Genomic DNA, 115,343 nt, shown 5'->3' on the forward strand with positions numbered 1-115,343 from the left:
GAATGATTCGGGCAGGGCAGTCAGTTGATTACCTTTTAAATCAAGCGAGGTTAAATTGGAGAGAGAGCCGAATGATTCGGGCAGGGCAGTCAGTTGATTACCTTTTAAATCAAGCGAGGTTAAACGGTCAAGAGAGCCGATCGATCTGGGTAGGGTGGTCAGTCGATTTCCACTTAAATAAAGTAAGGTTAAATTAGAGAGAGAGCCAAGCGATTCGGGTAGGCTGGTTAGTCGATTAAATCTTAAATCAAGCGAGATTAAACAAGATAGATGGCCGAGTGATTCGGGTAGGGTATTTAGTCGATTAAATTTTAAATTAAGCGAGGTTAAATGGGAGAGAGAGCCGAACGACTCGGGCAGGATAGTCAGATCATTACCGACTAAGCTGAGTTCGGTTAAATGGGAGAGAGAACCGAGCGATTCGGGCAGGGCGGTCAGTAGATTACCGCTTAAATCAAGCGAGGTTAAATGGGAGAGAGAGCCAAGCGATTCGGGCAGGACAGTCAGTTGATTACCTCTTAAATCAAGCTCTCTCAACCATGTAAATTTTAAAACTTCTGGAAAAATTTCTATTAAGTCCTGTTCAACCCCTCCCCAACTCAAATCTAATGCGGGAAGCTGTTTTTTCCTACACTCGTCGATCGCCTCACGAAAATGCGCCGGTATCTTCGCCATATCTCACCGTGACTCTCGCCACTTCCTTGATAACACATTCTCCCGCCCGTTGACATATCCGAAAACCGATCGCTCTCCAGATTTCCTATCCCTTTCTGCGGTAGATACGCGAACGGGCCGATCGAAATCAGACCGGCCCGAATTCACTCCGGAATTATCCGGAAAAAACCCTATTTTTTTCCTCTCTCCGGCGCGGCGGTACGGACGAAAGTTAACATACCGAGACCGTCCGGAACCCGATAAACCAGTTGTAATTCTCCCGCGCCGTTGATCGCGTACTCTCGAACCCCTTTTAACGCGGTGAGAAACGCTTGTTCCTGCTTCATGCGCGGTTCGGGACAGGCCATCATCGTCGTGGCGATCTCCGGTTTCACGCTAAAACTGTCTTCTTTCGTCTGATAACGGGCGATATAGCGATTGCAACCCGCGGAACCGCCTAGATTCGTTCCCTTGAAAGAAGCGGTAATTTCCGTCCCTTCCACCAGATTTCTACCCGTCCAGCCGCTCAACTTCCAATTCGTTCCGTCTAGGGTTCGGGGCGTTTCGTTCATCGGGGATGTGTTTTGGGCGATCGACCCTCCCGCCATCATCGCGCCACCGACGGCGACGATCGCTAAAATTCCCGTGATTTTCTGTCTCATACTGTCATTTTTCTCAATACACTCCCTCTATTCTAAACCGAGCGGGAGCGATCGGGGGAAATTCACCGACCTACCGTTTCGCCAACTCCAATAAAGTACACTCCCACACCAAGCGCGGCTGGACGTAGGACAACAGATACCGCCGCGCTCTCTCTAGAATCTCCACGGTCGATCGATCCTGCCGTTTCTGCCAGTCCTCGTATTGCAGGAAGTTTATATACCATAATTGTGCTTCCGTGTCAAGAGCGGCGGCGATCGATTTCGCCAGTTCGATCGCTTTAGAAAGTCGTTGCGAGATAAAGCGATCGAGCGATCGCGGCAGATCTTCCGGGAGACCTTCCAGAATTTCCAGACCGGCGATCGCTTCCCCCGCGCTTCCCTGAGCGAGTCCCAACAACGCCGGATACTCTAACACCCGTTCCCGCCCGTTTTCCCGCAAAATCCGTTCTAAATCGCTTTCCGAGAGTCGGGAAAAAGGAATCCGCTGGGAACGGGAAACGAGCGTCGGTAACAGCGCCTCGGTACTCGGCGCGATTAAAATTAACGTCGCTCTACCGGGTTCTTCCAACGTTTTTAACAGCGCGTTGGCGGCCGCTTCCGTCATCGTGTGCGCGTCCTCGATCACCACCACGGAACGGGAGGACTCTAGCGGGGGACGGCTTAAAAAACGGGTGATATCGCGTACCTGTTCGATGCGGATCTGCGGGGCGGTTTTCCGTTTCAGTCCGCTTTCTTTCGCTTCCGCGGCGGTATATAAACGCCCTTGATGCTGGTAGGTTGGCTCTACGCGGAGGAAATCGGGGTGATTCGACACGAGAAAGCGTTTTCGGCTTGATTCCCGCCGATCTGCCTCTAAACCGATACAGAGTAAATCCTGACAGAAACATTTCGCGGTGAGAACGCGCCCGATTCCGGCGGCCCCGGCGAAAATGTAAGCGGGCGCGATATAATCTCGATCGATCGCTCTTCGCAAGAGTTCGATCGCCTTTTCCTGACCGATAATTCTCGACCACTCTAGTCCCGCCATTCTGTCATGTCCCGATACTCCTGTTCTTATCTTGTCAAAAATTCTCCCGCCCGGCTCGAACTCCTGTACGATGACCTACTCAACCTGAGCGTTTTTGAAGTGATGCACCGTAGGAGCGATCGCTTCGTCCTCGTGGAAATGCCCGGCAAAGTCTCGTTCTCGCAGTTGGTGACGATCGAACTCTTTAACAAGATCGTTTCCCCCTCGGAAATCCAGATCGAATTACTGGTGAAAAACAACGAACTTCCCCTGCGCGTGAATAATCGTTGCCGTCAATGTTTCGATGCCATCCATCAAATTATCACCGAACATTATCGCGGCATCTGTCTGACGAAAATTTCCGCCTGATCTCATTCCTCGTCGATCATCATGGCGGGATCGATGAGGGTAATATCGAAAGGATCGTTCTCGGGAGACGGGGAAAAAGTATCCCCTTGTCGGTATTGATAGAGCGCCGAGACTCGCGGGCCGAAAACGATCTCGTCACCGTCTACTAGATCGTGGCTGTAGCATTTTTTGCCGTTGATCAGGAGTCCGTTGGCGCTCGATCGACCGTTTCCATCGCCATCGACGATCCGGTACGAGAACTCCCCTTCCCCCCTCTCCTGACGCAGAAGCGTGGCGTGATGGCGGGAAACGAATTGGGAATGCAGACAGATATCGCGGTCGATCACCCGTCCGATCGAGTAGGATTTCGCCGTCAGGACGAACCGGTTTTTACCCTCGCTATCCTCGACGAGCAAAAAATGTTCTGGTTGAGTTTTCACCGATTTATCGTGAAATCAATTGATCGATTACTTTCGAGCTTGTCCGGTACGCGGGAAGTGGCGACGCAATAGAAGCGAGTTCGTCACCACTAAAATGGAACTGGAGGCCATCAACGCCGCCGATAGCGCGGGGCCCAAAGCGAGTCCGAACCCCGGCAGGAGTACCCCGGCCGCGAGGGGAATCGCGAATGTATTATAACCCAAAGCCCAGAAAAGATTCTGACGGATTTTTCGGAAGGTAGCCAGACTCAAACGCAGGGATTCCACCACGTCCGGGAGTCGATCGCGCGTCAGGACGATCCCCGCGGTCTCGATCGCCACGTCGGTTCCCCCACCCAGCGCGATGCCGATATTGGCCCGCGCGAGCGCCGGCGCGTCGTTAATTCCATCCCCGACCATCGCCACGATTTTTCCCTCTTTGTCCTGCAAATCGCCGATAATCTTCGCTTTTTCCTCCGGGCATACCCCGGCGCGATAGTGTTCGATTCCCGATTGACGGGCGATCGCTCCCACCACTTCCGGCCGGTCGCCGCTGAGTAAAAGAACTTCCAGACCGAGATCCCGTAAGGCCCGCACCGTTTCCCGCGCGTCGGTTCGGAGTCGATCCTGAAAGGCGATCGCCCCCGCGAGTTCCTCCCCCCGCGCCAGATAGACGATCGTTTTTCCCCCTTTTACAAGGGGTTGTAGCGATTCCATCGCCTTTTGAGCGATTTCGACCCCGTTTTTACTTAACCAGTCCTCGTTGCCCAATAACACCCGTTCCCCGTTCACCCGCGCGGAAACGCCCAATCCGGGGACGGTTTGAAAATCCTCTCCCGCGAACTCGGGAACCGGCACGATCGAGGCGATCGCTCGCGCCAGGGGATGGTTCGTACCGCTTTCTACCGTGGCCGCCAGTTGCAGGATCTCGTCGGGGGAAAGGGAGGAAAAGGACAGTCGATCGGTGATTTCCGGGTGTCCCACCGTCAGCGTTCCCGTCTTGTCGAAGGCGATCGTGTTCAGTCGGTGCGCGATTTCCAGCACATCCCCCCCCTTAATGAGAATGCCCCGTTCCGCGCCTAAACTCGTCCCCACGAGAATCGCCGTCGGGGTCGCCAATCCGAGCGCGCAGGGACAAGCGACCACGAGAACGGAAATCGCCAGTTTTAGCCCCAGTAAGAGGGGGGAAGAATGCACCATCATCCCCTCGTGATGGACCGTTTGCAGTAACACCCACGGGAAAAGGTTCGCGCCTACCGTGTACCAGAAGAGAAAGACCGCGGCGGCGATCGTCAGTACCCCGTAGGCGAAATACCCGGCCACCGTATCGGCTAACTTCTGGACGGGGGCCTTCCGGATTTGGGCGGACTCGACGGAGGCGATAATTTTAGCGAGGGTGGTATTCTGTCCGACTCGGGTGGCGCGGACGGCGATCGCTCCCGATAGGTTAATCGTCCCCGCGATCACCTTGTCCCCGGTTTCTTTCACCACCGGTAACGATTCGCCGGTGAGTAGGGATTCATCGATCGAGGTCTGTCCGTCGATAATCTCGCCGTCGATGGGAACTCTCTCGCCGGGAAGGACGCGGGCCATTTCCCCGATCCGTACCTGTTCGACGGGAATCGCGATACCCACCCGATCGCTCGGATCGCCGATCAGGTAAGCGACCGGGGGTTGTAGCGCGACCAATGCCTCTAGATCGGCCTCGGCCCGACTCCGCGCGCGCGCTTCCAAAGTACGACCGAGGAGAATAAACCCTAATAGCATCACCGGTTCATCGAAAAAGCACTCCCAGCCCCAGCGCGGGAAAATTAGGGCGAGACAACTGGCGAGATACGCGCTTCCCGTCCCCAAACCGACGAGAGTATTCATATTCGGCATACCGTGACGTAAACCGCGCCAGCCATCGATAAAAATCTCCCGACCGGGGAAAAGTAGGGCGAGGGTAGCCAGTCCCCAATGGAGTCCGAGACTGTTTAAAACGGGAATCTCTAGCCCGCCGATGTGGTGTAGATGACCGATAAAGGAAAAGATTAGGAGAAAAGCGGCGATATAGAGTTTTTTTACCTGTCGCTCGCGTTCTTTCTGCCGTTCTTCCTCGCGGGCGTTGCGGCTGTCGAGAAGGTTGACCGAATCGCGGGGTTTAGAAGGGAAACCGATCGCCGTCAGTTTCTCGGCCAGTCGATCGGGCGAGACGGTTTCCGGTCGGTACTCGACGACCGCGACCTCGGTGATCAGGTTCACCCGCGCGGACGTTACCCCGTCATTCTGGTGGAGTTGTCGTTCGACCGCGCTCACGCATCCGGCGCATTTCATCCCTTTCACGTCTAGGGTGGCGGTTTTCACTTCTCGATCGGCGACGGTTTGCATACTGGCGATTCTCGATAAATTCTCTCTTTTTTCAGGATAGTCAATCCGGCGAGATCCGGCTTCAAAGGCGATCGATCCCGAAAATCCCGAAAGCTTAAAACCTCGATCGATCATTTTAAAGAAATATCAACAAATATGGGAAATACTCCGTTCGCGTCCCCCGATCGAGGTAAAATCACCGCATCTCTCCCGATTCAATATTGAAGTTTTGTAAACTAAAATAAAGAAAGGAGACAAATGTTAAGGTAGCCCTGTATGGAAGTAACCTTCACCGCGTCCGAATCGGTCGAGATCGTTGTCGAAAAACAGACGATCCCGATCCAGCACTATCTCCGGCAACCCCGTCGCTTAGTACAGGCTATCGTCGATACGAACAGGATGGAACCGTTATCGGAACATCACTTCCGGCTGAAAATGCGTTCCCTGAACTTTTTGGAGATGTACTATTTTCAGCCCACCGTCGTCCTCAATGTTTGGGCGACCTCGGGCGGAACCGTGTTTCTCCATTCCGAGGACTGCGAGATTAAAGGGATCGATTACATTAACGATCGCTTCTCCCTCAACGTCAAAGGAAAACTCGCCCCCACCGAGGAAAACGGCAAAACCTACCTCGTGGGCAAAGCGAATCTAGAGGTGAAAGTCGAGTTACCCCCTCCCCTCTGGTTAACCCCGCGACCGCTCTTAGAAGTCACCGGAAACGGTTTATTAAAGGGAGTTTTGGTTAGAATCAAACAACGTTTGATGACGCGACTCCTCGACGACTACCGGCAGTGGGCGAGTCAGGAATCGAACGGGATCGTCTATCCCGAAACCGCGCTCGATCCCTCGATCGGGTAAAAGGGCGGGAGGCAGGAGAAAACACCCCCAAAGATCTGATTTAATAAGCTATTTTAACGACAGAATTTTGTTACTATAATGTAATTTGTCGTTTTTTCAAAAAATAACTTTCATTTATCCCGATCGAACATGAGTTGGACAAAAGTATTACCCGTAGAATCTCTCGCTCCCGGCACCCGTCAAGTGGTCAAAGTAGGCGATCGATCGATCCTGCTGATCAACCACGAGGGACAATACCACGCGGTCGATAATCGTTGCCCCCATTTAAAACTATCGATGGCCAAGGGCAAAATAACCGAGGACGGGGCGATCGTCTGTCCGTGGCACCGGAGTTCCTTCGATCTCTGTAGCGGTGAGGTCAAAGAATGGATCACCTGGCCGCCGGTGATGAGTAAAGCGATGGGATTAGTCGCGAAAGAGAAAGTTTTACCCGTTTTTCCCACCCGCGTCGAGGATGGCAGTATCTGGGTAGAAGTCGCGTAGGCATATCCGGGAGTCAGGCGGAAGAATCCGAAAAAAATAGCGCGAAAGCCCGAGATATAGGAGAGATGCTCTTCTCCCAGACACACAAAAAGAGGTCTGTTCTAGACCTCTTTTGCCTATCCATCGAGCGGGAACCGTTACAGAAGTCCGGTATTGGTGCCGGGTTTTCCCGTCGCCAATTGAACTTTGATAATTTTGCCGCCCATTTTCATGATGCGTTGTTGCTCGCGGAACCAGTTATCGTAGGGGACGAGCTTGGTAAAATAGGTATTTTGTAATTCCCGTTGCGTACGAATCCGGCTTTGGCTGGGAACGCAAGCGGTGACTTTGAACATCCGCATGGTCTGAAATCTCCTAATGTGGCTTAAAAAAAATCGCTGGGAACGAACCGATCGATACTCTCTATAGCAAAGGTCGGGAGTCAAGAGTCAATACTAGATCGTCAAAACCTATCCTTAATGTAAAGATTCAGCCTTTAAAGAGCTAGCACTCACCCTCGACTTCCCGATCCTCATAGTCGGACAACCCGATTAGATTAAACCGTTGCCTGACGTTCGTTCGTTCTAGCTTAAGCCAGAGCTAATGTAGTCGAAGTAGACACCCATTTCTTTACCGGCATCGGCACCGACGAGGCTGGCGGTAACTTCTTTCATCGCTTGGATCGCTTGCACGGTCGAAGAGATGGGAACGCCTAAAGAGTTGTAGGTTTCTTTGAGTCCGTTGAGAACGCGCTCGTCGAGGATCGAGGGATCTCCGGCTAACATGGCGTAGGTCGCGTAGCGGAGATAGTAGTCGAGGTCACGGATACAAGCGGCGTAACGACGGGTGGTGTACATATTGCCACCGGGACGGGTCACGTCGGAGTACAGCAGGGACTTCGCCACGGCTTCTTTCACGATGCCCGAAGCGTTGGCGCTGATCACGCTGGCGGCACGAACGCGCAGTTCGCCGGTCGAGAAATAGGCTTTCAGTTTGTCGAGAGCCGAACCGTCGAGGTATTTGCCTTGAACGTCGGCGGAGTTGATTACGGAGGTAATTGCGTCTTGCATGGTTGAGCTTCCTTAATGTTGGCTTAAACTTGGAGTTTTACGAGAGGTGAGCGTAGAAAAATTCTACGACAGGGCGCCGATCACGTAATCGAAGTAAGCGCTGGCTTCAGAGGCATCATCGGCGGACAATAGCCCGGTCGCGACCGCTTTCATCTCGCGAACGCTTTCGCCAACCGCACCGATATCGGTTCCGAGGGATTTGTACATTTCACGAACACCGACCAGACCGATCTCTTCGATCGGGGTTACATCGCCGGCAACCACCCCGTAGGTGATCAGACGGAGGTAGTAATCCATGTCGCGGAGGCAGGTAGCGGTCATTTCGTTGCCGTAAGCGTTACCACCGGGGGAAACGATGTCGGGGCGTTTTTGGAACAGACGATCGCCGGCTTGTTTGACGATGCTTTCGCGGGCGCCGGTCAGGGTTTCAGCGATGCGTAGACGGGCGGCTCCGCCGGTAACGAAAGCTTTGATTCTGTCGAGTTCGCCGGGGCTGAGGTAGCGGGCTTCAGCATCCGCGTTCACGATCGATTTCGTGACGATACTCATTGATGGATTCCTCCCAACTTACATGAGATTAAAAACTTGATCTGACATTCTATACCATTGTTGGTCACTAGAGCGAGTCTTTCGGAAAAGTTACCGTTAATCGGGCAGATCAACGCGCTTTGTCCCGTTTCTGTTACCAGAAGTCCAAGACTTGCCTAGCCTAGCGACCTAACGCAACTATTTTCCGGCATCTCGTTACCTTCTCCCCCGGTTTGTAATACTTCTTAATATTGGGATTCATTTTCGGGTGTCGGGTGTGGGGGAGATGGGGTGTAGGGTGTAGGGGGTCGGGTGTCGGGTGATGGGGGAGTGGGAAATCAATAGATAATTTCGGGACAAAATCGAGAGTTTTGAGAAAGTTATTCCCTACCCCTTACCCCCTTCCCTCCCGCCTCCTGATAGCTACAGGGTAAATCGCGCGATCGCCGGGTAGTGATCGGACGGGAGCAGGTTCAACCATCGCGAGGTATCCACTTTCGCTTGGTCTAATTTCACCCGACTATCGTGATAGATGGTGTCGATCGCTAGATAGGGTCGATCGTTGTAATTGTTAAAGCTCATTTGTTCTTCCGAGCTTAACCCCGATAACGCGTCCTCTAAACGGTAGCCATTGGGAAACGGTTCGAGAAATACCCGCCTCGGAAATCGATCCCGATCGCAGTTAAAATCGCCGGTGAGAAATAAGTAAGAATCGGTCAAATCTAGTTGACAAAAGTAATTATAAATGCACTTCGCCCCTAGATCTTTGGCGAGGTCACTATAGTGTTCTAGGTGAGTGTTAAAAAAGAGAAGATTCTGACCCTCTACCGTCCGGAATCTAGCTCCCGTGACCATTCGCGGGTAGGGATTTCCCCAGGATTCGGTGATACTGCCGACGATTTCCGGGGTTTCCGATAACCAGAATTCAAAAGTTTCTAGACATTGTAAGCGATCGGGTTTATAGAGGATGGCGCAGTGTTCATCGAGTCCGGTTCCCCGTCGATCGCTCCCGATACTCTGATACTCCGGTAAACGACGGTGGAGATCGAGTAATTGATTGGCGCGGGCTTCCTGGGTGCCGATAATATCGGGGGAATAGCGCGAGAATAGCGCCACCACCGCGTCCCGTCTAACGCGCCAGTTCCGATCGCCGGGGTCGGGTTTATCGTAGCGGATATTGAAGGAAAATACGGTTAGTTTCATGACGTTGACTTTCCTTCGATCGTCCAAAAGGGAAAGGTCTGACTAGGATTGATGATAACCCCTCGCAGGCCGTTTCGGGCGAAAGCGTACTCTTTCGTCTGCCAGAGGGGAATATAGGGGACTTCCTCGGCGAGAATATCCTGAATTTCCGCGAAAATCGCCGTTCGTTTGGCGGGATCGCTCTCGGTTCGCGATCGATCGATCAATTCGTTCATCTTCTGGCTATAGAAAAACGATCCCTGTCCTCGCGCTCCCCCCTCCTCGCACCCGGTTTTCGGGGAACCTTTCGCGCAATCGAGGAAAGGATAGATATAGTTATCCGCGTCGAGAAAATCGGGGTACCAGTTCGATAACGCGGTGGTATAGAGTCCGCGACCGATATTTTTGAAAAATGCCGCGCCGAGGATGCTATTGGGTTCAAAGCGGATCATTCCCTCTAGATCCCGTTTCGAGAGCGCTTTTAAAACGGCGGCCACTGTGCTGGAGGTGATCGAGCCGGACGAGTGCCAGATTTCCACGGTGGCGGGTTTTTCCGCGCTGTAACCGGCTGTTTTGAGATATTGTTTCGCGCCTTCCACGTCGCGTCTGCCGTAGCGTTTTTCAAAAACCGGACGGGATTCGGCGAAAGTGGTGGGAATCAGGCTAAAGAGCGGGATTCCCTGCCCCTGAAGAATGCGATCGTTCAATAAATCCCGATCGATCAAGGAAGCGATCGCGCGACGGACGGATATATTATTGGTCGGTTCGCTATTGAAATTCAGGGCCATGAAATTAATCGCCGAACCCGAGGATTCGATCGCCTTCCATTTGCCGTTTTCCGCCTCCTCGCGCAGTTTTCGCACTTGAGGGGCGAGCAGGGATTGATAGGCCACATCGATCGCCCCGGTTTGGAACGCGTTGAAGAGATTCGCCGGGTTCGATAGATAGATCTGCACGTCCACGCCTTTATTTTTCGCGGGTTCGCCCCAGTATCGATCGAACGCGTCCAGACGGAAAGCATCGCTCGTCACCTCCGTTAGACGATAGGGCCCGGTGCCGATTAACTCCTCGTTTTTAAATTTCCCCTCGCCGATCTCGTAGGCTTTCGGGGAGACCGCGCAGGCCCCCGGATAGGCTAACAGCGCGGGAAACGCGGCGAAAGGTCGTTTCAGGGCGATCTCGATCTCGTACTCGCCGATCGCTTTCACGGTATCGATCGTATCACCGAGGAGGAAAGAGGGTTCGCCGCCATTTTTCAGGAAACGGTTCAGGGAAAACACCATCGCCTCGGCGTTAAACGGTGTCCCGTCGTGAAAGATCACGCCCTGACGGAGAGGGATGCGATAGGTGAGACCGTCGGGGCTAATTTTCGGGAAATCCTTCGCGAGAAGCGGTTTTAGGGTCGTGGTTCCGGGTTCGTAGGTGTAGAGGGTCTCGCCGACATTGTAGATAATAAATAACCCCGCGAGTTCGTAGCTGTCCGCGGGATCGATCGTCCGGGGTTTGAGAGTGGTTCCGATACTAATTCGATCGCCCCCGCGCGTTTTCGGGGTATCGGGAGTCGTGGCCCGACAGCCGACCACTAGGAGAAGACAAACTAAAAACAGGCTGAAATATCGGTAAAGTCCCCGTAATCGTTCCATAACTCGAAACCATCTCGCGATCCACGCTAATGTAGCATACTTCGAGACGGGTATTTTGTCGGACGATACGGCGGCCTTTCCCGCGAAAAACGAGAAAAATCCGACAATCTTTCCGATCGGGGGAGTCGATGCCGGCGAGGATGGCAGAGATCCCGACATCCTCTAGACGATCCCCCGACTTTCCGTTATCGGTAACGAGCCGATTTATCGATATAGAGCGTTAAAGTCGGTATATTTAGGATTTAGGCGTGTATTTCGCCCAAATTTTCCAGAGGATAGAGCCTAGTCCTAAAATCACCAGTCCGATCGTCGATTCGGGTTCGGGAACGATAACATTGGGAGAACGATAACCCACGCGGAAGGCCGCGTACCCGATATTACTATCGGGCCAGATATTATTATCGTCTTGCTCGTCGAATTCGATTCTCCTGATATTGTTCTCGCTCGATACAATCCCCCAAAAATCTTCCCCGCCCGGCGCACCAGGGTCGAACGCGTTGCCGGGAAGAGGGGAAGAGGCGGGAATCAGACCGGAAGATAGCAGGTTATTCGAGCTATCGTAAGCGTAATACCAGAGGTAACTGTCCGCGTCCAGAGATTGATAGAGGAGTTGCAAGCCGAAAGCGGCAACCGGATCGACAAATTCCACGATCATACTGTCATTTTCCACCGGGTTATTCAACCCCGGACCGAGAACGATCCCGCCCGGTGACAGGACGTTAGAACTGTAAGTCGTGGATAATTTGTATTGAGAGGTATTGACAATCGGAAGGTTGGTATTTTGCGTGACAAACACACCGGAAGGAGTGACGGTATCACTACCCGGAACGACCAGAAGATCGGCTCCCGGTCCGAAGCTGTTCAGACCGCGAAGAAATCGGATACCGGAAATGGTATTCCCGGTGATATCGGTATTCGGGACGATGCTATCGAGATTAACAACAATCGGGGGATTCCCCATCTCCGCGTTAAATCCGGGTAAATCTAGCGGGTAGGTCACGATCGTCGCGCGAGCCTGACTAGCTGTTATTGTACCCAGGAATAAGATCGCGCCCGTCAGCGCGTTTTTGAGGTAGCTTTTGAGTTCCATAGATTTGAATCGATCCCTAGTATTCTTTCTTCAAGGCCATTCGCGATCGAGAATTTCCGCGAGACTTTTTCATCCCCGCGAGCGGCTGTCCTTATAAATCCTTAGATTTGCTGGAAGATAGGGTTTTACGACCAGCTTTCAATCCTCGCCGATCGGAAAAAACGTACTGTTTTCTCCGATGCTTATATCAACGAGTGAGAGAGCGCTCGGCATTAACAATCTAGCCCCTCTCGATCGATTTTTGAAGGTCAAAGAACGCGAGAAGTTAAAATTCAAGAAGAGAAAGAAAAGAGGCTAATCTTGAATTATTTTGCGGATGTTTACTTCTGGTTCCCGTTCTCGATCGATAGAGAGAAATGGCGATCGCTTCTAGCACTAAAGGTGACTAGCTCTTGACCCTTTTTTTTAAGGTTTGATTCGGTCAAGAGGATGTCCGCGGAAAAGTAGAGAGATGTAAGCCCGGTGTTTCCTCCATTCATTTTCGAGAATAAAAATTCGAGGCGGGGATATCTTCTGTAAAATCACGCGATCGCGCTGAAAAGATTTTTTCAAAAATCCAGTGAGAATACGGAGAATAGAGACGAACGCTCGCGGGAGCGCGATCGGGATTTTTTCTCGAAGCCTTTCACGGTAGGAATTCCAGCCATCGAGCGAGCGAGCGATCGGCCTCGATTTTGTTAACGAAAAAGATACAATTCTAGCTATCTTGGCTCCGAGCGAGAAAAACCGATTTATTTCCCGTTAGAGGTTTATTTATAGATTTTACGCGCCGAATTAAGATTTGCAAAAATGCTCTAAATTTCGTAATGAATTGTTGCGGTTTCTGACCCCGCTTTCAGGACGGAAACGAGATTGAACCGACCGCCCTCTCTAGATCTCTCGCGGACTTGAAAAATTGTCGCGCGGTTCATTCGATTCGGAATCGGACGATTTTTCGGCGAGAAACCGGGCTTTTTTCGGGGGATTAGCGCCCCGCCCACCCCCGCGCGAGGCCGTAAAAAACCTCGCTTCGGGTTAACAGGATTTAGGATGACCCGAATGCGAGACCAGGGGTTCGGGCTTATCCCGAACCGAGGTTTTTTAAAGGGGAATTTTTCTCGATTTTCGATTCTCACCCAGGAATCGCGCTTCGAGGTCTTCTGACCGGACTAACTTTTCCCGAGGGGTAGGCGAATTAACTCGTAAGCGCCCCGTCTCACTAAACTTCGATACTCCGGGGGCTGTAAACCCATGCGGGTCAGCCGGAAAGGTTGGGTTAGAATCAGTAGAGAACCGGCGGGCGATCGCTGTTGCCGTTGCTTTTGAATATATTCTGCCGCTTCCTTGTTCAGCTTGATATACGTCACGGGTCGATGGGAGTAAAAAACTACCGTGGGTTTTTTAAACCCGACCATGACGATCTCTTCGCCCGGTTTTTGGTTTTCGACGATCGAGCCGGCCATCTGTCGTAGGGGTAACTGGCGCTGACTATCCATTAAAAATAAGGTCGGGGTCAGGACAAACAGTAAAAACGCCATAAAAGCCAGTAAATTAATGCCGATGACCGGCAACCAATCCCGCCGCGCGAGGAAGAAAGCGATCGCCACGGCCGCGAATAACCAGATAATACCGCCGAGGGTGGGTAAGCCGGACTGTTGCAATAATCGCGGGAAATCCGGCGCGGCGGTATCTTCGCCTAAAAGATTCGGGACGTAAAATAACGCGATCGATACGATGGTTAAAAAAGACAGATTTATCCAGGCACTGACACGGAAAGAGCGGGAATTCTTCCCGCCGGAGAAAATTTCCCCCCACGACAGCGCGACCAGGATTCCCGACGCGGGCATTAACGGTAACACGTAACTGGGGAGTTTGGTGACGGCGATCGAGAAAAAGACGAACACGACCGTGAACCAGAAAAACGCGAACAAACCGAACTGTCGCGAACGGGAGAGCGATCGCCAATCCCGCCGTTTCCAGAATTTCAAACGAGCGATCGCCGCGGGTAAGTACCCCGAATAGGGCGCGAAACCGAGGAAAACGACCAGAAAATAAAAGAACCAGGGCGCGGCGTGACCGTTGACCACCTCGGTAAACCGCTCCACGTTATGGTAGCCGAAAAAGGAATTAATATAGTTCCAACCGTTGCGCCAGATGACGAGAACGTACCAGGGCAAGGATAACCCCGCGATAATGAACGCACCCAAGATCGGGCGCGCCTCGCGAAGAACGGGTTGAAATTCTCCCACATATAGTAAAAACGCGAGGATAACTAATCCCGGTAAAACAATCCCGACCGGGCCTTTCGCCAGGATCGCCAGGGCGATAAATATATACGCGGCGATGTAGAAACGGACTTTCGCCGGGGATTTTTCCGGCCGCGCGTAAGCGAGGAAAAAACAGAGTAGAGAGGGCGCGATCGCCCCGGTTAACAACATATCCGAGACCCCGGTTCGCGCCCAGACGATCACCATCGGGCTAAGGGCGATCGTTGCCGAGGCGATCGCCGCCACCAGCCAATTTCTGGCGGGACGGGAAACGTTATCTAATCGGTCTTCCTCGGTGAGAGACCAGTGTACGGTGTAGAAAGTTAACGCGATCACCAGCGTCGCGGCGATCGCCGACGGTAGACGGACCGCCCACTCGTTCACCCCCAACAGGTGAAAGGCGATCGCCTGCGACCAGTACGTTAGCGCGGGTTTATCGAAGCGCGTCACCCCGTTAAAATAGGGCGTGATCCAGTCCCCGGTCACGAACATCTGACGGGAAGCCTCGGCGAAGAGGGGTTCGGTTTCATCGATCAGGCCGATACCGCCGGAGCGCCAGAAAAACGCCACTCCCGCGACGAGCGCTAACCAGGCGATCGAGAGGAACAGGATCGCCCGCGAACGTTTACCGATCCGGTGGAACCACTCCTCGAAAACCCGATCGAACGTTGCTTTCATAAATCTTGAAAATTGATTTTGAATTGGATATTTGTCCCGTCGATCGGGACGAGCGTTTCGCCCGATCGTCTCGATCGAACGCGCCCGTTTCAAATCCAATGTACCGGAAACGATGACTCGCTCCGGGATTTTCGGTTCCGTTTCCCCCCTCTCCAGGCTACCGATTCGTTTTCCCGTCCGGCATGGTCGCCCCGCGTAGGTTGACCCCGGCGATGTTCGCGCTCATCAACTCCGCGCGCGTCAGGTTGGAGAAACTGAGATCGGCCCCGGCGAGATTGGCCCGGGCGAAGAAAGCGTCCACGAGATCCGCCTCGCGAAAATCCGCGCCCATGAGATTCGCCCGTCGTAAATCGGCGTGATTCATTCTCGCGCCCCGGAAATTGGATTGGCTGAGATTGGCCCGATCGCATTTGATCTGGGTCATTTGCGCTTTTTGGAAATTCGCGCCCATCGCTTCGGTCTCGCTCATCTTGACCCGCACCAGATTGGCCTCCGTCAGATTCGTCCCCACCAGACGCGCCCCCACTAGATTCGCGTCGGTGAGTAGCGCGCCCCGAAGGTTGGCGTTGCTCAGGTCGGCCTTGCGTAAATCCACGTCCCGCAGGTTCGCCTCTTTTAAATTCGCCCCTTGCAGGTTGGCGCGGGCGAGATCCACCCCTTTCATATTCGCCCCCTGTAAATCCGCGCGATACAGGTTGGCCGCCTGGAGGTTCGTGTTATAGCTTTTTTTCTCCTGACGCATATTCGCGCCCCGTAAACAGGCCCCCGTCAGGTTCGCGCCACTGAGATCCGCGCCGCGTAAATCCACCCCGACTAAATTCGCGTCCAGGAGAATGGCGAGGGTGATATCGGTTTCCCGGAGATTCGCCCCCTGTAAGAGACTCCCGTGTAGATTCGCCCCGCGTAAATCGGCCCCGGTCAAATCCGCCTGACTGAGGCTCGCGCCGCTTAAATTCGTGCCGACGAGATTCGCCTGGGATAAATTGGCGCGATTGAGATAGGCGAATAAAAGATCGGCTCCGTGCAAGTCCGCCTCGGTGAGAACGATGCCGATCAGATCGGCCCCGACTAAATTCACTCCGGGTAGCTTCAACCCGCTAAATATAGTTTCTCCGGCGGTATAGCGTTCGATTAATTCGGTAGGTCTCATGGGTTTCGATGAAAGGGTAAACGGGATCTACAAAGAAAGCGAGAAGCTTGAATTCTCTCGGGAGAGAGCCGTCCGGGAAAGGCGATCGCTAGAAAATTCTTTGCAGGGCTTGAATCAGGGTACTCGTGGTCTGCGCGTTAGACTCGCCATCCAACTGGGTTCGAGCGGCTTCCTGGAGTCGCGCCTCGATCTCTTTGAGACTTTTCCCGCTTTGAATTAATTGTTCTAACATTTCTTCTAGGGTGTAATGCCGGAGAGTGACCCAATCTTGCCCGGTTTCTTCCCAGGGATGGAAGAGGATCGAGTAGAGAAGAATTTTCACCCGTAGCGGATTGGTATATTGAAAGATTTCTAAACGGAGTTCAAAGGGATCGTATTCTTTGAGGGGACTATTCGAGACGGGGGAAGCGGGTTCGGCAACATGGAGTTCGGTAATCGAGGGCGAGTCCTCGAAGTCAATGATCGAGGTGCCGAAATCCCCCCCGTGCGGCGATTGAAATCTCTCCTGCCGCGGGATGTCCGGAGAGTCTTTCGCGGGGATGATCTGGGTTTTCATCGCTTTTTCCTGCGGTTTACTCTCGTATGCCTCGTACTCGGAATCGCGAGCGTAGAGCGTCTCGAACTGAAGGATAATAATATCGGCGATCGCCGTGTAAAGGGCTTTTTTATTAATATTTTCGACGATTCTATTTAATGCCTGTTTGAACGCGGTTATCGTGGGATAATTTTGTTGGAGTTCTAAAATCAGATTCTGTACACCGTATTGATCGATCGCTCTCGTGTCGTTCTCCCAGCGATTTTTGCAGGTCGCGAAAAGCAATTTTTTAATGCGGGAATTTTCCGGGTGATTCGCTAGGTGATCGCTCGCTTTTTCTAGGGAAGAATCGACCGAATACTTGATTTCTTGCCGGGGCGCTCTCTCTTCGGTCTCCACGGGAACGGAAAAAAGTTGAGTATCGTAGGCGGAAGAAATATTATTATATAATTTACTAACCTGCTCGATGATGATCGTCGCGACTCCCGCGTAAACCTTGGGGCGATTGAGGGTTTTCACGAGCTTGTACACCGAGAAAGTTAACTGTTCGTTGCTCGGTTTCGCTTGTACTAGCTCGTTTAATAACTCATCTAGAGGGATACTATTTAAGATATTCGGGTCGTTTTCCCAATACTTTTTACAGATACAAAAAATTAGCTTTTTGATCCGTAAAGCTTCTTCATGACTATCGAGATAGCGAACCACGTCCTGAAAAACGTCAATAGATGATTGCATGGTATCCTCTAATCCGAGAAAGTAGCCCTTGACCTTCACTGGCGGTTGATGGGAAGGATAGGGAGCGGGCCTATCCCCTATCAGAGTACCCATCCAGTTCCGTAAAATTAGCAAAAAGGGAAATTTTCGGCAAGCCGACCCTCGCCGGGAAAGGTTTTACTGTCGAGTTCGATAGCGAGAATCGGAGTAAAGTCTTTAGGTTGTGGCGATCGATTCCCCGGAGCGTTACAGTGATCTCTGGGAAACTATCGATCGCCCTAGGAGCCGTTACCTCGTGTTAGAACTCTATCAATTTGAATTATCGCAGTACAGCGAGAAAGTGCGTTTGATCCTCGATTATAAGGGACTTCTCTACCGGAAGATCGAGGTGGTACCGGGGGTCGGTCAACTGGAGTTATTCCGACTTTCCGGACAGCGCCAGGTTCCCGTCCTCAAAGACGGTCAGACCTACATCGCGGACTCGACCGAGATCGCTTTTTACCTCGATCGGGTTTACCCCGAAAAACCGATTCTCCCCACCGATCCCGTCGAGCGCGGCCAGTGTTTGTTGATCGAGGAATGGGCCGACGAATCGATCGGTCTCAAAGGTAGAACCGCTTTTCTCGGCGCGTTCGCCCAAAATCAGAATTTTCGTACCGCTTTCCTCCCCAGGGAAACCCCCGACTTCGTGCGGCTGTTACTCGGTTCCGTTCCCGCCGAACTGATCGATATTTTGGGAACGGGGGTAGGTCTGGGTAAAGACGCGATCAATAGCGCGAAAAAAGGGCTACACCAGGATTTAGAAGCCCTGAGCCTCATTTTAAGCTCCCGTCCCTATCTGGTGGGCGATCGACCCACCCTCGCCGATCTAGCCGTGGCCGGTTTGAGCGTCCTGCTGAAATTCCCCGACGCGCCCTATCTCAATCTCCCCCGCGAACTCCAGGGCAAAGGAATCCCCGGTCTCGCCGATAACAGCGCCTACGATGTGTTTTTCGATTGGCGAGATAGTCTTTACTCCGAATACCGTCAACTCTCGACCTCTTCCCCCCCTCCCCCGTCCGGCGACTCCCCCACCTCGATCGAGATCGAGTGAGCGGGAGTCAGGAGTCAGGAGTCAGGAGTCAGGAGGCAGGAGGCAGGAGGCAGGAGGGAAGAAAGTGGGGAGTAGGAAGTAGAGGAGTAAATTTCTCGAAACTTTCCATTTTTTCCCGAAACTAGATTTTCTCTATCTTGATTTCCCACACCCCACTCCCCTCATCCCCCCCATCCCCCCCATCTTCCCACTATGTCCGCTTACGAAGATATTTACCGCGTTACCCGCCGGATTCCGAGGGGGAAAGTCGCCACCTACGGACAGATCGCCTATTTAAGCGGTCGGGAGCGTCAGGCGAGATTAGTCGGGTACGCTTTACATCGGGTCGATCTGGCGGGGGAGGAGGTTCCCTGGCAGAGAGTGGTCAACGCGAGGGGGGAGATCTCCTATTCCCCCTTTCGACGGGGTAGCGATTATCTGCAACGCGCTTTATTAGAAGAGGAGGGGATCGTTTTTGACGGAGCGGGAAAGATCGATCTCCGAAAATATCAATGGCAAGCTGAAGAATATACACGAGAGGATATCCGATCATGTTTTTAGTTACCGGCGCGACGGGATCGCTCGGACGGCGTATCGTCCGATTGTTACGGCAGGAAAATAGCGCGGTTCGGGCGTTCGTCCGTCTTTTTTCCAATTATCGAGAGTTAGAAGAATCGGGAGCGGAGATTTTCATCGGCGATCTCACCGACGATCGAGATATCGCGAAAGCCGTCCGCGGGGTGGACTATATTATTAGCGCCCACGGTTCGGGTAACGATACGGTCGCCCTCGATTACCGGGCGAATATCGAGTTGATCGATCGGGCGAAAGAAAACGGGGTCAAGCATTTTGTCTACCTTTCCGTTCTCGGGGTCGATCGATACAATGAAGACGCGCCGGTGTTTAAAGCGAAACGGGAAGTCGAGAAATACCTGATCGCCAGCGGTTTACCCCACACGATCCTCCGTCCTTCCGGGTTTTCCAATAATTTACTGCCCCTCGCGGAACGGTTTCGCGAGACGGGAATCTATCTGCTCGTCGGGGAGGAAAGTCATCGTTCCTCGATCGTCAGTACCGACGACCTCGCCCGGATCGCGGCCGAATCGGTGCGGGTGGAGAAAGCGCGGGATCAGATTCTGGCGATCGGCGGGCCGGACATTTTGACTAGGGGCGACATCCCGCGTATTTTCGGGAAAATTTTCCAGAAAGAGCCGATTATTATCAATCCGCCCCTGTTCGTGTTCGACGGACTCCGGACGGGAATCGGGCTATTAAATCCCAAGCTACAGCGATCGCTGGGAACCCTGCGAACTTTGTTGGCGAACGAGTTTTTCGTCACGCGGGAGGAGGTGACGGCGATCGAATCGATCTATCATTTCCAACTCGAATCGGTGGAGAGTTTTTTACGTCGTTATCTAGCTTAATGCTCGTGCGAACAGGGGGGAACGGGATCGTATCCCCCCGGATGGAAGGGATTACAGCGTAAGATCCGTTTCGTCGCCATCCATCCGCCGCGGACTACCCCGAAGCGATCGATCGCCTCGATCGCGTACTGGGAACAGGTGGGCTGAAAACGGCAGGAAGGCGGGAATAGGGGCGAGATAAATCGTCTATAGCCTTGAATGAGCAGGATAAAAATCTTTTTCACTCGCTTTATACCTTTTTACTGGCGATTTTGTCTTGAAAACGCTCGCCGGCACGAGAGCGATCGCCCCCGAACCGGTGTTAAATCCTACTATAATCGTAATCCGAAAAACGGGCGGGAAGCGCGGCAAAAATCTCGAAATTACCCGTTAAATATTTTTGTTTTTAATCATCCACGCCGCGAATCCCACCGCGAACGGTAATACTAGAAGCGGTAAAAATTTTGCCGGAGAGCGCGGGCTGATTTTCCAAGGAGAGGGTGTCGCTAGGAATTGTTTTTCCCCGGAAACGTTAGAGATTTTCAACGTTTTCGTTCCCGCGACGGCGGGAGGTAAAATCATCGATATTTTAACGATCCCGATAGCGAGCGTGGTGGCTAGAGAGAAGAATCGCGGGGAAGACATTTCGGATTGAAGGGATGCAACGGAAGAAATCGAATACTTTATTGTAACACAAAATAAACCAGCATTTCTGTTAATATTTAAGTATTTTTATGGTGGATTACGATGAAAGGTTTAGTTTTGCCGAGGGCGAAAATACGGGTCGATCGCCCTTTCCCTCTCGCTCGTTTTCTCCGGAACTCTCTCCCCGATCGGAGCGATTTTCCGAGCGTCGGAAATCGTGCCGATAACCGCCGTGATAGGATCGGGAGAAATCTAGCAACCGGAAACCGATCGAGGCGATCGCTTCTATGAAAATACCGAGAAAATTCCGCCAGAGAATCTTGACTTGGGGGGCGATCTTTCTACTGGCGATCGCCGGGGTCGCGGGCGATCGATCCCTGTCCGCGAACGATCGAACCGCGATCTTCTCGCAAGTCTGGCAGACGGTCGATCGGGAGTTTTTCGACCCGAAGTTTAACGGGGTGGACTGGCCGGCGATGAAAGAACAATACGGTTCGGTCGCGGCAAAAGCCCGATCGAGGGAAGAATTCGCCGTCACCGTCAACGAAATGCTCTCCCGATTACGGACATCCCACACGAGTTTTTACATCCCCGAAGATCCCCGATACTATCAATTACTGGCTATTTTTGCGGCGATCGATCGCGATTTACAGCAACCGTTACAAACGTGGTTTCCGAACGGGAAAATCGAGTATACGGGGATCGGCATTTTCACCGAACAAATCGGGGAAAAAACATTTGTTAGCGGGGTTTTGGACGGTTCTCCCGCGGAGCGCGCCGGTTTATTAGTCGGCGATCGCTTGCTCTCGGTCAACGGTAAACCGTACCATCCGATCGAGTCCTTCCGCGGCAAGGCCGGACGGGAACTAACCCTCACCATCGAGCGGGAACCGGGACAAGAACGAACCCTACCGATAACCCCGAAAGTGTTCGACGCGGGACGGATGTTCGAGGAGGCGATGAGTAAAAGCGTCGAAGTAATCGAGCGGGATAGCAAGAAAATCGGTTATATTCATATCTGGTCTTACGCGGGCGAACAATACCAGCGAATTCTCGAACAAGAACTCTTATCCGGCCGTTTACGGAACGCGGACGCTTTGGTGTTGGATCTGCGCGGGGGATGGGGAGGCGCGCCGTTAACCGCACTGAACATCTTTACCGCGAGTCCCCTGTCTTTTACCGCGATTCCTCGGAATGGTAGAAGCTACGTGAATAGCGCGACCTGGACAAGACCCGTAATCATGCTCGTGGACGAAAAAAGCCGCAGTAGTAAGGAAATTCTCGCCCACGCGTTCCGGGAGAAGAAAATCGGCCCGGTTATCGGAGATCGCACTCCCGGCGCGGTGGTGGGGGGACGCGCGTTTCTCATGGCGGACGGTAGCCTGTTATACGTGGCCGTGGTGGACGTGTACGTGAACGGGAACACGCGTCTGGAGGGGAAAGGAGTCACCCCGGATATCGGGGTTCCCTTCGATCTTCCCTACGCGCGCGGGGCCGACCCGCGGAAAGAAAGGGCGATCGAGGAAGCTTTTAACGTTATCGCCGCTTTTAAATCGAATTAATTCTTAAAAAAACTCGATCCGTCAAAATTTCAGTTCGCGCGAGAAAAGCCGATCGCCCGTACTGAAAAGCTCGTTACCTACCGACGCGCCGATCTAGACTTTCGATAGAAGCGCGAGCGATCGATTTTCCCTACTATGCCAGTAACGTTTGTAATCTAGGACGATTATGACTGCACCCGCCCCCTTAAAAGGTATCGATTTAATCGATTGTGCGAGAGCGAATGTCTCCGAAGGAATCGCGGTAGCCGCGCGATTATGCGGTTACGCGGAAGATACCGTTACCTTCGAGCGGGAAGTAAAACAAGCTTGCGAGGCGATCGGCGTGGATATTACGAAATTCGAGGATATCGGGAGAGAGTACAATACTCCCGGACGGAATCTGATCGAGTGAAAAAAAGATTCGGTAACCTTTCCGGGAAAAATTCGATCGCTCGTGTTTTCGGTATCGATCGTTAGGTTCGATCGCTTCTACTACGTTTTAGAGAGAGTCGAGAATGCTAAGAAAAAGATTTGAGCGGTTAAACGCGCTGGCCAAGATCAATGCCGCCGGAAAATATTTAGAGATCGGGGTACATTCCGGGAATACTTTTCACCAAGTTCATGTATCTCGAAGGGTAGCGGTCGATCCTAAATTTAGATTCAACACGCGAGATTATGTCGATGAAAAGACAAATTTTTATGAAATAACGAGCGATGAATTCTTTTCTAAATTCGCGCCGGATCACGGCGAGTTCGATTTGATTTATCTGGATGGACTGCATACTTTCGAGCAAACCTTTCGAGATTTTTGCGCTTCTTTACGTTACTCCCATTCCCGGACGATCTGGCTGATCGACGATACACATCCTTGTGGTTGGTTCGCATCTCACCCCGATTTCACCTTCGTCCGCGCCTCTCGAAAAGTGTTAAGAATTCGAGATAAACGATGGATGGGAGATGTTTATAAAGTGATTTTCGCGATCCATGATTTTTTTCCCCAATTGAGTTACGCGACTTTTCCCGATCACGGTCAAACCGCTGTTTGGTTAGAGACCCGATCGAACTTCACTCCGACCTGGAATTCTCTGAAAAAAATTAGTAATCTCGGCTACGGGGATTTTCAAAAATTTAAAGATTCTCATCTCCGTATTCTCGATTACCCCGAGATTCTGGATTCGATCGGGCAAAAATTCGCCCATGCCCCGACATGAAGGCTCTCTTGGACATGAGTCAAAAAAAGTAAAATTTGATACATTATTTAGTAGGGTGAAGGCTTTAAAGCCTTGATATACTTGGTTTTCGCGGTTAATCAGCTAGATCGATCACCACAACCACCAAAGGGTATACTTGACAGAACGGGGTCGGGGTGTTTATCATCAAATCCAAAAATTATTTTTTGGCTCTCTTGGGGTTATGGTGATCGGCGCATCCGATCGAAGGAATGGCGTGGGCCATACGCTCCTACCGCCAACACCCGACCTAATCTACGGGCTTCGAGGCTTGCGCCCAGAATGTAACATAGTTAACATTTTTCACCCGATGTCCAAGAGATTCCATTGATTTTAACATCGGCACTATCATCGATGATTCGGCTGGAATCCTTGAATGTGTTGCATTATACCTTAAACTCTGGTGGAAGAAATAATCCATGATTAACCGAACCGCATTAACATCCCTCGCTGTTGTCGGCATATCCGCGACATCCTGGGCGATGGCCGCTCCCGTTCGCGCTTTAACATTATTAAGCAAGCCGACGGTCATTGACAGTACACCTTCCTTTAATTCCAGTTACGATGTTTCGTTTGCTTTAGATAATAACTTACTAACAGACTATGTTTCTTTAGGGGGAGATGTTAATACTTTTATCGACTTTGATTTTGGAAGCTCGGTATTAATTAGTCGTGTGGATTATACCGATCGAGCCTCATCCGGAGTTTCCAATGGAACCGGGGGCGGGGGAGATTTCGATAACGTTACCTCCTTCGATTTGATTTTTAGCTCCGATTCGATCTTTGGAAATCTTGACGATACGATCGTTAGTGTTAACAGTCCGGGCTACGCGAATACGGATGTGGTTTTCATCAATGGAGGTAATGGTATTACCGCCCGCTACCTACGTTGGGATGTAACCTCCGTATTGAATAGTGGCAGTAATTCTGGAGCCGCCGAGTTTGATTTTTATACATCTACTCCAGAACCAAGCATCATTGCAGGATTACTAGCCGTGAGTTCGATCGGTATATTCTCCCGTAAACGAAGAGGATAGCGTTATTTTTTTCTCGCCTCCGGTCTTAATACTTCACCGACTATAGCGATGTTTTACCCCGATGGGGAAATATTCGGGATCTCCGAGAGGAAGAAGGGTGATTCGGGGACGTTGGTACTCGGGAGGAACGTAATTCGCGAACTCGCTATTGAGACGCGAGATCCACGTTTGAATCGAGGTAGCGATCGCCTCCCGTTTCTCCTCGCTTTCTTCGACTCCGAACGCTAACTCGATCGCTATACAAAACCGACGATTTTTATCCGCGTCTTCCCGAATTTCCATGACAAATTTTCCCGTCACCCAATCGCGAATCCCCAGCTGTTCTAACCCTAACGAAACATTTTCTGGGTAAATATTCGCGCCGAAATAGGAGAGGACAAAACGGGAACGACCGAACACGTAAACGAAAGGAAGCGGGTAAATTCCTCTTTCTCCCGGTAATTCCGACCGCGGATCGAACCCGTATTTTTGTAAAAATTCCAGCATTTCCGAATAGGAAATCAATCCCCCGGTGTCGGCGATGTGATAGCGGAGAAGGGGAATCCCGTTATTGCCAGAAAACAATAACGTACCGTCAATTTCCTCGAAAAATCGACTTCCCGGATCGTACTGCACCAGAGTCGGTAAACGGGATTCCCCGAACAGTTCGCGGGCGATCGCGGGATTTCTCGCCAGAAAGCGACGGATACAGATACTTAACGGCGTTTCGTTGCCCAATACGCCCGCATCCGCCGTCCCGTAGAGAGAGGCCGAATCGTAGGGAAAATTCGTCGCGCCTACCCTTTCTCCCACCAGTTCCCGCCATTCCTCGCTAAAAACCTCGCCCGCGAACACCAATTTTATCGAGTAGCGTCGCCAATCTATCCCCTGTACGATACCGGTATCGATCGCTTCCTTGAGAAAAGGCGGATAGCCTAATAACACCACTCGCTCGAAATTTTCGCCCAATTCGCTCACCACGCGGAGAATTTCCGCTTTATTATTGCCGGGGGTGATGACGGTTATCGGGTAGCCTTTCGCGCTCAGGTGACGGCAACAACTCGCGGTAAACATTCCCCCCACCCACGTCCCCATCGGGAAACAGACGACCGCGAGGGTGCGTAGTCTGTCCGCTTGAAAACTATTGCGGAATACCTGCTCGAATCGGAGGGCGATCGAGAATTCATCGCTAAGAAATCGCGGCCAGAACGTCGGTTTTCCCGTGGTTCCCGACGATACGGCGATAAAATCGCAGGTTTCTAAGCGTCCACCGCGGCATAAATCAGCGAGGGGGTAACGTTGGAGGTAATTTTCCTTGGTGGTGAGGGGTAGAGAGCGAAAAGCGACGAGAGAATCGATCGAACCCGGATCGATGCCCCTTTCGTGTAAAAAATCCCGATAAGCGGGAACATTAGCGACTATAGAATGAAATAAATCTAAAATTCGGCTTTCCGTATTGGTTGCCGTCACGTTTTGTAATCGATCGTCTAGGGACGTGTCGAGAAAGGCTTGTAGGGAGGAAATTAGCCGTCGCGAGCGGGATTCTGGCATCGTCGGGAAAAAGCGGGGATTCTGTTAGAGTAACAGGATACAGCCTTTCTCGTAAAGGTGAAGTACATACCAACCCTTACCGCTAAAAGATTCCAACCGCGAGAACGTACCTTATGTATCTGAGAAAGGCTGTATATCGACTTTTCAATAGGTTTACTATATCTTCAACTATCTAAAGGATGATATTAAGATCGGTTGGATCGATCGAATGTCTAAACCGTCAGAATGAGTATTATGAACGGACACGTCTATTTAGCCGCTCCTCTATTCACGCGCGCGGAACGGGATTTTAACTCTAGTATCGGCGAATACCTACAAAAGCAAGGATATTCTGTATTTTTGCCCCAAAATGAATGCGCGGGGGTCGAGGGAGGGGCGATCTATAAAACCTGTTTATCCGGGTTACACTCCGCGGCGGTTGTCGTGGCGATTCTCGATGGCGCGGACGCGGATAGTGGAACCTGTTGGGAGTGCGGCCACGCGGTCGCGTTGGGGATTCCGGTGATCGCCGTCCGTACCGATTTCCGGGATTCCGGCGATACGGGTGGGTTTAACGCGATGCTGTATTATAGCGCGGTGAAAACGATCGAGAATAGCGATCGATATTTAGAGGAGATCGCCGAATCGATCGCTTTATCGATCGGATAAGCTCGAAAATTCGGTAATTTTGGGGAAATGAACATTTCTTCCCTGTTCTAGTCTCGGTGGATTACGCGGTGCTAATCCACCCTACGGCTGGCTGGTTGAAAGTTGGCGGGCGATCGAGATACATTCCGCGAGCGGGACGGTGGTTTTAATCGCTTGCGGGTTAATATGGGTTCTCGTGGCGAGATAACCGTGATTTTGTAGGGATTCGATGAGCGCAGCCTTTTTCGGGATATCCAGTTTTCCCCGACGGCCGATTTCCTTGAGGGAGTAAAAATAGGGGGGGAAATCGATTTCCCCGACCATTGTTTCCAGTAATTCGATCGGTTTCGTCCAGTTCCATTGTTTCGCTATCTCTAACATTCGCAAGAGATAGGATCGATCGTGTAAATTTCCCAACCACATCGGGCCGGTGAGGGTTAACGGTTTCCCGTCGTGTAAACAATTTTCCCGGCCTAATTTCTGCCAGGATAGCGATCGATATTCGCCGCAGTGATGACAGTAACCGAGAAAGCCGTAATTGTGGCTATTTAGTCGGACATTTTTACTTAAGCGAACCATGATCCGGTAGGTTTCGCCGTGAAATAGCGCGAAAATCGGCTCGATTCCTAACTCCATTCCCGCGGATTCCCGTTGTAACGCGCCGAGGAGTAAACGTAATCCCTGTTCGTGCGCGGCGGGATGCGATCGAGCGTAGGCCCCGTAATTCAGTAAACTATTTTCGGGATTATGTCCGGTCGCGCTCCGACCGTCGGTAGAGGTAAGATACATCAATCCGCCGATCCGCGTGGCGATTAGCATCGGGTGTAAAAAAGATCCCGGCGCTCCGAACGCGTCCACATCTACGAGATCGAAATAATCCCGCCGCGTGTAACTTTCGTAGAGGATATCGTTAACGTGACGGTAGGTTATTTTCACCTGTCCCTGTTGGCTAAGTTCCTGTAAATTCTCTTCTAAAACGGGTTGGATATCGGGGTTGCCATCGTTCGCGTGTATCCATTCCGCGCCACTCTCTAACGAGTAGCGTAGGGTACGAACCCCCGTTCCCGTCATGCCGTCGAGAACGCGTAAATTCCCCGTTTCCTGTCGGTATACCGTCGCGGCCAAGACCCCGAGATCGCGTACTATCCGACTTTCGGGACGGTAGAACGCGTTAGCGATCGTGAATTCGGCTTTTCCCTCGCGCATTAAAAATCGGGTTTACTATGAGTTGATCGAATTTCTTGAACTCTCGCCGCGTCCGTTTCCGAGATCCGACCGATACGATACGAGAGTAAAGAGTGTTTTAGAGAATTTAATCTCGCTAATCTCACGGTCGAAGCGATCCGTAAACCGCTAGAGTGCTAATCTTGTAACGAGATCGGTAACGGTACGGGGTGAAAAAGAGGTAACGGGAACGATAACCGTATCGAGGCCATCCAACCATAAAAGAAGAACCGGCCTTTTTTTCGACGCGCTCCCATCGGTAAAAATTAGATGCGCGATCCAGAAATCACCCGCTTGTATAGTCGTCATATAATCCCTCATCGCTGGGAGCGTAACTATCTAGTAAAGATTGATATTCACGAACCGGGGTCAGTTTTTCTGGAGAATTCGCGGGTTCGATCGTGATCGTCCATTCTCCCTCACCAACGCTCGCGAGTAGGGATTCGGGTAAAACGAGAGATTCATTCTCCGGAACCGAGACGCGATAGACAAGTTTCTGAAGTCGCGCTTGCATGACGGTCAAGAAAGAGGACTCCTGTATTGTACCAATTCCCCGAAACGCGAAAACCCCGAGCGCTTTTACCTAAATTTACCTTCCGTAACGAAAAGTCGATCGAGCTTTAAAAGACATTGCGAGAACGCGAGTGACCCCCCGCCGGCGCGCTAGGGTAACAGGTGGGAGAGAAACTGTTTATCGGGAACTTTCTCGGGGCGATCGATTGTTACTGTCACCGAATCGCGACAGAAGATGACCTCGATCGAGCGCGCCACGACACCATCATTCTTGGGGGTATCTGTAATATGAACCGCAATTCCATAGAAAACACCCGTAATGTAGCCATTGTCGGCCCCTACTCCAGTGGAAAAACCACCCTGCTCGAAAGTTTACTTTTCGTAACGGGCGCGGTCGATCGCAAGGGAAAAATCAGCGATCGCAACACCGTCGGCGACAGTTCCACCGAAGCGCGGGATCGGCAGATGAGCGTGGAAGTGTCCGTCGCCCACACGAACTACCAGGATTTACACTTTACCTTTCTCGACTGTCCCGGCTCGATCGAGTTCGCCAGCGAGACCTATAACGCCCTAGTCGGCGCGGGAACGGCGATTATCGTCTGCGAACCCACGGTCGATCGGGCCCTCACCCTCGCCCCTTTACTCAAATTCCTCGACGATTGGGAAATCCCCCACCTGATCTTCATCAACAAGATGGATCGCTGTAACGATAACTTTCCCGAAGTTCTCCAGGCGCTGAAATCCGTCTCCAGCCGTCCCCTCGTCCCCCAACAGTACCCCATTCGCGCCAACCGCGAGACGATCGGTTTTATCGATCTCCTCAGTGAACAAGCTTTTCATTACCATCCCGACAGCCCGGCCGACGCGGTTCCCCTGCCCGATCACCTCAAAGACGAAGAACGCGCCGCGCGCCAGGAAATGCTAGAAGCGATCGCCGAATTCGACGATCACCTCCTCGAAGAACTTCTCGAAGACATCGAACCCCCGCGGGAGGAAGTCCTCAAAGATTTGAAAGAAGAACTCGGTGCGGATCAGATCGTTCCCGTCTTCTTCGGTATGGCCGATAAAGATTACGGCACGCGCCATCTCCTCGCCGCGCTCGCCGAAGAAGCCCCCGCGCCCGATATTACCGCCAACCGCCGCGGCCTCACCCCCACCGCGGACGGCGATACCGTCGTGCAGATCCTGAAAACCTACTTCACCCAACAGGGCGGTCGTCTTTCCCTCGCCCGCGTCTGGCAGGGAACCCTCACCGATGGAATGTCCCTCGATGGCGTTCGCGTCGGTGGTGTCTATCGCCTGATGGGATCGCAACAACAGCCCCTACAGCAAGCCCAGGTCGGAGAAATTGTCGCCCTCGGTCGTCTGGAAGGTATCGCCACCGGGGACACGATTAGTAGCGGGAAAAAAGTCACCCTTCCCAAGGTAGATAAACTGGCTCCCGTTTTCGCCCTAGCGATCGCCCCGGAAAACCGCAAGGATGAAGTGAAATTAAGCGGGGCGCTGGGCAAACTGATCGAGGAAGATCCCTCGCTGTACTGGGAACAACACGGCGATACGAAAGAGGTCATCCTCTGGGGACAGGGCGAGATTCACCTGCAAGTCGCGCTCGATCGCCTGCGCCGGAAGTACAATCTCCCCATGACCACCCACCTGCCCCAGGTTCCCTACAAAGAAACCATCCGCCAGTCCGCCAAATCCCACGGGCGCTACAAACACCAAACCGGCGGTCACGGCGCTTTCGGGGACGTTCACCTAGAAATTAAACCCCTACCCCGCGGCGAGGGATTCCACTTCCACGAAACGATCGTCGGTGGGGTAGTACCGCGACAGTACATCCCCGGCGTGGAAACCGGAGTTCGGGAATTTCTGGCCCACGGGCCCCTCGGTTTCCCGGTGGTGGACGTGGATGTCACCCTGACCGACGGTTCCTATCACAGCGTCGATAGTTCCGAACAGGCGTTCAAACAGGCGGCGCGTCTGGCGATGACCGAGGGCCTGCCCAAATGTCAACCCGTCCTATTAGAGCCGATTCTCTCGGTTGCCGTCTGCGCCCCCTCGGAATACACCTCGAAAGTTCTCCAGTTAGTCAGCGGTAAACGGGGTCAGATTCTCGGGTACGAGGGCTTGGAAGACTGGAAAAGCTGGGATCGGGTGACGGCCTATCTCCCGCGAGCGGAAATGCACGATTTTATCGTCGAACTGCGCTCTTTGACGATGGGTGTCGGTTTCTTCCAGTGGCAGGACGATCACCTACAGGAAGTGCCGGATAAACTGCGCGATAACGTTCTCGCCACGCGCGGCAACGGAAACGGACACAAATAGGATGAACGGAGAAAGCGGGTCTAGGTCGATCGCTACTTTGACTCGCTTTTCCCCGATCGTCTCGAAGCTCGGGGAAACCCGCCCGCGATCGCCGCTCGTGATTTTCTATCGCCGACGCGATCGGGCTATAAACGAGAGAATCACGGGCGATCGCGGCCAATTCGATTAGACATTTTCAAGAATTATCATTCAGTCTTTACAAGGTTTTAAGTTTTTTTGATAAAGCGAACTCAAAATCTAGAACTCTTTTATTTCGTTCGTAATTCAATTTCAACCCAAAATTACGCGATGTCTAAAAACAATTTTCTTTCTCTATAATTCTTTTGTGTCAGGCTTTATAAGCCTTAAATCGTATTAAGAAGATGTCTATTTCAAAAAATTGATGACTTTTTTGCGAGAACGGTATTAGAGACCCCGAATAATTATACCGCAATCACTGCATTTTGTATCAAAACTTAAGATAAAGAAGATGAAAAACTCTCGAAATCTATTGATTTTTAGTCTTTTCGGAATCGGCATCGCTCTAACCGCTAACGGGGCGACGGTCATCGCCGTTCCGACAACCGATATCCCCCGACTCGAAATTCCTTCTCGGTTCACGACGATCCGAACGGGCCGGGACGCGAAGTTCCCGATCGAGACCGCGAGAGAAGAGCGATCGACGACTATTCTCCAGGAGAGTAGACTGAAAATGCTCGATCCGGACAATGGTTGGAGTTGGGGATATAAAGAGGGCAATTTTCAGTTACAAAAAACCCGCGACGGCGGACGAACCTGGCAGGTCGTTCCTCTACCGGTAGAGCCTCCCCGATTCAATGCGGACAGCGATGGGGGGACCGTTGCCGTTAATTTTCCGAACCGACGAGACGGGTGGATCGGCTGGATCGACCCCCGAAAGTCTTCCCTGATCGCGCTCGCGACGGAAGATGGCGGACAGCGATGGAAAACCGCGACCGCTCCCGTACCCGATACCGCCTCGATCGTCAACGGGATCGAATTCGTCAATCCTAACCGGGGTTGGGTTGTCCTGTCCTCTTCCTACGGTGTAAGCGGCACCCGAAAATTTTTATTATCTACCGAGAACGGGGGGAAAGAGTGGAAGGATTTAACCCGCGATAATTTTCTTCCCTACGCGGGGACGATCGTGAATCTGAAATTTGTCAACGAGACCGATGGCTGGTTAACGATCGGCGATCCATCTTCCTCGGCCGTAAGGCTTTGGAAAACAACCGATGGCGGCAAAACGTGGGGCGATCGAAGCGGATCTCTCCCTATCCCCCCGGAATACCGGGCGATGAGCGCGTTTTTTGTCGAGGCTCCTGTCTTCTCACCCCCCGCCGATCGACAGGGGATTTTACCGGTCACTTTTTACGCGGGGAATCAGCGTCATCCCGTTCTGTATTTAACCGAAAACCGGGGCGAGACTTGGATTCCCATCCCGATGAAAAGATTAGAAAACGCGCTCGTGAATGGGAAAGGATCTCCCGCGTTCTTTCTCAACGCGAGCGATGGCTGGACGTTGAAGAACGGAACCCTTTATCGCACGGGAAATAGCGGTAAAACCTGGTCGGTAATTCCCTCGCGAACGTTAAGCTCCGCCTTGAAAAACTATCCCCGAATCGAACAAATGCAGTTCGTGAATCCACAAGTGGGTTGGCTGATGGTAAGTTCGTCGGATACCGATCGATCCCGTCTCCTAAAAACCACCGATGGCGGGGTCACTTGGGCGATTCTATAAAAATTAACACTCGATGTACGGGTCTGGAATTTTTCCCCGTAAATCGAGTCTTTTTCTGGGGGGACGGCGATACCGAGAAGCGAATTTACTATCTAGTTATCCAGAGAGCTTGACCACCTTTATTATCGGCGCGCGTCGTGTCTCGATCGATCTGAATCCCGTGTAGCGATTGATCGAGCGGAATCTTTTGAATCATCTGATATCCCCGCACCGCGATATCGGGAATATTCCCCCCGGCTTTCCAGTAGTGCTGGAATTTTAGCTTTTGGTATAGTTGCTGGCTGTTCAAGATCGCGTTAAAGCCCACGTAGATGCCGGGGACGTAGCCGGCCGCCTTCACCTCGTCGAACCAATTATTGCAATAGGCGATCGCGTTGGCGACCGAGGTTTGCGGATCAGCCCCCTCCCAATCCAACCAGACGTTCACACCCGGGGGGAAGCCAACTTGGACGGCGTTATGCGCGGCGTTCTTGCCAGTTTGGGTTCCGAGCGGGGCCGTCGGGGTCCAGCCGGGAAAACGAACGTGCTGGACGGGCATTAGCGCTAATCCCGCTCTTAAAATCGCGTCAGCTTCGGCAGTCGTTAAATCGCCCGGCTTTTGTCCGTTACCCAAGGAAAGATAGCGCAGACAGAATCGGAAGTCATCGTTACGGAATTGTTGGGCTTTGGCGAATGATAGGGTTGTATTGGTATCGAAACCGAGCGCGCCATCGGGAGCGGCTTCGATCGTTCCTTGTAAAGGCATTGCAACACCTCTCTATGACTAGGTAGAATTGACAATATAAAACCGGGAACAAGTTGAATCGTTGAATCGTTAAGATCATTTTACGATATCAAAAAATTCCCAAAAACAAGAATGTAATAAAACGTAAAAGATGTTTAATCGACGAAAAAGATATTTAAGGGCGGATCAAAAAATATAATATCTGAATATAATATTCCGAGATCTGACAATTATTAGAGACTGGGAATGAAGCACAAAAATGCGGAGGAAGCGGGTCAACTTTATCGATCGCCCGACCCGTTCCCCCGCGGTTATCTCGGGAAGGGGAAATACAATCCCGATCCCCGTGAATGGTTCAACTTCTGTTAACTTCCGACCCTGCCGATCGCCTGAGAATCAACGGCCCAACATTGATTTTCGATCCAGTTATCCGTAGCCGCCCCTAAAGCGTTCAGAGTACCCGGTGAAAGGTCGGAGTTCCGTCCCGTGTCAACACTCGGCCCGAAATCGGTACAGAGCGTGACGCAAGCTTTTCCGCCAAAGAAAAACGCGACTCTCGCCTTCCGTACATCGGGCTGAGGAGAAGTAGTCCGCAACGCGCAGTAAAAAGAATTCGGATTGAGTAGCCAGCTAATGCCGGCCGTACCCGTTCCCCCGCTCCCCGTAACCGTCGGTAAAGGATCTCTGTACGGTGTTCCATCGGGTCGCTCGCGGAAGACCCCCATCTCCACTAAATCGGGGTATCTCGCGTACAGTTCCCCGGCGGTATCCGCGTTCACGCGAGCCTGGCCGTAACGGCGATCGCCCGTGTCATCCGGTCCCCCGAAGCTCGACGTTTTTCCCTCCGTCTCCGGGATACGACCGTATCGAGGATGCCGCCAACCGTAAACCTCAACCCCCTTGTATTGCCAAGGTTGACCTCTCTTATAGCCCTCGGCGAGCGCGATCTCGGCATAGGAGGCGCTGATCTCGCCCCAAACCCCGTCATCCCCCGCTTTTCTCCCGTTCCGGGAGCGCACCATCCGGAACTGTTGGAACTCTCTGACCGCGGTTTCCGTTCTGCCGCCGTAGTCGCCATCCACACCGTTACCACGAGGGCCACCACTACCTAGGTCAAAATCCATCGCCACCAGAAGAGCTTGTAATTTTTCGACATCGGAACCCCGATCGCCGCGGCGTAGGGTAACTGTAGGAACTTCCATAATTGTCATCTCCTTAAAGATCGGGATCGTTCGATCGGATCAAATTCCGTACTTATTCGCTAAGGTTTGCAGTTCCTCGTCGGACAGAATTCGCGCGACCTCGAAGTGCATTCCATCTTTACGACTATTAAAATGCCCTCCCCAGTAAAATCCGTATTCGTTGGCAATGGGAACCAAGAGTCTGACCGAACCCTTCGCTCCTACCAAAGCCGGGGTATGGGAGAGTTTATTCCATTCGTAATTAATATCGAAAGCGGAACCGAAAGCGTGATTGCTTAAGACGGTGCGGCTCCCTCGAATGAAACGCGGTACGAAGCTACCATCAAACGTGAGGATGAATTTCAGAAGATCTTTCGACTTCCACGCTTTCCATAACGCTTGTAATTGCGGGGCGGCCAAACGGTGGAACTGCATTTTTCCGTTACCGGGCGCGCCGGCAATATTTTGAAAATCGACCAACTCTACTTCTAAAATATTCTCGTTAACCCAACCTCCCAAAATTTTGACGCGTTCGGGATTGTTAGGAGTCGGATCGGAAACATAGTCAAACTTACCGAAAAGCTGTTGTCGCTCCGATAGACTAACCACCGCGGGAAAAGCGGGTTTCGGTGGAAAATCCGCATCGTATTGTACACCGTCAAACCCATCTTCTAAAGCCTTAGCGTAGGTTTTTCCACCGATAACACCGTCCGCTAGTAATCCTTTAGAGGCTTGATAGGTTTTGGAAGCATCTTCAGTCGCTTTCCCGAATTTACCGTCGGCCACGAGATCGGGAAAACCATGACCGATAAGAAATTGTTGCCAACGCTCGACCGCTTCCCCGGTCGCCCCTCGTTTTAAAACCGGTAGTGCCATAATCAATTGCCTCCTAGATTACTACGATCGATCCTCGAAACTTTACACCAATTCTTCCGTTAAAACGCGTCGGACAATTTCCGTTACCGCGGCCGCCATGTGAGTATCTCGAACTTCCGGCGAACCCTCCGGAGTCCATAAACTCATCGCGAAAGTTCGTAATTTAGCGGGTTGGAAACGGCGATCGACAAATTTGACCAGCGCGACATAGGTATACGCGCTATTCCCCCAACCCGATTTAGAAATAACGACAGGTTCGCTAATTACATTCAACACTCCTAATGTTTCTAGCGCTACATCGACATAACGGGCGATATCGTTTCCCATCGCCCGGACAACGCGCTCTAAACTCTTCCATTGCGCGTCGGGAAGTCGGGTATTAGAGGTTAAATGCAAGTGCCAACCGAGCATCGAGATGAGACGGGTTAAATCGTAGGTGGATACCAAGTTATTGCCCGAATTTCCCGCGTTTTCCGGGCTACTAAGAACGGTTTCATTCCTAGAAACATCCCTAATTTTTGGATGGTCAATCAAGGGGGGAAATCCATAGCCCCCTCGAAACTGTAAGTCGCTGTTCCCGGTTTGCGCTTTCATCCAAGATTCTAGGTTTTCTCGCCGAGTAAACCGTTTGAATAAAGCTCCCACTTCATTGGAATAGCCAATCGTTCCCTTTCTATCTTCTTCATAGGAGACCATCTTGGCCACCAAGTCATACAAGTGGAGATCGGGAGAGGGGGAAGGAACCACCACACAGCTATCAATATCCACATCGGGAAATTGAGCGTTGATCTGGGAGATAGTATTGAGAACACCGATGAATTTAGTCGCGCTCAGAAATTGAACGGGTTCTAACGCTTGTTTTCCTAACCAATGAGTTTTAATCGGGTTCGTACCCTCTCCAAAATTACCGATGCAGACACAGGCATGAGCGATATAACTAGGCAAAAAATTCAATCCCGATGAATCGATATCGGGGAATTGTCCCCGAGTGGGATAATCCGAAGATAGCGATCGATCGCCCCCGGAGATAATCGATGTTCCATCCGGTTTTTGAGCTAAGTATTTCGGATAGTTAGCAATCTCTTCAACCAAGGGAGACCGCTCGACAGTTCGCAGGAGAAAGGCTTGATGTTCGGCATCTATGCCAACATTGACCGAAAGCTTTGTATGTTGTTGAATGTCGGTCAATTTTTGTAGAATAAAATCAGTGTTTTGAGCTTGATTGAGAATAAAAGGAAGTTGCTTTGTCTCTAATAACTTTTTAGCGATTTTGGCATTCAGAGCTACCGCTTCTGAAGGAAGGTCGGGAAGATCGACCGCGTGGCAGAATTCCTTCAGTCCTTTCCAAGAGAAGCTACTACTATCCCCTAGCTGTCCATCAACCCATTGACCGCCCGGATACAGTCCCAAGTTTCCGAGTTTGATTTGAATCTCTCGGACTAATCCTTTATCGGCTTTGAGTTGAGAACGATTCAAAGTTCGATCGCTGTCAACAATATTAGCCAGAGTTGTCATGATTAAAACACTCCTTGATTTGGAGATCTAAAACTCTCTTCGATCGAAACATATCGGGATGGCTTATCGATCGGAAATGACCGACTCATCACTCTTGCAAAGTGAATAAAAATAGATTTTTGGTTAGCCTGAAAACCGACAGCGTTTCTCGAAATACTGACGTACACACAGATCCTTACAGAATAAGGATTGTCGCAATAGTAGCGTACCTCATGTTCATGAAGTATGCCGTAGTCCCTTTTTTCCCGGTTGCAACTAGCGCGCGGGAAGAAAATTAAGCATTTATGCTCTAATTGTATTCTTATCTTTGGTGACTCGGTATCGGCCGAGGAATTAATTTTACTATTGTTAACAAAGTCATCGCTTTACCCCCGATCGAGACAACCTAGAACGCTAACGATGGGGTCGGTTTTTTTTCGGTGACAGGACGATCACCTACCGGAAGTGCCAGATAAACCGCGCGATAACGTTCTCACCACGCGCGGCAACGGCAACGGACACGAGTAATACCGATTTTCTCTAGTTACAGTAGAGATTCGATCGGGGGGAATCGGCAAGGAGAAAAGCCTTATCCTACAACCTTTTCCCTTTACTATTTCACCTCGCCCCCACTCACGTTTTTTAAAAAGCGGGATGATTATCCAACCGCAGAAAAGTGTGTAAGAGAATATTCGCCCCGAGCGCGCACTGCTCCGGGCTGGTGTACTCGTCCTCGGAATGGCTAATCCCGGCCCGGCTGGGAACGAAAATCATCCCCATCGCGGTAAAACGCCCGATTTCTCCCGCGTCGTGACCGGCGCGGCTGGGTAGGCGTGTGTGGCTCGCTCCCAGTTCCTCACAAGCGCGTTCGATCGCCGTTTGAATCTCCGGACACGCGAGCGTCGGTAACACTTCTAAAGTCCGTTTCAGATCGATCTCGGTACGGGTTTCCCCGGCGATAACGGCGATCTCCCGTTCTAATCGATCGATTAAACCGGCTAAATGCTCTCGATCGAGATCCCGGAGGTCGATACTCAATTCCACTTTCCCCGGTACGGTATTGGTCGCGTTCGGGAAAACGTTCATCATCCCCACCGTCGCCACCTGTTCCCCCGGCGTGTTCGCCGCGAGATCGTTAACCGCCAACACCACCCGCGACGCGGCCACGAGGGCATCCCGGCGCGGGGCCATCGGCGTGGTTCCCGCGTGGTTGGCGCGCCCGGTAACGGTGACGATCCAGCGATACTGACCGACAATTCCCTTGACCACGCCGATATCGATATCCTCGCTCTCTAATACACCTCCCTGCTCGACGTGCAGTTCCACGAAAGCGGCTACCTCCTCCCGCGTCCGTCGGGCTGTCTCCAGTTTCGACCAATCCCCCCCGACGCGCTGTAAACAGGTTTGAATATCGGTTCCGTCCCGACGGCGGTACTTTTCCGGATCGGGGTCGGCGGTTCCGGCCATCGCCTTACAACCGATGACCGTGTTTTCTTCATCGCTGAAAACGATCGCTTCCACGGGTCGATCGAGTGTTATCCCCCTCTCCCGTAGCGTCCGTACCACCTCGATTCCCGCCAGTACCCCCAGCGTCCCGTCGTAACGACCCCCGGCCGCTACCGTGTCGATATGGGAACCGGTCGCCAAAGCCCCCAGATCCTCCCGTTTCCCCGGATAACGCCCGATAATATTGCCCGCCGCGTCGATACGAACGGTCATCCCGGCTTCTTCCATCCACCGACGGATTAACTGACGGGCTTGAATATCTTCGGGGCTAAAGGCGAGGCGACAAACTCCCCCCTTGGATAATTGCCCGATACGGCTTAATTCTTCAATACTGCGATCGAGCCGTTGGCTATCGATCGACACCGCTAGAGTCACTGCCATGATTTTTCGAGAAATGGTATAACGGGATTCTACTTCACGACTTCTTTCTATTGTATACTGTATACAATCGGAACGGTGAGTGACGTAAAGATGTAACCTAATACACAAATTCAGAAATTTTTAATCTTTCTTACTTTACCTTCCGATCTCGCTTGGAGATTTCCATGTCTAATCAAGCTCTATCTTTGGGGTCTTTATCCCGCTCTCGATCCTTGCACGAACAAACTTACCAAGCTCTACGGGCGGCGATCCTGTCCGGGGAGTTAGGGGCGGGCGATCGATTGGTCGAAACACAGTTGGCGAAAGCCTTACAGGTGAGTCGTACCCCGATCCGCGAAGCCCTCCGACAACTCCAGCGGGAACATCTCGTCGTTACGGACGCGAACGGTGGCTTGCGGGTGGTACGGTTAACGGTAGAGGATGCCATTCACCTCTACGACTGTCGGATCGCCCTGGAACGCCTATCCGTCGTCGAAGCCTGCCGGCAGATCGATCGAGCGGGTTTGGAACGTCTCGAATCGGTCGTCGCGCAAGCGGAGAGTAGCGCGGAAAAGCCCCCGCACCAGCTAACGAACTGTCAACTTCTGCACATCGATCAACAATTCCATCGAGTTCTCGCCGAGTGTTCGCGGAACCCCTGGCTAGTCTCCCTACTCGATCAGGTATTCGATCAGATGTCGCTGTTGAGAATCCGCACGATGCAACAGAATCCGGGGGTTTTAGAGATCCGCGGGGAACACCGACGCATCTATGACGCGGTGGCCGGGGGCGACGAGGAAGGGGCGATCGGGGCGATCGTCGAACACCTGAGCGCGAGTAAAGAGCGGGTTATCCGAGAGATAGAGCGAATTGAGCCTCGATCGAGCGAGAATCTGTCCCTAAACAATCTATTAAATTGAAATTCGATGAACCAATCTTCTGACGCGATACGCTTTTTTATCTGTGGTTCCGCCCTCCGCGGCCAACCCGATCACGGCAATTTGCAATCGGCGAAATTTATCGGCCCGGCGCGCACCGTCGCCCGCTACCGACTCCACGCGGCCGCCGACGGTTGGCATCCCGCCATTTACGAGACGGAGGAAAACGGCATCTCGATCCCGGGGGAAATCTACGAGCTATCGCGCGAACAGTACGATTATCTCCTGTCCACCGAACCGCCGAATATGTATCCCGCCGAGGTGCGACTCGACACCGGGGAAGGCCTGACGGCGATGCTCTATCCGAAGGAATTAATCGAGAAATATAACTGGCCCGATATTTCCGGCTACGGCGGCTGGGCGGCGTACAAGGCGAACGCGAGCGCTGTAACCGTTTAGGAGCGTTTTTTCTGACGGATATACTGCTTTTCTAGCCAATCGCGTTGTTCTTCCAACGGGGGAAGGTAAGGGTAAAACCTTGCCTTCTTGTCGTATTCGGTAAGATTATCGACCGGTCCCTCGGGAAGCGACTTATCGATCATGAAATCACAGAATGTTCGCCACCAACTCCGCCATCCTCCATCGGGCGTATTTTCGGGAGGATTGACCTTGGGTAATTCTTGAATTTTTCCCATAGCATTTACAAACTTTAAAAACTGTATCTAAATATACATTTAGTATATCCCGCCCCCTTAAAGCAGAGAGCGGGAAAGCAACAAATATTCAACAAAAAACAGGAGGCAGGAGGCAGGAGGCAGGAGGCAGGAGGTGAGGAAGGTGAAAGGGGAAAGGGTAAAGGTGAAAGGATTAAGAAAGCTCTTTTCCCTTTTCTTCTTCCCCTTTTCCCGAAAAATTCCCCATCTCCCTCACCTCCCTCACCCCATAGCCTCACCCAGCGCGTCTAACACATTTTTCGCGGGCGCTGTCCAGCCGACGATTCCCCCTTGAGCGCGTACCATTTCTAGGGTGGACTGTTTAAACTCCGGGAAATAACTCGCGGTGGCATCCTCGACTAATAGACACTCGTAGCCTCGATCGTTCGCCTCGCGCGCAGTAGTCTGGACACAAACCTCGGTAGTCACCCCCGTGATGATGAGATGGGTGATTCCTTTCGCTTGTAGGTGCGATTCTAAATCCGTCCGATAGAAAGCCCCTTTCCCCGGTTTCGGGATCACGATTTCACCGGGTAAAGGTTCTAATTCGGGGATGATATTATTGCCCGCTTCTCCTAAAATTAAAATCCGCCCCATCGTGCTAGAATCACCGATTTTTAAAGAGCCTCTCCCACGTTTCAATTTCGAGGGGGGACAGTCGGATAAATCGGGTTGATGACCTTCTACCGTTTGGAAAATGGGAAGATGGTATCGGCGGAAAGTATCGAGAAGTGTTTTCACCGTCGGGACGATCGATCGCAATTGCCCGACATCATTTCCCAACGCGGCCCCGAATCCACCCTCTTCGAGAAAATCCCTCTGCATATCGATAATTAGTAGGGCGACTTTTTCGAGATCGGGAATTTCGTAATCGTAGGGTTGCGCTTTAATAGTGATCATGATCGAGTTTTTATAAGTTATATGACTCCTAACTCCTGCCTCCTGCCTTCTGCCTCCCCTAATGTCCCGCCATTTTTTGACCGATGATGGTGATGTCGGCGGATTCGATCGAACTCTCGTAAACCAATCTACCTTCGCTCATCACTACGATGCGATCGGACAGTTTCAATAATTCATCCAGATCCTCGCTCACTAATAATACCGCTACCCCTCGATTTCTCGCCTCTAAAATCTGTTGGTGAATGAATTCTACCGCGGCGAAATCCAGCCCGAAACAGGGATTCGCGGCGATGAGAACTTTAATATCTTCCGAGGATAATTCTCTCGCGAGAACCGCCCTCTGCACGTTGCCCCCGGAAAGATTATGAATCGGGGTTTCCGGGGAAGGGGTTTTCACCGAGAAAGTTTCAATTAATCCTTTCGCCATCTCCCGAATCGCTTTGAGAATTAATAAAAATCCTTTCGCCTGCGGGGGTCGATCGAACGTTCTCAACGCCATATTTTCCGCCACGCTCATCGTCGGAACACAGGCATTCCGCAACGGTTCTTCGGGAAGGATAAACACTTGATGATCGAACATTTCTTGACGGGTCGATCGATATACTTTTCCGTTAATGAAAATCCCTCCCTTCGTTGCCGGTCGCTGTCCCGCTAGAATCTCTACTAACTCCCGCTGTCCGTTTCCGGAAACCCCGGCGATACCGACAATTTCCCCCCCGAATATCTCGAAAGTAATTGCCGTAACCGCCTCCAATCCATTATCCTTATCTCCGTGTAAATCGAGGGTTTCGAGAACGGGTTTCGGGGATTTCGTGACCGATTCTTTCACGATCTGCTCGTCAAAATTCTTTTTCTCTTCCCCTAACATCATCTTCGCCATATCCTCGACGGTCAGATCTTGTACCTTTCCGTTTCCCGCAAATTTCCCCTTGCGTAATACGGTAATCTCGTCCGCGAAAGCCATCACCTCGCGGAATTTATGGCTGATCATCAAAACGCTTAATTTTCCATCCGTCACCTGTTCCCGCAATAACCCCAAGATTTCATCCGCTTCCCCCGGCGTTAACACGGAAGTGGGTTCATCTAAAATTAAAATTTTACTATTTAAATACAGTTGTTTGAGAATTTCGAGTTTCTGTTTCTGTCCAGCCGCCAACTCGCTAATCGTTCTATCTAAAGGCACTTGAAACGGCGAGTTAGCCATAAAATCACTTAACCGTTCTAATTCACTTTTCCAGTTAATTAGATTTTTGCTGTCGTAGCGGGAGAGAACGAGGTTTTCGGCGACGGTCATCGCGGGAACGGAGGTAAAATGCTGGTAAACCATACCGATACCGTAGTGATGCGCGTCGCGGGGATTTTTGATCTCGCGGGATTTTTTACCGATCAAGACATCGCCGTGAGTGGGAGTATAGAAACCCATGATGCACTTGACGAGCGTGCTTTTTCCCGCTCCATTTTCGCCTAATAGCGCGTGAAAAGTCCCTGGCTTCATCTTCAGGGAAACGCTATCGAGCGCGACCAGAGAGCCGAATTTTTTCGTCATATTGACGACTTCGAGTTCCGGGGGAGTGGTGACGGTTTCCGTGACGGGACTGGTATGGGTCATAGCGTTTTCTCCCGCTAGGGAAGCGGGAACGATAGCGTTATAGCTAAGACTGACAAAATTATTTTCTGAAGTTAGTATCTAAAGTTACTTTTCTCGATCGAGTTTATTTTGGAACCGGATTCGATGCGATCATCTCCATTTTTAACGAACCCAAAAATTATTTTAGGCGAAAATAGGTTAAATAAATTGAAATAACAAACAATAACTTGATTTATATGCTATAATTGATACGGTATCGCTTTAAAAAGCATCGATCAATCTCGATGCCGTTCGATCGAGATGAGTCAAAACCCCGTTCCACCGCCATCTAATCCCGATCCGGATCGTCCCGAACCACAAACCCCAACAGGCAGAGCGACACGGGCAATTTTACGGAATCTATGGGAACCCTTGGATGAGATAGGCAGGGGTTTAATGGGGGATTTGTGGAGAACGGTTTACCTATCGATTCAGGACGCGATCGCGCTTGGCGTGTTGTTACAGCTTCCTAGCCTTGTCGGCCGCGTGATTATCGGTAAAGATTTCTCTAGCTTCGATGTATGTCTCGCAGAGAACCCTTTAGGCGTATCGCGTTATGCTTGTTTCATAATCGTTATATCGGACTTCTGTTTGTGGATCGTTCTGTCCGGCCGGATTCTTGGACGCTTCTGGGCAGATTTACGGGAGTTAAGGCGGAGGAATTAATATGATTCGGGGAAATTCCAATAAAACTAGCCTTTACGATGAAGCGAAAGCGAGTTTTCGTTCTTTGATCCAGCAGACAGGTATTGTCTTCGTCGGGTTCGCCGTAATTTTACTGCTCACCAGAGGCGCACCTTCAGGGTTTATTATTACTTTAACAGTTGGCTTGGGAATTGTTTTTGTTGCTTGGAGCGAGCAGAAAAAATTTAATCTCACGCGAAAAGTCGCTAATCGAACAGAATACGTTGTTTACAGATCAGAATATGTTGTTTACATCGATACCGCGTGCGAATATCGGTGGAAATTGGTGGCAAGCGATGGGAAAACGATCGCGGAATCTGGAGAGAGTTATAAAAATCGTCAAGATTGCTTGTACGATATCAGCTTAGTTAAAGGTTCTTCCAATACTCCTATCGTATATAATCTAGACGCTAAGTTTATGGGATCGAATTCAGTCTAATCGGAATTAGAAGAGTATTATTGATCGCAAAATCGAGTTCTCGTTTCTATTATTTTAGAATAGTTTAGCTATTAAAAAGCGTTCGATATCGTTGATTTTTTTGTTCAAATTTTTCGATGATGGACTCAATAACTTTATGGAGAATGTCCGAGCGATCTGATTTCGTGTAAATAGTGGCTAGATTCGGTAGCCATTCTCTCCCACATTCGATCGAGGGGAATTATTTGACCGGTAAAAGCTTGTTGGAGTCCCTCCTGAATTCCTTCGATCACTATCTCATCGGGAGTGTCCCCGTCGTCGGTTTCGTTTTCGGGTTGGGGATTCAGGACGATCACGACTTGATAAGTACCCTCCGCGATGTCATCGGGTAAGGAAATATTTAAAATATGATCGCTATTGACGGTAACTCGCGCTTGAATGGTGTGCATGGTTTTGAGAGCGGGGGGTATAGTTATACGTTATTTTAATTTTTATCTAGGAGCGATCGCCATTAATTGACGCGCTAGTTGATTGTGTTTCTGGACCAGAAGTTCTCGATCGATCCCCACCAACCTCCCCGCATCTACCACTTTTCGACCGTTAATAAAACTATAATCCACCGAATTCACCTGACAGAAAATAATCGCCGCGATCGGGTCGTGGAGAGCGCCGGCTAATTCCGGTCGATCGAGATCGATCGCGACAAAATCCGCGCACATTCCGGGCGCGAGAAAACCGATATCGTCCCTTCCCAACACCCGCGCGCCTCCTAACGTGGCGATTTCCAAGGCGGACCGCGCCGTCATCGCGTTCGCGTCCCCCTCCCGCACCCGCGCCATCAGGAAAGCCGTCCGCGCTTCATTCAAGAGATTCGAGGTGTCATTGGAGGCGGAACCGTCCACCCCTAAGCTTACCGGAACCCCTCGATCGAGCATCTCCCGGATCGGAGCCATCCCGCTCGCCAGGCGCAGATTACTACAGGGACAATGGGCTACCCCCGTCCCCGTTGCCGCGAACAAGCGGATCGCGCGATCGTCCAACCGCACACAATGCGCGTGCCAGACATCCTCGCCCAGCCAGCCGACGGATTCCGCGTAATCCTCCGGCTTCATGCCGAAAACCGCTAAACTGTAGTCGATATCCGACTGATTCTCCGCGAGATGGGTGTGTAAGCGAACGCCGGGGTTCGATCGGGCCAGGTTCGCCGATTCTCGCATCAAGTCCCGCGTCACCGAAAACGGGGAACAGGGCGCGAGGGTAATTCTCAGCATTGAATACCGATTATTATCGTGATATTTCTCGATTAATCGTTGACTATCTTTTAAAATTTCGTCTTCCTTTTCGACCACCGAATCGGGAGGAAGTCCCCCCTGACTTTCCCCGACACTCATACTGCCCCGACTGGCGTGAAATCTCAGCCCGATCGAGCGTATCGCCTCGATTTCATCATCTAGCTTACTGCCATTCGGGTAAATGTAAAGATGATCGCTCGCGGTGGTACAACCGGATAAGATTAATTCGGCCGCCGCGATTCGCGCGCTAATATCGATCGATTCCGGGGTGAGATTCGCCCAAATCGGGTACAGCGTTTTCAACCAGTGGAATAAACTACAATTCTGCGCCGCCGGAATCACGCGGGTAAGCGTTTGATAAAAATGGTGATGGGTATTCACTAACCCTGGCAAAACAACAAATCGACCTTGTAAATCCAGCACTTCATCGGCTGTTTCCGGTAATTCGGAAGTTTTTCCGACCGATTCGATAACATTATCCCGAACGAATAAAGCGCCGTCGCGAATTTCCCGCCGGTCGGTGTCCATCGTGGCGAGAGTGTGAATGTTTTTAATTAATAAAGTAGACATAGAACGAAGAGGCAGGAGTCGATTGTAGGGGCGCAAGGCTTGCGCCCTATTACAGGGTTCAGGGATTCAAAAAGGAGCGTATCGATCGGGTATTAAATGTTCTCGATCGCTTCCAACAACGCCGTAGAATCCGCCACCGCGCCGAAGACACCTCCCTGCATTTCGATCATCTTTAAAGCGGCTAAATAATTGCCGTAATCGGTCGCACCGGTACAATCGGAAAGTAATAAACACTCGTAACCTCGATCGTTCGCGTCGCGCATGGTGGTATGAACACAAACATCTGTGGTGATGCCGGTCAAGATAATATTATCGATTTTATTGCGCTTGAGAATTAAATCTAAATCCGTCGCGTAAAAGGAACCTTTCCCCGGTTTATCGATAATTACTTCTCCCGGTAACGGCGCGAGTTCGGGAATAATTTCCCATCCCGGTTCACCGCGAACTAGAATTTTTCCGCAGGGGCCGGGGTCGCCGATTCCCGCTCCGATGCGTTGACTACGCCACCGTTTATTCGCGGGTAAATCGGAGAGATCGGGTCGATGTCCCTCGCGGGTGTGGATGATAAAAAAGCCTTTTTCTCGGAACGCTTTTAAGACTTTTCCGATCGGCTCGATCGGCGCGCGGGTTAAGGATAGATCGTAACCCATTTTATCCACATATCCCCCGACACCACAGAAATCCGTCTGCATATCGATGATAATTAGCGCGGTATTTTCGGGGCGTAAATCTCCATTGTAGGGATAGGGATAGGGCGTGGACTTAACATAGATTGCCATGATTTCGCTCTCTCTGTAATCAGAATTAATGTCTTTACAAGTAATTCCCGGTATATTTTCGCCAACTTCCGTATTCGGTGATCTCTTTATGTTGTTCACAGAGAATCGATTCGCCGAGAACTCCTAATACTTCCTGTCCGTCTTCTAATCGCACTTTGCCGATACATAATCCGGGGGGTTCGAGTTGTAAAACTTTGGCGAAACCGACTAGGGGAACCGCCCAAATTTCTACCTCGATCGAGACTCCCCCTTCCTGTACCCGTAACATGGCCGGATGTCGATCGCCGATCGAGAAAAATCGATACACCGGTTCCGTCCGCGCCTCTCTCACGAAAGTGGCATTGACAAGCAGAAGATTTTTGTTATCTTCAAACCCTCGCATCAAGCCACCATTCACCGCTAATTCTACTGTTTCCGTCATAAATTATTGTGAGAAATTATTGTGAAATAATCGGGTTTATTGGTGGATTACGCTTCGCTAATCCACCCTACGATTTCCTAATCGCTCCGTCCGATCGCTCCGGGTAATCCCGATAGGGTACGTTTGGGCGAACAGGTAATAATCATAACTACCAAGGTTAGGATATAGGGAGACGCGTTAAACAGATAGTAATAGGCATCAAAACCTACCGCTTGTAACGCCGGGCCGATCGCCTGCGCGCCCCCGAATAATAGCGACGCGTATAAACATTGTATCGGATTCCAACGAGCGAAAATCACGAGAGCGATCGCCATCAAACCCTGTCCGCTAGAGATACGTTCCGTCCAGCTTCCGGGGTAATACAGGGAAAGATAAGACCCCCCGATTCCCGCGAGAAAACTGCCCGCGACAATACAAAACATCCGTACTTTAAAAATCGAAATTCCCATCGCCCGCGCCGCGTCCGGACTATCCCCCACCGCGCGCACGTACAGCCCCCACCGGGTAGATTTAAAGAACCATTGCATTAGGGGAGCGATCGCTATCCCGATAATAAAAAGAGGAGAGATTTTAAACGCCGATTGTACCGCGGGAATCGAACTCCACTCCGCCAGAGAAATCGCGGGTAATTGCGGCGCGACCGGTTTAATAAACGGTTTTCCCAAGAAAAACGCCAACCCCCCCCCGAAAATAAACATCGCGATCCCCAGCGCGAAATCGCTCACCCGCGGCTGTTGGCACAACCAACCGTGAATGATTCCCAACACCATCCCCGCGAGTCCGGCGACTAAAACCCCGACCCACGGCGATCCGGTGAGATAGGAAACCGCGTAAGCGCTCATCGCCCCGAGTAAGAGCGATCCTTCCAGTCCAAGATTGATTTTGCCGCTTTTCTCCGTCAGACATTCCCCCAAACTCACGAAGAGAAACGGCGCGCTTCCCCTCAGAGTCCCCGCGAGAATCCCCAACGGAACCCCCCACCATCCGATCGTTTCTGTCGCCATTGTTCGATTTCTCTCCCTATCCTGACTTTTTTCGATTCATACCTTCACGGATCACACCGAGGCCGTTTGCCGACTCTCCACCGTTACCGGTTCCTTATCTTTAAAAATGTCGAACCGGCCGTAGAAAGTTTCGCTGTAGAGAATCACGAGGAAGACGATCCCCTGAAACACTAACACCGTAGCGTCCGGTAAACCGTGTTCCCTCTGCAAAATTCCCCCGCTCGCGAGAATTCCCCCGAGGAGAATCGAGACTAACGCCGCCGCTAGAGGGTTATTTCTGGCGACGAAAGCGACTAAAACGCCCCCGTAACCGTAGTTCGCGTTCAGGGACTCGTTCGCTCTCCCGTGAACCGCCGCTACCTCCACCATTCCCGCCAGTCCCGCGCAGGAACCCGCGAGAAAACAGATCGCGGTGGTTAATTTCCCCACGGGTAAGCCGGCGAGACGCGCGGCGCGGATATTGCCCCCGGCGGTACGCGCGGCGAAACCGAAGGTAGTACGCTGGATCAGGAAATAGGCGATCGAACAAGCGATCAACCCGTAGATCAGTCCGTAATGTACCCGCGTCCCCGGAATCGTCCCCAACATATTCGCCTCGATAATCGGGTACGTCGAGGGTTTATTCAGGGAACTCGGATCGCGCATCGGCCCGTTCACGAGGTGATTGAGAATGGCGATCGCTATATAATTCATTAACAAACTACTGATCGTCTCGTTCACCCCGCGATAATGACGTAAAGCGCCGGCGATCGCTATCCAGATCCCCCCGAACAACATTCCCGCCAACGCCATCGCGATCTGTACTACCGGAGGCGGCGCGGAGGATAGGGCTAATCCCACGGAAACCGCGCCCAATCCCCCCATAACGATCGCTCCCTCGTTGCCGATAATCACCAGCCCCAAGCGGGCGGGAAGAACGGTACACAAGGCACTGAGCATCAACGGGGAAGCCCGGATCAACGTATTCTGAAACGAAGTCCACTTCCCGAAAGCCGCCTTATAGATCGAGGCGTACACCCCGAAAGGATTCGCCCCGGCAAAAAAACAGAAAATACCGAAAATGACCAAGGAAACCAGAATCGCGGCGATCGGGATAGCGATCGCTTCCGCCGTTTTCCGCCAGTTGTTTGAGCCGATCATGCAATTTACCGCGACAGAACAGACCGTATACCGTAGGGTGGATTAGCGAAGCGTAATCCACCGAAAAGCGATTCATTTTTGCCCGAATCTCTTTTTGAAGAAATCAACTGGTACTACCGATCACGCCCTCGACTAGCCAATCCATCTGTTCTAGCGCGGGATCTTTCTGTTTGAAGGCTTTTCCGGCATCGATCGCCGATTTGCCCTGATTTGTTTGAATCGCTCCCTTGTAAATCACCATCGAGCCGTCCATAAACTTCGCTTTCGCTGTATCCGCGTCTTTTTTCGCCTTGTCATTGACCGCGGCCGTGTAGTCGGAGATCTTGACGAACTTATCCTGCAAACCGCCGCGCACTAAATGGGGAATCCCGCCATTCATCAGGGTTTTACCCGCTTTAATATCGTTCACGTAGTTCGTGTAAACGCTCGTCCAATCCCATTCCGCGCCGGTGAGATAGCCTTTCGGCGCGAGGGAAGCTTGATTCGCGTGATAGCCGGTGCAGTAGATGCCGCGTTTTTCCGCCGTTTCCATGACCACTTTCGGGCTATCGACGTGACAGGTTAGTACATCGACCCCCTGATCCGCCATACTGTTCGCGGACGAGGCCTCTTTGACCGGTTCCGCCCAATCGCCCGTGAAAATGACCTGCGTGGTGATTTTCGGGTTAACGCTCCTCGCGCCTAACGTGTAGCTATTAATATTCCGCAGGACTTGGGGGATCGGTTTCGCGGCGACAAAGCCTAATTTCCCCGATTTTGTCATGTGACCGGCGATAATTCCGGCGATATATTGCGCCTCGTCGATGTAGCCGTAGTAACTGCCGATGTTCTTGGGATGAACGCCGTCTTTATACAATCCCCCGCAGTGGAAAAACTGTACTTCGGGATATTCCGCCGCCATTTTGAGGATATGGGGATCGAAATAACCGAAAGAGGTCGGGAAAAGCACTTTCGCCCCGTCCTGCTCGATCATGCTCCGCATCGCTTCCTGTACTTCGGTCGTTTCCGGTACGCTGGCCTGTTCGACGATCTTGATGCCGGGAAGCTTGGCGAGACTGGCCGCGCCTTCCGCGTGGGCTTGGTTGTAACCGAAATCGTCCTTCGGCCCGACGTAGATAAAGCCGATCACCAGATCTTCCGCCGATCCCGTGGGAGAGGCCGCCGAGGTGGAGGGAGTCGAGTCATTTTTCGCCGGGGTGCATCCGGTTCCGAATTTCGTGGTGACACCAAAAGCCGTGGTCGCTAGTATCCCGCGCAGGATCTGACGACGAGAGAGATGGTATTGTCTCGGAGTCATGACGGATCGATCGCTCCTAATATTTGCAAAAGTACGGGATGACACCAGACTTCCGTATCTAGTGATTCAGCCTGCCCCAAAAAATAGATCATAGTGTCTACGGCCTACTGTATACCGAGATACATTTAGCTTTGGGTAAGCTTGTTACGATTTTTACGATTTAACCGAATAATTAGGTGTGAGAAGGTATGAATTCGGAAATTAGTGCTGGAAAAGCGCGACATCTCTTCGCGCCTATTTTTTACGGGTCTTTACTGCTATCTACGTTCGGTGTCGCCGGGGCGAAAGCGCAACAAATTCCCCCCGATCCCTCCATGCGACAGATCCCGAAGGTGTCTCAACTGCAAAATAACACGCTACCGACCCCCTCGAAGCCGATGTCGCAGGTAACGAGCGTGAACCAATTACGGGATGTATCGCCGACCGCGTGGGCTTACGAGGCTCTGCGGAGTCTGGTGGAACGCTACGGTTGTATTGTCGGTTATCCCGATCGAACCTTCCGCGGCGATCGAGCGTTAACCCGATGGGAGTTCGCGGCCGGTTTGAACGCCTGTTTGAACACGATCGAGCGACTGCTCCAGGATAATATTACGGTTCTTAAAGAAGATATTGACAAACTCAAACGATTGGCGGAGGAATTTCAAACCGAACTCGCCGCGTTGGGCGCGCGGGTCGATAATCTAGAAAATCGAACCGCTTTTCTCGAAGATCATCAATTTTCCACCACGACCAAATTAAGCGGCTTGGTCTTCATGAACCTCACGGGGGCCGACGCGGGGGGCGATATCCGGGTCAATGCCACCAATCTGAACGTTCCGCTAGAGTTCCGATCGCCCGGCCGCGATCCGGCCACCGGACAACCGATCGTGCAGAAACAACCGGATAACGCCCAGATCACCTTTAGTTTCCTCACCTGGCTCACCTTCTCCACCTCTTTTACCGGGAAAGATACCCTCGTCACCCAACTCGCGGCCGGTAACGGGAACTCCCCGGCGAACGTGTACGCCTCGGCCGGACAATATAATACCTTCGGGGTTCCCTTCACCGATCAGACCGCCGGGCCGGACGTGGGGGTTCCCGACGTGATCATCCGCGAACTGTTCTACAGTTTCCCCCTCCTAGATAACGTGCAGGTCGCCGTGGGTCCGCGGATCAACTGGTATCGCTACTTCGACAATAACCGGTTCACCTTCTTCCTCAACGGCGCGGGTAGTTTTAACTCCGGGGGCAGTACCCTGTTGAACGCGATCGATCGGGGCGCGGGCGCGGTGGTTTCCTGGAAAATTATCCCGCAATTACAACTGAACGTCGCCTATCTCGGTGAGGCCGATGAATTCCTACCCGGCGCGCCGCTTTTTAATACCGCCAGCGATCCGAACAAAGGATTATTCGGCGGAACCAACACCACTACCGCCGAGTTAAGTTTCTCGCCGAGTAATAACTTTACCGCGCGTTTCCTCTATACCTGGAGTAACCTGCAAGCGCTCGGCGGCACGATCGGCGGCGCGACGGGAGAACCTCTGTACGGGATCGCCGACGCGGGGCCGGGCCGGGGTCTGGACGTGAACCCCAACGATGGCGGTTTGGGAACCTCTCCCGCGAATACTTTCAGTTTTAACTTCGATTGGCTGGTTTTTGACGGATTCGGGCTTTTCGGTCGCTATACCTTCGGCAATACCATCCTGAAACCGATCGATCGACCGGTCAACGCGCAGGCCTTTCAAGTCGGTTTCGCGTTGCCCGATCTCTTCAAGGAAGGCGCGCAGGCAACCGTCTCTTTCCTCGTTCCTTTCGATGTAGTCGCGGGGGAAAAATATCTCGTCTCTAACGGGGGCAACGGGGGAACCCAGTACGAGATCGAGGGAACCTATTACTACCCGATCACCAACGGGATCGCGATCGTTCCCTCGGTATTGTTCATCGGTCATCCGAATAACTTTAGCAATAACCCGAGTATTCTCGTCGGCAATATGCGCCTTCAGTACAGTTTCTAACCCAAGTTGTTAGTTACAATTCTCGCCCTCTAAACTCTCGTTTCGATCCCCCCTACCCCCCTTAAAAAGGGGGGAAATGAAAAAAAGTCCCCCTTTTTAAGGGGGATGCGCGGGGGATCGGCCAGCTAGGATTTATAACTAGCAACTTACGTTTTCTAGAACGAGCGATCGGCGGAAATAAAATCTGCCGATCGCTACTCTCTAAATTACCAGCAGGGTTTCGATAAATTGATTCCACGTTAGCGCGGTTCCTCCTACCCTCTGCCGGAGGAATAACCGTTCCGCTTTGGAGAGAGGCGGTTCCCCGACGCTGGCCATGGCGACGTTCATTTCATCGGCGCTGATTAAATCATCGTGATTCTCGTCGATCGGGATGAAATAGTTCGCGAATCGATCGTATTGCGACATCAATAGGCGATGTCGTAATAATAATTCCCCGAACTCTTCAAAGTCGATCTTGCCACTACCATCGCTATCCATTCCCTGAAAGAGTCGTTGGAATTCGCTTTCCGGTAACGGCTTACCGATTCGCTGTAAATAACCCGTTAATTCCGCCACGGATACTCGCCCGTTCCCATCCCGATCGATCGCGTTGAAGACATAGCGTAAATCACCTTTGACGGAATCGGGGGCATCCTCGAAAAGAAAATTGTGTTTCTCTCCCACCACGGCCGCTTGTAGTCGCAGACGGCTGTTCTCGATAATCTTTTTCGCCACCAGAAAACGCTCTCGGTGTTCCTCCGGACTGGCGACCGTGTGTAGGGCGACCGGGACGAGGGAAGGGATCGATTTCTGTACGAGTAACAGACAACCGATCGTGACGATGGCGAAAGGAACCGAGAGAACCGGTAAACGGACGAGCGAGAAAACGGGGGCGAGGAGAAAGCTTAAACAAGCCGCTAGAAACGAGCAGAGCGCCGCTAGAGCGATACTGAGACGGGTCGGGGCGTAGAAAACCCCACCGATCGCCACCGCGGTCAGAACCGCGTTATAGCCCCAGAGCATCAGATATAGCTCGTCGGGCTTGGCTTCTAAGAGTAAACCCGCCAAAATATACATGATCCCGCCCATCATGGCGACTAACGCCCCGATCGGCGTACAGATCGCTACCCCGACCATGATCAGGGCGATCGAGAGCGGTTTATCCGAGAAAAAGACCCCGGCCAGACCGACGTGAAAGCTCTGCATCAGGCGGACGGGATCGTAATCGCCCGTGGCGAAGGGCGCGGGAGCCGGCCCTAAATCGAAAAACGGTTGCGGGATAAAGGCGACTAAAAACAAAAATGGCAATAAAACACCGTTAAAAGGGATTCCTAGCGGGGAAACTCGAAATTTTTTCGTGAACCATAAGCCCACGGTTTCCATCACCACCGAGGTGAGGGCGGCGAGAACGATCGTGGCGATCGCCCACGCGGGATTCCCGTTGCCATTTCCGAACTGACCGAAAAAACCGAGGGCCGCGCCGATTAACAATCCGTTCAAACCGTAAATCCCGTCGCGAACCATGAAGGGATTCGATTTTAACGCTTTCGCCGCTAGGGTAGCCGAGGCCGAACCGAGAAAACTTAGCAAGCCCATCCAAGGAGCCTGAAGCATCATGGCCAGCCAGATCAGCAAACCGCTCAGGGGATTGTTGACGAAAATCACCTGCGCGATCCCGCGGAAAGTGGCGTTGAGAAAATCGAGAACCGGATTGGCGGCGAGTCGTTGACTCAGGGAAGGCATGGTTCCCAACCCCGTCCACCAGGGAAGGGGCGGCGAGGAGTCTAGGTTCGGGGCGAGAACCCGAGAGATAATTTCTTGTAACGGTAGATCTTCGGATTCCGTGACAGCATTCTGGAGTTCTGACATGATAGATGGAGATTTTTGCTTTATCGTTGTTGATAGTTGTTATATTGACGCTGATTTCCTTGCGGATTTACTTGCCGAGAACGGTTGCCGAGATAACGGTTTTTCCCGGTATCCTTGTCGGGAGCGGTGTTGTCGGTATTGAGAAACGTTAAATACTGTCCCTGTATCCAGCCTTCCGTTTTAGCGGTGTTGTCGAAACGGACGCGATACCAGGAAAATCCCCGATTCACGCCCATCTGTTCGAGAATGGTCACTCCATCGCCGGAAAGTCCGTAGCCGAGGCGATCGAGCTTCGTGTCGGGTTTCGGATAGACGGAGATCTCGAAGTTCGGCGAGTCCGCGGTTAGGGTCGCGGGTCGATCGATCCCCTGATTACTTTGATTTCCCGCCGCTAAGGCCGTTCCCCCCCACAGGGCGATCGTCAGCGCGAGCAGTAGACCGAGCGCTCGTTTTAGCATTTTTACTCCCTCTTAAGCAAAAATAAAGTTCGCTTGACTTGTATACGGAATACAGTATACAAATGAGGGAAGAGGGTCGAATCAATTCCTCCTGTATTTTTTAATACTGCTCGTTAGAGTTCGGTAGCCTAAGAGACATTCCGCCCCCGAAACATCGCCTAAAACGGAAAACAGCGCGACCGTCATCTATCTATAGTCACGGGAATGGACGAAAAGTTTATGGAAGTACAATCGATCGAAAAGCCACCGATCACTAAAAATCCGCTTTTTCTGGTCGCTCCCTTCTTTTTTCTGGGAACGGCGATGGTGGTGATGAAATTCATCATCCCCAACACCACGCCTCTCTTTCTCGCCGCCTTTCGCTTACTACCCGCCGGAACCCTGATCCTTCTCGGCGCGGCCTATTTCCAACTGCCGCAACCGAAAACGGTGAAAGCCTGGTTATGGATCGCCCTGTTCGCGCTGGTGGACGGCGCGATGTTTCAAGGCTTCCTGACCGCGGGACTGGTACACACGGGAGCGGGAATCGGCGCGGTGTTAATCGACGCGCAACCGCTGGTGGTGGCTTTACTGTCGCGTTGGCTATTCGCCGAGACGATCGGAGTCTGGGGATGGCTGGGTCTGTCGATCGGGATCGCGGGGATCTGTCTGTGCGGTTTACCGGAAAGCTGGATTTACGGCATTCTCAACGGCCAGATCACCTTTTCGGATATCCTGCAAAGTGGCGGACAGCTAACTTGGAGCGGGGTTTTACAAAGCGGCGAGTTACTGATGCTTTTATCGGCGCTTTCCATGTCCTTCGGGACGATTATCGTGCGCTACGTCAAAAAACACGTCGATCCGATCGTCGCGACCGGTTGGCACATGATTTTAGGCGGTATCCCGTTAATCCTTCTCTCGTACTTTTGGGAAACGAATCAGATCTCGAATCTACACCTGAACGACTGGATGGGATTGAGTTACGCGACCATTTTCGGGACGGCGATCACCTACGGGATCTTTTTCTACCTCGCGGCCACGGGCAATATTACCAGCGTCAGCGCGTTGATCTTTCTGACTCCCGTTTTCGCCCTTCTCTTCAGTAGTCTTCTGCTAGAGGAAAAACTGAATACCCTGCAATGGATCGGGGTTAGTTTCACCCTGGTTAGCGTGTATTTGGTTAACCAACGTCAGGAGATCGTCACCCGATTCGACGCGTTAAAGAAAAAAGTCGCGCCAGTCGCGGAATCGATTCCCGTGAACGCGGAAAACTCGATCGAGTGATATCCGGAATTGATTCGACTTTTCCCTTCAATATACTTCATGGAGAATTTCCACATGATCCGTCGGTTTATCGCTAGTATCGCCCTCGCACTCGTAATTATCCTGAGCGTCGCCATCTCTCCCGTCCTCGCGGAACAACAATACAGCCAATCGCAACAAGTACCCGAACAAACCGAGCAAAAATCCACCCAAAAACCTTATACCCAAACACAACAAATGCCCCCGCAGACCGAGCAAAGAGCGAGTCAAAAACCCTACACTCAATCCCAACAATCCTACGAGGGGCAAAAACAATACAGCCAAACGCAACAGAAACCCGGTAGCGAATCCGAAGACTAAAAACCGAGATCTCGCGCGAGTCCAACCCCGGAAAAGATCGGGACTCGCGCGACGATCCGATAAGCCGTATAGCGCGGGGGCAAACCATGTCACAGACCGATACCTCTCGGGAAAACATTCTCGCGGATCGCTCGAATTCCTGCGCGAGTCTGGTGATCGAACATCGCGTCGCGCGGGGAAAAGAAGGGGAATTTCAACAATGGCAAGAATCCCTCACCTCCGCCGTTACTTCTTTCCCCGGCTATCTGCGTACCGATCTTTCCCCTCCCGTAACCGGTGCGCAGGATAAATGGTACGCGATCGTCTACTTCGACACCCCGGAAAACTTGAATCGCTGGGTGGATTCATCGGAGCGTCGGGCGTTAGTGAAAAAAGGGGAAGAACTTTTCGGCTCCTATCAGTATCGCTCTTTGAAAACGGGGTTAGAAAGTTGGTTCACGCCGGAATCCGATGAGGCGGAAGTGACGATTCCCGCTTGGAAGCAAAACTCGATCGTCCTCCTAGGATTGTATCCGACGGTCATGCTTCAAACGATTCTTTTTTCCGCTCTCGGTGTGATGAGTTCCTGGCCGTTATCGGTTTCGATGTTAGTGAATAATTTTATTTGTTGTTCCCTGCTCACCTGGATCGTGATGCCGCCGCTCTCGCGTTGGTTTAACTTTTGGATAAAAGATCGAGCGGAAAATTCGCGGGCGATCGATCTCGCTGGTTTGTCGATCGTTTCTATCCTTCTGTTAGCGTTAACCAGGATTTTCTACACGATCGCCGATCGAGATCCTCTCTTTATTCATCGGACGTTAGAAATAGTTTATCATCGTTTTTTAGGATAAAAGCCAGAAAATAACGTGCGAGCTTATTCAATTAAAAACAAAAAAAGTCTTAAAAATTACTAAAATTTGCTAAGATCAACTGTAAACTTATTTTAGATCGATAAAAAATAATCAAAAAGGTATTGATTGGCGAGAAAATTTTCTCTCGATCGATCCCGTTCACGCTCGCGATAACCCCTTCCCCGAAACGACAATAGCCATGACCGAAGATACTATTTTTCCCGAAAAAGGACTAAAAGCGTACCGAGCTTCTTTATTAGATTTTGTAGACGATCCTTTTTACGCGCCCGAATTGGATTGCGTTCGATTTTTTGCCGATGGTCTTCTCGTGGTAGATAACGGACGGGTCAAAGAAATCGGCCCCTACGAGGAACTGATCGATCGCTATCGAGAGATCCCGATCTCTTCCTATCCGGGGATGCTGATCATGCCCGGTTTTATCGATACCCATATCCATTACCCGCAGACGGAAATGATCGCCGCTTTCGGGGAACAACTTTTACAATGGTTAACCAAATACACCTTTCCCACGGAAGGCAAATTCAAGGATAAAGAATACGCCAAAAAGGTCGCCGCTTTCTTCTTACATGAATTACTCCGCAACGGAACCACCACCGCGCTCGTTTTCGCGGCCGTGTACCCGGAATCGGTAGACGCGTTTTTCGAGGAAGCCTACAGCCGGAACCTGTGCATGATCGCGGGGAAGGTGATGATGGATCGCAACGCGCCGGATTTTCTCCTCGATACCGCGGAATCCTCCTACACCGAAAGCAAGGAATTAATCGAGAGATGGCATAAAAAAGGACGGTTACGCTACGCCGTCACCCCTCGCTTTTCGATCACTTCCACCAACGCGCAGTTAAAGATGGCGGGAAGATTATTAAAAGAATATCCCGACGTGTATATGCACACTCACTTATCGGAAAATGTCGATGAAGTGGCTTGGGTGAAAGAATTATTTCCCGAATGTAGCGGCTATTTAGATACCTACGATCGAGCGGGATTGGTGGGAGAGCGATCGATCTTCGCGCACGGGGTTCAATTAACCGATGAAGAGTTTAAACGGCTCTCCGAAGCGAGATCGGCGATCGCTTTCTGTCCCACTTCTAATTTATTTCTAGGGAGCGGGCTTTTTAAACTCGAACAGGCTAAATCCTCGGAGTATCCCGTGAAAGTGGGACTGGGTACGGATGTCGGCGCGGGAACCAGTTTCTCGATCCTGCAAACCGCCAATGAAGCCTATAAAGTCGCCCAATTACGAGGGCAGAAAGCGACCGCTTTTCAATCGCTCTACCTCGCCACACTAGGGGGAGCGAAAGCGCTAGAGTTACACGATCGTATCGGTAATTTCGAGGTCGGCAAAGAAGCCGATTTTATCGTCCTAGATATGCGGGCCACCCCCCTGATGACTTTCCGAAATCCCGCGCCGAAACCGTCCACGATCGAGGAATTGGCCGACGCGGCGTTTACCCTGATGATCATGGGAGACGATCGGGCGATTCACGCGACCTATATTATGGGAAATTTAGCCTACGAGAAATCCTAAGCTATCGATAATAAGAAAAAGGAGTCGGAAGATTACCGGCTCCTAAAATTTATTTGGTTAGGGAAAACTTGATGTTACGAGCGAGCGGTGTCGCTAGAGGACTGCTGTTGATTCTGTCCTTTATCCTGATTGGATTGATTATTGTTGAAGAAACTAGATTCCCGCTGTTCTTGCCGGTTTTGATCGTTATTTTGGGAATTCTGCCCGTTATTTTGAGCGTATTGATTATCCTGCAAGAATTGGTCATTGTTGGGGGAATAGCCATCCTCTCGATCGTAGCGATCTTGGAAAGTCGGGTTTGACTGTTCCGCGCTCTGTTGTTGGAACCATCCCTCGGCGCGCGCGGTCGCGGGAAGAGAGACAAAGGTAGTCACGGCTAGGAAAGCGATCGCTAAAATCGAGAAAATTCTACGGAGCATATTGAGTTTATCCTTGTTGATAAGACATCGAGAATCGGTAATCATTCCTAACGGGAAGAATTTTGATATTTTTCATTCGTTCTCTAACCGACTCTAGGCTTATCTTATCTAGCGATTTCTACCCTTCAATTCCCCCGATCGGGCGAACCGAGCGGATGAAGTCCTCCAGAAAGGCGGAAGGGGCTAAGGAATAGAAAAAGATAGCACGTTCAAGACGATACTGACACCGGCCGATCGGGTACAAATCTCTCCTCTCAAGAAGAAAAGTGTTCGGGGGGAGTCGGAGCCTCTGCCTTCTGCCTCCTCTGACAAAAACCGAGGGGAATAATTCAATTATAAAAATTTGTAAATTTTTTAAATCTAGAGACGGATAACGTGCATCGATCGAACCGGGTAAGATACAGGACATAAACAACAAATCACTAGCTTGGAATTGGAATCATGGAAACTCGTACACCCACTCCTACCCCCAATATTACGACTCCCGCTCCCGCCTATAACGGAAAAGATCGTAACGCTTTCCTATTCGGCTGGACCCCTCAAGCGGAACTGTGGAACGGTCGTCTCGCTATGATCGGTTTCCTCGCCTATCTCCTCTGGGATCTCGCGGGTTATAGCGTCCTTCGCGACGTGCTTCACTTCCTATCTTATCCCTCCACCTATTAGAAGCTTCGATCTTTCTCCGATGAACTAGCTCCTTCCCATTTGCCAAAAAGCAGACGTGAGGTTTCGTCTGCTTTTTTCGTGTTTAATTGTCGGGCTTTTTCCCGAAACCGTTAATAATAATTGCCCACCTTGCGATGGTGAACGGCGGTTAAACTATCGGGTTTAGAAACGCGTCCGTCGGTCACTTGACTATACACGATCCAGTGATCGTTACACTCCAGGCGACCGCTCACCTCACATTCTAAATAGGCTAACGCGTCCGCAAGAATCGGCGAACCGTGACCGGACGATCGGGTGTTGACCCCGGCGAAACGATCTTCCCCCGGCCCGAACCGTTTAAGGAAGTGTTTCATCAGGAATTGATAGTTTCCTTCCTCCAGAATATTGAGGACGAAACGATCGCCCACCTGTAATAACGACTCGATCGCCCGATCTTTCGCCACCGCGACGGTAAAACCGGGGGGATCGAAACTCGCTTGCATTACCCAGGACGCGACCATCGCCCCGCTCCGATCGCCTTTTTTGGTGGTAATAATATACAATCCGCCGCTAATGCGCCCGATCGCCTTATCGAGATCCGTATCCAGGGATCTCCGCTGTTTTACCTTCGTTTCCTGGGTTAACGCCTGTCCCATGTCCGTCCCGGCTTCCTCGCACCGTTGATAGAGATTATCGGTGGGAATTTCCGGGACGCGGATCGGTTCAAAAGCTTTGGCGAGGCCGATCTCGCGGAATTTGTTCAAAAGCGGGAAAATCGGTTCATCATCTTCGCCGTGGGCCTCGAACATCCCGATCGATTGTTTGGCAGAGACCGAAGCGAGCAGGGTTCCCAGATTGCCGGTGATCTCCGCGAAATGAGCGCCGGAGGCCGGGGGAGTGCCGAGAACGATCCCGACGGCGATCGAGGCGAGTTCCTTCACTTCTTGGGGATCGGCGGATTTGAGATCGAGGGTTTCCACCGCCACCCCGGTTTTGACGATCCCCTTGGCGATCGCTTGCGATAGGCGATCGCTATACCCGTAGTCGGAAACGTAAAACACGGCGACGGTTTTCTCGCCTTTCGTCTGCGCTTGACTCCAGTGGCGATAGCGTTCCATCAGTTCGGCGCGGTTATATTTCAAAACCGGGCCGTGACCGTTAGCGACGAGATTGATCTCTCCGAGCGGTTCCATCCGTTTCATCGCCGAGAGAACCGATCGCGCGTTGGGAGCCATCAGACACTCGTAGTAGAAGCGATAATCGGGTTCGATGACGCTTAAATCTTCATCGTAGAGGTCATCGGAACAGTAGTGCATTCCGAACGCGTCGCAGGTGAACAGAATCCCCGTCGCTCGATCGTAGGTGAAAATGGTATCCGGCCAGTGAAGGTTCGGCGCGTTGATAAATTCCAGGACGTGACCGTTACCGAGGTCTAAAGTATCGCCGTTTTTGACGATCCGGTGTTGGAAGGGGTGATGAACGAGGTCTTCTAGGAACTGGATCGCCACTTTCGAGCCGACGACGGTAACATCGGGGACTAATTCCACAAAATCCCGGACTAGACCACTGTGGTCGGGTTCGGTATGGCTGATGACGAGATAATCGATCGTTTTCGGGTCGATCAATCCGTTCAGCGTATCGAAGTACAATCGGCGGAATTTCTCGTGAGAGGTATCGACGAGGGCGATTTTTTCACCGCGGACGAGATAGGAGTTATAGGTCGTCCCGTTTTGCAGACCGAACTCGATATCGAAGCGATCGCGATCCCAATCTAGAGAACGAATCGCGGTCGTATCCCCCGTGAGTTCGGCGACCTGCATGGATAGGCGTTTCGTCTTGACCGGTGTTGCAACCATCAGCCCCCTCCTGTTTGTTAAGTTTTTTATCTTTCCCCCTATTGTGGCACGGTTTGGGGTAGGTGAGGGGATGGGGGGATGAGCGGAGGGAGATGGGGAGACGAGGGAGGAGGAAGGGTAAAGGGGAAAGGATTCAGAACGCTCTTTTTCCTTTTCCCCTTCCCCTTTCCCCCTTGCCCGAAAAACCTCTCCACTGGGGCGCGACTAACCCGCGGCGCTGGCGGGACGGGTGACGGTTCCCGTGGGGGAGGGTTTGCGGCTGGTGGAATTGGCCTCGATCGGGGCGAATTCGATATGGTTGAGTAGGGTGGTCACGAAAGCGAAGAGTAAAAAGGGCAGGGATAGGAGAACGACGAGGCCGACGGTGGCGAGGGCGAAAATCTGCCGGGTACTACTCCAGAGAGCGAGGCCGGAAGCTAACGTTAGAAAGATGACGATCAACCAGACGATGATCTGTCCGTAGATGTCCCCGAACGTGAGGGTGCAGATCATCCGGTAGTTGCGAAAGTCCTTATCCATAGCTGTGAATCCTTGATGTATTTCCTCTATTTTTTTTAGGGTAGACGGGGGATTCGATCGGGATCGATATTTAAAGATTTTTCTAAACACGTCTTCACGAAACTTCACGATCGACTTTGGAAAAAAATCAAAATTTTTCCCGTACCTGCCGAACCGGAAGACTAGGCTAGAGGGAAAAGACGATCGAACCTAACTTGGAGGCAAGAGCCGGATATGGCAGGCGCGAGTATAGTACAAGAACGGGATTACACCCTGATCATCGATAAAAGCGGTAGTATGTCCACCGCCGATCCCCCGACCGGTCTCTCCCGTTGGGAGATCGCCCGCGAATCCACCCTCGCGCTGGCGAGAAAATGCGAGGAGATCGATCCGGACGGTATAACGGTCTATCTCTTCTCCGGGCGTTTCCGACGCTACGATAATGTCACTTCCGATAAAGTGACCCAGATCTATCAGGAAAACGAGCCGATGGGTCGAACGGATCTGGCCGGCGTACTTCAGGACGCGCTCGATAGTTATTTCCAGCGCAAGGCCGCCGGAAAAACGAAACCCAACGGGGAAACCATTCTCGTCGTCACCGACGGGGAACCGGACGATCGCAGAGCGGTGATGAAACAGATTATCGAGGCATCCCGGAAAATGGAGCGCGACGAGGAACTGGCGATTTCCCTGATTCAAGTCGGTCACGATCGCCAGGCCACCGAATTCCTCAAAGCGCTCGACGATCAACTCGAAGGCGCGGGCGCGAAATTCGATATCGTCGATACGATCACGATCGACGACATGGAAAATATGACCCTAGCCGAAGTGTTACTCAACGCGATTACCGATTAGGTCGATCGGGGAGCGGGGAGTTTTTCGGGGAAAAGGGGAAAGGGGAAAGGGAAAAAGCGTTCTTCATCCTTTAACTTTTGCCCTTTCTCCTAGCCCATCTCCCCACTCCTGTCTCCTGACTCCTGACTCCTGACTCCTGATTTTTGCCGGAATCGCTACGTGAAGAAGAATCGGGCCGTGTTACTCGTGTCTAGATTCGCCCCGATATTAGCGGTGGTAAACCCGGAAATCCCCGTTAGGGTTGCTAAAATCGCGCCGGTTCCGAAACCGCTATTCCCGGCGATCCCGTCCCCCACCCGGAACGCGGTTCCCGTGCTAGAGGAAACCACATCGATCGAGGCGATGTTGGTAAAACTCAGTTTATCGCCGCCGGTTCGGGAGAATTCGTTCACCGTATCGGTTCCGTCCCCGGAATTGTACCGAACGAGATCGACGGCGTTATCGTTATTCCCCAGGTTGAGAACATCATTACCCGCGCCACCGGTCAGAATATCGCCCCCCGCGCCACCGGTCAGGGTATCGTTCCCCGCGCCGCCAGCGAGACTATTATTGCCCCGATTTCCCACGATAATGTTATTTAACTCGTTGCCCGTGCCGCTAATATTGGCCGTTCCCAGTAGGGTTAAATTTTCTAGATTCGCCCCCAAGGTCCAAGTCACGTAGGATCGAACCTCGTCGGTACCGGCGTTCAGACCTTCCGTAATCACATCGTTACGATTATCGACGATGTAAATGTCACTCCCCGCGCCACCGACTAAACTATCGGTACCCGCGCCCCCGTCGAGGCTATCGTTCCCCGCGTTACCGTTGATCGTATCGTTACCGGCTCCCCCTAATAGAGAATCATTCCCGGTCGTCCCGTTCCTCGTGATACCCGCCGTGAAAAGATTCGAGCCGGATTCAACGGCCCCGCTGTCAATTTGACCGTCCGATCGAGCGGCCCCCCGTCCATCGGTCGTCAACCCGGAATTCACGCCGCCATTCACGGCCGGACTCCCTTCTAACAAAGCTCTCGTGAGAATCCCGCCGCCGTTATCCTGCAACGCGCCGAGAAAGGGATCGGCGAGTCGGACGTTATTGGTAATATTCACGTCGCTCGGATCGGTGGGGTTTTTCGGCGGCCATTGAAAATTCCCGCCGCCATCGGTGAATTGAGTGCCGGTATGTTGTTTGATATTCCAAGGATTTCCCCCGTTCTTCGCGGTATTATCGACGGCGATCGTGTTGGTCAGTCTGACATTTAAACCACCGCCCCAAAAAGCCCCGCCCTGAAATCCGGCGCGATTTTCCGCGAAGGTACTATTCGTAATATTCACGGGATTCGAGCCGTTCACGAAGGTTACGGCCCCGCCTAATCCGTTACCAACCCCGTCGTCGGCCACATTGTTAGAAAAGGTACTATTGACAATGCTTCCGGGTGAGGTTTCCCCGACCCACAGACCGCCCCCCTGACTTAAGGCCGAATTATTGGCGAAAGTGGAATTGGCGATCGAAAATTCGGCGTTACCGATCCGTAAACCGCCGCCTAAAGCATCTCCCCTACCGTCTTTGATGACCTGATTATTGAGAATTTGAACTCGATCGAGCGCGATTTTGTCGAGGGCATAGGCGAAGAGAAATAATCCCCCACCTTGTCCCGCGCCTTTATTGCTTTCAAAGCGACTATTGGTAATGGAAATATTCCCGCCGATCGAGTCATTGGTGTAGGCGCTCGCGCCGTCGGTATAAATCGCCCCACCGTAACCAGCGGTCCCGTAGCCCACAGCCCCGGCCGTCGTATCGTTGCCAGTAAAAGTCGAATCTTTCACGATCAATTGACCCAGGAGACTATTGATCGCCCCGCCGTTAATTCCTTTGTTATTGGTAAATCGGGAACCCAGTACCGTTAAACTCCCCTCGCTTTTAGTTGCGATCGCCCCCCCACCCCTCTCACTACGGGCGGAAGTTCCGTCATTGCCGGTAAACTGACTATTAATTACGGTGGTATTACTCCTCCAACCGGTGAAGATCCCTCCCCCGAAAGCGGCAACATTATTATCGATCTGGCAATTCTCGACCTGTAAAGTCGTGTAGGAGGCCGTTTTAATCGCCGCCCCCGCGGTCGCCTCGTTATTGGGATCGGTTCCGCTTAGTTTGCCGTTCGTCAGGATGAGATTTTTAAAACTTACGTTGACCCCTTGATAGTTGGCATTGTTCAATACTTCAAAGATACGACTGGCGTTATTTCCGCTAATTTTTAATCCCGTCGCACCCGAACCATCAATGGTGAGATTTTTATTGATATTTAATTGTCCGCTCGTGAGCGTGATGATCTTGTTGGCTAGGGTAGAGGAAAATTGAATCGTATCTCCCGAAGCGGCACTGGCGATCGCCTGTCTCAAAGAACCCGCCCCGCTGTCGGCATTGGTCGTCACGGTGATAATTGCCATATTTTTATATAGTTTCGATCGAAACTATCTACAAGGTTAATTATTTTTTGATCAAAAATTTAATCGTGCTACACTTTTTTAGTGTAGTCTGAATATAGAAATAAAAAAAACAGTATATGTACCGAAACCGATAGGCGGTATATTTACCGAAACCTATCGGGACTTTTTCGATCCGGTTCGGTAGAATTTACGGTTCTTACGAGGTTATGGTGATAAGCGAATCTTATCGAAGAAAAGGCGTATGCTTCATGCTCCTACCCTCAACACATCGAGCGATGGTCGGGCGCGAGTCTCGCGCTCGAATGTAACGTGGGAAATATTTTTCACCTCTCATACCCTTCATTGTTGAAGGTCTAAAAAATTCAAAAATTAGAATTATCAAAGATAAATTAGCTATCTTTTTGAAGTTTTTGGCGATAATATTCTGTCTTATGATTCCTAACTTTCTACCAGCAACTCAAGGCATTATTCCAATGATAAATCTCTTGGATTTGTCATGCCAATCTTGAAGATATAAATCGATTAATTCCTGATAAGAAATATCCTTTTCCTTAGCTTTCTTCTCAAAATACTTAATTACTTCAATTCCTAAAAACAAGGTTCCTTGTTGCTTTAATTGTCGGAAAAAAGAATTAGGACGACTTTTCAGGTTAGCAAGGTCGTATTCACGTTTCATCAGGATTATCCTCTATATTGTTGACTTTCGTTTTTAGTAGCTTTTCGGGCTAAAAATAATTCTAATTACCGATTCTTCTCCCTGTAAGTCGTATTATTTTTACGACAATTAAATCAATTTATAGAGAAGAAACTGATTGATAGGGAATGATTTCTTCTAGTTTGTTTCCTAAATTTTCTCTGGCTACATCCAATTCATAGGCTTTTTGTAAATTCATCCATAGTTCAGCACCGGTAGTAAAGAAACGTCCTAACTTTAAAGCGATGTCTCCCGTGATATTCGCGTCTCTTTGTAGGATTCGGAAGAGAGTTTCTTCCGAAACATGAATTCTTTGGGCAAGCTGAGAAATAGTAAGATCGATTTCTTCTAATTCATCCGCGAGAATTTCACCGGGGTGAATTGGTCTCTTCCACTCGTTCATCGTAAACCTCCCTTAATGATAGTCAACAATTTCAACGTTATAGGGCGCATCATCCCATAAAAAACATATCCGATATTGGTCATTGATCCGAATACTGTATTGACCGATTCTATCTCCTTTTAATCGTTCCAAGCGATTGCTCGGTAATCCCGCTAATGCCTCTAATGTATTGGCACTATCTAAAATTCTTAATCTTTTGAGAGCGAGTCTTTCTATCCCGGAGAACTTTTTGACGAACTCCCGATTATAAAGTTTTTCCGTATCTTTACAACGAAAACTTTTAATCATAGACTATTTCGCTTCTTGTACGGGATCGAACCCTGAAGATTTGATTCTCTCTCTCTCTCTTTGTCTTGGATACTAGCTTCATAACGAATCATATCTTGTTTTCTCCCTCGGGAGAATCCACGGAAGACTGTTCGGAGGGATGGCTTTTTTTCCGAAGCTAAGATGAATTTAATGATGAATCGATCGAGATTGTCCGATCGCTTTTCCGGGAAGAGAATATTTTAAAGATCATTGGTTGACGGTGGTTGTCGATCGCATAACGCCATTATAACCATCGGGTTTTCCCGCGAGAGACAGACGCGGCGGGCGAGAAAACCCGATCGAACCGTAAAAGGTCGCGCTCGGATTCGGGAAAAGGCGAACGAGAGGAATCCCTCTCGCGGTTCCCCCGATCGCCCACGAGTGTAGTACAATATATTTCAAGGTATGCTAAAACACCTCAAAGCCAAGAGGAGAAGGAAACTACTACAATAAAAAAGTGAACGAATATCCCTACTCTCCCTTACGGTCTCTTCTAGAAGGTCACTGGTTCAAGCTGATTTGCGGGGCCAGTTACCAGGATCTTCCCACGATTCGCGATCTCGCCCTCGTCTATACGCTGGCCGGGGCGGATTGTATCGATGTGGCCGCCGATCGAGCGGTGATCGAGGCGGCGCGGGAGGGCATCGAGAGCGCGGCAAAAATCCCCGGATTCGCCCGAAAAACCCGCCCCTGGCTGATGGTCAGCCTGAACGACGGCGAAGACCCCCATTTCCGCAAGGCGCTATTCGATCCGAACCTCTGCCCGATCGACTGTTCCCGTCCCTGCGAGCGGATCTGTCCGGCTAACGCGATCGACGCGAGCGGGGTGATCGATCGACGCTGTTACGGTTGCGGGCGCTGTTTACCGGTCTGTCCGTTGGGGTTAATCGAAACCCGGTCGCGGATCGTCGAACCGGGCGAGATCGTGCCGATTTTGCTCGAAACGGACATCGACGCGATCGAGATCCACACCAGTGTCGGCCACGAGGAATCCTTCCGACGACTCTGGGAAGCGATCGCCCCCGCGACCGAAAACTTAAAAATACTGGCGATAAGCTGTCAAGATCATGAAAATTTATTCGATTATTTGCGCTATATACGGGAAACTATCGGGAAATTATCCTGTCCTCTAATCTGGCAAACCGATGGTCGTCCCATGAGCGGCGATATCGGCAAAGGAACCACCCACCCGGCGATCGCGATGGCCCGAAAAGTTCTCTCTAGCGACTTCGGGGGATTCGTGCAATTAGCCGGAGGCACCAACGCCCACACGGTCACAAAATTAGAACAGATGGGATTACTCGGAAAAATCGCCGGGATCGCCTACGGCAGTTACGCCCGATCGATCGTCCTCCCGATTCTCGATCGAATTCCCACCGCTACCCTCGAAAACCATCCCGAAAGTTTACGGGAAGCGACGGGGATCGCGATCGATCTCGTTTCCGGGTTGAAAGATCGAGCCGTGACGCGTTGACCGGATCGCCTACATTGACAGACGCGAATCGAACGCGTTATACCCTGATAAATTCGTTTTCGGAAAAAATCTCCTATTATCTCGCCAAGCCCCTATTATTGATGCCAGAACAAACTCTTTCCTCTCGAATGCAAGTGACCGACGATTTACACAAACTGTTGGCGATCCTACCCGATCGAATCCGGGCCAGAGTAGAGGAACACCCGAAACTAGATTCCCTGATCGAGGTCGTCATGGACTTGGGGCGCTTGCCGGAAGCCCGTTTTCCCGACGGCGCGATGGATCTCGACGATCGACCGATCGCTCGCGAGGATCTAGAATACTGTATCGATCGGGTGGGAACTTTTAGCGGCGATAATCGCGCGGGCATCGAGCGAACCCTGCACCGCATCAGCGCCATCCGCAACCGCACCGGGGAGATTATCGGTCTAACCTGTCGCGTCGGTCGCGCGGTTTTCGGAACCATCACCCTGATCCGGGATCTGGTGGAAACGGGAAAATCCTTACTCCTGCTCGGTCGTCCGGGAGTGGGGAAAACCACGGCATTACGGGAGATCGCCCGCGTCCTCGCCGATGATTTCGGCAAACGGGTCGTCATTATCGATACCTCCAACGAGATCGCGGGGGACGGGGATATCCCTCACCCGGCGATCGGTCGCGCCCGTCGGATGCAGGTCGCCCGGCCGGAATACCAGCATCAGGTGATGATCGAGGCGGTCGAGAACCATATGCCGGAGGTGATCGTTATCGACGAGATCGGTACGGAACTAGAGGCCCTGGCGGCCCGGACGATCGCCGAACGGGGGGTACAGTTAGTGGGAACCGCCCACGGCAATCGCTTGGAAAATTTAATTAAAAACCCCACCCTTTCCGATCTCGTCGGTGGGATTCAGGCGGTCACGCTGGGAGACGAGGAGGCGCGACGACGGGGTTCGCAGAAAACGGTTCTCGAACGCAAGGCCCCGCCCACTTTCGAGATCGCGATCGAAATGCTCGAACGTCAGCGCTGGGTAATTCACGAGGACGTTTCGGCGACGATCGATCAACTCCTGCGCGGCCGGGAGATGCCGGGCCAGATCCGCACCGTGGACGCGGACGGCAACGTGCAAATCGAGCGGGAAGAGGTCAAACAACCGATCCCCCTCAACACGAGAGGTAACTATCCCCTGGAACTCGCGACCCCGAAACCGACCGGGTGGCGCGCGTCGGGACGGATGGCACCGGTGTCTGGGCCGAAAACCCCCGCGAAAGCGGAAACGGATTTCGATCGACTGCTCGATCGATCGTGGTTACAGGAGGAGCCGGAAACGGATAAAGTACGCCTTCCGGGGCCGAACGGGGAGGACTGGCCGGTGTACGTTTATCCTTACGGGGTCAGTCGATCGCAGATGGAACAGGTCGTCCGGGCGCTCGATCTGCCGATCGTTCTCACCAAGGATCTCGACGGCGCGGACGCGGTTCTCGCCCTGCGATCGCACGTTAAAAACCAGTCGAAATTGCGCCAGATCGCCAAAGCCCGACAATTACCGATTCACGGCATCAAATCGAACACGATCCCGCAAATTTCCCGCGGCTTAAAGCGGATCTTGGGGATCGACGACCCGATGAATAGCGAGGGCGCGGACGTGCGTTTATTCGCCCGGAGCGGCAGTGACGACGAGATCGAGGCGCTGGAGGAGGCGCGGCTGGCCGTGGAACAGATCGTTATCCCGACCGGTCAACCGGTGGAGCTATTGCCCCGATCGGCGATGGTTCGGAAAATGCAACACGAGCTAGTCGAGCATTACCGTCTCCACTCCGATAGTTTCGGCGAGGAACCGAATCGACGCTTACGCATCTATCCGGCGTAAGATTTTGGAGATGGGGGGATGGGGAGATAGGGAATATTTTCGGAAAAGACCACTTTTAATGGATTCATCTTTCCCCTTTCCCCTTCCTTCCTGCCTCCCGCCCTCTGCCTCCCGAAAATGAAACGACGCACTTTACTACTAACGGGAACCGGGACCGCGCTCGTCGCGATCGGGTTACACCAGTGGTCTCGCCGGTGGCGACCTCCCGATCCGAGGGCGAGTATTCCCCTCGACAAGCGGATCGATCTCTGCTTGAACCTCGCCAAGATCAAGGTCGCGATGACGATCGACTGGCTCGACGCTTTTTCCTACAAGGGAATTGTCTATCCCTACGTTACCCGGCCCGATCGATTTAACTTTAGTCTCCGACGGCTGATCCAGAGACGCGGGACTCCACCCAACGGGTCTTGGACGCTGGAAAAAGCCGATTTCTGGGCGGCGGGCGCGTTTCCGGCGCTGTTGTGGAAAATATCCCTGTTAGAAATCGATCCTTACGATCGGAGCGTTTGGATGGCGGCGGCGAAAAAGTGGAGCGATCCCTTATTAAGCCCCGATCTCGGTCATAAAGATATTACTTTAAATAATCTGTTCGTTTTCGCTCCCTGGTACGAGACGGGAGAGGGCAAAGAAAAACAGAACGCGCTCGATCGAATGTTAGCCGGCGCGAGAGAGATCGCCCGTCCCTTTGAAAATGGCGAGGGAAGTTTTCACCCCGATATCGGAACGTTCGGTTGGCTCAGAACGGCCGATCGTACCGATAACCGCGAACACTGGCACGTTTTCATGGATCACGCCATCAACGTCGAACAACTTCTCGGGGCCGCCCGCTACAACCCGGACAAGAAAGAAGCGGCGGACTGGCAGGAAAAAGCGATCTCCCATCTTCGCGTCCTGAACCGCACCTTCGGGGTGAACCGTCGTCCCGGCAAGTCGGGAACGTGGCAGAGAGGGTATTTCGATCACGATGTCAATTCTCCAACTTATACAAATTTCTTATTCAATGAGGGAAAACAGGGCTGGCGGGATGATAGCACCTGGTCACGGGGTCAGGCGTGGTTTATCTATAGTAGTTGCGTCACTCACGCCTACACGGGCGATGCCGGTACGCTCGCGGCCGCGAAAAGCGCGATCGATTATTATCTCGAAAATCTGCCCGATCGCTTTCCCGGCGGCCGGAGACGGGCGGGCGATTTTATTCCCCCGTGGGATTTCGATTACGCGCTCGTTCAAGACGCGGACACGAATCGGGATTCTTCCGCGGCGGCGATCGCGGTCGCCGGGATGATCCGTTTACTGAAGGTACTACCGAGGGAGGATGCCAACTACGAGTATTACCGGCAGTCGATCGAGAATATCCTGCTCCAACTCACCTCCTTTCCCTACTTTCCCGACGAGACGAGCGTGGAGATGAGTTTATTGCGCCACGGTTGTTACCATCACCCGAAATCGCTCACCCCTAGCGATATTTACGATACCGGGACGATCTGGGGGGATTATTTCCTGATCGACGCGTTGGCGGAATATCGATCGATGCGGCGAGCGTGACTCCCGAAATTCACCCCGCGCGACACACCCGATCGCGGCCGGAGCGTTTCGCTCGATACAAACCCTCGTCCGCCACTCGAAACAGTTCCGCCGGGGTCGTGCCGTCTTCGGGAAAGGCCGACACGCCGATCGAGACGCTAATCGAGGATAATTCGGGATGTTCCCGCGTTAACTTCAATTCTCGAACCCCCCGGCATAACTCTTCCGCCCGTTTGCGGGTATCTTCCCGAGAACTATCGAGGAGGACGAGAACGAATTCTTCTCCCCCGTACCGACAGGCGATATCCGACTGACGGGTATTCGTTTTTAAATAATCGCCCAGCGCCGCTAATACCTTATCTCCCGTCTCGTGACCGAAAGTATCATTAATCCGTTTGAAATGATCGATATCGAGGAAAATAATGCCGATCGGTCTTCCATCCCTCGCGCATCGGTTAAATTCACGCTCTAGAGTCGCTTCTAAATAACGGCGATTGTACAATCCCGTCAGGGGATCGGAAAAACTGAGCGTTTGTAAACGTTCCCGCGCTTGCAAATTAGCCAGCCCGAGGGCGATCTGTTTGACGGTCGTTTTCGCTAACTCCCTCTTTTCCGGGGTTAACCGCCGGGGATCGTCAAAAACGAGATACAGGAACCCGAGATTTTCCCCTCGCGCCTCCAGAGGCACCCGGAGCGTCGCGGGCGAACGATCTCGAACTGCTTGCAGCAGCGCTTCGCTCCCGAGAAATCCGACCGCGTTTTCCGGACGGGAAAGCCGGTCATTCCGGGCGGGAAAATCGGGATGGTTTGGGATTTTTCCCCAAACCGCGACCGACTCCCACGAGGGACGGTAGTTTCCGGCGAGAAAAATCGCCCCCGAACTACCGGGAAAGAGCGCGTGTAATCGATCGGCGAGCGTGTTCCCTATTTCGGCGACCGTCGGACAAGTTTGCAGGAAATCGACGATCTCTCCTAAACGGTTCATCTCTTCGACACGGGTTTCTAGCTCTCGAACCCGCTCGATCAATCGCTCGTTGAGTTCCCGCAAACGGATTTCCGTCGCCTCTCGTCTGGAGATTTCCCGCGCGAGATCCGCCGTTTCCGGTTGTTCCCTTCCTTTCGACCCCGGATTCCAGCCGAGGATTAGATTTCTGGCAGAATTCATTGTGACTATCTACAAAGTTGACAAAATCAGGAGCTATGAAAGAGATTTTGAGGTTTTAGGGGATTTCGCGAGCATTTATCCTTGATCCTTCCTCCTGACTCTGTATCTAACCGAGCCATTTCGCGTTTTCCCAGAAGCCCGATTCCCTCGATCGAAGAATCGGGGGGCGAGCGGGTGAGAACGGTGTGCCGGCAGTGACGGGAAGCCGAACGGTAGATACGGGCTGGAGAGGGTGAGAATGAAGGGGACGGTCGGGATAATCGGGGACGATCGGGTTCTCGGAGGAAACGATCGATAGCCCAATCTATCAACGAGTACCCGAAACACGCGTCCGGCTTTAGACGGGGATCTGTGATCGGGGTCACAACTAGGAACACGGCCCGATCGGATCGCCCGGCGATCGCGCGATCGACCCCGAAAAACGCGTCGATCGGTAGATTTGCGAATGTAACCTATTGAAATATGATAAGGGGTTTTGACAAAAAGTAAACTTTTGTAAAGGTACTTGTTAAGCTCTATTGCAAAATCGCCCGCGGTCGGGAAAGCCCGTTCCTAGCGACAAAACCTCTGTGGTACACTGCAAACCGTACTCGCTCGTAATCTGTTTAGGAGAAAACCGGAGTGTTAAGGGTCGCTGTTGTGGGTTCAGGGCCGGCCGGCTCTTCGGCCGCTGAAACATTAGCCAAAGCAGGCATTGAAACCTATTTATTTGAACGTAAATTAGATAACGCCAAACCCTGCGGTGGAGCGATCCCTCTCTGCATGGTGAGCGAATTCGACCTCCCGCCGGAAATTATCGATCGGCGGGTGAGAAAAATGAAAATGATCTCGCCCTCGAACGTGGAAGTCGATATCAACCTCGATAATCAAGACGAATATATCGGGATGTGCCGTCGGGAAGTCATGGACGGGTTCATGAGAGAACGCGCCCACAAACTCGGCGCGCATTTAATCAACGGAACCGTCTACGGTCTCGACATCCCCACCAATAACACCGATCCCTATACCCTTCATTACGCCGATCACGCCAACGGCAACGCTCAAGGGGAAATGAAATCCCTGAAGGTGGACGTGGTAATCGGCGCGGACGGGGCGAACTCCCGGATCGCGAAAGCGATCGACGCGGGCGATTATAACTACGCGATCGCTTTCCAAGAGCGTATCCGTCTGCCGCGGGACAAGATGGCCTATTACGAAAACCTCGCCGAGATGTACGTGGGTAAAGACGTTTCCCCCGACTTCTACGCGTGGGTATTCCCCAAATACGATCACGTTGCCGTCGGTACGGGAACGATGAAAGTGAATAAAGCGATGATCAAAGATCTCCAGACGGGTATCCGTACCCGCGCCGCGAGTCGTCTCGAAGGTGGGGAGATTATTAAAGTGGAAGCGCACCCCATCCCGGAACACCCCCGGCCGCGTCGGGTGGTCGGTCGGGTAGCCCTCGTCGGCGACGCGGCGGGAACCGTGACCAAATCTTCCGGGGAAGGTATCTACTTCGCCGCCAAATCCGCCCGGATGTGCGCGGAAACGATCGTCGAGGTAACGAACGGCGGTCAACGGATTCCCACCGAGGACGAGTTAAAACTCTACCTGAAACGTTGGGATAAGAAGTACGGTATGACCTATCTGGTGTTGGACATCCTCCAGCGCGTTTTCTACCGCACCGACGCGACCCGCGAGGCGTTCGTGGAGATGTGTTCCGATAAAGACGTGCAGAAGATGACTTTCGATAGTTATCTGTATAAAACGGTCGTCCCCGCGAATCCTCTGGTGCAGATGAAGATTACCGCTAAAACGATCGGTTCTCTTCTCCGCGGTAACGCGTTGGCCCCTTAACGATTCCTTCGATCGAGATAACGAAACCCGATCCCGGATGTACGGCGATCGGGTTTCGGGTTTTGGCGATCGAGTATCCTTATCACAATATTTCAATCTAATGAGGCAACGAAAACCGATACGAATCCTTCGGTTGTTGGGTTTCACGCTCCCTCTACACTACGGAAAAATCCGTCATCGATCGTCGATCGGGACGATAAAACCCTAACACGATATCTTCGGGTAAAACTCCCGCTTGTAAAAGTTCTTCGGTCACCCTGTTTTCGGTTCCATCCCACTCGATCCAAATCTTATTCTCTCGAATTCGCAGATGTAAATCGACCGCGTGAACTCGACCGGTTCGATCCCAACCTAGATTCATCAGCAGATAATTATCGTGAACTAAATCACAAATCGGGATCGTTTCCATGTCTCCATAACTAGGCTGATAAGTCGCGTGTTTCTCGATAATTTTTTGAACAATTTCTCGGTACCGCGCTAAGTTATCCATTGAAGAATCTCCTCTAAATCAGGGTCGAAAATAATCAAGTTTATTTGTTGATCGGTAATAATTTCTTGAATAGCGGGACGTTGAAAGAAGTCTTGATAAGCATCTTGAGCGATGGCTAGATATAGTTGCCTTTCGGGGCTAATTCTCTTAAGAAATGTTCGATAGATACCATGCCGCCCGACGGTTTTTTCTAGTTCCGTAATTAGAGAGGGATTATTAAAAATTTTGATTTCAATAGCAATTTTGTGATTATATTTTTCAGCCGCTAGAAGTTTTCCCGCGCCCAGATCTGCGTAAAGTCGTAAGCCTTTAAACTCAATCACAAAGGGATTGTCGGTAATGACCCAACCCTCTTTAACCAGTGCATTCCTGACGGTATTTTGATAGAGATCGTATCTGGGCTTAAAGTAAACTCTAGCTAATCTCCCTAATCTATAACTACCTTATCACTTTTCCTTTCCAATCCCGTCGCACAAATGCCGATCGTCCGGACGGACATCGGAACTCGGATTCTGTAAATAATCTCGCACCCAATCGCAACTACGCCCCAGCAACGAATCGACATCAAAATCCCACACTTTGATGGTCTTATCCTTACTCCCGGAAATGAGAGCCTTGCCGTCCGGGGTGATGGCGACGCTGGTGACGAGACCTTGATGACCGGTGAGGGTGCGGGGTTCCCCTCCCGTCTCTAGGTTCCACACCTTGATGGTGTTGTCCCAACTCCCGGAAACGAGGGTCTTGCCGTCCGGGGTGAGCGCGACGCTCATGACGGCATCTTTATGACCGGTGAGAGTGCGGGATTCCACTCCCGTCTCTAAGTTCCACACCTTGATGGTGTTGTCGGCACTCCCGGAAACGAGGGTCTTGCCGTCCGGGGTGAGCGCGACGCTGGTGACGGCATCTTTATGACCGGTGAGGCGGTTTTGTTCCGTTCCGTTATCCGGCTCCGGCGCTTTCGGAAGTGCTGGCAGTTCCGGCAAGGCGTTTACCATTTCCAGGTTGGTGGTGTGGTGGTCGCGGAGGATTTTTCCCGTTGGCCACCACGCGTAGGCCCTAAACCCAATACTCATCACTGCCGCCGCTAAAGAAACGCCCGCGATTCCCCGCGCCGTCCTTAGTTTCTCTTTTCTCCGTCGTTCCGAGTACGCGAAACTATCGTCGATAAATTGATTTTCTTCGGGGGTTAATCCGCCGAGTACCTCGAAGGTTTTCTCGTCGCGGGTTTTCCTCGCTTCCTCTAGTAGAGACCTGGTTACATAATGTTTGTGGACATTGTTCGGAGCTTTTCTCTTTGTTTCCTGCCAGCGATCGAGATTTTTGAGGATATCGTTTCTCAGGGCGATCGCCCGATACACTTCCTCGATCCACTGTCGTAAAGTATCCCACGAAGTTAAGAGGATTTCGGGGGCGATCTCGATCGTCGTTTCGGATCGATCGCTCGCGAGAAGATTATGATCGATTAACTTCGTCAGCGTGGCTTGAATTAACTCCCCCCGAAACTCCGATCGCTTCGCCCGTTTACTAACCACCTTCCGCCAAGTTCCTAACCCTCGATCCGTTTCCACGTCTAGTAACGTAAGAAAGATTTCCCGCGTCGCCTTCCGTTCCCCGTCGGAAAGTTCCGTATAAATCGCCTCGACGTGTTTCGGTAACGCCTTAATATTCACCGTAGTCTTCCCGGAACCCTCGGAAGCCGAACCTTCCGCTTTCACGATCTCTAATAATTTCTCCGCTATCTTTTGGACTTCTAGATCTCGATCGACTCCCACCTCGATCAACTCTTCTTTCAACAATTCTTTCACCGCGCCGGAATCCGGTTTCCTCTCGTGTTTCTCGACGATCGCAATATCCTCCGCTTTCCCCTTCTCCGCGAAACGCTTCACGATCAACTTCTTCAACCCCTCGTAAGTATCCTTAACCGCTGTTCCCGCGGTATCCTTGGCGGCCGCGGTAGCCCCGGCGGCCAACACGGCGAGAATCACAGAAATCGGTTCCATACTCGAATTCTCCCGTTGAATCTTATTGACTCAATGGTATATGAACCCGAGTCGATCATTAGCGAGTTGGGCGCAAGCCTTGCGCCCCTACATTGCTCGACGTGTTAAGGGTAGTGAAACCCCATAACCGAGGGGTGTCGTGTTGGGTTTCTACACCCTACATCCTTTTGTCGATCGCTCCCTCAATACCATAATTCGGAAATCAGGTCATAATGACCGGCTTGCGCGGGGGGATAAAAGCCGGCCTCGATTTTTTCGATAATAGTGGGCCAGACCTCTCGGAAGGCGGGCGATCGATCGACCGGGTGAATTGTCCAGGCTTTCGGGTTAGCGAGAGTGGCGCGATAGTAATCGGTTTGTTCGAGTTGTTTAGAGACCATCAGTTCCCACGAGTCTAATTTTCCCTTCCCGGTGAAGATATTTCCCCAAGCTTTTAAGCTGTCGGGAAAGCGATCGAGGAAAGTATTTTTATAAGAGCGCCAGAGAATCGGCATGGGGAGAAGTCGATCGAACCGGCGACAGTTGACCAGATAGGCGCGACTGCCGAAAAATTTATGCCGGTAGAAACCATCGGGATCTTTTTCGATCGGGTGATCGACATAAATTTCCCCGCTCTCGGTGGGGGGGCCGGAGAGGGGACGTGCGAACATCATCTTCGGGTGCGTTTCCATCGTTTCGATACCCTCGGCGATCCAACTGTGATCCGGTTCCTGATACAGCATCATATCGCTGTCGTAATGCACCATATAATCGCTCCGACACTCCTCGATCTTGAAGATCGAGCCGAAGATCGGATACCCCTTATAGTTATGGGTGGAGCGTAGGGGACTCCCGAAGTGTTTCCGGTAAACGCGCGCGCGGTACTCGGGATCGTAGTTGAAATCGACAATTCGATCGATCACCCCGTCGCGGACCAATTTCGCGGCGCACTCCCGCAACTCCTCCATCGTGCCGAGACCGGGGCGATTCCGTTTCTCCCCGCTTAACGGGGCTGTATCGATGGCGATCACCCGTTCCTCGAACGGAAACCGGCTCATCTTGACAAGATGGGGGATCGTGTACATCATGAACCAGACATCCGTTCGCGCCGCGAAAAACCAGAGCGAACAACTAGGCAATCCCATTGTGTATAAACCTCACTTTTGCTTTTCGCCTTAAATGGGATACATTATAGTGGAATCTCCGGATCGATTGACCCCGTAATCCATCATTCATGACAATGACTCTAGCGATCGAACGTTTCCCCCATTTTTGGCAAGATCTGACGACCCGTTTAACGTACAAGTATTTCCAATATCGGATCGACACTCCCGACGATCCCTATCGAATTCTCTTCCGACCGACTCCCTATAAGGTTGTTTTTATTCTCAGTCACATGAGATCGGGATCTTCCCTACTCACCCATCTTCTCGTTTCTAATCCCGAAATAATCGGCTACGGGGAAACCCATTTAGAATACACCGACGAGCGAGATTTTAAAGCGTTACTGTTCAAACTCTACTGGCGTTTCCGAGATTTGAACATGAACCATACCTATCTGCTCGATAAAGTGCTTCACGACCAGAAATTTATCCAGAGTGACTTCCTGCGATCGGATCGAATCCGAACGGTCTTTTTACTCCGGGAACCGAAACGAACCCTGGCCAGTATTCTCGATATCAAGCCCCATCAGAACGAGGAGCAAGCTTTAGAATATTACATCCATCGATTATCCACGCTAGAAAATTACGCGAAACTAATTAATAGTAAAGAAAAAAGTTTATTCGTCACTTATGACCAAGTTGTAAATCGAAGCTCTTCTGTCTTTGAATCCCTACAAAACCACCTACAAACCCGCGTCGGTTTTTCCGAGGAATATAAAGTCTTGAAAACTACGGGAACCCGCGGGATCGGTGATTCTTCGGAAAATATTAAAGCCGGACGGATTATTAAACAGACGAGAAAATTGGACATCCCGATCTCCGATCGAGTCCTCGATCGGGCGCGGTCCGCGTTCGATCGATGCCACGATACCCTATCGGATTATTGCCAGTGTATTTAACCATCGGCGACCGATAAAAAGCGGCGATCGCTCGATCGCCGCTTTCGTTTGTTCTCGCCGGGTTAACCCCGAGCGCGCCTAGAATTGAGCGATTAACCCGAACGCGACCAGGAAGACCACGAACGCGGAAATCACTCCCGGAACGAGTTTGTTAATCGCGATTTTTTTCTCTAACTGTAAAAATCCCGCTAGAAAATAAGCCCCCAGTGCCGCCAGTGCCGGGATCAGGAAGCGCAGGGCCCGTCCCAGATGTCCGGAGAAAAATTCACTCACCTTATACCGAAGCGTTACTTCCTCGACGTTGGGGGGAATCGTGAAAGTCTCCCAGGTTTTGCCGCCGTCGATCGAGCGGAAGATATCCGTTGTCGCGCCCCCGAAACCGAATAGGGTTTTGTCGTTCGTGTAATTCGGCGAGAAATGGATCGGGATACCCGCGTTGGGAATCGCTCTCGTTTTGGCGATCGGTAGGGACGGATCGCCGATCGGCTCGAACGTGGCTCCCCCGTCGGTCGATCGGAACAATCCTAACCCCTGCGAGCCGGCCATCACGATCTTATCGGTCGCGTAATCCGGAGATACCGCCACTGCGTCGATCAAACCGTCCGCAGGGAAAGGCGTATTTTCGATTCTCGTCCAGGTTTTCCCGCGATCTCGGGTCACGTATAGGCCCCCGAGCGACCCGGCAAAGACCGTTCCATCATTTTTATAGTCGGGAGAAATGGCTAACTGGATAAAAGCGGCCTTTTCTAACGGATTTCCCTCGGTCGTGTTTTGCCAACTCGCTCCGCTCGGGGTCGTTGTATAGCGAAAGATACCACCACGCCCCGTGGCGAATATCGTTTGATCGTTGGTGAAATCGGGCGAAATGACCATCGAGGTGGGGCCGTTGCCGACAATTTTGCCGATATCGTTGATATAGGTAAAACTATTTCCCCCATCGGTAGACCGGAAAATCTTGCCGGGCTGATTGGTGAGGTAAACGGTTCGATCGACCGCGAAATTCGGCGAGGGAACGACTTTAATCCCGCGTACCTCCTGATGCAAGGGGATCACCTTCCACGAGTCGCCACCGTTGTCCGTCCGGACGACGTTCGACCACAACAGGCTGGCGAAAAGTGTTTTATCCGCGCCGTAATCGGGAGAGAACACGATATCGAAATAGCGTCGGGGATCTTGTGAGGCTTCTTCTTGATCGGGACCGAACTCGAATTTTTCTAAGCCTCGATTGATGGGAATCCAGGTTTGTCCTTTATCGCGGCTAATAAAAAGATTACCCACGTAGGTCGCGACCGCGACGGTAGAATCGTTCGCGTAGTTCGGGGATACGGCCATAGATATGATCGTTCCCTTTAATAAGGTGGGAATTTCTTGCCATTGTTTTCCCCCGTCGGTGGTTTTAAATAAACCGTTAAAACCCGCGAGGTACATCGTGTCATTAAGGACTTTCAACTCAGTAAAGTGGGGAACTTTAAAATCGTCGGCCTGGCGATCTCTCGTTAACCCTTCATTCTGTATCGCCCAGGTTTTGCCACCATCGCGAGATACATAGATCCCGTCCTTCCAGGTGGAAGCGTAGAGAGTGGAATCGGTCGCGTACTTCGGGGAAAAGACGATATCCTCGATCGCTTTATCCCGGATTTCTTGACCGATCGGCTCGAAAGATTTTCCCAGATCCGCCGTTTTGAAAATCCCGTCGCCGATCGTGCCGATATAAAAAGTTTTATCGGTTTTCACATCGGGAGAGAAAGCGATCGAGCCGATGGTCGCCGATTCTTTCGGGATCGCTATATTTTCCCATTTTTTTCCGCCGTTCGTCGATAAATAAAGATGTCCTTTTTCATCGCCGAAAACGATCAGATCGGGATCTTCGGGCGCGATCGCGATCGTGGTAATCGCGATCGGCGTTTTAAAAATATTCGTCCAGGTTTGTCCGCCGTTTTCAGTACGATAGAGACCTTTCTCCCGTCCGGCCGCGAGCGCGATATCGCTCGACGAGGGAGCGGTTTCGACAATTTGTATAAAATCCGTTTCCAATCCCTTACTGACTTGTTTCCAAGATTCTCCCGCGTCGGTACTTTTATAAATTCCATCCGATCGGGAGGCTAGATAAATCGTGTTTTTATCGCTCGGCGACAGCGAGAGAGAGCTTAATTCTCCTTTATAGTTTAGTCCCTCGATCTTCCGCTTCCAGTTATCTCCCCCGTCGGTGGATTTGTACACATTATGTCTGACCAGAATATACATCGTTCGATCGGTCTCGAAATCGGGAGAGATCTCGATCTGATCGATCACGTCGTGAGGACGGTGAGCGAACGCTGGAGGAGTCCACAAACAAAACATCGCGGCGATCGCTAACAATAGCAGATTTAGTTTTCGGGTGAACCGAAGAAAAGTCTGGAGATTTTTCATAAGAATCTTTTTTTCCTACTGGAACCGCTGGTGGCTTTCTCACTACCCTAGCGTTCGGGAACGGGTAGTTATGGCGATGGAAGCCGACCGGGTGGTATCTTCTAGACCGAACTCATTAACAGTAGAGACTCGATCGAACCGGGGAAGCGGTATTCCCGCAATCTATCTGTAAGAGTATAGAGCAAAATGGAGAGATCGGCTATTTATCAATCTAGGTATAACGGCTACAAGTATTGTGAGAAATCAATAATTACGGCGGCGGCGACAGTTCCACGCTCTGATTATTGTAGAGGCTCATCGCTTTTGGTAAACCCTCTTGGAGACCGAGTTCGATCGCCTTTCGGGCTAGATCTAGCACTTTTTCGATCGCCTCGTTTTCGGCGGCGGTAAATCGTCCTAGAACGTGCGATATCGTCTCTTTTTCCCGCCCCTTGCCGATGCCGACCCGCAAGCGCGCGAAGTTTTCCGTCCCGACGTGAGCGATCAGGGATTTCATGCCGTTATGGCCGCCGGCCGAACCGGAAAGGCGGATTCTCAAGCGACCGACGGGGAGATCCATATCGTCGTAGATCGCCAGGATCGACTCCGCGGGCAGTTTATACCAATCTAGAACCGATCGGGCCGATTGACCCGATCGGTTCATATACGTCAGCGGTTTCAAAAGCCGGATTTTCTGTCCTCTCGGAGCGTTTCCCTCGGCGATTAACCCCTGAAAACGCTTATTTTCCTGCCACGATAGCCCCCAATCTCTCGCGAGCGCGTCCACGGTCTCGAAACCGATATTATGCCGGGTGCGATCGTATTTCGGTTCGGGATTGCCCAGACCGATAATCAATCGCGGGATCACCAACGCGTTCTCCTGAGTCATGAGGTTTCGCGAAAATCGGGATAACGGTTATCTATTATGCCCGATCGCCGCCCCCCTCATCCCCCTCACCCCCAGAGGGATTCGAGGTAAACCTTGGCACAGTCGGCCTGGCGATCGAGATCCGTCCCCTCGGGAGATTGACCGTGCAGGAGAAAGAAGGATAAGGCCGCCGTGAAGACCCGATCCTGATCCCAGGTCGGATGTTCGTCTAGATATTGCTGTAGAGATTGGTGTAAAGCTTCCGGGATTTCTGCCAGGAGACTCACCGATGTATTCATAGATCACCTCGTTACTCGCTTCTCGTCGGTCGGGAAATCCCTAACGCCTAGCGTTATAGCGCCACGAGGTAAGGTTAGGACGATTCCGAGAGCGGGAAACCGACTCGCGGTTTACCGATCGTCGATTGCCTTCCGCCTTCCGCCTAGCACTATAACCGTAAGACTATTTTGCGCCAAGTCGGGGTTCGTGACAATATTACGTTCCGTGAAGCAACCCTTCAAAAAATCTCAATATTTACGAGGGAATCGGTGTTCGAGGTACTTTTTCTTTACTTAACTTAACGGTAACTCAGTATGGGCGATCGATTCGCCGGTCGGTCCCGGAGGACGACAACGGGGATCGATCGGCGATCGCGTCGTCGGCGACCGGGGATAACTCCGGGTAAACTGTGGAAAACGAGAAAATAAGATGTGGAAGAGTTGGGGAATGCGAGGGGAAAAACTCCGGCGAAAAATAAGATTTGCAAATTTTTTCCGGCGGCGTTTTTTCGATCGGGGAAAGAAACGCGATTTTTCCGCCCTCGCTTTATCATAGAACGAATTTCTCGCGAGATCGTTTTCTCGCGCGCGAGCGATCGCCCTCCCGCCGAGAGCGGTACGCTCGTCGGGAACTTGATTTCCTCGTCCCAACGTTTAGACCGCCGGGGAAGGGAGAGCCTCCCCCGTTCATCGACGACAGAGAATCCGTCACTGTACAACAGGTAAGCCGATGATGGGATTTGAACCCACGACCAATTGATTACGAATCAACTACTCTACCACTGAGCTACATCGGCGCATCGGCAGTTTCTCATTGTATCATGGAAAGGAAAAAGATCGCCGGAAAATTTTTTTCATGACCCAGCCCAAGAATCGATCGGGACTCGACCCCGAAAAATACGCCCGTCTCAAAGCCGAGGCGAAAGCGCCCTACAAGGGGCTGAGACAGTTTCTCTACATCGGTTTCGGAGCTTCCGGGTTTATCGGCGCGGTGGTGTTTCTGGCACAGTTAGCGGCCGGAAGGGATGTCACCACCGCGTTACCGAACTTCGCGCTACAGGTGGGGGTGGTGGCCCTAATGATCGGGCTGTTCCGCTGGGAAAATCGGCGAAAATCTTAATCCTGGAATTGTTCCAGACAGGTTTGCAGGATCCGTCGATCGTTGTCGCTAATCGTCTCGATCGGGTAGTAACCCTCTAAATTCGGTCTCTGGACTACCGGCCGTCCCGAGGCAACGGGAGCGGGGGGGGTGAGGACGATCGAGTGACGGTAGACCTCGTTCTCGTAGGGATCGACGATCGCCAGATTCACCTGCCGCGGGTCGATCGTTCCCGTGAAACAACTAAATTCCGATTGTGGCGCGTAGATCGCCCCGGTCATTTTTCCCTGACGAACGCGGAAAACGAGATATTCTTTGCCGATTTCTTCCGGTTTCGGGGATTGGCCGAAAAGATAGATGCCGTCGGCGAGGGGCGCGTTCGCGGGAGCGGCGAGGAGTACGGTGGGAGTGGCGATCGCCGCGAGCGACGCGATCAACGATTGTTTCCAGAATCGCGCGGTAAATTTCATCATTTCGCTTTTCCGGTCTCTTTATTTTCAATTTACTCGGACGGAACAAACCCCGCATTCCCCTATCGGGGTGACGGAAGCTCATCCTTCGGTACGGCTTTTTCGGAATCTCTTTCTCGGGCTTATCGCTCACACCAACCGTCGGACCGATATCGTTCGCTCTCGTGAATGATAACTGTTAGAACATCTCACACCTAATTCTATTGTCCGGGAACTTTCCGATCGAGAGGCGTTCCTTCAGCAAGTCTTTACAATGAAATCCCCTTGAGTTGCAAGTCTTTACAATGAAATCCCCTTGAGTTGTTGGAATAGGCCGGTGGCTTGAAAGTCGGTTAGCCCCGCGAGATAGTCGGTAATTTTTAACAGTTTGTCGTAGGTATCCTCGATCGGGTTCGGGCGGTAGGACGGCGGGAGCATATACAGCATCAATTCGCCCTTTTTGCTCGGATAGAAGACGGTGTTGGCGAATTCTTGGAATAAAAAGCCTAAAACTTCATATCCCACCAATTTAATCCGGACGACGTTCGGATGCAGGAAAACGGAGGCGCGGGTTTTCCGCTCGATCTCGCCCAGTACCCCGGCGTGACGGCTGGAGGCGAGCAATTCTCGATCGAACGTTCCCGCGAGAATTTCTATCTCTAGGTCGAGGAAAATTTCGGCGATCTCGCGTACCAAACGATCGATCGCTTTCGCCCGTAATCGTTTGATCGTTTCCTCCTCGTCCGCGGGATACTCTTCGGCGGTAACATCGGCGATCGCGTTCAATAGATCCCCGGCATCCGCGAAAGGAATATAGCCCATGCGAAAACCATCTTCGAGATCGACGATCGAGTAACAGATATCGTCCGCCGCCTCCAATAAAAACGCCAACGGGTGACGCGCCCACCAAGCCACTTCGGGATGACGGCGGATCAATCCCACCGTTTCCGCGACCTCGGTAAATAATTCCTTTTCCGCCTGAAAAAAGCCGTATTTCTTCGTACCGCGCCCGTCATAACCGTTTAAAATCTCGGCGGGGATAAACGATTCCCGCGGGTACTTGGCGAACGTCGCGAGGGTGGGACAGGTTAACTGCATCCCCCCGCGACGGTGGGCGATTTCCAGACGGGTGAGAATGCGGAACCCCTGGGCGTTCCCTTCAAAATGGTCTAAATCGGCTTTTCGAGCGGTATCTAGATAATTTTGACCCTCACGGGGTTTAAAGTTGCCGTACCAGTCTTGAAAGCCCGTTTGCAGGGCATCTTCCCCGGCGTGGCCGTAGGGGGGATTGCCGATGTCGTGGGCGAGACAGGCCGCGGAGAGGATATCGCCGAAATCCGCGGGTTCAAAGTCGGTGAGGCGATGACGTTGTATCACCTGTTCGCCGACGATGCGACCGAGCGATCGACCGACACAGGACACCTCTAGACTATGGATTAAACGGGTGCGGATGTCGTCTTTTTTGGCCAGGGGAAATACTTGCGTTTTGTCCTTGAGACGACGGAAGGCGGTGGAGTAGACGAGTCGATCGTAATCTCTCAGAAAAGCGGTACGTTCCGAGCGCGAGTCTTCGAGGTGATCTTTCCCTAAACGCTGACATCGGAGCAGTTGTTTCCATTCCATGCCCGTTCCTCGCCGTGAAAAATCTTTTCTCTGTCATAGCACGATCGGGAACCGCTTAGAGAGCGCGGGAGGCGTTTTATACCCCCGAGATCGGATCTCGCTATAATGGCAAGGTCGAGCTAGTCTCATCCCCGTTCTCGAAGCGGGGATAAACGCGAGATGTTGCGATCGCTCGAAACCACTGTCACGGAATAAGGATCAACCCTTCGATCTATGAATGTAGTACAACTCGACGAACGCCAGACCGCGATCGTGGCGATCCTGGTTCTGTATTTCGGGAAATATCTAACCGATCGAATTCGATTTCTGCGGGATTTTAATATTCCCGACGCGGTTTCCGGGGGATTGTGCGCCTCGCTACTGTTCGGAGCCTTCCACGTTTTCGCCCACCTTCAGATAAACTTCGCCCTCGGCATCCGCGATAACCTGTTACTGATTTTTTTCACGACGGTCGGACTCTCTTCTAAAGTAAAAATGCTGTTAAAAGGGGGAAAACCGCTCCTGATCCTGTTAATCCTCGCGGTAGCTTTTCTCTTCGTGCAAAATTTCGCCGGTGTGGGATTGGCGGCGCTGACGGGACAGAAGTTACCGATCGGTCTGCTCGCCGGATCGATCGCCCTGAGCGGGGGACACGGAACCGCGGTCGCGTGGTCGTCAAATTTTCAAAACACCTACGGGATCGCCAACGCTTCGGAAATCGGTATCGCCTGCGCCACTTTCGGGTTAATTCTGGGGGGACTCGTCGGCGGCCCGATCGCGAGGTGGTTGATTCTGAAAAACGGACTACAATCGGGTTCGGACAACTCGGAATTAACGGTCAGCGTCAAACGCGGACAGAAACACGTCCAGATAGACTACGAAATGATGTTGAATTCGATCCTCGTGATCGCGGTCGCTATCGGCTTGGGATTCCGGTTGAATGCTATCATCGGCGGGGCCGGCTTGAAATTACCCGATTTCGTCACCTGTTTACTCGCGGGAATTTTCCTAACCAACACGATTCCCTCGCTGGTGAAACGCTTTCCCTGGCCCGCGGATACCCCCGCTCTAGCGCTCGTCTCCGATCTCAGTTTGGGTTTGTTTCTCTCGATCTCGTTGATGAGCTTGCAGTTATGGACGTTAGTAGACCTCGCGGGGCCGATTCTGATCATCCTCTTCGTGCAATGCGTTCTGATCGGTCTGTACGCGATTTTTGTCGTGTTCCCGACGATGGGGAGAACCTATGACGCGGCGGTGGTTTGCGCGGGATATTCCGGCCTGGCGCTAGGGGCGACCCCGACCGCGATGGCCAATATGACCGCGGTAACGGAACAATTCGGCGCGTCCCCGCGCGCGTTTATTATCGTTCCCCTGGTGGGCGCGTTTTTCGTCGATATCGCCAACGCGTTGATCATTCAGAAGTTTCTCGATGTTATCGGTTGATCGATCAGGGGAGAAATTAGGGAGAGTTGGCGATCGCTAACCACCCGAGTAACAACAGCATACCGGCGATCGCCACCCAGATAAATCGATTATCGCGCTGTTGATCCAGGCGCATCGGTGGCGGGATCTCCTCCTCTTTCTTTTTACTCGATCCCTTTTTAAACTTCGGTTCGCTATCCGGTAGTTTTTCCAGATCCGGGATCGTACTCATCCACTCGTCCGGACGCTTCAGACGCGGCGCCTCGATAATATACAGTAAGCGATTCGCCTGTTCGCGAATCCGATAGATGGGGTGACGCGTCAACTCCCGGCAAATTCGCGCCGCGCTATCCGAGTCTCCCAATCCTTGATACGCGGAAACCAGCCACATCTGCACTTCCCCCCCCTCCCGCGATCCCTTGGGAATCATTTCTAGAGCGGCGTTCAATTGTTCGATACTGGCGCGGTATTGCCCCCGCTCGAAGGAGAGGATTCCCGCTTGATAGATATCTTGAAAGGTAGAGTTTTCTGACACGATCGAGTCTAAACGCGTTTTTTTTAGGATACCAAATCTCATTCTTTACGGGAGGCAGGAGGCAGGAGGCAGGAGGCAGGAGGCAGGAGGCAGGAGTCAGGAGTCAGGAGGCAGGAGGCGGGGAGAGAAACTTTCCCTTTTTGTTTTAAATCTAGATCTATAATTTGTCTCCAATTTATCTCCCCATCTCCCCCATCTCCCCCATCTCCCCATCTCCCCATCTCCCCATCTCCCCATCTCCCCATCCTCCGATGTTACCGTTTCTCGCCCAAGTTCCCCCCCCGATCGAAATCCTACAACCCGCGGAAGTGCGTCCGTTAACCGGGCAACTCGATCGAGTTCCCGTTTTTAACAGCAACAGCCCCGAATTAGTTCTGAACGAGGGAATTCTACTCTCTACCTTCCCGAATCAGGAAAAATCTTTTCCCAACGCCCATTTAAATTACGCTTTCCGGGGAAGGTTCGATGTCTTCGTCCATCATGTCGCGAAAGCGAATCCCGCGGATAATCTCCGCACCCTCTATGTCGGTGTCCTCCTGCACAATCCCACCGATAAACCCGTCACGGTGGAGATCCTGCAAGCGGCTAGTTATCTCAGCCAACCGGACGCGCCTTTCGTGCAATTAGAGCCGAAAATCGAGGATTCCGAGGGGAAGGTTTTCGCCGGGCCGGGAAGCCGGGTGATGGGGGATATTCTCCGGGGACAGCGACAGGAAACGTTTCCGGATCGAATAATTATCCCGCCGGGGGAAAGTCGGATGTTATTAAATGTACCGATCCCGGTGCGGGAGTTAACGCCGCCTCTCAACGGTCGATCGACCTATCTCCGACTCAACAGTAACGGTCTTCTCCACGCCGCTAGTTTAGCCCTCTACGCCCCGGTAACGCCCGAGGGAGAGGAAAGAGAACCCACCCTCGAAGAATGGCAAAATTTGCTGGAAAAAGGCGATCTCGCGACCCCTCGGGATCGCGTTCCCACGCCGACAACGGCCGCGGGACAGATTATTTACGGACGGGTGGCGGGAGTGGCGTTAGGATCGCTATGGCAAGCGCGTCTGGTCGATCGAGCGTCGTTATGGTTGAATATTCCAGAAACCGGCGGATCGATCGCCTACGGGATCGCCACCCTGGAGGGGGGAAAACTGGGAACCGAACAGAGCCAGAGCGCGCCGATGATCGCCCGCTATCCGGACACGGCCTATAAAGCCCACGGTAATTACGGCATCGAGTACAATCTCACCCTGCCTCTCTTTAATCCCACTTCAACCGCGAAAACGGTGACGGTTTCCCTACAAACGCCGATTAAACAGGATAAAATGACCGAGGGTTTGCGTTTCCTCGATCCTCCCGCGTCGGCGGTCTTTTTTCGCGGGACGGTGCGGGTAAATTATCTCGATGATTCGGGAGTGCAACAGAATCGATTTTTCCATCTCGTCCAGCGACGCGGGCAAAGTGGGGAACCCCTGGCCACGGTGACGATTCCCCCGAATGGTTGGCGCGTGGTGAACGTGGATTTTCTCTACCCTCCCGATGCCACTCCCCCGCAGGTTCTCACGGTGCGAACGATCGAGTGACCGAAAGCCGGGGCTTCCGGAAGATCGGGAAGAAGTCGCGGATCGATCGGGGGATAGAATCGGAAGGTACGCGAGAATAGTAGGAGATAACGATGAGTTCTTTAGGCGATCGCTTTAAGAAGTTCACGGGGAAAACCCGCTATGTCGTCTGTCGGATCATGCTCCATCTCTACGGTAAGGAAATCGCCCCCCTGATCGGTACTCTCAATCGTGTCGGCCGGGAGGCGATCGACTCGGAAGGCGATTTAGAGGTGATGGGCGAGGGTTTAGTCGAAATTTGTCAAAATCTGCTTCAGAACAACCTCTATTGGTCTTCCGTCGCCAACGAGGGCGATGTTTTCTGGAGCGAGGGAGAGGCCGGAGATTACGTGAACGAACTGTTTACCGACTCCGCGCAACGCTATTTAAGCGAGTCTTTCGACGCGGGAGGGGGGGAAGACGCGCCTTTAACCCTGCCCGTTACGGATAACTTAGTTGTTATGATCACGATAGCGTTCGAGGGAGAGAGTCCCGCGCTGGAAACCGATCTCGCCGATCGAGAAGCGTTAGAAGACGGTTTAAAAGCCATCATTAACCTTCACTACAGCGGCCGACTCCGCGCGATTCAAGTGCATTTCTCCCCCGCTCAACTCGGGGACGAATTGACGAACGAACAGTTATTGCTCAACTTTCCCGAATTGATTCCCCTATAAACAATCTCGTGAGATTATGCTTCGCAAGTTAACCACCCTTTTTCTCGTCTTCACCCTCTGCTGGACGACGGTAGCCTGTAATTCGGCATCGACGAACCGAGCGGGAGTACCGACGACGAATACCAACGTTAGACAGGACACGAATCAGGTATCGAGCGGTCGTTACGAGGTACAACAGGCTACCTACGACGATGCCGACGGTACTTACACGCTCATGCTGTTAAATACTCCCGCGGGTACTCCCCCGGTCTTCCGCACGACGAACCTACAGATGGCTAGGTTAACCGACGAGGCGATCGCCAAAGGGGAAAAAACCTACGTGGAAATTAACGGCGATTCGGCGACGATGTACATGGCGGAAGATTTTAAAATCGAGTACGTTCACAACGTCACCGAAGTCCGCGAGAATCCGCAAACCGGACAGCGCGAAACCGTGGTCGTCCGTCAGGAATCGAGTTTCTGGAGTCCTTTCTTCGGCGCGGTCGCCGGGCAAGCTTTGGGAAGTCTCCTCTTCCGTCCCCAGTATTACGTTCCTCCCGTGTATAGTCCCGGTGGATTGACCGGATTCGGTGGCTACGGGTCGAGTTACGATCGGGCGGTGGCCGGATACCGGGAAAAATACAATACCGCGCCCCCCGCGGTGAAAAATCGGCAAACACTCCGTTCTACGGGCAATATCCGCCGCTATCCCTCCAATACCGTCACTCAACCTAGCCGCACCACCACCGGAACGAAATCCAGCGGTTCCGGCTACGGTTCCAGCACCCTGAGAAATTCGGGCAAATCGGACACCTATCGACGCGCGCCGAGTTTCGGTTCTTCCGGTTCCAGTTCCCGTCGTCCCAGTCGGAGTTTCGGAAGCAGAAGACGTTAGGGGAGTTTTGGGGAAAAGGGGAAAAGGGGAAAAGGGAATAAGGTTACTTTTCATCCCTTCACCTTTCCCCTATTCTCCTGCCGATCGCCTTCTACTGAACGAACTGCCAGACGCGGATCTGGAAATTGTAACTACCGCTGGCTAGATAGTTCCCGTCGGGACTGAAGGCGACCGACTCGATCCAATCGCTATCGTTATCGAACCACGCGAGTTGTCGGCCCGTGTTGACATCCCACAAGCGCACCCCGTCGTTACTGGCGCTCGCGAGGATCTGCCCGTTCGGATGGAGGGAGATCGATCGCACGGGCCCGGTATGACCTCTGAGGGTGAATAATAATTTCCGCGTGTTCGCGTCCCAGATTTTTAAAGTTCGATCGAGACTGGCCGTGATCAGTTTCTGACCGTCGGGAGTGAAAACCACCCCGCTCACGCCTTGCGGATGCGCCCGGAATTTCGATAAAAATCTCCCTTCCCGAATATTCCAGAAGTTGACCTCGCCGGTCTCGTGGCCGCTGGCGAGCGTAACCCCGTCGGACTTCACCGCTAGGGAATAGACCACGTTGCCGACCCAGTTTAACCGGTAGAGAGGACGGCGGGGCGGCTTTACCGTCCAGAGGCGAATCCCGTCCAATCCCCCGCTGATCAGAGTTTTGCCGTCCGGACTCAACGTTAAGGCGAGAATCATATTCTCGTGACCGAGGGCGACCCCGAGATATTTTCCATCGATCGGGTTCCAGAAGTTAATAAAGCCGTCCTCGCCACTACTGACCAGGAGTTTCTCGCTCGGACTCATGACGAGCGATCGCACGGCCGATCGTTGGGCCCGGGTTTCCGCGACTTTCGCCCCGGTTTTGACCGACCAGATCCGTAATAAAGGATCGGTGAAATCGCCCCCGGAGAGGACGAATTGACTATCCGGGCTAAAAATCAACGCCGTCGGGGTCGATTCTTGTCCTTTCAAGGTCTGAAATAGCGTGAGCTTACCCAATCCAGGAACGATCGGGGCTTCCGGGGCTTCCGGTGTTGTCGGTGTGGTGGAGGGTTCCGTCCGCGCGTCCGGTTTTTGTGGCGTTGTCGGCGTTGCGGGAGATTTCGGGGGAGCGGGCGGGATTTGGGCGTGGCTTACCGTTATCGCGCCCCCGATCAGTGTCACGCTCACCCCGAGCAGTACCGTCCGAATCACACTCTCCCCACCCCGTACTATCCTGAACTTCATAAATCTACTTGCAGATTAGGACAAATCGTGCTATGAATTTTACCGCTTGTCGGACGGTTTGCCAAGCGAGAGCGTTTCTTAGCGACGATTTTTTTCCTCGCTCAATACCGGGAGCGGTACGCCATTAGAGCGCGCGGGAAGGTAATAACGGGGAGATTCTTCCCGAATAGGCTTTTTCGCTTTCTGAATCTGTAGCCAACGCGCGATCGCGGCGATCGTCACGATTAGAATACCGAAGGATAATAGCGTCCAACGCTGTCCCGCGCCGCCGATGACCGTATCGACCAACCCGACAGCCAGGATAAAGCCGGTGATCGGTTCCTTGCGATAGGCTCTCCCGAGAAAGCGGGGCCAGATAGTATTGATCATCGTCTCTCGTATCCGTATCTATAGGTAATTCCATTTTAGACGGTAACACTTCACCCCTTGCCGGGAGAATATCGCTATACGTCCGAGCCTTCCGAAAGAACTCGATCGAGGGAAAGACGGGTTACACTGACGGATAAAATCCGTCTTCCCGCGCTATTTATGCCGAATCATCTCGTCAAGTCTCGGAGTCTCTACCTACAGAAACACGTCCATAACCCGATCGATTGGTGGTATTGGTGCGAGGAAGCCCTCGATATCGCCAAGAAAGAGGATAAACCGATTTTCCTGTCGATCGGCTACTCTAGCTGTCACTGGTGTACGGTGATGGAGGGGGAAGCTTTTTCCAATCCGGCGATCGCCAATTATCTGAACACCCATTTTCTTCCCATTAAAGTCGATCGGGAGGAACGGCCGGACATCGATAGTATCTATATGCAAGCCCTCCAGATGATGACGGGACAGGGGGGCTGGCCGTTAAATATTTTCCTAACCCCCGATCGATTGATCCCTTTTTACGGGGGAACCTATTTCCCCGTAGATCCCCGTTTCGGTCGTCCCGGATTCCTGCAAGTGCTACAGTCCGTCCGTCGCTATTACGACGAGGAAAAGGAAAAACTCGCCGCTTTTACCCGCGAGATGCTCGGCGCGCTCCAACAGTCGGCGATTCTCCCGATCGCTGACACGAATCTACAATCCGACGAACTTCTCTACAGGGGGATCGAGAGTAGTACCGCCGTGATCGGTGTTTCGATGAACCGGTACGGTCGTCCCAGTTTCCCGATGATTCCCTACGCTAACCTAGCTCTAGAGGGGCAAAGATTTCTCGATCGAATTAACCCCGATCTCGCCGGCGCGGCCTATCAACGGGGCGAAGATCTAGCATTAGGGGGCATTTACGACCATGTAGCGGGAGGATTTCACCGCTATACCGTAGATTCTACGTGGACGGTTCCCCATTTCGAGAAAATGCTTTACGATAACGGGCAAATCGTCGAGTATCTGGCGAATTTATGGAGCGCGGGCGATCGGGAACCGGCTTTCCGACGGGCGATCGCCGGGACGGTAAACTGGCTAAAACGGGAAATGACCGCGCCGGCCGGCTATTTCTACGCCGCGCAGGATGCCGACAGTTTCCGCCACGCCACGGACTCGGAACCGGAAGAGGGGGCGTTTTACGTCTGGTCTTACGATGAATTAGCCGATTTCCTCGATCGATCCGAATTACAAGCCTTACAAAACGCGTTTACCCTCACTCCCGAGGGCAATTTTGAAGGGCAAAACGTGCTACAACGCCACGATCGAGGGGAATTATCCGACGAGATCGAGGCGATTCTGGCGAAACTCTTCTTCCTGCGCTACGGGGCCTATCCGCACGAGATCGAAACCTTTCCCCCCGCGATTAATAACGAACAGGCGAAAACGGGCGAATGGCGGGGCCGTATCCCGGCCGTTACCGACCCGAAAATGATCGTCGCCTGGAATAGTCTGATGATTTCCGGACTGGCGCGCGCCTCTGTCGTGTTCGGCGAGGAGGAGTATCGGGAAATGGCGATCCGCGCGGCGCGGTTTATTCTGGAGAACCAGCGAATCGAGAACCGTCTCTATCGGCTGAATTACGGGGGACAGCCCTCGGTATTCGCCCAGGCGGAAGATTACGCGTATTTGATCAAGGCGTTACTCGATCTCCACGAGGGACGACCGACGGAAACGGAATGGTTAGCGGCGGCGATCGAGATACAATCGGAGTTCGATCGCCACTTCGGTTCGATCGAGTTCGGGGGTTATTTCAACACGGCCGACGATAACACCGGCGATCTCATCATCCGCGAGCGCGGCTACAACGATAACGCCACCCCTTCGGCTAACGGCATCGCTATCACCAATCTGATCCGCCTCTCCCATCTGACGGAAAATCTCGATTATCTGGCGAGTGCCGAACGCGCTTTAGGCTCTTTTAGTGCGGTTCTGACCGAATCGCCCACTTCCTGCCCGATTCTCTTCGTCGCGCTCGATAATTACCGTCACGGCTTTTCGGTACGCGTCCGCGAGGGGGATCTACCGGGGTTGATCGATCGATATCTACCCACCGCCGTCTATCGCGTCGATACGGAGTTATCGGAGTACACATTCGGGTTAATCTGTCAAGGGTTAACCTGTCTCGAACCGGCGCGCGATCGGGAACAGTTACTCGATCGGATCGAGGGGGTTATTAAAGGGTAAAGAAAAGGAGCGATCGGGGTAAAATACTAGAGAAAATTTCCCTTACTGTGACGCGGGAAATTTTTCGCGTATAGCTCGATCGCCTCTACCTCCCCCGATACATCATGCTACGAGAAGAAGCCAGTTGGTTGGCAAAGAATATTTATTGCCTGGACGAGAAAGAAGTCTTTCCCTTACTCAACATCGGTAGTTCTAGTCGAGAGTTTCGAGAGAAAGAACAGCCCTGGATAGACGCGTGGTTATTTAAAACGGCTAGAGAGAAGGGTTATCCCGTGATTCATACCGATTTAAAAAAAGCGATCGGTGTCGATATCGTCGGCGATTTAAACGATGCCGATTTTCGAGAAAAACTGGGCGGGCTAAATATAAAATCCGTTCTCTGCTCGAATCTCCTCGAACATTTAATAGACCGAGAAACGATCTGTAAGAATATAAGCTCGATCGTTCCGGTGAATGGCTATCTATTTCTCACGGTTCCCTATCGATTTCCATACCATCGCGATCCGATCGATACGATGTTTCGTCCCGATGTGGAGGAGTTGCGTCAACTGTTTCCCGAACTAGAGATCGTCCACGGGGAAATCGTCGCGGGAGGGAAGTTAATCCAGGTAACGAATATTCCCGCGATCCTTTATTTAACCGTTATGATCGTCCGCTTACTTTTGCCCGTTTACCAACCGCTCCGATGGTTCGATTCCTTACGCTATAGTTTATGGTTGTTCCGAGATATTTCCGCCACCTGTATTGTTTTTCAGAAAAAAGATCCGAGAGTTACGTGATCGCCTCGCTCTTTGAATTCTCGCGATCGATCGCCCGAAAAAAACGATCGCGCCTCGGGAGTATGACAATTTCTTTCCCGGACTCGATCGACATCGGGTTACAAGGCGTAACAATAGAATCATCTACCAAAATCAACGGAACGGAGTGAATACATTTCTTTTATTAGCGTCGCTCGTGATCACGCAGGTATTGGGCGATATGTGGCTCAGTCGGGCGATGAAAAGCTTCGGGACAGCCAATCCCCTCAGTGTTTCCGGACTCGCCTCGATCGTCGTTTACGCGCTGACGAATTTCTGGATTTGGCTGGGAGTGGCAACGCTCGTTTTTTCTCTCTTTCTCTACTTTATCGCGGTATCCCGCCTCGATCTCAGTTACGTTCTGCCGATTCACGCCTCGCAATATATCTTGAACGCGTTTTTCGCCTGGATATTGCTGGGGGAATCGGTTTCGGTGATCCGATGGCTTTCGGCGATCGTGATCGCCGTCGGGGTATTTATCGTCAGTCTTAGCAAGAATCCCGCCTCTTTCGAGAAATTGAGTCCGAAACAAAAGAATTTTCCGTTTCGGAAATGGTTCGATAAATTTTTCCTCGCGCTCGTTCCCGTTAGTTTATCCGCGGTTAAATTCTGGGGTGCGGTTTTGGTGATCGCCCTTTCCGACTCCGCGGGGGATTTATCCAACACGATCGGGATGCGACAGATCGGCGCGATGAAAATTAACTCCCCGTCTTCCCTGATCCGTTTTATCGGAAAAATTCTCACCAACGCCAATATTTTACGGGGGATCGCTTTTCAGACGATCGCCTTTTTTAGCTTCCTGTCTATCCTCAGTTGGGCGGATATCAGTCTCGTCCGTCCCGCCACGGCTTCCGGCTACGTTACCACCCTCCTCGGCGCGAAATACCTTCTGCACGAACAGATTAAACCCGGCCGTTTGTTCGGGATTGTTATCGTCGGCATCGGCGTGGGTTTGGTAAGTTTAGACGGTTTGATCTAGCGGGGATTAATCTTCCGCGCTTTCTTCTTAAAACTCTTGGGAAAAATTTTTTACTTCAAACTTACAAATCTTGAATGGATTTTAGGGGATTGTTGGGTTTGACGCGATCGGGTCGATCGAACGAGCGATCCACTTTATCCTTCCTTCGGGCAAACTTCAAAAGCCAACTCGTGTCGATAAAAACAAATGTTGAACTCCGCGAAGAAGTTCATGTGTCCGAAAATTACCGGTATATCGCCGATCTCGATCCAAGCGAATCCGAGTAAAACGGGTGGAAATCGCGCGATCGTACCGGATACAACTAAACCGCGGGAATCGCTCCGAGCCAAGTTGCCGCTTAACGGAATCGAAACCGTTTGATTTTCCCAAACAGCCCCTAGTTGTAGACCGACCTCATAAGGCAGAACATTGACACTCGCGCCCGTATCTAGAAGCGCCATGACTTCTAGAGAACGATTTCCCAAGGTGAGGACTAAGGGCAGATACGGCATAATGAGCGATCGCCCGAGGTTGTCCGTTCGTTCGGTGAATGAATAACGTTCCGCGTTAAGCATCGGATTCCGCCTTCGCCCTATCCAATAAATCCGATAATGCTTGAACCCCGACGCTATCGGCTTGAGGAGACCACACCACCGCTTCGGTGGCCGCTAATCGATCGAGAAGCGAAGTCTCTGGCTCGGATTTTTCGGTGGATTCCAAGTTATATCCTTCTTCTCTAGCGACCGCGAGAAGGAGAAAGTGGATAAGCCGCAATTTATCTTGGTGAGATAATCGCTCTACGGTGGGTAAAAGTTCGCGGAGAGTCATATCGCTCTTTCGGGGAGGGTGGGCGATCGGGATTGTCTACTCTCTAAGTGTAACGATTAATTGAAAAATCGCTTTAACGAACGATCGCCGATCGGTAGCGCTTCTATCCATCGCGAAATTTCGGGAGAAGAGTTATCCCTATCTTACCTCTTCACTCCAAGGCAAAGCTTAATTGTAGGGGATTGTTGGGTTCGACTCGATCGAACGACAAAATCGGCGATCGCACTATTAATAACTGTAGAGGCACGAAACCCAACACGCGTCTCGTTAATTTTACGAGAAGTTGTCAGGTTTCTTTACGGAACACGCGATCTGGTTGATCGGCGATCGAGATCGAGCTTAAACAATAGGTTGAATAAACTCAATGCCAGATCAATCACGGAGTCGCGTCTTGCCCCTCTTTCTCATCTGCTTTCTTCTGTAATTTTTCATACATTCTTTCGCACACTTGGAGTTCGTCGAAAAGATAATCACCTTCAGAGAGATTTCTTTCCTTCACGATTTCTCTCAAACTCTCGACTCGCTTATAAAACAGCTTATTCTGGTGATCAATAATCGTTTGAATCACTAGGGGAATCACCTGTGCAAAGGCTTCTTGAGTAAGTGGTAGAGACTGTAAAGGTCGCTGATCTGTGTTCATGTTAGCCTCGATCTTTCTCAATTCTTCTGGAGTGACTGGTGGAACCTCATAAAGTGGATCTGTGTTCATGTTTTTTCCTTATCTCGCCTTCAACGGGGATGATAGTTGGACATTCTCAGTATAACAAGTTCCTGCGAATGTTATACAGATTGTTTTACCAAGTACCTAGCAATATCTCTCAAAATAAAGTTTGAGGTTGGCATAGAAACTTATAGCAAATCATATTCTATCAAGATCTGATGCAACCTCAAACTGGATCAATCTCCCCCGTTATGAGAAATTCCAAATTGAAACTTGTGAATTCCAACAGCCAAAACTAGCTCCATAGCTGTTCCATAAGAAGTGCCTGTTTTTTGTACCCCTATATTTTTCCATACTATATGATTAAGAGAATCTCTTTTGCCTAAAGTATACCCTGGACTAGAATAAGTTACAAAATAATGCTCGTTTTGAAATGAAAAGTATACTATATCAGGTTTTCTATAAGTCGTTACATATCCTCCACCTTCTCGCAAGATAAACTCTAATTCCTTAGTAATCTCTCCCAGGGTCTTCCATTTAACAGGAGAAAGCTCACTAAAATTCTTTTTACAATCTCTTCCCATCTGGAAGGACAACTTAATAAGATTATCATAATACAGCCTTTCTCAGATAAATGAGGTACGTTTTGGGAGCTAGAACCCTTTAGTAGCAAGGGTTTGTCTGTACTTCACCTTTACGAGAAAGGCTGTACTTATAATTTTCTTCTATGGGATCACCAAAGGAACAACCTTCAGGTAAAACAAATTGATTTTTGCTAAAAATAGCAGAATCACATTTTCTTTTTGTAATTTTTTCGACAATTTTGTCGCTCTCCAAGCAAAATTCATGGCATTCTTCAATAACTTTATCTGAATTGTCACGTCCTTGGCGATAATAGGATTTTTTTATTATTTTGTTTTCTAATACTTCACAGCCTTGATAAACTAACTCTTTTGTAATCGCCATCAATTGATCAAACTGTTGTTGAAGCACTATTCTTTCCTCCAGATCCGAAATACGTTGGCCTTTTGAGCCTTAATTTTGACTTTAATTTTATAGACTAAATTCACATCAAAGAGATACAGACGTATGATCTATCTAGCTGTAGATTATACGGATTGTATCCATGTAACAACCCTATAGAGGTATTTTTAAGGATTTATTCCATATCTCACCCTCAAGGGGGATGATGGTTGGAAATTTTCCGTCTAATACGCCCTAGCGATATTATACAAATTTCTCTAGCGCTCGCAAACACTCCATCACCAACCATTACACATCGTAACAGTGGAGTTCGATCGCTCTCCCCATTTCCCCTACCCTGCAAACTGGCGGAGAATTCTCACGACTTCCTCGGTATTTTCTGATGATAATCTCCGTTTAACCTCGCGAATATAATCGGATAGCTCCATCTAATTCGACCGTGAACTTAACTCTTTTTTCGCCGCTAACAACATTTCCCAATAAACATTCCACTCGAAATAATCCATATCGTCCCCTAGCTCACCCGAACGAAATCTAGGATAGAATTCATCCTAACTCATGCGATATTGATTCTCGTATTGCTTTACACGGTTTTCTAAATCCAAAATTTGAGCGTAAATCTCCGAGTTTTCACGTCGATCGCTCTGAATTTTTTGATGCAGTAACTCTCTTTCTTCCGCGGAGAGCGAGAGAATAATTCGCGCATCGGGAATCAACCAATTGGGTATTCATTTTCGTTACGATCCGAGATAGGAGTGTTTCCCGTGAGAACTGTACCGGATTCGATCGAGATCCGCTTCCATCCCCATGATAGGGTAGGGAATCGCTCCCCCCATTTCCCCTACCCCGCAAACCGAGAATATCGGGATGGTTGGGTGGCTAGTTCGCGGATTGGCTAACCAGCGTAGCTGTCTCCCGATCCAAGTTAACCAACGCTTCTTGAATTCGATCTACCTCGCGTGCCTCAAACATCACTTCGCCACACTGGTCGCATACCCACGCCGGAATATTGTCCCAAGAAACATGATAGCCATTCCGATCGATGGTAAAGGGAGCGGTTCCGCGTCGCATTCGAGCCTTACAGTATAGGCATTCCATTCTTACAGTCTCCCTTTAAAATCAGGTGTCCATTGGTTAGGATCGGGTAAATATGCCGTAATGATAGCTAAATATTCATCTTTCGGAGTACAGACCACATGAATCGCTCGATTATCTCGTCCAAGCCCTAACATCAGACAGCTATGACCTCGCGCGTCTTCCGGGTAATCTTCAATGATCTCACCTAGCGTGACCACTGATTCCACTTCAGCGGTTGAAATCATTCGATCCGGGCGTAACATTTGCCTGATCGTGTGCGGAAGAAACAACAGCCTTTTACCGGCCGCTTCTCGAACTTGTTCTAGGATGCCATCGGTCACGTCAACCGCTGATGGATTTCAAGGATATTATAATCTATTCCGATCGAACGGTCGGACGTGTTAGCGTAACGCTCCTACCCCGCGAATTGCCGGATAATTCTCGCGACTTCCTCGGGATTTTCTAAGGGTAAATTATGACCGCCGGCGACTACCGCGCGCGTCGCGGTCGGCATCGCGGATTGTTGTTCGGCGAGGTCTTCGGGGCGGTTGAACTGGCTCTTATCGCCGTAGATGAGAGCGATCGAACTCCGAATTTCCTTCAATATACACAAATAGCGATTTTTGTCAATGCCATTGAACTCGATTCCCGCGCGGGTTCTCAGCCGGTTCGCCCAACGCCAGCGAACGCCACCTTTGCAGGGTTCGGTATTCCTTTCGGCGAGTTCTAGGGCGAGAGATTCGGAGAGATTCGGGGCGGATTGGCGCATTCTTCCCGCTACCGTGGCTATATCGGGGAAAACGGGATGTTCCGGCGGCGAGGCCAGATAATCGAGGTGGGTGGTTAACTGATTTACCGTTTCGCTCGCTCGCATTTCCGCGGGGATGACCGTTTCCACGAGAACTAATTTTTCTACCTTCCACGGACGGATACTCGCGTAAATCGCGGCCAGTACCGACCCGAAGGAGTGACCGATAAGGGTAATCGGTTCCTCGGCGATTTGGGACACGATAGCGTCGATATCGCCGAGAAAGTCGAGTAAATGGTACGATCCTCCCTGGGTGATATGGTCGGATTTGCCGTGACCGCGTAAATCCGGCGCGATGACGCGATATCCCTGTCTAGCGAGACGAATCGCCACCTCATGCCACGTAGCGCCCTGTTCTAGAATGCCGTGGAGACAGAAGAGGATTTTCCCCGCTTTTTCCCCCCAATTACAGAGACAGAGATTCAAACCGCGGACATTGATATAGGTTTCTTCCATCTCCGCGAGGGAAGGGGTTTCCACCGGTTTCTCTTCGGGAAGGGAATAATCAAAGATAGACGCGACCTGACGGGAGAATTCTCCTAGCGGTCGAGGGAGTTGGATTTCTTTCCAGCTTTCGGCTAGTTTCGCGTCGATGGTCTTTCTTTTCAGGAAATTCGGGTCGCCGACGGAGAGGGATTGCCGGTGTACCCCGTCGGTCATCCGCTGTCCCTCGTAGGGGGTGAGAAGGGATTCGTGGAAGGGGATTCCCAGGAATTCGCACAAGCGACGGGTGACGGGTTCCGGATTGGTGACTAATTCCTCGTAAACAATTAAATGATGGCGTTCGGGGTCGATTCCCGCGAGAAAGTCGAGAATATTTTGATTTCCCCGCGCCCAGATAAGTTCCGCGAGTTGATACGGGTCTTCTGTTCCGTTACCGACCAGTTTATCCATGCGGAGACGGCAGAAAGAATCGATAACCGCGTGGGGATGCCGGACGAGGTGAATATATTTCGCGTTGTCGAAAATCGTTTCCGCGCGGTCGAGGGTTTCCCGGTGGAACGCGTAGGTGGGGGATTTATCGATAAGCAGTCGGGAACCCGCGAAGGTTTGCAGATTGGCGTAGATTTCGGGGATAGATAGGTCTTGACGTTTCCATTCGTCTAGAATCGCCTGACCGGTCTCGCTATCGACCCCTTTTAAGTCCATGATGGCGCGTTGCAATCCTTCCCCGAGATGGGAGAGGGAAAGGTCTTGTTCCCGTTGTCCCATCGTGTCGAAGGGTAATAGATGCAATTCGGGAGGGGAGGCTAAATCGGGATGGCCGGCTAACATCACCCGCAGTAAGGTGGAACCGGAACGAGGACTAGAGAGAATGAAGGCGATAGGCGGTAGTTTTTTCTCTACCTGGAAGTTTCCCGCAGAGATTTGATAATTACCGACCGATAACGGGGTTTCGGGGACGGGAATGGATTCCCCCCCGCGATGGGTTCTCGCAAATTCTCCGGCGAGATATTTGGCGAGATTGCCGATTTTCGGGTGTTGGTAGATTTCGCGGGGATATAGCATTAACTGGAGGTCGGTTTTTAGCCGATTAATCGCCTCCATGACCATTAACGAATCCATACCGAGATCGAGTAAACTATCCTCGGCGTTGATTTTTTCGGTGGGTAGACCGATGACGCGGGCGATCGCCGATCGAAGATAATGGAGTATATATCCCTCTCTCTCCCCGTCCGGTAGTTGCAGAATTCGATCGAAAACCCCAATTTCCTGACTCTTTTTAACTTCGGGCGCGAGAATACGGGCGAAATAGGGAGAATTCACCAACTCGGGAAACTGCTGGCGTACCGCGTCCCAATCGATGTCGATAATGCCGATTCGGGCGGTATTTTCGGGGATTTCGTCTATCAGCTTCAAGGATTCGGCGACGGGAAGGGGATTTAATCCTTTCACCGCGATACGGGTTCGCGCGGCCATTCCCCCGTCTAAAGTTCCCCAGTTAACCGTCAACGCGGGAAGGCCGAGACTATGACGATAATAAGCGATCGAATCCAGAAACGCGTTCGCGGCGGCGTAATTTCCCTGGCCGGGGGAACCCAATAACGACGCGGCCGAGGAAAACATCACGAAGCTATCGAGGTTCATTTCTCGCGTTAATTCGTGAAGGTTCCACGTCCCGAGGACTTTCGGCCGGAAAACCCGTTCAAATTGTAACCAATTTAACCCTTGCAGGAGGCCATCGTCTAAGACTCCCGCTAGATGAAAGATACCTTTCAACGGGGGTAAATTATTCCGGACGTTATCCAGTACAGTTTGCAAGTCCTCCCGGTTCGCGACATCCCCTCGGGCTACGGTGACGGTAATCCCTCGCTGTCGTAGAGTTTCAAGGGTTTCTCGCGTCGCTTCCGGGGGGTCTTTCCGTCCCAGTAAGACGAGGGAAGTGACTCCCCGCGACGCTAACCATCCCGCGGTTTCTAGTCCTAATTGACCGAATCCCCCGGTAATTAAATAGGTTCCTCGCGAATAGTCGATTTTACTTTGAATTGCTTTTTGCTGAACTCGCTGTATACGGGGGGTGTAACTCTGTCCCCCGCGGAAGGCGATTTGTTTTTCCGCGTCCGGATTGGCGATACGGGAGAGGAGGAAATTGACTTCCTCGCTTCGATTCTCGTCTAAATCGATGATTCCGCCCCAATACTCAGTATATTCGAGAGCGATCGATTTCCCCATCCCCCAGAGAGTCGCGGCCACCGGATTCGTTACCCTATCGGACTCGATAACTTTTTGAACCCCTCGGGTAACAATCCAGAGTCTCGCGGTGATTGCCGTCGCGACGAGGGATTGTAGGAGATACAGGACTCCGCGACAACCGAAATCCGCAGTTTCTATCGGGGAGTTTTCTAAACCCCACAGATACAGGATTCCGTCTAGGGAGTTTATATCCGAGAATAAACGTCGGTAATCGTCTTTACTTGCGGGATTAATTATCCATCCCCGTTCTAGTTTCCGATAGCTGTCTCCCGCGTATACGAAATAGGAACCGGGTAAACGGTTTTCTAACTCTTCACTCAGCGAATCCGTCCCCGCGAAAACGAGATAGATAGATTCGGGACGGGAGGAGGGGATAAACGTTTCTTTCTCCCAGATTTCCCCGTATAACCAATCGCGATGACTTTCTTCGGTGAACCAGTAGCGTTGACGCTGGAAGGGATAGGTGGGTAAACCCGCGAGACGAGTCCGGGGATAATCTCGATCGAACCCGCGCCAGTCGATCGATACCCCCAACCCGTACAATTTAGCTAGACTGTCGAGTATCTGTGTCCAGTCGTCACTATCCTCGCGCAGACCCGTTAACCAATAGCCGGATTCGGAAATCGCCTTTCCCATGCCCGATAAGATGGGTTTTGCGCCGATTTCGAGAAAAATTCGATATCTCTGTCCCTGTAGCGTCTCGATACTATCGGAGAAACGAACCGGCGCGAGAATATGATTCACCCAGTATTCGGGATTGGCGATTTCTTCCCCGATAATTTTCCCGGTAACGTTGGAAATCAAATCGATTTTCGGCGCTTGATAGGAAACCTCTCCCGCGAATTTCCGGAAGTCTTCCTCGATCGGCCGCATCAGGGGAGAATGGAAAGCGTGGGAGACTTTTAACTTTTTCGTTTTGACCGTTTTATCCTTGCAGAAGTCGAGAATTTTGTCTAAAGCTTCCGTTTCCCCGGAAATAACGAGATGTTGACCGTTAAACGCCGCGATAGACACGCTATCTCGATAAGCCTCTACCGCTTTGCGAATCACTCCCTCCGTCGCGAATACGGCTACCATTTCCCCGGTTCGCGGTAAAGATTGCATCAACCGCGCGCGACGGGTGATGAGTTTTAACCCGTCCTCGACGCTGAAAACTCCGGCTATCGTCGCGGCCACGTATTCCCCGACACTATGCCCCATAACGACGCTAGGAACGATTCCCCAGGACATCCACAGTCGCGCTAACGCGTACTCGATGGCGAAGATAGTCGGTTGTGTATATAAAGTCTCGTGAATACAGTCGGATCGATCGAATAATACCTCGACCAAGGGGATCTCTAATTCCGATTGTAGGATAGTCGCGCAGTGATCGATCGCTTCCCGGAAAGTGGGCTGTGTCCGGTAGAGTTCCCGTCCCATTCCCGCGTACTGCGAACCCTGTCCGGTGAATAAGAAGGCGACCCGTTTATCTAGTTCGGGATCAACGGTTTTATATTCGCTAATCTCGTTTAATTTCGTCAATAAGTCCCGAGAATCGCCCGCGATGACCGCCAAACGACGCGAAAAACTCGATCGACCCGTGTTCGCGGTAAAGGCGATGTCCGCCAATTCACGAGTTAAATTATTTGTCAAGTAATTTTTATAAGCCGTAACTAACTCCCCGAACGCGGTTTCATTTTTCGCGGAAAGGGTGAGAATATGCAACGGTCTATCTTCTCCTATCTCCTGCCTTCTGCCTTCTGCCTCCTGCCTTCTGCCTTCCACGATTACATGGGCATTGGTTCCCCCGAAACCGAAGGAACTCACCCCGGCTATCCGGGGATTTTCTGCCGTATCCCAGGACTGTAAACGCGTAGGGATCTCGATCGAACTATCCTGGAGATCGATATGGGGATTGATCGTTTTTAAATGTAAATGCGGGGGAATCTGTTCATTCTGTAGGGAAAGGACGACTTTAATCAATCCCGCGATTCCCGCGGCCGCCTCTAGATGGCCGATGTTCGTTTTCAGCGAACCTAGCATCAAAGGTCGATCTCGATCGACGGACAGAACCGCTTTTAATGAATTTACCTCGATCGGGTCGCCCAGCGCCGTTCCCGTCCCGTGAGTTTCCACGTAGGAAATCGCCGACGGTTCCACTCCCGCGTTCCGCAATGCCTGACGGATAACACTCTGCTGGGCTAAACCGTTGGGCGCGGTCAAACCGTTACTCCGTCCGTCCTGATTGATCGCGGTTCCCCGGATTACCGCTAGAATCGGATCGCCATCTCTCTCCGCTGACGAGAGACGTTTTAAAATCACCACCCCGCAACCTTCCCCGCGAACGTACCCATCCGCCGCCGCGTCGAAGGTTTTACAGCGTCCGTCCGCGGCCATCATGCCCGCTTTGGTGAAAGTTTCCGTCAATTCCTCGGATAATAATAGATTAACGCCCCCGACGATCGCCCGCTCGCACTCTCCCGACTGTAAACTTCGCGCCGCGAGATGAACCGCCACGAGAGAGGAGGAACAAGCCGTATCGATCGCCAGAGAGGGACCGCGCAGGTCGAACCAGTAGGATAATCGATTAGCGGCGATACTGTGCGCGTTGCCCGTCCCGATATAGGGATTGGTTTCTAAGGCTTTCTGGAGACGGATTTGGGAGTAATCGGAACTACTGATGCCGATAAACACACCCGTTTGACTTCCCGCCAGCGTTTCCGGGTTAATGCCGCCATTTTCCAGCGCGGAATACGTGACTTCTAATAATAATCGCTGTTGGGGGTCGATCTCGATCGCTTCCCGACGGGAGATACCGAAGAAATCCGCGTCGAATCGATCGATATCCGTCAAAAAACCGCCATAACCTTTCTGTACCCAGCGGCCGTTACTCTCCGCTACCGCGTCCATTCCCCCCGCTAACAACCGCCAGAATTCCCCCGGATTGTCCGCGTCGGGAAAACGACAGCCGATGCCGACGATAGCGATCGATTGTTCCCCCGCCGGAATCGTCGGTTCTACCGCGTTAACCGTTTCCTCTCCCGATAAATAGGCGGATAACGCCTCGATCGTCGGGTAATCGTAGGCTAACGTCGGCGATAACTTTCTTCCTAACCAATCCTCTAATTCCGCCGAAAGACGGATGACGGAGAGAGAATCTAACCCGTAACTGGCGAGGGGTTCGCGGGGATCGATCGAACGCGGGGAAATTCCCAAACGTCGGGCGATATTCTCCCGTAACCAGGATTCGATCGATCCCTGTTGCCGATTTTCCCTTTCTACGGCAACGGGAACCGGTTCCGACACGGTAACGCCCCGATCCTCGCCGATACTATGTAAACTGCCCTCTAAATATTCCGCCTTGCAAGCGTGTCGCTGGATTTTGCCGCTAGAGGTTTTCGGGATACTGCCGGTTTTCAACAACACCACGCGATAGGGAAGTAACTCGTGATTCTGTAAGACCGCGACGCGAACCGCGCGCGCCACTTCTTCGGTGTCCAGTTTCCGTAAATAACTCCGTTTGACCTCGTAGGCGATGATTAACCGTTCCTCGCCGTCGATTTCCACCGCGAACGCCGCCCCGCAACCCTCGCGAATGGCGGGATGGCTACTCTCTACCGTTAATTCGATATCCTGCGGGTAATGGTTGCGCCCGCGAATAATAATTAAATCCTTCAAACGGCCGGTGATAAATAGTTCCCCGTCCTGGAGAAAGCCGAGATCCCCCGTCCGCAGAAACGGCCCCTCGTTTCCCGCGCGCGCGTTAAACATGGCTTCGGTCAGGGTCGATCGATTCCAGTATCCCATCGCCACGCTAGGACTTTTCACCCAGATCTCGCCGATTTCATTCTCCGGACGGATTTCTAGGGTATCGGGATCGACTACCTTTAACGTTCCCTCGATCGCTCTCCCGCAACCGACAAAGGTAACGCTTTCCTCTCCCGTCGCGGGAATCACGCGATTCTCCTCGATGCCGCGCGAGTCGAAACTTGCCATCACGGGGGGATTTTCCTTGATCCCCCCCGATACGATTAACGTCGTTTCCGCCATCCCGTAACAGGGATAGAACGATTCGGGTTTAAAACCGTTCGGGGCGAAGGTTTCGGCAAAATTCAACAGGGTTTTCGATCGAACCGGTTCCGCGCCGGTAAAAGCCAGCGTCCAACGGCTTAGATCGAGGGTTTCCCGCTGTTCGGCATCGATCTGACTAACGCAGAGATCGTAGGCGAAATTGGGCGCGCCGCTGGTGGTGGCTTGATAGTCGGAAATCGCTTTCAGCCAACGGTAGGGACGCTGGAGAAAGGCGACGGGAGGCATGAGAACCATGCGCGCCCCGACATAAACGGGCTGGAGAATGCCGCCGATTAGACCCATATCGTGGTAGGGGGGCAACCAGGAAACGCCGATACTTTCGGGGGTATCGCCGAAACAGCGATTGATCGCGCCCGAATTGTGGATAAGATTGGCGTGACTCACCATCACGCCTTTGGGAACGCCGGTAGAACCGCTGGTGTATTGTAAGAAGGCGAGTCGATCGCCGTCGGGACGGTACTCGCGCCAATCGTCCGCGAGGGTGAGGGGAAGGGTATCGGTGGTGATACAGCGAAGACTCTCGCGCGAGAGAGAAAGGGTTAGCTTGCCGGCGATCGATTCGACGAGGGAATCGGTGGTGAGGGCGAGTTTCGCGTCCGCGTCGGCGACGATCGCCTGTAATCTCTCCAGGGAACGGTTAGCGCGGGGGGGATACGCGGGAACCGGGATGACTCCGGCGTACAGACAGCCTAAAAAGGCGGCGATAAAGTCGAGTCCCGGCGGGTAGAGAAGTAGGGCGCGTTCGCCGGCGACCTGTAATAATTGGAGACGCGCGGCGATCGCTCTCGCGTGTCGATCGAGTTCCGCGTAGGTGAGGGAAGCGGACTCGATCTCGCCATCGGCTAGAAAGGTAAAAACGGGTTGGGAGGGCTGTTCGAGCGATCGATACTGTAAAAGTTCTACAAAATTGGAAAATTTCCGATTCATCTATCTTTATTCGTATTTTTAGACTTTTTTTTAGCGTTTACAGGGGTATTAATCGGCTCTCGCTGGATACAGAACTCCCATACTCTTTATTTTACTGGATTGGCGATCCCGATAACATAACACATCTCTGAGAAAGGATAAAGGATCGGTGTATAAAAGTATAGTCTACCCCCCGGCTCGATCGGGGGAGTCAGGAGTCAGGAGTCAGGAGTCAGGAGTCAGGAGGTAGGAGGGAGTCTTGGGGCGATCGCGCCAAACGGGGTTTCAATCCCCGTCGGGTGTTTTCCCCCTTCCCCCTTCCCTGTTCCCTTTAAAGAAGCGATCGAAAATCCCCCCCCGGCCCGAAAGTCACGGGTTCGACCAAAACCCAAAAATCGGAATAAACAAATGTCACAAGCCCGCCGACCGCCTCCCCACAACCTACCCCCTACACCCCACACCCTACACCCCACACCCTTCCCTCCTGACTCCTCCCCCATTCGGAAAACCGTATCTGTCTCGACTTCCCCCGTTTCTACCCCGGACGTAAAATAGAGGGGAGATTATCTAGCAGTGACAAACCTTTTTAAGATTATGGGATTCTTTGACTCGGAAGTGGTTCAGAACGAGGCGCGACAGTTGTTCGAGGATTACCAATCCCTGACGCGATTGGGGGGCGAGTACGGGAAATTCGATCGAGAGGGCAAGAAAATTTTTATCGACAGAATGGAAGAACTGATGGAACGCTACAAGATTTTCATGAAGCGTTTCGAGTTATCCGAGGATTTCACCGCGCGGATGACGGTCGAACAGCTAAAGACTCAACTGGGGCAGTTCGGCATCACCCCGCAACAGATGTTCGATCAGATGCAAGTCACCCTGGAACGGATGAAGGCGGAGATTCAATAGCCGGCTTCCCGCGAGGTAGCGATCGACTATAGCGCGATAACCGTTGATTGACAAAGAGCGATCGGGAGTATTTGCCCGATCGCTCGATCGTTTTGAATTTTGGGAACTACAGCCCGACGCGTTATGCCGATCGCCTGTAACTCTAGCGGGAATACGGGAGGGAAAAGCTTACTCGTCCACCTTTCCCCTATTCCCTTTACCGACGTTCCGCGGGAGGGGCGACGGGGGCCACATCCGGGGGAGGCGTGATCTGGATGGGAACCGATCGAGTATCCGGCTCGCTCACGGTCACGGGAACGGTAACGGGTGCGGCGGCCGGGGCGCTGTTACGGGGGGTAGACGCGGCCGGGGCGCTGTTAGAACGGGCAATGGTCGATCGCCGCCGTCTCCGTTCGCTCCGTCGGGTAGCACGGTCTTCGGAACGGGTTTCGGAACGGGTTTCGCCCCGGTAAGCCTGTACGGTGGGTTCCTCGCGACGGACACGGAAACGTCGCCGTCTCCGGGTCGGGCGATCGCCCTGCGAACCGTCGTCGATCGAGGCCGATGGATTCGAGCGATTCGAGCGATCGAGCGATCGGGATGTCAGGGTGAAAGAGACGCGACGGGGTTTGAGCGGTTCCGCGGTCAGGGTTTTCGGACGACTGTTCAAATTCGGATCGGCGAATCCCTCGCGGGGCATATTTTCGGTCGCCTTAAGCATGAACTGTCGCCACATCCACGCCGACATCGTACTCGCGCCGTTGGTCGGTTTATTATTATCGTTCCCTAGCCAGACTCCCGTGACCAATTGGGGAATATAACCGACGAACCAGAGATCGCGGGCTTTATCCGAGGTTCCCGTTTTTCCCGCCACCGGGCGACCGATTTGGGCGGGCGTTCCCGTTCCCGAATTGACCACGTTCTGAAGCATCCAGGTCATCGTCGCGGCGGTGTTTTTATTCAGGGCGGTCGTCGGTTTAAATTTCGCCTCGTACAGAACCTTACCGTGGCGATCGATCACCCGATCGATCCCGTATACCGGTCGGTGTACCCCGTTATTGGCGAAAGTCCCGTAGGCGCCGGTCAGTTCCAACAGCGTCACCTCCGACGCGCCGAGGGCGAGGGAATAGGTGGGCAGGAGTTTCGATTCGATCCCCATCGCGTTGGCCAGTTTGATCACCGGGTTCCAACCGACTCCGACGAGAACCTGTACCGCGACCACGTTCACCGAGGAGGTTAACGCGTCGCGCATCGTCAACTCGCGACCGCTATATCGATCGCCGAAATTCTCTGGCTTATAGCCATCGACCGTGTACTCCACGTCCTTGTAACTGGAGTAGGGCGATCGTCCGGCGGCGATCGCGGCGGCGTAGACAAACGGTTTGAACGTGGAACCCGGCTGACGTTTCGCCTGGGTAACGCGGTTGAATTGGTTTTTATCGTAGTCTTTACCGCCGACCATCGCTTTAATCTGGCCGGTCTTGGGATCGATCGATACCAGCGCCGCCTGTTGGAAACCCTGCCAGCGTCCGTAACGCGATACGCCCCGCTCGATCACCTTTTCCGCTTCCTTTTGCCAACCGGGATTCAGGGTGGTTTTGACGACGATCCCTCCCTCTTGTAAAGCTTTCGCGGGAACCAGTTTCGGTAGTTCTTTCTCCACGTAATCGGTGAAGTAGGGGGCTTCGCGTTGGAGACGTTTGAGCGGGCTAGGTTTGGTCGCGAGGGGCGAGGCGATCGCTTTTTCCGCCTCTGCCGGGGTGATCAGTTTTTCCGCCGCCATCAGCTTCAAAACGGTATCCCGGCGTTCCTTCGCCGCTTTCGGATTTTCGAGCGGGGAATACAGACTGGGGGCGGGAACGATCCCGGCCAGCGTCGCCGCTTCCGGAAGGGTTAATTTCTCGATCGGTTTACTGAAATACACTTGGGACGCGTCGGCGATGCCGTAGGCTCCCGAACCGAGATAAACCAGATTGAGATACCGTTCTAAAATCTGATCTTTCGAGTATTTATCCTCGATTTTCTGGGCGATCCGCATCTCGCGAAGTTTGCGATCGACACTCCTTTCTTGAGACAGAAAAACGATCCTCGCTAACTGTTGGGTGATGGTACTTCCCCCCTCTTTCACCCCCCCGGCGCGGAGGTTAGAAAAGAGCGCCCGGAAAATCCCCTGCGCGTCCACGCCGCCGTGTTCGGAGAAACGCCGATCCTCGCTGGCGATAAACGCCTCCCGCACGACTTCGGGAACCTTCGCGAGTTTGACCGTATCGTGGCTGACGGGGCCGTTCTGTTTCAAGACCGTACCGTCCGCCGCCTCGATCGTCAGGGTGTCCTTCCGGGCGTAGGTTAATACTTCCCCCAGATTATCCGGCAGGGAACTCTCGAACCGGTTCGCCTGCCAACCGATGGCGATCGCGCCCCCGCTAATGCCCAATCCCATCCCCACGAATATCCAGAATTTCGGGTGCTTTCGCCATTCGGGAAGGGGCGTTTTCGCGATCAGTCCGGAAATATCCGTCTTCAGCCGGTTAACCGCGGCCGGTAACTTGGTTTTTTCGATCGGCGTTCCCTCCTCCGTCGTCAGGGGCTTGTATTGCGGCCCGTCTCCCGAGGGGGCGGGATCGGCGGGATTCGCGTCCGCGTCCGTCGCCAGGGGCTGATACTGCGGTTCCGGAGAGGGGTCTACCGGTTTCCCCTGGGATTGAAAGATCTGCTCAAGTTTCTCTTTGAATTTCACTTTATATACCCTAATCAAGTCAAAAACTAACCGTTAAAAGTAAAAGCAGGACATTCTATTTCGCCCTATGATAGCAGGAGTCGGGAGACGGGGGCGGGAGGCGGGAGAGGGTAAAGGTGAAAGGATTAAGAAAGCTCTTTTCCCTTTCCCCCTTCCCCTTTCCCCCGAAAAAATTCCCCCTCTCCCTCACTACTCCCGAAGTTGTCGCCACCAGTGATGGAGGGGGTAATAGAGGACGGGACTCCAGAGACTACTAAGAACCGCGGAGGTGAGGGCGATCCGTTGGTAATCGACCCAGAGATCGGCGGGCGATCGATCTCCCTGGAGATAGTATTGTAGGGCGATGAAAGCTTCCGAGAGGAGGGTCATCCCGAAAACGAGCAGGACGACCGAGATCAGTTCTTCTTTGATATATCTCTGTTGGTGGATTTTGGCCGTTAAAAAGCCGATAAAACCGAAAACCATAATATGGGATGGATAATCGGTGGTGAGTCCGTCCTCGATCGCTCCCAGGACTAAACCGGCCACCACGCTATCGAGAATCGATCGATTCAAACTCCAACTCACCAGCCAGATTAGTAACCAATTCGGCCCGATGCCCAGGATCTCCATTCCCGGCAGACGGGTTAACGAGAGAAAGGCGCACAGGAGAACCGAGGCGATCGTTAGAAAAATATCCAGAAAAAAACGGGAACGGGATGATAAACGGGAACTTTTACCGAATTTACCGAGCATACAGACTCCTCACGGTTCCCCGACGGGATGAACGAAAACCCATTCGAGATGATTGACGGTAGCCGTGAACTCGATCTGGGCGGTCGGGGCGGGATTTTGCTCTAAATTCACGGAAATCACCCGACCGATGGGTAATCCGGGGGTAAACAGACGACTAACGTTAGAGGTCGTTACCACGTCCCCGACTTTCACATCGGGCGCTTTTTCAAAGAAACGGAGGGTGGCGATCTGGGAATCCCGGCCCTGAATCAAGCCCATCGAACGACCGCGGCCGATCGTCGCCCCGACGCGACTGTTGGCGTTACTGACTAACATCACCCGGCTCGTGTGCGGGGTCACGGTCGTCACCCGTCCCACCAGACCGCCGGTTCCCGTGACCGACGCGCCCACTTTAATCCCGTCGGCACTACCGCGACCGATAACGATCTCCCGCCACCAATCATCCGCGCTCCGACCGATAATCGGCGAGGTGATCACCGGCTGTTTTTGGGCTTTGTAATAACCGAGCAGGGTTTTCAGTTGTTGGTTCTGGTACTCGACCTCGCTTAAGCGATTCTGTAATTCTCGCACGCGTTGATCGGCAAGGAATTGTTCGGTGGCGAGCTTTTCTTCCCCTTGAAAGGGACGGGTAATCAGCCCGTACAGTTCAAGAATCGCCGACCCCCGGTAGGCGCGAATATACCAAGCTCCCGCGAGAGCTAAAGCGATCAGGACTAGGCGGATTCCTTGCCGTGTCCATTTCCGTCGTGCTGAATACATGATGGTTTCCCGGAGTGATGAGAGGGCGGAAGGCGGGAGCCAAGGGGAAGGGGGAAAGGGGAGGGGGGAAAGGGAAGGGGATTTTTCCCTTGATCCGAAAAACGCCCCCATCGTCCTATCTCCCGACCCCTGACCCCCCAAATCCTGGCCTCTACGGATTCGAGACTACTAGAAGCTTCTCGTTGTTTCATTGACGATCCGCTCGAATAGTTTGGGATTTTTCAAGACCTCGCCGGTTCCTTTGACCACGCATCGTAGGGGATCGTCGGCGATATGGGTGACGATCCCGGTCTCGTGACCGATCAGGTCGTCGAATCCCCGAAGGAGCGCGCCGCCTCCCGCGAGCATGATCCCCCGATCGATAATATCGGCGGCCAGTTCCGGGGGGGTTTTCTCTAAAGTGCGTTTGACGGCATCGACGATCACCGATAGGGGGTCGGCCATGCTCTCGCGCACTTCCTCGGCGGTAAGCGTGACGGTACGGGGTAAACCGGAAATTAGATGTAGCCCGCGCACTTCCATCGGGGGGAGTTCCGCGCCGGAGATCGGGTAGGCGGAACCGAGTTGGAACTTGATATCCTCGGCGGTACGCTCGCCGATGACCAGATTATGCACTTTTTTCAGGTATCCGGCGATCGCTTCGGTTAACTCGTCCCCGGCGACCCGGACGGATTCGCTCAGTACCGTCCCGTCCAGACTGAGAATCGCCACTTCCGTCGTACCGCCCCCGACATCGAGGATCATGTTTCCCGTGGCCTCCCCGACCGGTAAACCGGCTCCCAGGGCGGCGGCGACCGGTTCATCGATCAGACCGACCTCTCTGGCTCCCGCGTTTCTGGCGGCCTCGACGACGGCGCGCCGTTCGACCCCCGTGATGCCGCTCGGAACGCCGATGACCATGCGAGGATTGCCGATCGATCCCTCTAGCGCCCGTTTGATAAACTCTTCTAACATGAGCGCGGTGCTGTCAAAATCGGCGATCACACCGTCGCGCAGGGGACGGATGGCGGTAACGTGACCGGGGGTGCGTCCGAGCATTTTCCGCGCTTCCTCACCGACGGCGATCGGGTTTTTGTCTTTATCGATCGCCACTACCGACGGCTCTTCTAATACGACTCCCTTCCCGGACACGTAAACCAGGGTGTTGGCGGTTCCCAAGTCTATACCCACGTCTCTAGATAAGGATAGACCTAGACCTTTAAAAAAACCCACTTGTGGTAACTCCTGCTTTTATAAAAAGTTTCTATAAGGATATGACCGGAATTGAATCGACTTGGATTCTATTACGATTTGTATATCCCAGTCTAGCCAATCTCCCGGTAAACACGGAACTCCGGAGCGGGAATCTCGATCGATCCCGTCGCCCGCGTTAGCTTTCGGGCTACAATAGACATACTCTTGTACTAAAATAAGGCGAACGGGCTATGACTTTAAACGTCGTGCATTTAGTGGGACGGGCGGGCCGCGATCCCGAGGTGAAGTATTTCGAGTCGGGAAAAGTTCTCTGTACCTTTACCCTGGCGGTGAATCGTCGATCGAAAAATAGCGATCAACCCGATTGGTTCGATCTGGAAATTTGGGGGAAAACCGCGGAAGTCGCCGCTAACTACGTCAAAAAAGGCGGTTTAGTCGGGATTAAAGGGCTATTAAAAATGGATACCTGGACGGATAAAAACACGGGTGCGAACCGCTCTAAACCGGTAATCCTGGTCGATCAACTGGATCTTCTCGGTTCTAAAC

General features: G+C 52.0%; 107 protein-coding genes, 1 tRNA gene and 2 pseudogenes (1 of these 110 running past the window's edge). 40 read left to right on the plus strand and 70 right to left on the minus strand.

Annotated features, from left to right (window positions below; all coding sequences use genetic code 11):
• From V0288_RS05840 to V0288_RS05850, 3 genes are all read right to left on the minus strand, one after another.
• Window positions 1–675: leucine-rich repeat domain-containing protein (locus tag V0288_RS05840; protein ID WP_332864106.1), on the minus strand; the 675-nt coding region annotated here is incomplete at its 3' end.
• Window positions 676–845: 170 nt separating this feature from the next.
• On the minus strand, window positions 846–1,316 hold the full coding sequence (locus V0288_RS05845) for an META domain-containing protein (protein WP_332864107.1): 471 nt from the start codon (window positions 1,314–1,316) through the stop codon (window positions 846–848).
• Window positions 1,317–1,386: 70 nt separating this feature from the next.
• Window positions 1,387–2,343: a DNA polymerase III subunit delta' gene (locus tag V0288_RS05850; protein WP_332864109.1), complete on the minus strand. Its 957-nt coding sequence runs from the start codon at window positions 2,341–2,343 to the stop codon at window positions 1,387–1,389.
• A 6-nt stretch (window positions 2,344–2,349) separates the two neighbouring features.
• Between V0288_RS05850 and V0288_RS05855 the strand changes: the two genes are divergently transcribed.
• Window positions 2,350–2,691: a hypothetical protein gene (locus tag V0288_RS05855; protein WP_332864110.1), complete on the plus strand. Its 342-nt coding sequence runs from the start codon at window positions 2,350–2,352 to the stop codon at window positions 2,689–2,691.
• A gap of 2 nt (window positions 2,692–2,693) precedes the next feature.
• On the opposite strand, the gene V0288_RS05860 is transcribed toward V0288_RS05855, so the two are convergent.
• On the minus strand, window positions 2,694–3,110 hold the full coding sequence (locus V0288_RS05860) for an FHA domain-containing protein (RefSeq protein WP_332864111.1): 417 nt from the start codon (window positions 3,108–3,110) through the stop codon (window positions 2,694–2,696).
• A 27-nt stretch (window positions 3,111–3,137) separates the two neighbouring features.
• Window positions 3,138–5,459 (minus strand): heavy metal translocating P-type ATPase, encoded by a 2,322-nt coding sequence (locus V0288_RS05865; protein WP_332864112.1) that lies wholly within the window; start codon window positions 5,457–5,459, stop codon window positions 3,138–3,140.
• Between the two features lie 255 nt (window positions 5,460–5,714).
• Between V0288_RS05865 and V0288_RS05870 the strand changes: the two genes are divergently transcribed.
• Both V0288_RS05870 and V0288_RS05875 read left to right on the plus strand, forming a co-directional pair.
• Window positions 5,715–6,296, plus strand: a complete 582-nt coding sequence (locus V0288_RS05870) for a DUF1997 domain-containing protein (protein WP_332864113.1) — start codon at window positions 5,715–5,717, stop codon at window positions 6,294–6,296.
• 129 nt (window positions 6,297–6,425) lie between these two features.
• Window positions 6,426–6,779: a Rieske (2Fe-2S) protein gene (locus V0288_RS05875; RefSeq protein ID WP_332864114.1), complete on the plus strand. Its 354-nt coding sequence runs from the start codon at window positions 6,426–6,428 to the stop codon at window positions 6,777–6,779.
• 137 nt (window positions 6,780–6,916) lie between these two features.
• Here V0288_RS05875 and V0288_RS05880 read toward each other — a convergent pair whose 3' ends face one another.
• From V0288_RS05880 to V0288_RS05920, 9 genes are all read right to left on the minus strand, one after another.
• Window positions 6,917–7,120, minus strand: coding sequence for a phycobilisome linker polypeptide (locus V0288_RS05880; RefSeq protein ID WP_332864115.1), 204 nt, complete (start codon window positions 7,118–7,120; stop codon window positions 6,917–6,919).
• A 222-nt stretch (window positions 7,121–7,342) separates the two neighbouring features.
• Complete coding sequence (apcB, locus tag V0288_RS05885) at window positions 7,343–7,828, minus strand: allophycocyanin subunit beta (RefSeq protein WP_332864116.1); 486 nt, start codon at window positions 7,826–7,828, stop codon at window positions 7,343–7,345.
• Between the two features lie 63 nt (window positions 7,829–7,891).
• A complete protein-coding gene (apcA, locus tag V0288_RS05890) occupies window positions 7,892–8,377 on the minus strand; it encodes an allophycocyanin subunit alpha (protein WP_332864117.1) in 486 nt (161 codons plus the stop codon).
• A gap of 402 nt (window positions 8,378–8,779) precedes the next feature.
• Window positions 8,780–9,559 carry an endonuclease/exonuclease/phosphatase family protein gene (locus V0288_RS05895; protein WP_332864118.1) on the minus strand — a complete coding sequence of 260 codons (780 nt, stop codon included), beginning with the start codon at window positions 9,557–9,559 and terminating at the stop codon, window positions 8,780–8,782.
• Entirely contained in the window at window positions 9,556–11,181 is a 1,626-nt protein-coding gene (locus tag V0288_RS05900) for an ABC transporter substrate-binding protein (RefSeq protein WP_332864119.1), read from the minus strand. The genes V0288_RS05895 and V0288_RS05900 overlap by 4 nt, the downstream gene beginning before the upstream one ends.
• 235 nt (window positions 11,182–11,416) lie before the next feature.
• A complete protein-coding gene (locus V0288_RS05905; protein ID WP_332864120.1) occupies window positions 11,417–12,271 on the minus strand; it encodes a hypothetical protein in 855 nt (284 codons plus the stop codon).
• 1,148 nt (window positions 12,272–13,419) lie between these two features.
• Window positions 13,420–15,195 carry an ArnT family glycosyltransferase gene (locus tag V0288_RS05910; protein ID WP_332864121.1) on the minus strand — a complete coding sequence of 592 codons (1,776 nt, stop codon included), beginning with the start codon at window positions 15,193–15,195 and terminating at the stop codon, window positions 13,420–13,422.
• Window positions 15,196–15,352: 157 nt separating this feature from the next.
• Window positions 15,353–16,345, minus strand: coding sequence for a pentapeptide repeat-containing protein (locus V0288_RS05915; protein WP_332864122.1), 993 nt, complete (start codon window positions 16,343–16,345; stop codon window positions 15,353–15,355).
• A gap of 88 nt (window positions 16,346–16,433) precedes the next feature.
• Window positions 16,434–17,615, minus strand: a complete 1,182-nt coding sequence (locus V0288_RS05920; protein ID WP_332864123.1) for a hypothetical protein — start codon at window positions 17,613–17,615, stop codon at window positions 16,434–16,436.
• A 274-nt stretch (window positions 17,616–17,889) separates the two neighbouring features.
• Between V0288_RS05920 and V0288_RS05925 the strand changes: the two genes are divergently transcribed.
• From V0288_RS05925 to V0288_RS05940, 4 genes are all read left to right on the plus strand, one after another.
• Complete coding sequence (locus tag V0288_RS05925; protein ID WP_332864230.1) at window positions 17,890–18,687, plus strand: glutathione S-transferase family protein; 798 nt, start codon at window positions 17,890–17,892, stop codon at window positions 18,685–18,687.
• Window positions 18,684–18,812 carry a hypothetical protein gene (locus V0288_RS05930; RefSeq protein ID WP_332864124.1) on the plus strand — a complete coding sequence of 43 codons (129 nt, stop codon included), beginning with the start codon at window positions 18,684–18,686 and terminating at the stop codon, window positions 18,810–18,812. Before V0288_RS05925 ends, V0288_RS05930 begins: the two co-directional genes overlap by 4 nt.
• 67 nt (window positions 18,813–18,879) lie before the next feature.
• Window positions 18,880–19,227 (plus strand): MGMT family protein, encoded by a 348-nt coding sequence (locus tag V0288_RS05935; protein ID WP_332864125.1) that lies wholly within the window; start codon window positions 18,880–18,882, stop codon window positions 19,225–19,227.
• Window positions 19,218–20,090 carry an SDR family oxidoreductase gene (locus tag V0288_RS05940; RefSeq protein WP_332864126.1) on the plus strand — a complete coding sequence of 291 codons (873 nt, stop codon included), beginning with the start codon at window positions 19,218–19,220 and terminating at the stop codon, window positions 20,088–20,090. The genes V0288_RS05935 and V0288_RS05940 overlap by 10 nt, the downstream gene beginning before the upstream one ends.
• Here the strand turns inward: V0288_RS05940 and yidD are convergent.
• Both yidD and V0288_RS05950 read right to left on the minus strand, forming a co-directional pair.
• The gene (gene yidD / locus V0288_RS05945) at window positions 20,087–20,314 is read right to left on the minus strand and encodes a membrane protein insertion efficiency factor YidD (protein WP_332864127.1); all 228 of its coding nucleotides are present in this window, start codon (window positions 20,312–20,314) and stop codon (window positions 20,087–20,089) included. The two genes, V0288_RS05940 and yidD, sit on opposite strands and share 4 nt — an antisense overlap.
• Window positions 20,315–20,459: 145 nt before the next feature.
• Window positions 20,460–20,714 (minus strand): hypothetical protein, encoded by a 255-nt coding sequence (locus V0288_RS05950; protein ID WP_332864128.1) that lies wholly within the window; start codon window positions 20,712–20,714, stop codon window positions 20,460–20,462.
• Window positions 20,715–21,001: 287 nt separating this feature from the next.
• Between V0288_RS05950 and V0288_RS05955 the strand changes: the two genes are divergently transcribed.
• The 4 genes from V0288_RS05955 (at window position 21,002) to V0288_RS05970 (ending at window position 24,521) form a co-directional block, all read left to right on the plus strand.
• Entirely contained in the window at window positions 21,002–22,276 is a 1,275-nt protein-coding gene (locus tag V0288_RS05955) for a S41 family peptidase (protein WP_332864129.1), read from the plus strand.
• A 166-nt stretch (window positions 22,277–22,442) separates the two neighbouring features.
• Window positions 22,443–22,667, plus strand: coding sequence for a hypothetical protein (locus tag V0288_RS05960; RefSeq protein ID WP_332864130.1), 225 nt, complete (start codon window positions 22,443–22,445; stop codon window positions 22,665–22,667).
• A gap of 103 nt (window positions 22,668–22,770) precedes the next feature.
• Window positions 22,771–23,466: a class I SAM-dependent methyltransferase gene (locus V0288_RS05965; protein ID WP_332864131.1), complete on the plus strand. Its 696-nt coding sequence runs from the start codon at window positions 22,771–22,773 to the stop codon at window positions 23,464–23,466.
• A gap of 437 nt (window positions 23,467–23,903) precedes the next feature.
• Window positions 23,904–24,521, plus strand: a complete 618-nt coding sequence (locus tag V0288_RS05970; protein ID WP_332864132.1) for a PEP-CTERM sorting domain-containing protein — start codon at window positions 23,904–23,906, stop codon at window positions 24,519–24,521.
• A 33-nt stretch (window positions 24,522–24,554) separates the two neighbouring features.
• On the opposite strand, the gene V0288_RS05975 is transcribed toward V0288_RS05970, so the two are convergent.
• The gene (locus V0288_RS05975) at window positions 24,555–26,051 is read right to left on the minus strand and encodes a phenylacetate--CoA ligase family protein (protein WP_332864133.1); all 1,497 of its coding nucleotides are present in this window, start codon (window positions 26,049–26,051) and stop codon (window positions 24,555–24,557) included.
• Window positions 26,052–26,276: 225 nt separating this feature from the next.
• Between V0288_RS05975 and V0288_RS05980 the strand changes: the two genes are divergently transcribed.
• Entirely contained in the window at window positions 26,277–26,699 is a 423-nt protein-coding gene (locus V0288_RS05980) for a nucleoside 2-deoxyribosyltransferase (protein ID WP_332864134.1), read from the plus strand.
• Between the two features lie 81 nt (window positions 26,700–26,780).
• Here the strand turns inward: V0288_RS05980 and V0288_RS05985 are convergent, their stop codons facing one another.
• Window positions 26,781–27,884 carry a tRNA (guanine-N1)-methyltransferase gene (locus V0288_RS05985; RefSeq protein WP_332864135.1) on the minus strand — a complete coding sequence of 368 codons (1,104 nt, stop codon included), beginning with the start codon at window positions 27,882–27,884 and terminating at the stop codon, window positions 26,781–26,783.
• A 304-nt stretch (window positions 27,885–28,188) separates the two neighbouring features.
• The gene (locus V0288_RS05990) at window positions 28,189–28,416 is read right to left on the minus strand and encodes a hypothetical protein (RefSeq protein WP_422661917.1); all 228 of its coding nucleotides are present in this window, start codon (window positions 28,414–28,416) and stop codon (window positions 28,189–28,191) included.
• 287 nt (window positions 28,417–28,703) lie between these two features.
• Between V0288_RS05990 and V0288_RS05995 the strand changes: the two genes are divergently transcribed.
• On the plus strand, window positions 28,704–30,740 hold the full coding sequence (locus V0288_RS05995; protein WP_332864231.1) for an elongation factor G: 2,037 nt from the start codon (window positions 28,704–28,706) through the stop codon (window positions 30,738–30,740).
• 469 nt (window positions 30,741–31,209) lie between these two features.
• Window positions 31,210–32,478 carry a WD40/YVTN/BNR-like repeat-containing protein gene (locus tag V0288_RS06000; protein WP_332864137.1) on the plus strand — a complete coding sequence of 423 codons (1,269 nt, stop codon included), beginning with the start codon at window positions 31,210–31,212 and terminating at the stop codon, window positions 32,476–32,478.
• 88 nt (window positions 32,479–32,566) lie between these two features.
• Here V0288_RS06000 and V0288_RS06005 read toward each other — a convergent pair whose 3' ends face one another.
• Window positions 32,567–33,223, minus strand: coding sequence for a DUF1906 domain-containing protein (locus V0288_RS06005; protein WP_332864138.1), 657 nt, complete (start codon window positions 33,221–33,223; stop codon window positions 32,567–32,569).
• Between the two features lie 225 nt (window positions 33,224–33,448).
• Between V0288_RS06005 and V0288_RS06010 the strand changes: the two genes are divergently transcribed.
• Entirely contained in the window at window positions 33,449–33,571 is a 123-nt protein-coding gene (locus tag V0288_RS06010; protein ID WP_332864139.1) for a hypothetical protein, read from the plus strand.
• Here the strand turns inward: V0288_RS06010 and V0288_RS06015 are convergent.
• The 4 genes from V0288_RS06015 to V0288_RS06030 all read right to left on the minus strand — a co-directional run bounded on the left by V0288_RS06015 (window position 33,568) and on the right by V0288_RS06030 (window position 38,640).
• Window positions 33,568–34,404: a peptidoglycan-binding domain-containing protein gene (locus V0288_RS06015; protein WP_332864140.1), complete on the minus strand. Its 837-nt coding sequence runs from the start codon at window positions 34,402–34,404 to the stop codon at window positions 33,568–33,570. The genes V0288_RS06010 and V0288_RS06015 overlap by 4 nt on opposite strands.
• Window positions 34,405–34,443: 39 nt before the next feature.
• A complete protein-coding gene (locus tag V0288_RS06020) occupies window positions 34,444–35,259 on the minus strand; it encodes a M15 family metallopeptidase (protein WP_332864141.1) in 816 nt (271 codons plus the stop codon).
• A 42-nt stretch (window positions 35,260–35,301) separates the two neighbouring features.
• On the minus strand, window positions 35,302–36,774 hold the full coding sequence (locus V0288_RS06025; RefSeq protein ID WP_332864142.1) for a hypothetical protein: 1,473 nt from the start codon (window positions 36,772–36,774) through the stop codon (window positions 35,302–35,304).
• A 621-nt stretch (window positions 36,775–37,395) separates the two neighbouring features.
• Complete coding sequence (locus tag V0288_RS06030; protein WP_332864143.1) at window positions 37,396–38,640, minus strand: Zn-dependent hydrolase; 1,245 nt, start codon at window positions 38,638–38,640, stop codon at window positions 37,396–37,398.
• A gap of 164 nt (window positions 38,641–38,804) precedes the next feature.
• Between V0288_RS06030 and V0288_RS06035 the strand changes: the two genes are divergently transcribed.
• Both V0288_RS06035 and V0288_RS06040 read left to right on the plus strand, forming a co-directional pair.
• Window positions 38,805–39,539, plus strand: a complete 735-nt coding sequence (locus V0288_RS06035) for a GntR family transcriptional regulator (RefSeq protein ID WP_332864145.1) — start codon at window positions 38,805–38,807, stop codon at window positions 39,537–39,539.
• Window positions 39,540–39,545: 6 nt separating this feature from the next.
• A complete protein-coding gene (locus V0288_RS06040) occupies window positions 39,546–39,956 on the plus strand; it encodes an allophanate hydrolase-related protein (RefSeq protein ID WP_332864146.1) in 411 nt (136 codons plus the stop codon).
• Here V0288_RS06040 and V0288_RS06045 read toward each other — a convergent pair.
• The 3 genes from V0288_RS06045 to V0288_RS06055 form a co-directional block, all read right to left on the minus strand.
• Window positions 39,953–40,192 carry a hypothetical protein gene (locus tag V0288_RS06045; protein ID WP_332864147.1) on the minus strand — a complete coding sequence of 80 codons (240 nt, stop codon included), beginning with the start codon at window positions 40,190–40,192 and terminating at the stop codon, window positions 39,953–39,955. The genes V0288_RS06040 and V0288_RS06045 overlap by 4 nt on opposite strands.
• A 240-nt stretch (window positions 40,193–40,432) precedes the next feature.
• Window positions 40,433–41,110, minus strand: a complete 678-nt coding sequence (locus tag V0288_RS06050; protein WP_332864148.1) for a cysteine hydrolase family protein — start codon at window positions 41,108–41,110, stop codon at window positions 40,433–40,435.
• A gap of 58 nt (window positions 41,111–41,168) precedes the next feature.
• Window positions 41,169–42,719, minus strand: a complete 1,551-nt coding sequence (locus V0288_RS06055; RefSeq protein ID WP_332864149.1) for an ABC transporter ATP-binding protein — start codon at window positions 42,717–42,719, stop codon at window positions 41,169–41,171.
• Window positions 42,720–43,404: 685 nt separating this feature from the next.
• Between V0288_RS06055 and V0288_RS06060 the strand changes: the two genes are divergently transcribed.
• Complete coding sequence (locus V0288_RS06060; RefSeq protein ID WP_332864150.1) at window positions 43,405–43,860, plus strand: YegP family protein; 456 nt, start codon at window positions 43,405–43,407, stop codon at window positions 43,858–43,860.
• A 134-nt stretch (window positions 43,861–43,994) separates the two neighbouring features.
• Here the strand turns inward: V0288_RS06060 and V0288_RS06065 are convergent, their stop codons facing one another.
• The 7 genes from V0288_RS06065 to V0288_RS06095 form a co-directional block, all read right to left on the minus strand.
• A complete protein-coding gene (locus tag V0288_RS06065) occupies window positions 43,995–44,288 on the minus strand; it encodes a hypothetical protein (RefSeq protein ID WP_332864151.1) in 294 nt (97 codons plus the stop codon).
• Window positions 44,289–44,330: 42 nt separating this feature from the next.
• On the minus strand, window positions 44,331–45,701 hold the full coding sequence (locus tag V0288_RS06070) for an 8-oxoguanine deaminase (protein WP_332864152.1): 1,371 nt from the start codon (window positions 45,699–45,701) through the stop codon (window positions 44,331–44,333).
• A 92-nt stretch (window positions 45,702–45,793) separates the two neighbouring features.
• A complete protein-coding gene (biuH, locus tag V0288_RS06075) occupies window positions 45,794–46,480 on the minus strand; it encodes a biuret amidohydrolase (protein ID WP_332864153.1) in 687 nt (228 codons plus the stop codon).
• Between the two features lie 34 nt (window positions 46,481–46,514).
• On the minus strand, window positions 46,515–46,901 hold the full coding sequence (locus tag V0288_RS06080) for an allophanate hydrolase-related protein (protein ID WP_332864154.1): 387 nt from the start codon (window positions 46,899–46,901) through the stop codon (window positions 46,515–46,517).
• 77 nt (window positions 46,902–46,978) lie between these two features.
• On the minus strand, window positions 46,979–47,905 hold the full coding sequence (locus tag V0288_RS06085) for an ABC transporter permease (RefSeq protein WP_332864155.1): 927 nt from the start codon (window positions 47,903–47,905) through the stop codon (window positions 46,979–46,981).
• Between the two features lie 51 nt (window positions 47,906–47,956).
• Entirely contained in the window at window positions 47,957–49,045 is a 1,089-nt protein-coding gene (locus V0288_RS06090) for an ABC transporter permease (protein ID WP_332864156.1), read from the minus strand.
• Between the two features lie 103 nt (window positions 49,046–49,148).
• A complete protein-coding gene (locus V0288_RS06095) occupies window positions 49,149–50,342 on the minus strand; it encodes a BMP family ABC transporter substrate-binding protein (RefSeq protein WP_332864157.1) in 1,194 nt (397 codons plus the stop codon).
• A 314-nt stretch (window positions 50,343–50,656) separates the two neighbouring features.
• Here V0288_RS06095 and V0288_RS06100 point away from each other — a divergent pair, with 314 nt between their 5' ends.
• Window positions 50,657–52,336, plus strand: coding sequence for an iron uptake porin (locus V0288_RS06100; RefSeq protein WP_422661918.1), 1,680 nt, complete (start codon window positions 50,657–50,659; stop codon window positions 52,334–52,336).
• Between the two features lie 201 nt (window positions 52,337–52,537).
• On the opposite strand, the gene V0288_RS06105 is transcribed toward V0288_RS06100, so the two are convergent.
• On the minus strand, window positions 52,538–54,187 hold the full coding sequence (locus V0288_RS06105) for an urea transporter (RefSeq protein WP_332864159.1): 1,650 nt from the start codon (window positions 54,185–54,187) through the stop codon (window positions 52,538–52,540).
• A 20-nt stretch (window positions 54,188–54,207) separates the two neighbouring features.
• Window positions 54,208–54,645, minus strand: coding sequence for an SH3 domain-containing protein (locus V0288_RS06110; RefSeq protein ID WP_332864160.1), 438 nt, complete (start codon window positions 54,643–54,645; stop codon window positions 54,208–54,210).
• Window positions 54,646–54,864: 219 nt separating this feature from the next.
• Here V0288_RS06110 and V0288_RS06115 point away from each other — a divergent pair, with 219 nt between their 5' ends.
• From V0288_RS06115 to guaD, 4 genes are all read left to right on the plus strand, one after another.
• The gene (locus tag V0288_RS06115) at window positions 54,865–55,908 is read left to right on the plus strand and encodes a DMT family transporter (RefSeq protein WP_332864161.1); all 1,044 of its coding nucleotides are present in this window, start codon (window positions 54,865–54,867) and stop codon (window positions 55,906–55,908) included.
• Window positions 55,909–55,947: 39 nt separating this feature from the next.
• The gene (locus V0288_RS06120; protein ID WP_332864162.1) at window positions 55,948–56,247 is read left to right on the plus strand and encodes a hypothetical protein; all 300 of its coding nucleotides are present in this window, start codon (window positions 55,948–55,950) and stop codon (window positions 56,245–56,247) included.
• A gap of 86 nt (window positions 56,248–56,333) precedes the next feature.
• Window positions 56,334–57,077 (plus strand): antibiotic biosynthesis monooxygenase, encoded by a 744-nt coding sequence (locus tag V0288_RS06125; RefSeq protein WP_332864163.1) that lies wholly within the window; start codon window positions 56,334–56,336, stop codon window positions 57,075–57,077.
• Between the two features lie 199 nt (window positions 57,078–57,276).
• A complete protein-coding gene (gene guaD, locus V0288_RS06130; protein ID WP_332864164.1) occupies window positions 57,277–58,623 on the plus strand; it encodes a guanine deaminase in 1,347 nt (448 codons plus the stop codon).
• Between the two features lie 74 nt (window positions 58,624–58,697).
• Here guaD and V0288_RS06135 read toward each other — a convergent pair whose 3' ends face one another.
• A complete protein-coding gene (locus tag V0288_RS06135; RefSeq protein ID WP_332864165.1) occupies window positions 58,698–59,042 on the minus strand; it encodes a hypothetical protein in 345 nt (114 codons plus the stop codon).
• A gap of 441 nt (window positions 59,043–59,483) precedes the next feature.
• Between V0288_RS06135 and V0288_RS06140 the strand changes: the two genes are divergently transcribed.
• Window positions 59,484–59,708 carry a chlorophyll a/b-binding protein gene (locus V0288_RS06140; RefSeq protein WP_332864166.1) on the plus strand — a complete coding sequence of 75 codons (225 nt, stop codon included), beginning with the start codon at window positions 59,484–59,486 and terminating at the stop codon, window positions 59,706–59,708.
• A 110-nt stretch (window positions 59,709–59,818) separates the two neighbouring features.
• Here the strand turns inward: V0288_RS06140 and V0288_RS06145 are convergent, their stop codons facing one another.
• Complete coding sequence (locus V0288_RS06145; protein ID WP_332864167.1) at window positions 59,819–61,543, minus strand: diflavin flavoprotein; 1,725 nt, start codon at window positions 61,541–61,543, stop codon at window positions 59,819–59,821.
• A 204-nt stretch (window positions 61,544–61,747) separates the two neighbouring features.
• Window positions 61,748–62,062 carry a hypothetical protein gene (locus V0288_RS06150; RefSeq protein WP_332864168.1) on the minus strand — a complete coding sequence of 105 codons (315 nt, stop codon included), beginning with the start codon at window positions 62,060–62,062 and terminating at the stop codon, window positions 61,748–61,750.
• A gap of 213 nt (window positions 62,063–62,275) precedes the next feature.
• On the opposite strand from V0288_RS06150, the gene V0288_RS06155 reads away from it, so the two are divergent.
• Window positions 62,276–62,896, plus strand: a complete 621-nt coding sequence (locus tag V0288_RS06155) for a vWA domain-containing protein (RefSeq protein WP_332864169.1) — start codon at window positions 62,276–62,278, stop codon at window positions 62,894–62,896.
• 155 nt (window positions 62,897–63,051) lie between these two features.
• On the opposite strand, the gene V0288_RS06160 is transcribed toward V0288_RS06155, so the two are convergent.
• The 5 genes and pseudogenes from V0288_RS06160 to V0288_RS06180 form a co-directional block, all read right to left on the minus strand.
• Window positions 63,052–65,325 (minus strand): beta strand repeat-containing protein, encoded by a 2,274-nt coding sequence (locus V0288_RS06160; protein WP_332864170.1) that lies wholly within the window; start codon window positions 65,323–65,325, stop codon window positions 63,052–63,054.
• A gap of 465 nt (window positions 65,326–65,790) precedes the next feature.
• Window positions 65,791–66,001 (minus strand): annotated as a pseudogene (locus tag V0288_RS06165) (antitoxin).
• Between the two features lie 118 nt (window positions 66,002–66,119).
• A complete protein-coding gene (locus tag V0288_RS06170; protein WP_332864172.1) occupies window positions 66,120–66,422 on the minus strand; it encodes a HigA family addiction module antitoxin in 303 nt (100 codons plus the stop codon).
• 12 nt (window positions 66,423–66,434) lie between these two features.
• Window positions 66,435–66,710 carry a type II toxin-antitoxin system RelE/ParE family toxin gene (locus V0288_RS06175; RefSeq protein ID WP_332864173.1) on the minus strand — a complete coding sequence of 92 codons (276 nt, stop codon included), beginning with the start codon at window positions 66,708–66,710 and terminating at the stop codon, window positions 66,435–66,437.
• Between the two features lie 228 nt (window positions 66,711–66,938).
• Window positions 66,939–67,133: a hypothetical protein gene (locus V0288_RS06180; protein ID WP_332864174.1), complete on the minus strand. Its 195-nt coding sequence runs from the start codon at window positions 67,131–67,133 to the stop codon at window positions 66,939–66,941.
• Between the two features lie 55 nt (window positions 67,134–67,188).
• Between V0288_RS06180 and ldpA the strand changes: the two genes are divergently transcribed.
• The 3 genes from ldpA to V0288_RS06195 all read left to right on the plus strand — a co-directional run bounded on the left by ldpA (window position 67,189) and on the right by V0288_RS06195 (window position 71,600).
• The gene (gene ldpA, locus V0288_RS06185; protein WP_332864175.1) at window positions 67,189–68,205 is read left to right on the plus strand and encodes a circadian clock protein LdpA; all 1,017 of its coding nucleotides are present in this window, start codon (window positions 67,189–67,191) and stop codon (window positions 68,203–68,205) included.
• A gap of 101 nt (window positions 68,206–68,306) precedes the next feature.
• Window positions 68,307–70,055, plus strand: a complete 1,749-nt coding sequence (locus V0288_RS06190; protein WP_332864176.1) for a R3H domain-containing nucleic acid-binding protein — start codon at window positions 68,307–68,309, stop codon at window positions 70,053–70,055.
• Between the two features lie 117 nt (window positions 70,056–70,172).
• The gene (locus V0288_RS06195) at window positions 70,173–71,600 is read left to right on the plus strand and encodes a hypothetical protein (RefSeq protein ID WP_332864177.1); all 1,428 of its coding nucleotides are present in this window, start codon (window positions 70,173–70,175) and stop codon (window positions 71,598–71,600) included.
• 10 nt (window positions 71,601–71,610) lie between these two features.
• Here V0288_RS06195 and V0288_RS06200 read toward each other — a convergent pair whose 3' ends face one another.
• Window positions 71,611–72,744 carry a GGDEF domain-containing protein gene (locus tag V0288_RS06200; protein ID WP_332864178.1) on the minus strand — a complete coding sequence of 378 codons (1,134 nt, stop codon included), beginning with the start codon at window positions 72,742–72,744 and terminating at the stop codon, window positions 71,611–71,613.
• A gap of 621 nt (window positions 72,745–73,365) precedes the next feature.
• Between V0288_RS06200 and chlP the strand changes: the two genes are divergently transcribed.
• Window positions 73,366–74,583, plus strand: a complete 1,218-nt coding sequence (gene chlP / locus V0288_RS06205; RefSeq protein WP_332864179.1) for a geranylgeranyl reductase — start codon at window positions 73,366–73,368, stop codon at window positions 74,581–74,583.
• A gap of 154 nt (window positions 74,584–74,737) precedes the next feature.
• On the opposite strand, the gene V0288_RS06210 is transcribed toward chlP, so the two are convergent.
• From V0288_RS06210 to V0288_RS06225, 4 genes and pseudogenes are all read right to left on the minus strand, one after another.
• Window positions 74,738–75,073: a XisI protein gene (locus V0288_RS06210; protein WP_332864180.1), complete on the minus strand. Its 336-nt coding sequence runs from the start codon at window positions 75,071–75,073 to the stop codon at window positions 74,738–74,740.
• Window positions 75,061–75,462, minus strand: a pseudogene (locus tag V0288_RS06215) (element excision factor XisH family protein); the annotation flags it as partial. The pseudogene V0288_RS06215 and the gene V0288_RS06210, both read right to left, overlap by 13 nt.
• Window positions 75,463–75,519: 57 nt before the next feature.
• Window positions 75,520–77,073, minus strand: coding sequence for a WD40 repeat domain-containing protein (locus V0288_RS06220; protein WP_332864181.1), 1,554 nt, complete (start codon window positions 77,071–77,073; stop codon window positions 75,520–75,522).
• Window positions 77,074–77,255: 182 nt separating this feature from the next.
• A complete protein-coding gene (locus V0288_RS06225) occupies window positions 77,256–78,197 on the minus strand; it encodes a hypothetical protein (protein ID WP_422661914.1) in 942 nt (313 codons plus the stop codon).
• A 95-nt stretch (window positions 78,198–78,292) separates the two neighbouring features.
• Here V0288_RS06225 and V0288_RS06230 point away from each other — a divergent pair, with 95 nt between their 5' ends.
• Entirely contained in the window at window positions 78,293–79,114 is an 822-nt protein-coding gene (locus V0288_RS06230; RefSeq protein WP_422661919.1) for a sulfotransferase family protein, read from the plus strand.
• A gap of 78 nt (window positions 79,115–79,192) precedes the next feature.
• Here the strand turns inward: V0288_RS06230 and V0288_RS06235 are convergent, their stop codons facing one another.
• From V0288_RS06235 to V0288_RS06250, 4 genes are all read right to left on the minus strand, one after another.
• Window positions 79,193–81,523: a WD40/YVTN/BNR-like repeat-containing protein gene (locus V0288_RS06235; protein WP_332864184.1), complete on the minus strand. Its 2,331-nt coding sequence runs from the start codon at window positions 81,521–81,523 to the stop codon at window positions 79,193–79,195.
• A gap of 250 nt (window positions 81,524–81,773) precedes the next feature.
• A complete protein-coding gene (pth, locus tag V0288_RS06240) occupies window positions 81,774–82,391 on the minus strand; it encodes an aminoacyl-tRNA hydrolase (protein WP_332864185.1) in 618 nt (205 codons plus the stop codon).
• A gap of 65 nt (window positions 82,392–82,456) precedes the next feature.
• On the minus strand, window positions 82,457–82,669 hold the full coding sequence (locus V0288_RS06245) for a DUF2811 domain-containing protein (RefSeq protein ID WP_332864186.1): 213 nt from the start codon (window positions 82,667–82,669) through the stop codon (window positions 82,457–82,459).
• A 704-nt stretch (window positions 82,670–83,373) separates the two neighbouring features.
• Window positions 83,374–83,445, minus strand: a tRNA-Thr gene (locus tag V0288_RS06250).
• Window positions 83,446–83,504: 59 nt separating this feature from the next.
• Between V0288_RS06250 and V0288_RS06255 the strand changes: the two genes are divergently transcribed.
• On the plus strand, window positions 83,505–83,768 hold the full coding sequence (locus V0288_RS06255; RefSeq protein ID WP_332864187.1) for a DUF3493 domain-containing protein: 264 nt from the start codon (window positions 83,505–83,507) through the stop codon (window positions 83,766–83,768).
• Here the strand turns inward: V0288_RS06255 and V0288_RS06260 are convergent.
• Window positions 83,765–84,220, minus strand: coding sequence for a hypothetical protein (locus V0288_RS06260; RefSeq protein WP_332864188.1), 456 nt, complete (start codon window positions 84,218–84,220; stop codon window positions 83,765–83,767). The genes V0288_RS06255 and V0288_RS06260 overlap by 4 nt on opposite strands.
• 276 nt (window positions 84,221–84,496) lie before the next feature.
• Window positions 84,497–85,819 (minus strand): dGTP triphosphohydrolase, encoded by a 1,323-nt coding sequence (dgt, locus tag V0288_RS06265; RefSeq protein ID WP_332864190.1) that lies wholly within the window; start codon window positions 85,817–85,819, stop codon window positions 84,497–84,499.
• Between the two features lie 213 nt (window positions 85,820–86,032).
• On the opposite strand from dgt, the gene gltS reads away from it, so the two are divergent.
• Complete coding sequence (gene gltS / locus V0288_RS06270; RefSeq protein ID WP_332864191.1) at window positions 86,033–87,241, plus strand: sodium/glutamate symporter; 1,209 nt, start codon at window positions 86,033–86,035, stop codon at window positions 87,239–87,241.
• 16 nt (window positions 87,242–87,257) lie between these two features.
• Here the strand turns inward: gltS and V0288_RS06275 are convergent, their stop codons facing one another.
• Window positions 87,258–87,755 (minus strand): hypothetical protein, encoded by a 498-nt coding sequence (locus tag V0288_RS06275; protein ID WP_332864192.1) that lies wholly within the window; start codon window positions 87,753–87,755, stop codon window positions 87,258–87,260.
• Window positions 87,756–88,006: 251 nt separating this feature from the next.
• On the opposite strand from V0288_RS06275, the gene V0288_RS06280 reads away from it, so the two are divergent.
• From V0288_RS06280 to V0288_RS06290, 3 genes are all read left to right on the plus strand, one after another.
• Complete coding sequence (locus V0288_RS06280; RefSeq protein WP_422661920.1) at window positions 88,007–89,329, plus strand: DUF3370 domain-containing protein; 1,323 nt, start codon at window positions 88,007–88,009, stop codon at window positions 89,327–89,329.
• Between the two features lie 92 nt (window positions 89,330–89,421).
• The gene (locus tag V0288_RS06285; RefSeq protein ID WP_332864194.1) at window positions 89,422–90,021 is read left to right on the plus strand and encodes a DUF1517 domain-containing protein; all 600 of its coding nucleotides are present in this window, start codon (window positions 89,422–89,424) and stop codon (window positions 90,019–90,021) included.
• Window positions 90,022–90,037: 16 nt separating this feature from the next.
• Window positions 90,038–90,895, plus strand: coding sequence for a hypothetical protein (locus V0288_RS06290; RefSeq protein ID WP_332864195.1), 858 nt, complete (start codon window positions 90,038–90,040; stop codon window positions 90,893–90,895).
• Window positions 90,896–90,986: 91 nt separating this feature from the next.
• On the opposite strand, the gene V0288_RS06295 is transcribed toward V0288_RS06290, so the two are convergent.
• Window positions 90,987–92,111 (minus strand): WD40 repeat domain-containing protein, encoded by a 1,125-nt coding sequence (locus V0288_RS06295; RefSeq protein ID WP_332864196.1) that lies wholly within the window; start codon window positions 92,109–92,111, stop codon window positions 90,987–90,989.
• Window positions 92,112–92,189: 78 nt separating this feature from the next.
• Entirely contained in the window at window positions 92,190–92,480 is a 291-nt protein-coding gene (locus V0288_RS06300; RefSeq protein ID WP_332864197.1) for a hypothetical protein, read from the minus strand.
• Between the two features lie 159 nt (window positions 92,481–92,639).
• On the opposite strand from V0288_RS06300, the gene V0288_RS06305 reads away from it, so the two are divergent.
• The 3 genes from V0288_RS06305 (at window position 92,640) to V0288_RS06315 (ending at window position 96,476) form a co-directional block, all read left to right on the plus strand.
• The gene (locus V0288_RS06305; protein ID WP_332864198.1) at window positions 92,640–94,700 is read left to right on the plus strand and encodes a thioredoxin domain-containing protein; all 2,061 of its coding nucleotides are present in this window, start codon (window positions 92,640–92,642) and stop codon (window positions 94,698–94,700) included.
• 104 nt (window positions 94,701–94,804) lie between these two features.
• Window positions 94,805–95,479 (plus strand): class I SAM-dependent methyltransferase, encoded by a 675-nt coding sequence (locus V0288_RS06310; protein WP_332864199.1) that lies wholly within the window; start codon window positions 94,805–94,807, stop codon window positions 95,477–95,479.
• Between the two features lie 145 nt (window positions 95,480–95,624).
• Window positions 95,625–96,476, plus strand: a complete 852-nt coding sequence (locus V0288_RS06315; protein ID WP_332864200.1) for a hypothetical protein — start codon at window positions 95,625–95,627, stop codon at window positions 96,474–96,476.
• Between the two features lie 134 nt (window positions 96,477–96,610).
• Here V0288_RS06315 and V0288_RS06320 read toward each other — a convergent pair whose 3' ends face one another.
• The 8 genes from V0288_RS06320 to V0288_RS06355 form a co-directional block, all read right to left on the minus strand.
• Window positions 96,611–97,030 (minus strand): pepsin/retropepsin-like aspartic protease family protein, encoded by a 420-nt coding sequence (locus V0288_RS06320; protein ID WP_422661915.1) that lies wholly within the window; start codon window positions 97,028–97,030, stop codon window positions 96,611–96,613.
• On the minus strand, window positions 97,023–97,283 hold the full coding sequence (locus V0288_RS06325) for a hypothetical protein (protein ID WP_332864202.1): 261 nt from the start codon (window positions 97,281–97,283) through the stop codon (window positions 97,023–97,025). Before V0288_RS06325 ends, V0288_RS06320 begins: the two co-directional genes overlap by 8 nt.
• 376 nt (window positions 97,284–97,659) lie before the next feature.
• Window positions 97,660–97,992: a hypothetical protein gene (locus V0288_RS06330; protein ID WP_332864203.1), complete on the minus strand. Its 333-nt coding sequence runs from the start codon at window positions 97,990–97,992 to the stop codon at window positions 97,660–97,662.
• Window positions 97,993–98,180: 188 nt separating this feature from the next.
• Window positions 98,181–98,528, minus strand: coding sequence for a hypothetical protein (locus V0288_RS06335; protein ID WP_332864204.1), 348 nt, complete (start codon window positions 98,526–98,528; stop codon window positions 98,181–98,183).
• Window positions 98,529–98,607: 79 nt separating this feature from the next.
• Entirely contained in the window at window positions 98,608–98,937 is a 330-nt protein-coding gene (locus V0288_RS06340) for a hypothetical protein (RefSeq protein WP_332864205.1), read from the minus strand.
• An 870-nt stretch (window positions 98,938–99,807) separates the two neighbouring features.
• Entirely contained in the window at window positions 99,808–100,026 is a 219-nt protein-coding gene (locus V0288_RS06345; RefSeq protein ID WP_332864206.1) for a YgiT-type zinc finger protein, read from the minus strand.
• 2 nt (window positions 100,027–100,028) lie between these two features.
• Window positions 100,029–100,346, minus strand: coding sequence for a DUF4258 domain-containing protein (locus tag V0288_RS06350; RefSeq protein WP_332864207.1), 318 nt, complete (start codon window positions 100,344–100,346; stop codon window positions 100,029–100,031).
• Between the two features lie 74 nt (window positions 100,347–100,420).
• Window positions 100,421–108,505, minus strand: coding sequence for a hybrid fatty acyl-AMP ligase/type I polyketide synthase (locus V0288_RS06355; RefSeq protein ID WP_332864208.1), 8,085 nt, complete (start codon window positions 108,503–108,505; stop codon window positions 100,421–100,423).
• A gap of 573 nt (window positions 108,506–109,078) precedes the next feature.
• On the opposite strand from V0288_RS06355, the gene V0288_RS06360 reads away from it, so the two are divergent.
• The gene (locus V0288_RS06360; RefSeq protein WP_332864233.1) at window positions 109,079–109,393 is read left to right on the plus strand and encodes a DUF1825 family protein; all 315 of its coding nucleotides are present in this window, start codon (window positions 109,079–109,081) and stop codon (window positions 109,391–109,393) included.
• 196 nt (window positions 109,394–109,589) lie between these two features.
• On the opposite strand, the gene V0288_RS06365 is transcribed toward V0288_RS06360, so the two are convergent.
• The 4 genes from V0288_RS06365 to V0288_RS06380 all read right to left on the minus strand — a co-directional run bounded on the left by V0288_RS06365 (window position 109,590) and on the right by V0288_RS06380 (window position 114,815).
• Entirely contained in the window at window positions 109,590–112,109 is a 2,520-nt protein-coding gene (locus V0288_RS06365; protein ID WP_332864209.1) for a transglycosylase domain-containing protein, read from the minus strand.
• A gap of 189 nt (window positions 112,110–112,298) precedes the next feature.
• Window positions 112,299–112,844, minus strand: coding sequence for a rod shape-determining protein MreD (gene mreD / locus V0288_RS06370; protein ID WP_332864210.1), 546 nt, complete (start codon window positions 112,842–112,844; stop codon window positions 112,299–112,301).
• Between the two features lie 9 nt (window positions 112,845–112,853).
• Window positions 112,854–113,603 carry a rod shape-determining protein MreC gene (gene mreC / locus V0288_RS06375; protein ID WP_332864211.1) on the minus strand — a complete coding sequence of 250 codons (750 nt, stop codon included), beginning with the start codon at window positions 113,601–113,603 and terminating at the stop codon, window positions 112,854–112,856.
• Window positions 113,604–113,771: 168 nt separating this feature from the next.
• Window positions 113,772–114,815 carry a rod shape-determining protein gene (locus V0288_RS06380; RefSeq protein WP_422661916.1) on the minus strand — a complete coding sequence of 348 codons (1,044 nt, stop codon included), beginning with the start codon at window positions 114,813–114,815 and terminating at the stop codon, window positions 113,772–113,774.
• A 212-nt stretch (window positions 114,816–115,027) separates the two neighbouring features.
• Between V0288_RS06380 and V0288_RS06385 the strand changes: the two genes are divergently transcribed.
• A protein-coding gene (locus V0288_RS06385; protein WP_332864213.1) for a single-stranded DNA-binding protein crosses the window boundary here: on the plus strand, window positions 115,028–115,343 show its 5' portion. Its footprint extends 44 nt past the window's final position; 316 of the gene's 360 nt are visible here — the first part of the coding sequence; it begins with the start codon at window positions 115,028–115,030; the stop codon falls past the right edge of the window.

Source organism: Pannus brasiliensis CCIBt3594 (assembly GCF_036688125.1).
GTDB classification, from domain to species: domain Bacteria; phylum Cyanobacteriota; class Cyanobacteriia; order Cyanobacteriales; family Microcystaceae; genus Pannus; species Pannus brasiliensis.

Bases quoted from the DNA above. Each gene is read 5' to 3' on its own strand.
- V0288_RS05865 (WP_332864112.1), bottom strand. From the start codon at position 5,459: ATGCAAACCGTCGCCGATCGAGAAGTGAAAACCGCCACCCTAGACGTG.
- V0288_RS06200 (WP_332864178.1), bottom strand. From the start codon at position 72,744: ATGAATTCTGCCAGAAATCTAATCCTCGGCTGGAATCCGGGGTCGAAA.
- V0288_RS05960 (WP_332864130.1), top strand. From the start codon at position 22,443: ATGACTGCACCCGCCCCCTTAAAAGGTATCGATTTAATCGATTGTGCG.
- V0288_RS06355 (WP_332864208.1), bottom strand. From the start codon at position 108,505: ATGAATCGGAAATTTTCCAATTTTGTAGAACTTTTACAGTATCGATCG.
- V0288_RS05950 (WP_332864128.1), bottom strand. From the start codon at position 20,714: ATGTCTTCCCCGCGATTCTTCTCTCTAGCCACCACGCTCGCTATCGGG.
- V0288_RS06260 (WP_332864188.1), bottom strand. From the start codon at position 84,220: ATGATGAAATTTACCGCGCGATTCTGGAAACAATCGTTGATCGCGTCG.
- V0288_RS06080 (WP_332864154.1), bottom strand. From the start codon at position 46,901: ATGACGGAAACAGTAGAATTAGCGGTGAATGGTGGCTTGATGCGAGGG.
- V0288_RS06090 (WP_332864156.1), bottom strand. From the start codon at position 49,045: ATGATCGGCTCAAACAACTGGCGGAAAACGGCGGAAGCGATCGCTATC.
- V0288_RS06100 (WP_422661918.1), top strand. From the start codon at position 50,657: ATGCGACAGATCCCGAAGGTGTCTCAACTGCAAAATAACACGCTACCG.
- V0288_RS06285 (WP_332864194.1), top strand. From the start codon at position 89,422: ATGAGTTCTTTAGGCGATCGCTTTAAGAAGTTCACGGGGAAAACCCGC.
- V0288_RS06140 (WP_332864166.1), top strand. From the start codon at position 59,484: ATGGAAACTCGTACACCCACTCCTACCCCCAATATTACGACTCCCGCT.
- V0288_RS05970 (WP_332864132.1), top strand. From the start codon at position 23,904: ATGATTAACCGAACCGCATTAACATCCCTCGCTGTTGTCGGCATATCC.
- V0288_RS05965 (WP_332864131.1), top strand. From the start codon at position 22,771: ATGCTAAGAAAAAGATTTGAGCGGTTAAACGCGCTGGCCAAGATCAAT.
- V0288_RS06155 (WP_332864169.1), top strand. From the start codon at position 62,276: ATGGCAGGCGCGAGTATAGTACAAGAACGGGATTACACCCTGATCATC.
- V0288_RS05900 (WP_332864119.1), bottom strand. From the start codon at position 11,181: ATGGAACGATTACGGGGACTTTACCGATATTTCAGCCTGTTTTTAGTT.
- apcB (WP_332864116.1), bottom strand. From the start codon at position 7,828: ATGCAAGACGCAATTACCTCCGTAATCAACTCCGCCGACGTTCAAGGC.
- V0288_RS05915 (WP_332864122.1), bottom strand. From the start codon at position 16,345: ATGAGACCTACCGAATTAATCGAACGCTATACCGCCGGAGAAACTATA.
- V0288_RS06235 (WP_332864184.1), bottom strand. From the start codon at position 81,523: ATGAAAAATCTCCAGACTTTTCTTCGGTTCACCCGAAAACTAAATCTG.
- V0288_RS06150 (WP_332864168.1), bottom strand. From the start codon at position 62,062: ATGGATAAGGACTTTCGCAACTACCGGATGATCTGCACCCTCACGTTC.
- guaD (WP_332864164.1), top strand. From the start codon at position 57,277: ATGACCGAAGATACTATTTTTCCCGAAAAAGGACTAAAAGCGTACCGA.
- V0288_RS06065 (WP_332864151.1), bottom strand. From the start codon at position 44,288: ATGCACACCATTCAAGCGCGAGTTACCGTCAATAGCGATCATATTTTA.
- V0288_RS06045 (WP_332864147.1), bottom strand. From the start codon at position 40,192: ATGGGAAAAATTCAAGAATTACCCAAGGTCAATCCTCCCGAAAATACG.
- V0288_RS05910 (WP_332864121.1), bottom strand. From the start codon at position 15,195: ATGAAAGCAACGTTCGATCGGGTTTTCGAGGAGTGGTTCCACCGGATC.
- pth (WP_332864185.1), bottom strand. From the start codon at position 82,391: ATGACTCAGGAGAACGCGTTGGTGATCCCGCGATTGATTATCGGTCTG.
- V0288_RS06320 (WP_422661915.1), bottom strand. From the start codon at position 97,030: ATGCTTAACGCGGAACGTTATTCATTCACCGAACGAACGGACAACCTC.
- V0288_RS05855 (WP_332864110.1), top strand. From the start codon at position 2,350: ATGTCCCGATACTCCTGTTCTTATCTTGTCAAAAATTCTCCCGCCCGG.
- V0288_RS05975 (WP_332864133.1), bottom strand. From the start codon at position 26,051: ATGCCAGAATCCCGCTCGCGACGGCTAATTTCCTCCCTACAAGCCTTT.
- V0288_RS05845 (WP_332864107.1), bottom strand. From the start codon at position 1,316: ATGAGACAGAAAATCACGGGAATTTTAGCGATCGTCGCCGTCGGTGGC.
- V0288_RS06040 (WP_332864146.1), top strand. From the start codon at position 39,546: ATGAACCAATCTTCTGACGCGATACGCTTTTTTATCTGTGGTTCCGCC.
- V0288_RS06120 (WP_332864162.1), top strand. From the start codon at position 55,948: ATGGAGAATTTCCACATGATCCGTCGGTTTATCGCTAGTATCGCCCTC.
- V0288_RS06225 (WP_422661914.1), bottom strand. From the start codon at position 78,197: ATGGGATTGCCTAGTTGTTCGCTCTGGTTTTTCGCGGCGCGAACGGAT.
- V0288_RS06070 (WP_332864152.1), bottom strand. From the start codon at position 45,701: ATGTCTACTTTATTAATTAAAAACATTCACACTCTCGCCACGATGGAC.
- V0288_RS06095 (WP_332864157.1), bottom strand. From the start codon at position 50,342: ATGACTCCGAGACAATACCATCTCTCTCGTCGTCAGATCCTGCGCGGG.
- mreD (WP_332864210.1), bottom strand. From the start codon at position 112,844: ATGCTCGGTAAATTCGGTAAAAGTTCCCGTTTATCATCCCGTTCCCGT.
- V0288_RS05895 (WP_332864118.1), bottom strand. From the start codon at position 9,559: ATGAAACTAACCGTATTTTCCTTCAATATCCGCTACGATAAACCCGAC.
- V0288_RS06160 (WP_332864170.1), bottom strand. From the start codon at position 65,325: ATGGCAATTATCACCGTGACGACCAATGCCGACAGCGGGGCGGGTTCT.
- V0288_RS06135 (WP_332864165.1), bottom strand. From the start codon at position 59,042: ATGCTCCGTAGAATTTTCTCGATTTTAGCGATCGCTTTCCTAGCCGTG.
- V0288_RS06055 (WP_332864149.1), bottom strand. From the start codon at position 42,719: ATGACCCATACCAGTCCCGTCACGGAAACCGTCACCACTCCCCCGGAA.
- V0288_RS05985 (WP_332864135.1), bottom strand. From the start codon at position 27,884: ATGCGCGAGGGAAAAGCCGAATTCACGATCGCTAACGCGTTCTACCGT.
- V0288_RS06105 (WP_332864159.1), bottom strand. From the start codon at position 54,187: ATGTCAGAACTCCAGAATGCTGTCACGGAATCCGAAGATCTACCGTTA.
- V0288_RS06005 (WP_332864138.1), bottom strand. From the start codon at position 33,223: ATGCCTTTACAAGGAACGATCGAAGCCGCTCCCGATGGCGCGCTCGGT.
- V0288_RS05980 (WP_332864134.1), top strand. From the start codon at position 26,277: ATGAGTATTATGAACGGACACGTCTATTTAGCCGCTCCTCTATTCACG.
- V0288_RS06195 (WP_332864177.1), top strand. From the start codon at position 70,173: ATGAAACGACGCACTTTACTACTAACGGGAACCGGGACCGCGCTCGTC.
- V0288_RS06085 (WP_332864155.1), bottom strand. From the start codon at position 47,905: ATGGCGACAGAAACGATCGGATGGTGGGGGGTTCCGTTGGGGATTCTC.
- V0288_RS06305 (WP_332864198.1), top strand. From the start codon at position 92,640: ATGCCGAATCATCTCGTCAAGTCTCGGAGTCTCTACCTACAGAAACAC.
- V0288_RS06170 (WP_332864172.1), bottom strand. From the start codon at position 66,422: ATGAACGAGTGGAAGAGACCAATTCACCCCGGTGAAATTCTCGCGGAT.
- V0288_RS06125 (WP_332864163.1), top strand. From the start codon at position 56,334: ATGTCACAGACCGATACCTCTCGGGAAAACATTCTCGCGGATCGCTCG.
- V0288_RS05940 (WP_332864126.1), top strand. From the start codon at position 19,218: ATGTTTTTAGTTACCGGCGCGACGGGATCGCTCGGACGGCGTATCGTC.
- V0288_RS06175 (WP_332864173.1), bottom strand. From the start codon at position 66,710: ATGATTAAAAGTTTTCGTTGTAAAGATACGGAAAAACTTTATAATCGG.
- V0288_RS05870 (WP_332864113.1), top strand. From the start codon at position 5,715: ATGGAAGTAACCTTCACCGCGTCCGAATCGGTCGAGATCGTTGTCGAA.
- V0288_RS05990 (WP_422661917.1), bottom strand. From the start codon at position 28,416: ATGCAAGCGCGACTTCAGAAACTTGTCTATCGCGTCTCGGTTCCGGAG.
- apcA (WP_332864117.1), bottom strand. From the start codon at position 8,377: ATGAGTATCGTCACGAAATCGATCGTGAACGCGGATGCTGAAGCCCGC.
- V0288_RS06345 (WP_332864206.1), bottom strand. From the start codon at position 100,026: ATGGAATGCCTATACTGTAAGGCTCGAATGCGACGCGGAACCGCTCCC.
- V0288_RS06190 (WP_332864176.1), top strand. From the start codon at position 68,307: ATGCCAGAACAAACTCTTTCCTCTCGAATGCAAGTGACCGACGATTTA.
- dgt (WP_332864190.1), bottom strand. From the start codon at position 85,819: ATGGAATGGAAACAACTGCTCCGATGTCAGCGTTTAGGGAAAGATCAC.
- V0288_RS06025 (WP_332864142.1), bottom strand. From the start codon at position 36,774: ATGACAACTCTGGCTAATATTGTTGACAGCGATCGAACTTTGAATCGT.
- V0288_RS05935 (WP_332864125.1), top strand. From the start codon at position 18,880: ATGTCCGCTTACGAAGATATTTACCGCGTTACCCGCCGGATTCCGAGG.
- mreC (WP_332864211.1), bottom strand. From the start codon at position 113,603: ATGTATTCAGCACGACGGAAATGGACACGGCAAGGAATCCGCCTAGTC.
- V0288_RS06330 (WP_332864203.1), bottom strand. From the start codon at position 97,992: ATGAACACAGATCCACTTTATGAGGTTCCACCAGTCACTCCAGAAGAA.
- V0288_RS06110 (WP_332864160.1), bottom strand. From the start codon at position 54,645: ATGCTAAAACGAGCGCTCGGTCTACTGCTCGCGCTGACGATCGCCCTG.
- V0288_RS05875 (WP_332864114.1), top strand. From the start codon at position 6,426: ATGAGTTGGACAAAAGTATTACCCGTAGAATCTCTCGCTCCCGGCACC.
- V0288_RS06335 (WP_332864204.1), bottom strand. From the start codon at position 98,528: ATGGGAAGAGATTGTAAAAAGAATTTTAGTGAGCTTTCTCCTGTTAAA.
- V0288_RS06000 (WP_332864137.1), top strand. From the start codon at position 31,210: ATGAAAAACTCTCGAAATCTATTGATTTTTAGTCTTTTCGGAATCGGC.
- V0288_RS05880 (WP_332864115.1), bottom strand. From the start codon at position 7,120: ATGCGGATGTTCAAAGTCACCGCTTGCGTTCCCAGCCAAAGCCGGATT.
- V0288_RS06115 (WP_332864161.1), top strand. From the start codon at position 54,865: ATGGAAGTACAATCGATCGAAAAGCCACCGATCACTAAAAATCCGCTT.
- V0288_RS05920 (WP_332864123.1), bottom strand. From the start codon at position 17,615: ATGCAATCATCTATTGACGTTTTTCAGGACGTGGTTCGCTATCTCGAT.
- V0288_RS06300 (WP_332864197.1), bottom strand. From the start codon at position 92,480: ATGATCAATACTATCTGGCCCCGCTTTCTCGGGAGAGCCTATCGCAAG.
- V0288_RS06145 (WP_332864167.1), bottom strand. From the start codon at position 61,543: ATGGTTGCAACACCGGTCAAGACGAAACGCCTATCCATGCAGGTCGCC.
- V0288_RS06030 (WP_332864143.1), bottom strand. From the start codon at position 38,640: ATGGCAGTGACTCTAGCGGTGTCGATCGATAGCCAACGGCTCGATCGC.
- V0288_RS06020 (WP_332864141.1), bottom strand. From the start codon at position 35,259: ATGGCACTACCGGTTTTAAAACGAGGGGCGACCGGGGAAGCGGTCGAG.
- V0288_RS06310 (WP_332864199.1), top strand. From the start codon at position 94,805: ATGCTACGAGAAGAAGCCAGTTGGTTGGCAAAGAATATTTATTGCCTG.
- V0288_RS05905 (WP_332864120.1), bottom strand. From the start codon at position 12,271: ATGGAACTCAAAAGCTACCTCAAAAACGCGCTGACGGGCGCGATCTTA.
- V0288_RS05850 (WP_332864109.1), bottom strand. From the start codon at position 2,343: ATGGCGGGACTAGAGTGGTCGAGAATTATCGGTCAGGAAAAGGCGATC.
- V0288_RS06010 (WP_332864139.1), top strand. From the start codon at position 33,449: ATGAAGCACAAAAATGCGGAGGAAGCGGGTCAACTTTATCGATCGCCC.
- V0288_RS06035 (WP_332864145.1), top strand. From the start codon at position 38,805: ATGTCTAATCAAGCTCTATCTTTGGGGTCTTTATCCCGCTCTCGATCC.
- V0288_RS06015 (WP_332864140.1), bottom strand. From the start codon at position 34,404: ATGGAAGTTCCTACAGTTACCCTACGCCGCGGCGATCGGGGTTCCGAT.
- V0288_RS06050 (WP_332864148.1), bottom strand. From the start codon at position 41,110: ATGATCACTATTAAAGCGCAACCCTACGATTACGAAATTCCCGATCTC.
- V0288_RS05955 (WP_332864129.1), top strand. From the start codon at position 21,002: ATGAAAATACCGAGAAAATTCCGCCAGAGAATCTTGACTTGGGGGGCG.
- V0288_RS06325 (WP_332864202.1), bottom strand. From the start codon at position 97,283: ATGACTCTCCGCGAACTTTTACCCACCGTAGAGCGATTATCTCACCAA.
- V0288_RS06290 (WP_332864195.1), top strand. From the start codon at position 90,038: ATGCTTCGCAAGTTAACCACCCTTTTTCTCGTCTTCACCCTCTGCTGG.
- V0288_RS06220 (WP_332864181.1), bottom strand. From the start codon at position 77,073: ATGGAACCGATTTCTGTGATTCTCGCCGTGTTGGCCGCCGGGGCTACC.
- V0288_RS06230 (WP_422661919.1), top strand. From the start codon at position 78,293: ATGACTCTAGCGATCGAACGTTTCCCCCATTTTTGGCAAGATCTGACG.
- V0288_RS06295 (WP_332864196.1), bottom strand. From the start codon at position 92,111: ATGAAGTTCAGGATAGTACGGGGTGGGGAGAGTGTGATTCGGACGGTA.
- V0288_RS06360 (WP_332864233.1), top strand. From the start codon at position 109,079: ATGGGATTCTTTGACTCGGAAGTGGTTCAGAACGAGGCGCGACAGTTG.
- V0288_RS06210 (WP_332864180.1), bottom strand. From the start codon at position 75,073: ATGGATAACTTAGCGCGGTACCGAGAAATTGTTCAAAAAATTATCGAG.
- V0288_RS06245 (WP_332864186.1), bottom strand. From the start codon at position 82,669: ATGAATACATCGGTGAGTCTCCTGGCAGAAATCCCGGAAGCTTTACAC.
- V0288_RS05995 (WP_332864231.1), top strand. From the start codon at position 28,704: ATGAACCGCAATTCCATAGAAAACACCCGTAATGTAGCCATTGTCGGC.
- gltS (WP_332864191.1), top strand. From the start codon at position 86,033: ATGAATGTAGTACAACTCGACGAACGCCAGACCGCGATCGTGGCGATC.
- V0288_RS06060 (WP_332864150.1), top strand. From the start codon at position 43,405: ATGATTCGGGGAAATTCCAATAAAACTAGCCTTTACGATGAAGCGAAA.
- biuH (WP_332864153.1), bottom strand. From the start codon at position 46,480: ATGGCAATCTATGTTAAGTCCACGCCCTATCCCTATCCCTACAATGGA.
- V0288_RS06255 (WP_332864187.1), top strand. From the start codon at position 83,505: ATGACCCAGCCCAAGAATCGATCGGGACTCGACCCCGAAAAATACGCC.
- V0288_RS06280 (WP_422661920.1), top strand. From the start codon at position 88,007: ATGTTACCGTTTCTCGCCCAAGTTCCCCCCCCGATCGAAATCCTACAA.